Origin of the sequence: Polyangium mundeleinium (assembly GCF_028369105.1) — a bacterium.
Taxonomy (GTDB): domain Bacteria; phylum Myxococcota_A; class Polyangia; order Polyangiales; family Polyangiaceae; genus Polyangium; species Polyangium mundeleinium.
In genome coordinates this window covers 12,391,076-12,506,418 of sequence record NZ_JAQNDO010000001.1, presented here as the reverse complement: position 1 = coordinate 12,506,418, position 115,343 = coordinate 12,391,076, and the positions used below count along the sequence as shown (strand labels likewise).

The following is a 115,343-nucleotide window of genomic DNA, read 5'->3' as shown; positions in this document are numbered from 1 at the left end:
CGGCCGGACGCCCGCGCCGGCCGAGACCCGCGCCGGCTGAGCCGCCGCGCCTCGAATTCCCTGCGATCCTCGTTGTTTCGGGTCCATGTCGCTTTTCTGGAACCCGCCCCGGATCTGGCTGTCGTTAGGTACGTGGACGCGATGCTGAACGCCGGATGAGACGCGAGGGCGCCCTGGAGAGGGCGTCCGACGAGTCGCCCGCGTAGCAGAGCTTCACGAAACACGAGAGCGATCCCCGCCGCGCGCGGAGGAAATCAGGAGAGGTTTGTCATGGATCATCGCAACGAGAAGAAGCCGGCACTCGACTCGAACAACCCGTTCGTCGCCAAGGCGCCCGTGGATCTTTTCGGCGCGACCCCGGCGCGCCCCTTCGATCCCCGCGCTCTCTTCGCCGACAAGGCGAGCGAGCCCGAGACCGTGGCTGCCGACGCGCCCGAGGGTTCGTACACGTACGCGCTCGTCAAGAGCGGCCCCGAGGTCCCGGCCGAAGAGTGCGAGCGCGCGGACGAGGCGGTCGAGATCATGATCCTGTGGGGCGACTCGGTCCTCCACGTCGCGCACCTCTCGCCGGTTCGTCCGTTCCACGTCGGCGAGGAGAGCGCGGACTTCGTGATCCCCGCCGGCACGCTCGGCGCCTCGCGGCTCCCGGTCGTGCTCGTGGGTGCGGATGGCAAGGCGCGCGTCGTGGTGCCCGCGACGGCGAAGGCGACGATCGAGACCGAGGGCCGGCGTGCTCCGGTCGACGCGACGAACGCGATGCCGTGTGCGGAGCTCGCGGGCAGCGTCGAGATCGCGCTCTCGTTCGGCGCGCGGGTGAAGGTGGAGATCGGCGGGCTCGTGATCCAGGTCGCGAGCGTGAAGGCGGGCCGCAAGGTCAAGGGCGGCGCGGTGGCGATGCAGGGCAAGGGTCTTTCCTGGCACGGCGTCTCCCTCGCGGTGCACGCGGGTTTGCTCGCGGCGGCTGCGTTCTTCCTCCCGCCCCTCGGCGTGACGGACGAGGACGCGATCTCGGACGAGGACAAGTACTTCATTCAGCACGCGCTCGACGTGAGCGCGGAGCGTGAGGAGGAGAAGAAGGAGACGCCCGAGCTCGCCGAGACGAACGAGAAGGCCCCCGGTGGCAGCTCCGGCGCGCGTGCGCAGGACAGCGAGGGCAAGATGGGCAGCACGACGAGCAACAAGAGCGACGGTCGGTTCGCGCTCGCCGGGGACAAGAACAACACGGACCCGCAGATCGCGCGGCAGGCCGCGGTCGACGAGGCGCGCAACTTCGGCATGATCGGGCTGCTCAACGTGATGAACGGCGGCGACCCGAACGCCGTCACGGCGAAGTGGGGTGGCGACACCTCGTTCGGCAGCGACGATCGGAGCGCCCTCGGCAACATGTGGGGTTCGTCGATCGACGAGGCCGCGGGTTCGGGTGGTCTTGGCGTGTCGGGCCACGAGGAGGGTGGTGGTGGCAAGGGTGAAGGCATCGGCATCGATCGCATCGGGACCTACGGCGTGAACCTCGGCGGCCCCGGCGGCTTCAACCGCCAGCTCAAGCCGAAGGAGCACAAGACGAGCGCGCCGATCATGCGTCCGCAGGGCGTCACGACGACCGGTCGTCTCCCGGCCGAGATCATCCAGCGGACCGTGCGGCAGAACTTCGGTCGCTTCCGGTTCTGCTACGAGCAGGGCCTGCGGACGAACCCGAACCTCCAGGGCCGCGTGGCCGTGCGGTTCGTGATCGGTCGCGACGGCAGCGTCTCGCAGGTGTCGAACGGCGGGTCGGATCTGCCCGACCAGAACGCGGTCTCCTGCGTGGTCCGCTCGTTCTACGGGATGAGCTTCCCGGCTCCCGAGGACGGCATCGTCACCGTGACGTACCCGATCCTCTTCCAGCCCGGCAGCTGAAGGCTGATTCCGCGAACCAACGCCCCTCTCTGACCGCCGGGGCCACCTTCCACCCGTGGAAGGTGGCCTCGGCGGTCTCCTTTTGTCGTCCTCCACCTGTGGGAGGTGGCCTCGGCGATCTCGTTCGTCGGTTGTGACGTGTGTGCGTCGGCGACGCCGACCTGCCTTGGGCACCTGGCACGCGTGGCAGGTGGCCGCGGCGACCTCCTTACGTCGACGGACACGTGTGTAGGCCGCGCATCCCGACCTCCTCGGGGGACGGCCACGTGTGTCACGTCGTCGCGGCAGGTCTCGTTCGCCGGCTGTGACGTGTGTGCGTCGCCGATCGAGGACGCGTACGTCGCCTCTGCGGCACGTGAGCATCTCTTTCTGAGATGCCCGGCCTCATGTACTCTCGATGAGGGTCTCGGCTGGAACGATCGGGAGGGTGACGTGGTCTCTGTCTCCGTGGCCTCCGATCCGCCTCTTCGGGATGCAAGGGTGAGCGCCGCGGCGCGCGCCGTCGACGTCGTCGTGCGGTGGGGGAGCGACTGCGTGCTCGCCGCCGTGGAGCTCTCCCCGCCGCGCCCGTTGTTCGTGGGCGAGGAAGAGGGCTGCGACGTCGTGTTGCCCGCCGAGATCGTGGGCGCTTCCCGCGTGCCCGTGCTGCTCGCGCGGTGGGACGGCGACGTGCGCGCCGTCGTGCCGAAGGGCGCGCGTGTCGTGTTCGACGGCGAGGGCAAGCCGATGACCCCCGCCCGCGCCGTCGCGCGTGGCCTCGCGGATCCCTCGCGTGTCTACCGCGACGCCGCCGAAGTTCCGCTCGGGCCTGGCAGGACGATCGCCGTGCGCCTCGGGCCTTTCACGATCGAGATCACCGGCAGCGAGGCTGCGCCCCGCGCGCCCCGCGCGCCCGTGCTCTCGCGTCGCCTCGGGCTCTCGCACCTCGCTTCGGTGCTGCTCCATCTGCTCGTCTTCGTGGCCGTGGCCTCGCGGTTCCAGCCCATCGTCGACGACGACTTCGATGGCATCACGGACGATGAGAAGTACTTCATCCAGCAGATGCTCCGCCGCGCCGACGAGAAGGAGATGGAGGGGCTTTACGCCGAAGAGATCGCAGGTTTCGAGAGCAGGGCGCGGCGCCGGCAACGACGCGACCGCGCGGAGATGGACCTCGAAGCGGCGTGGATGCGTTCGCTTCAGGCGGCGGGCGAGCGCTGGAGCGCGGAAGAGTTCGCTCGTGCGCGCGAAGGCGAGCCCGCAGATGCCCGCGACACCGGCCTGATCGGGCTGCTCTACGAGCGGCCCCCGCAGCCAGCCCCGACGGTGGCCCCGGTCGCCTACGACGACCGCTCCTCGTCCAAGGCGACGCAAACGCAAGCGCGCGGGGGCGCCATGGCTCTGAGCGGCCGGCTGCCTCCGGAGGTCGTGCGGCGGATCATCCGGCAGAACTTCGGGCGCTTCCGGCTCTGTTACGAGAACGGCCTGCGGAACAACCCGAACCTCCAGGGGCGCGTCTCGGTGCGGTTCGTGATCGGGGCCGACGGCGCGGTGTCGAACGTCGGCAACGGCGGATCGGACATGCCCGACGGCGGCGTGGTCGCGTGCATCGTGCGCGCCTTCAACGGCCTGAGCTTTCCGCAGCCGGAAGGCGGAATCGTGACGGTGGTCTACCCCCTCATGTTCTCGCCGGGCGGATGAGCCAAACGCCGAACGTTTGCTAGGCTCGCGCCCGTGCGGCTCTTGCTGATCCACACGGGGGGGACGCTCATGATGCGCGGCGGCGATCCGACGCCGCTCGAACCCGACGTGTACACACGCGACCTCGTCGCGGAGCTGCCCGTCCTTCGCAAGCTCGCCGAGATCGAGACGAAGATCCTCTACAACCTCGACTCGGCCGACTTCCAACCTCACCACTGGGTCGAGCTCGCAAAGGCCGTGCACGCCTCGCTCGATCGGTACGACGGCTTCGTCATCGTGCACGGCACGGACACGATGGCCTATACCGCGAGCGCGCTCGCGTTTCTCTTGCCCGGCCTCGATCGTCCCGTGATCCTCACGGGCGCGCAGAAGCCGCTCGCGGACGTGCGCACCGACGCGCGAACGAACCTCGTCGACGCCTGCCATCTGGCGACGACGCGGGTCCCCGAGGTGGGCATCGCGTTCCACTCGGAGCTGCTCCGCGGCTGCCGCGCGACGAAGCTCGACGCGTGGGGGATGAAGGCCTTCGGCTCACCCGCGTGCCCGCCGCTCGCGGAGCTCGGCCTCGGCGTGAACCTCGCGCCGCATGTGCTCGCGCCGCGGCCGAGGTCGTCGTTCGACGGCCGGCTCGAACCACACGTGCTCGCGGTGCGTACGTTCCCGGGGCTCGATCCGCGGCTCCTGCACGGCGCGCTCGCGGCGGGCGTGCGCGGCATGGTGATCGAGGCGTTCGGCGCGGGGAACGTGCCGCGGCTGGAGAACTCGCTCGTGCCCGTGCTCGAAGCGGCGCGCGCGGCGGACGTGCCCGTGGTGATCGTCAGCCAGTCGACGCGCGGCGCCGTGGATCTTGCGCGGTATCACGGCGGCGTCGCGGCCGCGCGGGCGGAGGCGATCGGCGCCGGGGACATGACGACGGAGGCCGCGCTGACGAAGCTCATGATCGTGCTCGGTCGCGCGGAGGCCGCGAACGAGGGCCGCACCTCGGCGGCGCGCGCGGCGTTCGCCGCGTCGTGGGCGGGCGAAATCAGCCTGTGAACGGAGCGAACCCGGCACCCGCGGGGCGTGGTCGCGCGGCCCTGTTCGTCACGCTCGCGGGGCTCTCCTTCGCCGTGAGCGCGCCGATGGCGGTGGTGGCGAAGCCCGCGCATCCGCTGTTCATCGCGTTCGGGCGGGTCTTCCTCGCGTCGCTTTTGCTCTTCGCGTTCGATCCGGCGGGCGTCGTGCGCCACGCGCGCGCGCTGCCTTCCTCGGTGCGCCTTCGGATCCTCGGGTGCGGGGCGATGCTCGGCGCGCACTTCGCGCTGTTCCAGGTCGGCCTCTTCGCGACGTCGCTGCCTGCGGCGGTCTCGCTCATCTCGCTCGAACCGCTCAGCGTGGTCGTCTTTGCGTTCCTCGTGCACGGCGTGCGGCCGACGCGCCGCGAGCAGGTCGGCGTGCTCCTCGCGACGGTGGGCGCGGTGGTGATCGGGCGCGCGGCGGGCACGGGTGAGCACAAGCTGGCGGGCGATCTCTTCGTGCTCGGCGCGGTCTCCTTGTACGGGCTTTACGTGGCGGCGGCGCGCTCGATCAAGGATGCGTTGCCGGCGCGGCACGCGGGCTCGTTGATCTATGGCGTCGCCGCGCTCGTGGTCTTCGTGGTCTTGCCGCCGCTCGGCGCGCTCGACGGCGTGACGAGCTTGCCCGCGAAGTCGTTCGTGGCCCTGGCGGTGATCGCCGTCGTCCCGACGATCCTCGGCCACACCTCGGTGCAGGCCGCGGCGCGCACGCTGCCGCCTGCGATCGTGGCGCTCGTGTCGCCCGGCGAGACGCTCGGCGGTCTCGTGATCGGCGCGGCGTTCCTCGGCGCCAAACCTACGGGGATGGAGCTCCTCGGCGCGGGGATCATCCTCGCGGGCGTGCTCGTTGCGATCCTCGGACCCGAGCCCCGGACGGACGCGCCGCGCGCCTTGGAAGACCCGGACGCACGCAAGGCGCCCGGGGCGTGATCGAGGCGGATTTCCTGCTGGATCCAGCACATCCGCGCGCTTGACGCAGGCCTCTTCGAGGGGACGCTCGCGTGCGATGTACGCGAGCCTGTTCCAGTCCGTGCTGTTCCCTCTGTACGAGACCCACCTCCGGAAGCGCGACACGTTGCGCGCGCTCGCCGCGCTCGAACAGTCGCAGTGGCGCACGCCCGAAGAGGTCGCCGAAGACTCGTTCCGAAAGCTCCTCGAAGCGCTCCACCACGCCGAGACGAACGTGCCCTTCTACCGGCGTCGCTTCGCGGAGTACGGCGTGCGCGCAAGCCAGGTGAAGGCGCCCGCGGACCTCGCGGCCTTCCCGATCCTGACGAAGGAAGACGTGCGCCTCTACAGCAAGGAGCTCGTCGCCGAGTCGCACGTGGGCAGGCTCCACCAGGGTGCGACCGGAGGCTCGACCGGCGTGCCGGTGCGCTTCGCGTACGATCACCCGACGTACGAGCGTCGTGTCGCCGCCGCGCTGCGCGCCGACGGCTGGGCCGGCGCGGCGCTGGGCGAGAAGGAGCTGCACGTATGGGGTCGTCCGCCCGGCGAGAAGAAGGGGTTCGCCACGGCGAAGCGCGCGGTGCACGAGGCGTTCTGGCGGCGCAAGTACGTCTCGACCTTCCACCTGCGCGCCGATCGGCTCGCCGACACGGTCCGCGAGATCGTCGACTACGCGCCGCGCGTGGTGGTCGGTTACACGACGCCGCTCTTCCTCCTCGCGCGCGCCGCGCTGGAGCACGGCATCACGATCCCGCCGCCCCGGGGCGTCATCACCTCCGCGGAGAAGCTCTTCGAGCCGCAGCGCGAGGTCATCGAGCGCGCGTTCGGCGCGCCCGTCTTCGATCGGTACGGCTGCCGCGAGGTGATGTTGATCGGCGCCGAGTGCGAGCGGCACGAGGGCCTGCACGTGCACGCCGAGGGCGTGTTCGTCGAGCTTTTCAGCGGAGGCCGCCCGGTCCCCGTGGGCACGCCCGGCGAGGTGCTCCTCACCGATCTCTACAACCGCGCGATGCCCTTCCTTCGCTACCGCAACGAGGACGTGGCCGTCGCCAAGGCCGGCGCCTGCGCGTGTGGTCGCGGGCTGCCGCGGCTCGCCTCGGTCGAGGGCCGCGTGCTCGATCTGCTCATCGGCGAGGACAGCCGCATCGTCGCCGGCGAGATGATCCCCTTCCTGTTCAAGGACCTGCCGGTCGAGCGCTACCAGGTCCACCAGCGCGCCGACCGCACGGTGACGCTGCGCATCGTGCCCGGGCCGAGCTACGGGCCCGAGGTGACGAAGCTCGTCGACGAGCGCCTGCGGCTCGTGCTCGGCGCGAACGCGCCGCTCACCGTGGAGCTCGTGCGCGACATCCCGCTCACCGCCGCGGGCAAACATCGGGTCACGGTCTCGGACGTGCCCGTGGATCTCGGCAGCGTGACGATCAAGAAGGCGAACGAGGACAAGCCCGCCGCGCGCGTCGCCACGCCGAGGCCCCGCACGCGCGTCGCGCACGTGGTGCTCGGCCTTCGGGCAGGCGGGCTCGAGCGTGTGGTGCTCGACCTCGTGCAAGGCATGGATCGATCGCGCTTCGATCCCATGGTGGTCGCGCTCGACGAGCCGGGCGAGCTCGCGCCGCGCCTCGCGTCGATGGACGTGCCGCTCCGGCTGCTCAAGCGGGGGCAGGGGCTCGATCCAAGCGTGATCGGCGAGCTCTCGGAGCTGTTCGGTCGTGAAGGGATCGATCTCGTGCACACGCACAACCCGCGCCCGCACGTGCACGGCGCGCTCGCGGCCCTCGCCGCGCGGCGCGTGACGGGCAAGCGGCCGCGCGTGGTGCACACGAAGCACGGGCGCAACTACCCGGACGACCTCGGGCGCGTGATCGCGAACCGCATGGCCTCGGCGCTCTCGGATCGGATCGTGGCCGTGAGCGACGACGCGCGGCGCGTGGCCTTGGAGATCGAGCGCGGCAGCGCGCGGCGGCTCGTGACGATCCGCAACGGCGTCGACACGCGCGCCTACAAGCCCGGCGACGCCCCGCGCGCGAGGCAGGCGCTCGACGTGCCCGCGGGCGTGCTCCACGTGGGCTGCGTGGCGCGCCTCTCGGCCGAGAAGGACCACGCCACGCTGATCACGGCGTTCGCGCGCGTGCGTACGAGCCACCCCGGCGCGCAGCTCACGCTCGTCGGTGACGGAGCCGAGCGCGCTTCGCTCGAAGCGCTGGTCAAAAAGTTCGGCCTGCAAGGCGCGGTGAGCTTCCTCGGCCACCGCGACGACGTGGCCGCGCTCCTGCCCGGCTTCGACCTCTTCGCGCTCGCCTCGCGCACGGAGGGCACGAGCCTCACGCTCCTCGAAGCCGCGGCCGCGGGCCTGCCGATCGTGGCCACGCGGGTGGGCGGCAACCCCGAGGTCGTGGCCGACGGCGAGACCGGCCTCCTCGTCCCCGCCGGACAGCCCGCCGCGCTCGCCGACGCGATCGGGAGCGTCTGGGCGCGCCCCGATCGCGCGCGCATGGGCGCCGCCGGCCGCGCGCTCGTCGAAGAACGCTACGGGATGGGAAAGATGCTCTCCGCCTACGAGACCCTGTACGCCGAGGTCTTGCGCCTCGCCTGAGGCTGCTTGGTCTTGAAACGCCCGCGCGCCGGCCTCCGAGCAGGCGCGCGCGGCTTGCGGACGCGCATTCCGGGCTTGGCGAGATGCGCGCTTACAGGGTATCGGAGAGAAGATGTCCGACGGTCACCAGAAGCTCCCGCCCAAGAAGGAGGTCGCGCTCGCCCTGCTCGAGGGGCCCAGCATGTACGTGCACCTCGACCCGCGACGCTCGGGCGTGCTGGTGCCGAAGCGCTTCCTCGAAAAGTCGCAGCTCGTCCTGCAAATCGGGCTCAACATGTTCATCCCGATCCCCGACCTCAAGGTCGACGACGAGGGCATCTCCTGCACGCTCTCGTTCGATCGGGCCCCCTTCTCGTGCTTCATGCCCTGGAACGCGATCTACGCGCTCGTCGGCGAAGACGGCCGGGGGATGATGTGGCCGACCGACATCCCGCCCGAGGTCGTGGCGCAGATGCAGGCCCCGCAGCAGCAGGCGAAGGACGCGCAGAAGCCCGTGCAGAAGAAGCCGCGCCCCCGGCTCGCCGCGGTCGGCGACGCGCCTCCGGAGCCCGAGGACAAGCCGCTCGCCGAGGATCCGGCCCCGGCGCAGGCCGCGCCTCCCGAGGAAGCCGCCGCGAAGGAAGGTGCCTCGGGCGAAGCGGCCGCGGCCGCGGAGAGCAGCACCGAAGAGCCGAAGACCGTGGAAGCGACGGAGTCTCCGCGCCCGCAGGCCGCGCCCGCGCTGGGACCAGGTCGCAAGCCGCGCCGCGAGCTGCCGCCCTACCTGCGGGTGGTGAAGTAAGAACCCGCGTCGCTCCTGCTTGACCGTAGGAGCCGGTCGCGCGAGTTTTCCACCGCCCATGTCCCCTTCGACGCTGGGAGACGGCGCTCGGACGAGCCGAGCCACGTCGACCAACCCCCTCCTGCGCCGCATCCTGGTCACGTTGGCCCTCATCGGCGCCGTCGTGGGGCTCGAATTCGCGTTCGACACGCTCGTGCCCGACGCGGCCCTGCAACAGCTCGTGCTGTTCGCCATGGTCAACGTCGTCGTGGCCCTCTCGCTGAACGTCATCAACGGGATGGCGGGGCAGTTCTCGATCGGCCACGCAGGCTTCGTCGGGATCGGCGCGTACACGGCCGCGATCGTCGCGGGGCACATCCACAAGGCGCTCGGCGTCGACGACATCCTCTTCTCGAACTCGTTCCTCGTCATGCCCGTGGCGATCCTCGCGGCGGGCGCGGTGGCCGCGCTCTTCGGCTTCGTCGTGGGCTTGCCGAGCCTCCGGCTCCGCGGCGATTACCTCGCGATCGTCACGCTCGGCTTCGCCGAGATCTTCCGGCTGGTCATCGCGACAGCGCAGACGGGCGGCGACGTCGAGGGGCCGGTCGCGCAGTTCCTCGCCTACCTCGGCGGGCAAAACGGATACGCGGGGCCGGATCGCAACGGCGTGCCTCAGTACGCCGGCCCGTTCTGGATCTTCGGCGCGGCCGCGGTCGCGGTGATCATCGCGTGGCGGCTGAAGTTCTCGGGCTGGGGACGCGCGCTCCGGGCGCTGCGCGAGGACGAGATCGCGACGGCCAGCGTGGGCGTCGATCCGACGCGGTACAAGGTGACCTCGTTCGTCATCGCGGCGACCGGGGCCGGCATCGCGGGCGCGATGCTCGCGTCGATGCGCAACGGCAACCCGACCGTCCAGCCCGATCAGTTCACGTTCGCCTACTCGTTCGACGCGATCACCATGGTGATCCTCGGCGGCTCGGGCAGCGTGTCCGGCGCGATCGTGGGCGGCGTGTTCGTCACGTTCACCGTGAAGATGATCGAGCAGCTCCAGCGCTTCGAGTCGGTGCAGGCGCTCCAGGCGGCCTACCCCTCGCTCGACCTCAACGCGCTGCGCATGGTCATCTACGCGTCCGTGCTGATCGGCCTCATGATCCTGCGCCCCGAGGGCATCTTCGGCGAGCGCGAGCTCTTCCGGCGCAAGCCCCGCCAGCGCGTCAGCCACGCTCCGCCCGAGCCCGTGCCTGCGCGCACCGAGGTGGAGGCGGATTCGAAGAGCGAGACCGGGCCCCTCACCGGGAAGGGGGACAAGTGAGCGCGCTCGATCTTCAGGGCGTGACCAAGACCTTCGGCGGCCTGCGCGCTGTCGGGGGCGTGACCTTCCAGGTGCCCGAGCGCTCGATCTTCGGCCTCATCGGGCCGAACGGCGCGGGCAAGACGACGGTCTTCAACCTCGTGACCGGCGTCTACAAGCCGGATACGGGCTCGATCCGCTTCGCCGGCGAGGAGCTCTCGCTGCTCAAGCCCGCGCAGATCGCGCGCCGCGGCGTCGCGCGCACCTTCCAGAACATCCGCCTCTTCGGCCAGCTCACCGTGCTGGAGAACGTGCTCGTCGCCTGCGAGAACCGCAGGCGCTCGGGCCTGTTCTCGGCGCTGCTCCGCTCGCCCGCTTTCTTCCGCGACGAGGCCGAGATGCAGCGCCGCGCGATCGAGCTGCTCGCGATCTTCGACCTCGACAAACTCGCGGACGAGACCTCGACCTCGCTCTCCTACGGCAACCAGCGCCGGCTGGAGATCGCCCGCGCGATGATGCTCGAGCCGAAGATCCTGCTGCTCGACGAGCCGGCCGCGGGCATGAACTACGGCGAGGCCGAGGGCCTGAAGAAGCAGATCCGTTGGCTGCGCGACCGCTTCGATCTGACGGTCATCCTCGTCGAGCACAACATGCAGGTGGTCATGGGCGTGTGCGAGGAGATCCACGTGCTCGACCACGGCGAGACGATCGCCCACGGCACGCCCGAGGAGGTCCGCAAGGACCCCAAGGTCCTCGCGGCGTACCTCGGCGAAGAGACGCCGGACGAGGCCGCGGTCGCCGCTGCGGCCGAGGAGGAGGCCTCGACGTGAAGACCGCGCACCCGACGCGAAAGGCCCCCACGGCCGAGGCCGGCAAGCCGCTGCTCGTCGTGGAGAACCTCGCCGTCTCGTACGGCGGCATCAAGGCGCTGAAGGGCGTGAGCCTGGAGGTGCGCCGCGGCGAGATCGTCGCGATGATCGGCGCGAACGGCGCGGGCAAGACGACGACGCTGAAGACGATCGTGCGGCTCTTGCCGATCGCCGCGGGCAAGGTCGTCTACGACGGCAAGGATCTCGCCGGGGTCCCGGCCGAGGAGATGGTGAGCCTCGGCATCTCCCTCGTCCCCGAGGGCCGCGCGATCTTCCCGAACCTCACGGTGCGCGAGAACCTGGAGATCGGCGCCTGGAACCACAAGAACCGGGCGACGATGGACGAGACGCTCGAAGACGTGGTGCGCCTCTTCCCGCGGCTCGGCGAGCGCATGAAGCAGGAGGGCGGCACGCTCTCGGGGGGTGAGCAGCAGATGCTCGCGATTGGGCGCGCGCTGATGGCCAGGCCTTCCATGCTCCTGCTCGACGAGCCCTCGCTCGGCATCGCGCCGCGTCTCGTCGCGGACATCTTCGAGGCGATCGCCCGGGTCGCGCAGGCCGGGACGACCATCCTGCTCGTCGAGCAGAACACGCGCCTGGCGCTGAAATACAGCATGCGGGCGTATGTGCTCCGTACCGGCGAGATCGCGATGACCGGCGATTCGAAGGCGCTCGCGGCGAATGAAGAAGTCCGCGCGGCGTACCTCGGCGGCTAGCGCTCCCCGATCTCGCTCGTACTGCGAAATGACGCGGCACGTGGTGTGCAAACGTGATCGCACCGATCGCGCAGCGCCGCCTGCGTAGCCGCGCCGAACCCGCACTCTGCGCGTTCGCCGGTTCTTGGGCCCACGGGCGCGTCTTTTGCTAAGGGCGAACCATCATGGATCCTGTTGCTCCGATACGCGTCCTGGTCATCGACGAGAACCTTACGAACGCCGGTGATCTCGCCTCGTTCCTCTCCGCGCATCATTACGATGTGTCGACCTGCTCTGCCCTGGACGGGGCCCGGAGCGCGGTCTCGTCGCGCAGGCCGCACGTGCTCGTGCTCGCGACGAAGGACCATCCGCACGCCGAGGTCGAGGAGGTGCGTAAGGTGTATCCTCGGCTGCCGCTCGTGCTCCTGACGGAGGAGGCGGGGCAGGAGCTCCTGCTCGACGTCGAGGCGTTCGCCCCCGCGGTCCCGGCTTGCCCTGCGCGCGGCTTTGGCCACATCGAGTCGGCCGTCGAAGCTGCAGCGCACTTTTCCTGACGTCCTGCACATCGATCCCCGCGAGGGGCGCCGCGTTCGTCGTGGCTCGACGGACACAGGTGCGTGTCCGTAGCGCCGTGCTTGCGCAGCGCGGCGGGAAAGGCGACCATTCGGCCCCCTGGTCGAAGGCTCGACCAAGGGTCGAGGTGCGCCCGCCTTCCCCCGGCGCGCCTTCGCCGAGGCTCCCGCCTCGTTCGCGCCCTTCCCGGAGGACCGATGTCAATATTCAAGGGCTTCCTCGCCGTCCTTGCGGCGCTTTGCGTCTTCGTGTTCGCAGGGCGCGCCGAGGCGACGCATTTCCGCTACGGCAACATCACCTGGAGCATCCCCGACCCGGTGTCGGCTCCACGCACCGTGCGCTTCGAGGTTACGACAGCCTGGCGCAGCACGTTCGTCGATTCCACCACGCTCAATTTCGGCGACGGCAGCTATCACGCCACGACGACGGGCGCGATCATCGGTAGCGGGGTCGATGCCGCGGGCCTCGAGTACAAGGTCACCCGGTACGCCGCGACGCACACCTACGCGTCGGCCGGCCCGTTCACCGCGTATTTCGACTCGTGCTGCCGCATCTCGGAGCTCGTGAACGGCGCCGACGATGACTTCCGCGTCGAGGCGAAGGTCGACTTGTTGCCGGGCAACACGGGCAACGCCGTCTCGGTGGTGCCCGCGATCATCCAGATGCAGATCAACGGGATCCGCACGATCCAGATCCCCGCGACCGATCCCGATGGAGCGCCAGTCACCTGTCGCTTCTCCAACGCCGCGGAGATCGGCTCCGCGGCCACGGTCAATCCCCCGCAGATTCCGGCCAACAGCAACGCCCCGACGCTCACCACGAGCACGACCCCGCCGGGCTGCACGCTCACGTGGAACACGAACGGCGCCGTCGCGGGCCAATCGTATGCGGTTCAGGTGGTGCTCGAGTCGCCGAACGAGAACGACCCGACGGCCAAGAGCAGCGCCGTGGTCGACTTCATGATCGAGATGGTCCAGTCGCCCGTGCCGACGTGCACGGGCAGCGACAGCTTCGTCGTCGACATGGGCCAGACGCTGAACACGAGCTTCACGGGGACGTCGAACTCGTTCCTCAAGATGACGTCGATCGGCTCGGTCGGCGTGCTGAACCCCATCCCCGGCACGACGAAGCCGAGCCCCTTCACGACGAACCTCACCTGGACGCCCGGCCCCGGTGAGGAGGGGACACAGGTCCTCGCGATCGTTTACACGAACCAGCTCAACGTCAGCGGCTACTGCACGCTCACGGTGACGGTGCCGGAGTGCGCCGCGTACGGCACACCCTGCTCGATCGGCATCGGCGCCTGCCTGGGTACGGGCATCCAGCAGTGCCTCGGACCCGACATCATTTGCACCGCCGTTGCGAAGGAGCCGATGCCCGAGGTCTGCAACGGCATCGATGACGACTGCAACGACACGATCGACGACAACAACCCCGAGTCCGGCACGGTCTGCCCGACGGGCCTGCCCGAGGTCTGCGGCACGGGTTTGAACAACTGCAACGCAGGCGTGCTCGAGTGCGTGCCCGACGTCGCGCCCGGCAGCATCACCGAGACCTGCAACGGGGTCGACGACGATTGCGACGGCACGACCGACGAGGGCTACGGCCTCGGCGTGGCCTGCATCGTGGGCGACGGCGTGTGCGAGGCGGTCGGCAAGATCGTCTGCGACGGGCCGGAGGCCACGACGTGCGACGCCGTCCCCAGCACTCCCCAGCCGGAGAAGTGCGACGGCGCGGACAACGACTGCAACGGCGTGCCCGACGACGGCTTCGCTGTCGGCGAGCCCTGCATGGAAGGCCTCGGCGAGTGCATCACGAGCGGCGTGAAGGTCTGCAACGCCATGGGCGACGGCGTGGTCTGCAACGCGGTGCCCGGCACGCCGAGCATCGAGATCTGCGGCGACGACAAGGACACCGACTGCGACGGCAACAACGAAAACGGCTGCGGCGACGCGGACGGCGACGGCCTGTACGACGCCCTCGAAGAGCAGACCGGCACGAACCCGAACGACGCCGACAGCGACGACGACGGCGTGCTCGACGGCGAGGAGCCCCAATGGGACGAGGACTCCGACGGCGACGGGCTCATCAACGCGCTCGACCCCGACAGCGATGACGACGGCCTGTTCGACGGCACCGAGCTCGGCAAGTCCTGCAACGATCCCGACACGGCCGCGCAGTTCGGCCACTGCCGGCCCGACGCCGACTCCGGCCAGACGGGGACCGATCCGCTGAACCCCGACAGCGACGACGACGGCAAGAGCGACGGCTCGGAGGACGCGAACCTGAACGGCACCGTCGACCCGGGCGAGGGCAACCCCGAGAACCCCGGCGACGCGAACACGACGAAGGACTTCGACGGCGACGGCCTCGGCGACGCGCTGGAGAAGACGCTCGGCACGGACGAGAAGGACGCGGACTCGGACGACGACGGCCTGCTCGACGGCGAGGAGCGGAACCCGAGCGACGACACGGACGGCGACGGGCTCATCAACGTGCGTGACGTCGACAGCGACAACGACGCGCTCTTCGACGGCACCGAGGCGGGCAAGGGCTGCCAGCACCCGGCGACGAACGCCTCGGCCGGTCATTGCCGCGCCGACGGCGATCTCGGCGGCACGAAGACCTCGCCCGTCTTGCGCGACACCGACGGCGGCAAGAAGAGCGACGGCTCCGAGGACGGCAACCTCAACGGCGTGGTCGACTCGGGCGAGGGCAATCCAAACAACGAGTCCGATGATGCGAATGTCGTCGACACCGACGGCGACGGCCTGAGCGACGCGCTCGAGAAGGCGCTCGGCACGGGCGCGAACGACGCGGACACGGACGACGACGGCCTCGCCGACGGCGACGAGCCGAACCCGAGCGACGACACCGACGGCGACGGCGGGCGCAACGTGAAGGACGCGGACTCGGACAACGACGGTCTCGCCGACGGCACGGAGGCGGGCCGCCCGTGCGACGGCGAGGGGACGGACCCGGCCGCGCAGAAGTGCACCGCGGACGCGGACAACGGCGCGACGAAGACGCTCGTGCTCGTCGCGGACACGGACGGCGGCTCGAAGAGCGACGGCGCCGAGGACGCGAACCTGAACGGCATGGTCGACGCAGGCGAGACGAACCCGCTCTTCCCGGGCGACGATGTCACGCAGCCCGAGTGCACGACGGACGCGGACTGCGGCGGCGCGTCGAGCGGCACGATCTGCGAGGATCAGCGCTGCGTTCCCGGCTGCCGCGGCGACGGCGGCAACGGCTGCCCCGAAGGTCAGGTGTGCACGTCGACGTCGGGCGCGGCCGGCCTGTGCAAGGCCGAGCCGCCGCCGGACACCACCCCGGAGACGCCGGAGCCCACCGAGGGTTGCGGCTGCCGCACCGCGCCTGCGCAAGGCGGCGCGCTGCCCATCACGCTCACCCTCGTCGCGGGTCTCCTCTTCGCGACGCGCCGCCGCCGCGCGGCCTGAACACCCGCCCCGTCACCCCTCTCCCGCGGCCGCGGGAGAGGGGTTCATCCCACCTCATCCGAAGCCACGAGCCCGTCGTAGAACTCGGTCACGATCGACGCGAGCCACGCTTGCGCGGCCGGCGTCGCGATCGTCGCCGTGAGCGCGGGGAACGTCGCGTCCGCGAGGGCGAGGACGAGCTCGCGCGGAGGTCTGTCCGGCAGCCCGAGCGACGCGAACACCTCGGACACGGGCTTCGCCTCGTTCTCCTTCACCCACGCCATCACGAACGCGCGTCGCCGCGCCGCGAGCTCTTCGTTCGCCGCGAGGTGCGCCGCCACGTCGACGCCGATGCGCGCGCCTTGCTTCGCCGCGTCGACATCGAGCAGCACCTCGGCGAACCGTTGCTCCAGGAGAAACCTGGCGAGCCTCTGCCGCAGCGCGACGAACGGCGGCTCGCTGCCGCGCGCGAGGATCGACTCCGCGGCGTTCTTCACGGCCTTTTGCGAGAAGCCGAGCAAGAACTTCCGGATCTCCGGATCGAGCCGCTTCTCGAAGTCCACGCGCAGCCCGTCGATCGATTTGCCCACGCCGCCGAGGCCGAACGGCCCGAGCTTCTTCATCAGCGAGGGCAAACCCCACTCCGCGACGAAGGGGTTCACGCGCTCCGAGAACTGCTTCAGCCCGTCGTGCATCACCTCGCGCATCACCTCGCGCGCGGCCTCGCTCTCGGCGATCTCGCGCACGAGCTTCGGCGGCAGCACGTCGGGCCGCGCGACGAGCTCGGCGAGGCCTTTTTGCGCGTGCTCCGGCACGAACGATCCGATCGTCGCGCGCTCCTTCAGGAGCAGCCCGTGCACCTCGCGCGCGAGCCGCTCGATCGCGGGGCGCAACGAGCCGTCCACGGTCTGCTTCGTGATCGCCGCATCGAGCGCCGAGGCAAGCGAGCCCGGCTCGACGAGCTGACCGAGCGGCGCGAAGCGAAGCTCGTCGAGCACGTTGGCCACGGTCTTTTGCCACTCGGCGCGCGCGGAGGGCGAGGTGAGACGCGCTTTCAGGAAGGCGATGTGTCGCGTCTTGAGGTCTTCGAGCGCGGCGCGGGTCGTCTGCACGGATCGATCGTTCACCTGCCGAAGGTAACCCGCGTGCCTTTTCAGCGCGAGGCGCCGAGGGCATGCGGGTCCTCCGGCACCGGGTTGAAGTGTCGAGGTTCGTCAGGACTTGTCACGGGGGGCGGGGGAGCTGCGGCAGGCGTGTGACGAGCAGAGACAAACCGAGACAACGTTTTACAAGTCCATGACAACTATGACGGCCGGCCTCTGGTACTCCCTCGTTGTTCCGCTGTTTTTTTGCGCCCGAGGGAGGCGCGCACGATGCTCCACACGATGCTCGTCGTCCTGTACTTCGCCGTCCTCCTCGCTCTCAGCGCCTACGGTCTGCACCGGCTGCACCTCGTGCTGCTGTGCCTGCGGCATCGCCGCCAGATCGAGCGCGCGAAGCAAATGCCCCACGTGGCCGAAGAAGACCTGCCTCGTGTGACGATCCAGCTCCCACTGTTCAACGAGTCCACCGTGGCCGCGCGCCTGCTCGAAGCGACCGCGCGCATGGACTACCCGGCGGACAAGCTGGAGATCCAGGTCCTCGACGACTCGACCGACGAGACGCAAGCGCTCGTCCGCGCGCACGTCGACCGCCTGCGCGAGCGCGGCATCGACGCCGTCTACCTGCACCGGACGAACCGCGTCGGCTACAAGGCGGGCGCCCTCGACGAGGGGCTCAAGGTCGCGAAGGGTGAGCTCGTCGCCATCTTCGACGCGGACTTCATCCCGCAGCCCTCGTTCGTTCGCAGCATCGTGGGTCACTTCGCGGACCCGAAGATCGGCATGGTCCAGACGCGCTGGGGCCACCTGAACCGCGAGCACTCGGTGCTCACGAAGGTGCAGGCGCTCATGCTCGACGGCCACCACCTCGTCGAGAACCGCGCGCGCTACGGCGCCGGCCTGCTCTTCAACTTCTCCGGCACCGGCGGCATGTGGCGCAAGAACGCGATCCACGAGGCCGGCGGCTGGCAGCACGACACGCTCACCGAGGACCTCGACCTCTCGTACCGCGCGCAGCTCGCGGGCTGGAAGTTCGTCTACCGCGAGGACGTGGTCTCGCCGTCGGAGCTGCCCGAGGATGTCTCGGCCCTCCGCGCGCAGCAGTACCGCTGGGCGAAGGGCACCGTGCAGACGGCCCGCAAGCTCCTCAAGCGCGTGCTCTCCTCGAACATCACCCTGGCGCAGCGCATCGAGGCGCTCTTCCACCTTACGCCGCACTTCGCCTACCCGCTCATGGTGACCCTGAGCGTGCTGCTCCTGCCCGCGCTCGTGCTCCTGCCGGCCACGGACACGCTCACGATGCTCATCGTGGATCTGCCGCTCTGCGTGGCGACGACGGGCTCGCTCGCGGCGTTCTACATGTTCGCCGAGGCGGCCCAGGGCCGGAGCCGCGCGAACGTGCTCACGCGGCTGCCGATGCTCATCGCCCTCGGCACGGGCCTCGCGCCGCACCTCTCGAAGGCGGTCTTCGAGGGCATGCGCCACATGGCCGGTGAGTTCGTCCGGACCCCGAAGCACGGCGTCAACAAGGGCCGCTACCGCGCCCGCGCCGACCTGCCGCTCCTCGAGACGGGCCTGTGCCTGCTCTCCTTCGGCTCGACGGTCGCCTCGATCCAGACGGGCCACTACTTCGCCACGCCCTTCGCAGCGCTCTTCACGATCGGCTACGGCTACGTGGCGATGCTCGTGGCGCACGAGCAGTCGACGCGCCGCCGCGAGGCCGCGCCCATGCTCCTCGCCGCGTCGAGCGAGCGCCCGAGCGAGCCCACGGCTGCCGAGCAGCCCGTCGGCAAGCTCGCTGCCTGATCGCTCCTCCCTCCCGCCACGCGCCTCCGCCGCGCCCCTCCTCGCCTTTCCGCATCACTCCCCCCTGGAAATTCCCGGCCCGGGCTCTTATTCTCGGCGTCGCAAGGGCGGGACTTCGTCTATGACCAAGGCCGAAATCGTACAAGCCGTCTACGGTCGGCTCGGGGGGTTCTCGAAGAAGGAGTCGGCAGACCTCGTCGACCTCATCTTCGAGACGATGAAAGAGACCCTCGGCCGCGGTGAGAAGATCAAGATCTCGGGCTTCGGCAATTTCGTTCTGCGCGACAAACGCCAGCGTCAGGGCCGGAATCCGCAGACGGGCGACCCGATCGTGATCACCGAGCGCCGTGTCCTCTCCTTCAAGGCGAGCCAGATCCTGAAGCACGCGTTGAACCCGCGTGTCTCCGGGGCGAGCGGCGCCACGGCTTCCGCCGTCGCGGAGGAGTGAGCGGCTTGTCCGGGCGCCGAGAGCTTCCTGCGAAGCTCTACTACCGCATCGGAGAGGTCGCCGGGATCGTCGGCGTCGAGACGCACGTGCTGCGTTACTGGGAGAGCGAGTTCCGCTCGATCCGGCCGCAGAAGTCCGCCAAAGGGCAACGTGTCTACTCGCGCCGCGACGTGGAGACGCTGCTCAAGGTGAAGGAGCTGCTCTACGCGCACCGCTTCACGATCGCGGGCGCGCGGCGCAAGCTGCGCGAGGGCGGCATCGAGCCGCCCGGCGAGGACGATCCGAGCGTGGAGCAAGCGCGCCGCATGCGCGAGGCGCTGCTCGACATCCGGAGCGAGCTCGTCGCGATGATGCGTGAGCTCGACGAGCCCAAGGCCACGGGCAAGAAGAGCTAGAGCGGCGCGCGATGACCGAGCGGCGCGAGGAGGCGCTCTCCGGCGGGGCCATCGTGCGCTTCGGCGTGCCCGCGGGCGCGGTGGAAGAGCGCGCCGAGGCGCTGCCGCGGATCGAGGTGTCGAGCCTGAAAGGCGCGCGCGTAGGGCTGCGGCGTGGCTTCGTGGATGAGGCGGGCCTGCGGCTGCGCGTCGCGTGCGTGGAGGCGCCGTCGGACCGGTTCGCGCCGGGCGTGGAGGAGATCGTGCTCGGCATGGCGACGTCGATCGCGCGGAGCGCGGCGTCGGATGGGATCACGCTCGACCGCTGGGATGCCGAGGGCATCACGCGGCACGAGGGCCGCTTCGAGCAAGCGCTCACGGGGCAGGGGACGCGCGGCGACAGGCCCGTCACGCTTCGAGGTCGGCACGTGCTCGGCTTCGAGGGCGCCGCGCGCGAAGCAGTGCTGTGCACGTTCGTCTGCGAGGAGCCACGTGCGGGCGAGCGTTGCGCCGAGCTCGTGGCGAACGCCGAGCTCGCGTCGCTGGTGCCGCCGCCGCCGCCGAGTTTTTTGGTGCGTGTGATCTTGATGGCAGCCGAGCGGCCGCGGGAGGCGGCCTTGCTCGGCCTGGGGATTGGCGTGCTCTTGGTCGCGGTGCTGCTCGCGCGGCGACCGCGACCTTCGCCCTGAGATCAGAACGGGATGTCGTCGCCGCCGTCGTAGCCGAAATCATCCGGCGGAGGCCCAGGATCCGGCGCGGGACGACCCCCGCCGCCGCCACCGCCACCGCCACCGCCACCGCCGCGGCTGCCGCCGCCACCGCCGCCGCCACTGCGCGGGCCGCCGTAGCCGCCACCGCCGCCGCGGCTGCCACCGCCACCGCCGCCACCGCCGCCGCCACCACTGAAGTCGCCGTAATCGCCGCCGCCGCCGCCGCGCGCGGGCGGGCCGGAGCCGGAGAAGTCGGCGGGCGGGCCCATGTCATCGCCGGCGGGCGCGCCGCGACCGCGGCTGGCGAGGATCACGTTGTTCGCGATGACCTCGGTCTTGTAGCGCTTGTTGCCGTCGCGATCGTCGTAGCTCGACGTGCGCAGCGAGCCCTCGACGAAGAGCGACGTTCCCTTGCCGAGGATCTTCGCCAGCGCCTCGCCGCGCTTGCCCCACACGACGACGTTGTGCCAGTCGGTGCGCTCGCGGCGGACCTTGTCTTTGTCGAGGTAGCTCTCGGTCGTGGCGAGGCGGAGGTTGAGCACGGCTTGGCCACCCTGGGTGAACCGAAGCTCGGGATCTGCGCCCAGATTTCCGAGCAACATGACGCGATTGAAACCTTCCGCCATCGACTTGTCCTTCCTTACAACCCTTGCGACACAGACCGCGCGCGGACTCCGGTCTCCCTTGTTCCGCACCGAGCGTCAAGCGAGAGGCGTCCCTCATCAGATTGTTCGTTTTTCGGCTCCCGTTCGGCTCGTTCGTCCGCGCGGCGTTCGTCAGTGCACGGTCTTCGCGGCTTGCGCGATCACCTCGGCGAGCAGGAGCTTCGCGACGTTCAGATAGATCAGGATCCCGAGCACGTCGATCAGCGTGGCGATGAACGGCGTCGAGCTCGTCGCTGGATCGAGGCCGAGCTTGCGCAGGAGCAGCGGCAGCATCGAGCCCACGGTGCAGCCCATGATCACGATGAAGAGCAACGTGAAGCCGACGGTGAACATCAGCGGAAAGCCGTCGCCCCAGAGGTAGATGCGCGTCATGCCGATGGTCGCGAGCATCAGGCCGAGCACCACGCCTTGGCCGATCTCGCGCACGATGACGCGCTTCCAGTCGTTCGGCTTCACGTCGCCCACGGCGAGGCCGCGGATGATGAGCGACGACGACTGCGAGCCGGTGTTGCCGCCTGTCGAGATGAGCATCGGCACGTAGTAGGCGAGCTTCGAGACGGCCTCGATGATCTCGTCGTAGTGCCGAAGCACCGTGCCCGTGATGAACTCGCTCACGAGCAGCGCTGCGAGCCAGGGCGCGCGCTTCTGGATGAACGTCCAGAACCCCGTCTGGAAGTAGCCCTCCGCCATCGGCTCGACGGCGGCGAGGCGCTGCAAGTCTTCGTTCTGCTCCTGCGTGAGCACGTCCATCACGTCGTCGACTGTGATCACGCCGAGCAGCTTTCGATCCGGGCCGACCACGGGCATCGCCGCGAAGTCGTACTTCGCCATCTTCCGCGCGACCTCTTCCTGATCGGTCTCGGGGCTCAGCGCGAAAATGTTCTCCGTCATCACGTCCGTGATCCGGTCCGTGGACGTGGCGAGCAGGAGATCACGCAAGGACACGATGCCGAGCAGGCGCTCCTCGTCCGAAAGTACGTAGACGTAATAAATCGTCTCGGCATCCTGGGAGGATTGACGGATGCGCTCGATCGCCTCGGCGACCGTGATCGTGGGCGGCACCGAGACGTAGTCGGTGGTCATCAGGCCGCCGGCGCTGTCCTCGGGCCACTTCGCGAGCTCTTCGACCTCGGCGGCGGCCTCGGGATCGACCTTCTCCAGCGTCTCGAGCAGGTTGTCGCCGACCTCCTCGGGCAGGGCTTCGATGAGGTCGGTCCGCTCGTCGGCGGCCATCTCCGAGACGATCGGTGCGGCGTGCTCGACGCCGAGCTCCTCGACGAGCGCCTCCTGCTGATCCTCGTCGAGGCGCTCGAAGATCGGCGCGGCCTCCTCGGGCTTCAGCGTCTTGAGGATGAGGGCCGCTTCGTGCTCTTCGAGCATGCCGAGCAGGTCGGCGAGGTCCTCGTCGTGGATCTCCTCGAGCAAGGCGCCGATCTGCGCGGGATCTTCGGCGAGGAGCTCTCGCACCTCGGGCAGCATCGCGACGGCGACTCGCATCATCGGGCGCCAATCAGCCAGAGGAGCCGCGCGCCCGCAAGCAGGATCGCGGGGGGTGCGGCGAGGCGCTGGGGCGCTCGGTTCGGGCCCCGTCCCGGCCTCCCGCCCCCGGTCCCGGACCGGCTCGTCCGTTGTCCATGGCGCCAACTAAGTTGGCAAATGGCAGAGCAGGATCTCCACGGAGGACGAAGGCTCGGTCCGGCACGCCTGTTGCGTGGCCCATCCTTTGATCGCGGGCTTTTCTGCAATTGGGCGGTTCCCAGGCCGGATCTCGAATTGACAGCCTTCCCGGGAGGTCCCTAGCATCGAGGCCATCGATCACGGACGGGCCTGGCAGCATGGGACTCGTTCGTCGCGGCAACTCCGTTTCTGGGACGAGCCCAGCGTAAGGTCGGCTAAGGAGCTCAGCATGAAAGGCTTACAGCGTCAGAAAAGCTTCCTGGGGAAGCGCGCGGCCAAGGCGGCCCTCTCGATGGTCGTAGCCACCACGGCGGCTGGCGCCGCAGGCTGCCTCGATCGGCCCGTCGAGACCGTCGAGCCCCGTATCACGGCGACGATCGTCGAGCGGCTCACCCAGAGCTCGGTCGACAAGATCGACATCCTGCTCGCCATCGACAACTCGCGCTCGATGGCCGACAAGCAGAACATCCTCGCGGCCGCGGTGCCCGACCTCGTGACGGGCCTCGTGAATCCGCGCTGCATCAACGAAGACGGCGTTCCTGCGATGGTGCAGCCGGGCTACCCGACCGATGACTGCCCGGCCGGCACGAAGCGCGAGTTCCAGCCGGTGCTCGACATCCACATCGGCGTCACCAGCTCCAGCATCGGCGGCCACGGCGCGGACTCCTGCCCGAACTCCGACGCGAACAGCAAGGAGTGCTCGCCGCAGCCGAACACGACGAACAACGACAAGGGTCACCTGCTCTCGCGCCTCGATCAGTGCGGCGGCGCGTCGGTCGACACCTATCCGTACGGCTCGGGCAGCACGGACAAGGGCTTCCTCGGCTGGGATCCGGAGCAGAAGCTCTCGCCGCCCGGCGAGAAGGACATCCCGAACCTGCAGGCGAACCTGCGCGACATGGTCATCGGCACGGGCCAGATCGGCTGCGGATACGAGTCCCAGCTCGAGAGCATCTACCGCTTCCTCGCGGACCCCGAGCCCTACGAGACGATCTCCGTCGTCAACAACCGCGCGACGCCCGACGGCACGGACACCATCCTCCTGCAGCAGCGCGCCGAGTTCATGCGGCCCGACTCGTTGCTCGCGATCATCATGCTCACCGACGAGAACGATTGCTCCATCAAGGAGTACGGCCAGTTCTACTACGTCGGCCAGCTCCGCATCGGCGCGACGAACGTCCGCATGCCGCGCGCGCGCCAGGAGTGCGCCACGAATCCGGATGACCCGTGCTGCAAGTCGTGCGGCCAGGATCCGGGGAGCTGCCCCGCCGATGCGAGCTGCACGAACCCGCAGGGCGGCCAGGCGCTGCTCAACGTCGACGAAGACGACATCAACCTGCGCTGCTGGGATCAGAAGCGCCGCTTCGGCATCGACTTCCTCTACCCGACGGACCGCTACGTCCAGGCGTTCTCGGCCGCGGAGATCCAGAACCGCGCGGGTGAGCTCGTCCCGAACCCGATCTTCTCGGACCTGAACCCCCAGGACAACATCACGAACATCCGCGACGCCGGCCTCGTGTTCTTCGCCGGCATCGTCGGCGTGCCCTGGCAGGACATCGCCCGCGACAAGACCGACCTGTCGAAGGGCTTCAAGAGCGCGGACGAGATGGTCGCGCCGATCGACGCGAGCGGCTTCTCGACCTGGGACGTCATCCTCGGCAGCGCGAAGACGCCGGAGGGCAAGCCCCTCGATCCGCTCATGATCGAGTCGGTCCAGAAGCGCACGGGTACGAACCCGATCACGGGCGACGTGCTCGTCGACGCCTCGACGCCGAACGCGAACCCGCTGAACGGCCACGAATGGACGATCGCGAACGACGACCTCCAGTACGCGTGCGTCTTCCCGTTGCCCGTTGCGGATCAGCGCGACTGCACGAACACGAACCTCACGGCCTGCGACTGCTTCGAGGTGGGCAACGACAACCCGCTCTGCCAGCAGGACCCGAACCACAACAACCAACCGACGCTCCAGGTCCGCGCAAAGGCGTACCCCGGCGTCCGCCCGCTCGAGGTCATGCGTGATCTCGGCAATCAGGGCATCGTCGCCTCCGTGTGCCCCTCGAAGATCGAGGCCGCTGACTTCGACAAGCCGGACTTCGGGTATCGCCCGGCCATCGGCTCGATCATCGACCGCCTGAAGAACGCGCTCAAGGGCCAGTGCCTGCCCCGCACGCTCACGCCCGGCCCCAACGGCGACATCCCGTGCCTCATCCTCGAGGCGCGCAACACGCAGGGCGCCGGCTGCGTCTGCGATCCGCTCAAGGCACGCGCCGATATCCCGGCCGAGGGCCCGAAGGCGAAGGCGGTTCAGCTCGCGAAGGAGGATCCGGCGGCGGCAAAGGCTGGCTGGGACTGCTTCTGCGAGATCACGCAGGCGAAGGACGCGGAGCGTACGGCCTGCCAGGACGACTCGAGCGAAGAGCCGCAGATCGGCGGCCAGGCGGTCAACGGCTGGTGCTACGTCGACGGCACGACCACGCCGCCGACCGGCAACGTCGAGATCGTCAAGGACTGCCCGGCGAACGAGCAGCGCATCATCCGCTTCGTCGGCGCGGGCGAGGCGCAGCCGGGTGCGACGCTGTTCATCACCTGCTCGGGTGACACCGGCGGCTGAGCTCGACTGTAGCTGACTGCCTGAGATAGGAACGTGACGAGGCCCGGCATCGGGCCTCGTCGCGTTTTGTGGTAAGACGGCGCCCTGAGGTGACGTCGAAAAAGAAGATCCTGATCATCGAGGACGAGCCCCACATCGTCCTCGGCCTGACCGACGCGCTCGAGTTCGAGGGGTTCTCCGTCGTCTCGGCGGGCACGGGCAACGCGGGCGTGCAGCTCGCGCGGCAGGAGAAGCCACAGGCGATCCTGCTCGACCTGATGCTCCCCGACACGAACGGGTTCAAGGTCTGCGAGGAGCTGCGTCGCTGGGATGCGTTCATCCCGATCATCATCCTGACGGCGCGCGGCCAGGAGCTCGACAAGATCCGCGGCCTCGACGCGGGCGCCGACGACTACGTCACGAAGCCCTTCAGCGTGGGCGAGCTCATCGCTCGCATGCGCGCCATCTTCCGGCGCACCACGCGCGGGCCCGGCGATCCGACGCCCGAGGTCTTCACGATCGGGCAGGCCAAGATCAACATGACGACCCACACGGTCGCGCGCGGCTCGAAGTCGAGCCCGCTCTCGTTCTACGAGGTCGAGCTCCTGCGCCTGCTCTACGAGCGCGTCGGCCAGCCCGTCTCGCGCGAGGAGATCCTGCAGAAGGTGTGGGGCGTCGAGGGGTCCCCCACGAACCGCACCGTCGACAACTTCATCGTCAAGCTGCGCAAGAAGGTCGAGAAGTCCCCGGACAAACCGCAGCACATCCTGACGGTGTACGGGCACGGCTACAAGCTGGCGCCCTGAGATCAGCGCAGGGGCAAGGCGTTGCGCACGTCGATCGGGACGCTGACGATGTCTTGCCGGAGCCGCGCGGCGTCGAGGCCGCCGAGGCTCGTGCCTTCGCGGAGCTGGCGCGCTTCGAGGTAGAGGCCGGGGCGGCCGCGGAAGGCGCTGTCGCCGACGAAGCCGATCTCGTCGCCCGCTTCGAGCGGCGCGCCAACGACCGCGCGTTCGCTTGGCCGATCGAGGTTTCCGTGTACGAGCAAGAGCTGCCGCAGCCGGCCCCCGTCGCGCACGAGGTGCGCCGTGACGACCGTCGCGCCGAGCATATCCCCGACAAACGCGACCTCCGCCGGCCCCTCCTGCCCTTCGAGCGACAGCGACACGACCGCATCTCCGCTCGACGCATCGAGCAGCACGGCGCCGGGGCCGGGCGAAACGTCTCCCGCTTCGAGCGAGAGGTCGAACGGTCGATCGAGCCCCGCGAGCACCGACGGCGCTGCCTCGGCCGTCAGCGGGAAGCGATAGGCCGCGACCGCGACGGGCCGCTCCGGCCGGCGCGGGACGAGCGTGCTCCGCTCCGCCGCGGTCGTGGTGTCCTCCGGGAGCTCTTCGCGCCCGTCCGGCTGCGGCGCCCGACCCGGCGGGGGCAGGGGGATGCACACGTCACCCTCGGGCAACGTGCGCGGGCCACACGACGCGGCCACGCCCGGGGCGACCGGGGAGGGCGCTTTCGCGGGCTCGGGCGCCTTCGCCCGGGGGGTTTTCCCGAGCGCGCCGAGGGCCGCGAGCAGGGCGGCGAAGGCGGCGGCCCGGACGAGCGGCTGCATCGCCCTTCGGTATAGCCCAGGCCGAAGCGCCGTTCGAGCGGAGGACCGCGCCGCCGTCGGGGACGGGGCCCTACGAACGTTCAGGGGGGCCCTGCCGCGCGTCCATGGGCGCCGCGGCTTGCGTCGGCACGAGGCTGTTGATAGCTCCTGTCTTCGTGCAAGACCGCTCCTCGATCGAAAAGTCTCTGAACGCGCTCTTCGACGCCGAGCGCACCGTTCGCCGCGTGCATGACGAGCTCGCCGACAAAACCGAAGGTGTGCTCCTCGACGTGCTCACCGATGCGATCGCGGTCGCCCTCAAGGAGAGCGACGAAGACGAGTCCGCGCTGCGGCTCGTACGGATCGCGGCGCTGCTCGGCGAGCTCCAGGGACCGCGGGTCGTCGATGCGATGATCGACGTCCTTTCGTCCGAGCACCCGGAGGCGCGTCGCGCAGCGGGCGAGCAGCTCGAGGAGCTCAGCTTCGAGCGGTTCAAGGAGGTCGCGCTGGGCGTCGAACGCGCGCTGCGGCGTCTGCCCGTCGGCTCGCCCGCGTTGCCTGAGCTCCCGTACATCCTCGCCGAGGTCCCCGAGCCCGGCGTCCCCAAGGTGATCGGCCAGTTCTTGAAGCACGGCGACGCCGACGCGGTTGCGGCTGCGATCGAGGCGCTCGTGCAGATCGGCGACCCGGCATCGGCCCGGCTCATCGAGCCGCTCGTCGACGACACGCGCACGGTCGAGCTCGAAGAGGACGGCTCGGACGCGACGACCGAGGTCACGATCGGCGAGCTCGCCGAGGAAGCGCTCGAGATGCTCGAAGCCGTTGGTGGTGAGGACGAAGAAAACGGCGGGAACGGGAGAGCTTCGTGAGTCTCGGGACCCCGCTCACGGGGGCGGAGGCGGCGGTCTTCGATACGTCGGTCATCCCGCGATACCTCGCGAATTTCGGCACGGCCGCGGTGGAGATGGTGATCCCGTACTCCCCGGCGGCCGTGGCCGACATCGGCTGCCGCACGGGGTACGTCGAGCCGATGATCGCGGAGAAGCTGCCGGAAGCGAACATCGTCGGCGTCGATCCTTCGCCCGAGGCGCTCACGCTCGCGCGTGCGAAGGCGTCGGAGCTTTCGGGCGTGCACGTGAGCCTCGAACTCGCGACGGGCATGCCCTTGCCGCTGCCCGACGCGAGCTTCACGCACGGCTTGCTCGTGCATCCGGTCGTGAGCGCGCAGGCGCGGTATGCGCTGCTCGCCGAGCTCCGTCGCATCCTCGTCGTCGGCGGGCAGGGCCTCGTCGCGCTGCCCGTGCGCGGCTCGTTCCCTGAGATTTACGACATGTTGCGCGAGTACGCGTTGCGGCAGGACCTCGCGGATTTCGGCAAGGCCGTCGAGGTCGCGGCGGCGAGCCGCCCGACGATCGAGTCGCTCTCGGAGGAGCTCGAGAAGGTCGGGCTCGGCGAGGTCGACGTCGACGTGCAGCTCATCGGCGTCGCGTTCAACAGCGGCAAGGAGTTCCTGGAAGATCCGATCGCGCAGATGATCGTCTTCCCCGACATGCGCGCGCTGCTCGAAGCCGATCCGGGCGCCGTCGAGGCCGGCTTCCGCTACGTGAGCGACGCGATCACGAAGTACTGGTCCGAGGGCGCCTTCGAGCTGACGGTCAACATCGGCTGCGCGAGTGGGCGTCGCTTCGAGTAGTCCGCGAATCAGCGCAGCACGAAGAACGGCACGAGCGCCCAGCCGCCCGCGTCTACTTGGACGTCAAACGTTCTCCGCTGCCCGCGCACTTCGAGCGTGATCGCATGTTTCCCCGCAGGAACGCGCGTCCTTGCGATCGCGATTCGCGCCGGCAAGGTCGACCATGAGCGCGTGTCGGGCGTGTCGAGCGCCGACATCGTCAGGCTCGTGGCGAAGCCGAGCAGCATGCCCACGGCCTCCGCACTCCCATCGCGGCGCTGCCGATCGTCCTGCGCGGCGTTGATCCCCGCCGCCGTCGCGCCTGCCACGGCCACGCTCGCTGCCGTGCGCGCGAGCAGCCGCGTGATCGCTGCGAGCACGAGTGTCCCCTCGCGCTTGTGCCAGGCCGACCGCACCTCGCCTTCCACGTCGAGCGCCTGCTCCATCGGCAAGATCTCCTCGCCGAGCGACGCCTTCGGCACCTCGTACCCCCCGCGGCCCTGGCCCAGCGTGGGGTAGTTGATCCACGCGACCGCGCCCTGGAGCACGAGTGAATCGACCTCCCTGCGCTCCATCGGCGACAGCTCGTTCCCCACGATCTGCATCGCCATGCCGATCGGGATCCGCACCGGCGTCTTCGACGGCACCCGCCCGAAGCCCACGACGACCAGGAGCTCTGCCTCGCCCGTCTCCTCCACGGGCGGGAGCGGCTCCGCGCCCTCCACGAGCGCGTCGACGGCCTCGTGCGTCGTCTTCTGCCCGCGCGTCAGCGCGCGGAGTGGATCCCGCAGCGACTTGTACGGCGCGTATTCGAGCGCCTCGTCGTAGTGCAGGAGCGCCTCGTCGCGTTGCTTCGACTTCTCGTACGTAAAACCTGCGAGGTAACTCCCGAGCCCGAGCAGCGCGCCCTCGTCGTGCTGGCTCTCGATGTACTTCTGCATCACCGCGAGCCGCCGCGCCTCCACGCGCGCCCCGTTGAGGTCGTGCCGCGCGAGGTAGCTCAGCATGTTGAGCGTGTTCAGCAGGAGTTTTTCGTATGCAGGCGCCTTGTACGGCCCCGCGTCGTCCGAGAACACGTAGCGACCGAGGTCCGCCGCTTTGCTCGTCGAGAGGTCGAGCACCTCGATGGCCTGATCCGCGGCGCCGAAGTCACGCGAGGCGCGCTCGTACTTGCCCATCGCGAGGTGGATGCTGCCGCGGTCGAGCAGGAGCAGCGCCTCGTCGCGCGTGACGGGCGGGAGCTCGCCCGGCGACTTCACGCCGAGCTCGCGATCGAGCGCGGCGACCGCTTGATCCATCGAGCCGCGATCGAGCGCGATGAGCGAGTCGCGCACGCGCACCTCGTGCCCGGCGCAGCCCGCGTTCGCGAGTGCGCCGAGCGCGAACGTGATCACGCTGGCCGCGCGCCGGAGGCCGAGGAGCGGGCGCACGTCAATCCTGGTTGAGCAGGGCCTTCGTGAAGGCCGCCTTGTTTTGCCAGCGCACCGCGCTCGTCTCGGTCTCGATGACCTGCATGAACATGAAGTATTGCACGCGCCGCCCGCCGGCCGTGCGCTCGTCCGAGGTGTAGACCTTGCCGGTCATGTAGTACTTCGCGCCGAGCTGACGGCCGTACTGGGCCGCGTGGTTCGGATCGAACTGGCCGCCGTTCTGCCGCTCGACCTCGGCGATCATCTGGTTCTGCCGCTCGCGGCTCACGACCGTGACGAGCTGCGAGTTCACCATGAACGTCTCGGCGTCGGAGAGCACTGCCTGGAGCTGGCTGTCGACGTGCTGGCTCGTCTCGTTGAGCATCGGGAAGATCGCCAGCGTGGGCTTGTCGCCCGCGTCGGCCCAGGCCTTGGCGAGGGGCGAGGCCACGAGGTGCTTCATGTTCTCGTGGAGGAGCTGCTCCATGTCGCGCTTGTCGATGCCGGTGCTCATCGGCGGGTCGTCGAGCCCCTTGACCTCCGAGCCGCGGACGAACACGGGGTCGCTCGAGCAGCCGGCGGCGAGCGGCGCGAGCATGGCGAAGGCGAGGGCGGGGACGAGGGGAAGCAAGCGTGCAGTTTTCATGTGTGGATGGGACGCTCAGGCGACGACGAGATTCACGATCTTGCCGGGTACGTAGATAAACTTTTTCAACGTTTTGCCGGCCGTGAACGCCGAGACACCCTCGGCTGTGAGCGCGGCGTTACGGGCCTCGTCTTCGCTGGCCTTGACGGGCAGCGTCACGCGGCCGCGAACCTTGCCGTTCACCTGCACGGCCATCTCGATCACGTCGTCGACGCAGAGCGTCGGATCGAACGTGGGCCAGGCTTCGAGCGCGATCGAACGCTCGTTGCCCCACAGGCGCCAAACCTCCTCGGCCACGTGCGGCGCGAACGGCGAGACGCAGATCAAAAGACCCCGCGCTGCCTCCCGCGGCAGCTCCTTCAGTGCGCCGAGGTGGTTCAGGAGAACCATCATCGCCGAGATCGCCGTGTTGAACGAGAGCGTCTCGATGTCCTCCGTGACCTTCTTGATGGTCTTGTGGACGAGGCGCTTCGTGGCGTCATCGATGGTGTCGACCAGGGGCCGGCCCGTGAGGATCGAGAAGATGCGGTCGCGGAAGCGGACGACGCCCTGGATCTGCGCGGATTGCCAGGGTTTGACCGCTTCGAGCGGGCCCATGAACATCTCGTAGAGGCGCAGGCAATCGGCGCCGTAGGCCTTCACGATGTCGTCGGGGTTCACCACGTTGCCGCGCGATTTCGACATCTTCTCGCTGTCCTCGCCCAGGATGAGGCCCTGGTGGACGAGCTTCATGAACGGCTCGGGGTGTTTCACCTTGCCGATGTCGAACAGCACCTTGTGCCAAAAGCGCGCGTAGAGCAGGTGGAGCACGGCGTGCTCGCCGCCGCCGACGTAGAGGTCGACGGGCATCCAATCGTCATAGGCCTTCTGGCTCCACGCCTCGGTGTCGTTCTTCGGGTCGAGGAAACGCAGGTAGTACCAGCACGAGCCCGCCCATTGCGGCATCGTGTTCGTCTCGCGCGCGTACCACTGCCCGTCTTTCTGGAAGAACCTCCAATCGACCGCGCGGGCGAGCGGACCCTGCGGGTCGTCGCCGGGGCGGAAATCGACGAGGTTGGGCAGGCGCAGGGGCAGCTCGCTCTCGGCGACGGCGATGGGTTTGTCGTAGAGGATCACGTGCTCGTCGCCCTTGCGCGGGTCACCGGCCGGATCCTTCATCTCGACGGGGAAGTAGACCGGGATCGGCTCGCCCCAGTACCGCTGCCGGGAAAACACCCAGTCGCGCAGCTTGTACGTGACCTTCTGCGCGCCTTTGCCCAAGGTGACGAGCTCGTCCACGATGGCGCGCTTGCCATCGGTGGACTTGAGGCCGTCGAACTTGCCGCTCCGCACGAGGACGCCCGCGTCGACGTAGGCCGCGTCGAGCGAATCGTGGAGCTTTCCGTCGGGGCTCACGACCTCGATGATCGGCAGCTCGAACGCCTTGGCGAACGCGAAGTCGCGCTCGTCGTGGGCCGGGACGGCCATGACCGCGCCCGTGCCGTAGCTACCGATGACGTAGTCGGCGACCCAGATGGGCACGGCCACGCCGGTGATCGGGTGGATCGCCATCGCGCCCGTGGGGACGCCGGTCTTGGTCTTCACGACGGCGGTGCGTTCGAAGTCACTCTTGCGTGCAGTGGCCTCGACATACGCGCGCACGGCGTCGATGTTCTCGGCCGAGGTGACCTTCGAGACGAGCGCGTGCTCGGGCGCGAGCACGACGTACGTACACCCGAGCAGCGTGTCGGGGCGCGTCGTGAACACGTCGATCTTTGCGCCCTCGAACCCTTGGACGTCGAACGAAATGGTCGCGCCCTCGGATCGACCGATCCAGTTTCGCTGGGCGGTGACGGTGCCTTCGGGCCACTGGAGGAGGGCGAGATCCTCGGCGAGGCGGTCGGCGTAGGCGGTGATGCGGAGCATCCACTGGCGCAGCGGGGTGCGGACGACGGGGTGACCGCCGCGCTCGCTCTTGCCGTCGATGACCTCCTCGTTGGCGAGGACGGTGCCGAGGGCGGGGCACCAGTTGACGAGGACTTTGTCCTGATAGGCGAGGCCGCGTTCGAAGAGCTTGACGAAGATCCACTGGGTCCAGCGGACGTAGTTCTCGTCGATGGTGCCGAACTCGCGCTCCCAGTCGTAGCTGAAGCCGAGCATCTTGAGCTGGCGCCGGAACGTGTCGATGTTCTTGCGCGTGGTCTCGGCGGGGTGGGTGCCGGTCTGGATCGCGTACTGCTCGGCAGGCAAGCCGAAGGCGTCCCAGCCCATCGGATGCAGGACGTCGAACCCCTTCATGCGGCTGTAGCGGCAGAAGATGTCGGTCGCCGTGTAGCCCTCGGGGTGCCCGACGTGGAGGCCCGCGCCCGAGGGATAGGGGAACATGTCGAGCACGTACCGCTTGGGCCGACCTTCATGGCGAACGGCGCGGAAGACGCCGGTCTCCTCCCAGAAGCGCTGCCAGCGGGGCTCGGCCTCGGCGTGAACGTAACGAGCGGGCTCCTGCGCAGCCGCAGTGCCATCCGCAGGCGTGCTCGGCGAGGGCGTGTTCGCGGTGGGGGACGTCATGGCGAACGTACGATTAGCACCGACACGGCGCGTGTGTCAGCGGGTGGGCGAGGGGAGACGCGGCGCGCGAGAGAAGCGGGAAAGATCGCGTGGCGGTCGGGACGCACGGAAGCGCCGGACGGCCTCACCGCGTGGGGGCTGGCCGCCGCCTCGACAACACGAGCTCCGCCGCCACCCACCGTCGCAGAAGCTCCGCGTCTTCTGCCCGCGTAAACCGCGCTTCGAACCTCGGCTGGGTCATGGCCGCTGCCAGCTCCTCTGCGTCGAGCGGCCTCTTTTTCGCGCCGTCGATCACGATGAACAGCTTCCTCGCCGCCTTGTCGACCACGAGGCACGCCCAGCCCGGCCCTTGCTCCGCGTGAACGAGCGTCCCGGCGATCACGCTGTCGAACGACGTCGACGCACCATCCTGCACGACCCGCATTCGCTCGCCGTCATCCGCCAGATAGGCGTGATATCGGCCATCGGCGCTGAACGTCAGATCTCCCGCCCAGGCAAACGGCCTCTGCTCGTGCCCGTCGATCACCACGAATCGCGCGCCGCGGCTCGCGGCGACATAACCAAATTTCGTCCCATGCTGCGCGAATATCGGCCGATCCACCGCGTCATAGGCCGGGCCCTCTTCCCCATTCACGACGATGTGCCAACCGCGACCGCGCCGCGCCGCATACGCCAAGCGCTCCCCCTCGGCGCCGAAGACCAGGCTCCCGGGCGCGATTTCCTCGTACGGCGGGCCCTCCGCGGCGTCGAGGACGAGGACCTCTCCATCCGCCCGACGGCCCGCATAAGCTACATGCGCGCCGTCGGCGCTGAAGAGCACCTCCGAGATACGAGCATACGGCGCGGATTCGATTCCGTCGACCGTCACGCGCCATTGCCCGTTGCGCTTCGCCACGTAGGCATGACGCCCCCCGCGCGGCCCGAGCGCATGGTACGCGATCGCTTCCGCGGGCGCTGATTCACGCCCGTTCATCCAGAAAAACGCCTCCTCGCCGCGCCGCCCCACGTGCGCTGCCGCGGCCCCGTCCTCGCTGAATCGTAATGCGCCGATGCCGTCGTAGCGCGGCCCGGGGGCGCCGTCGACGACCGCGCGCACGGAGGCTCCGGTTTTCCCGACATAGGCGAAACGCCCGCCCTGCCCGAAGAGCATCGTGCCCTCCAGAATGGCATCGAAGGCGGGCCCGGGTTTCTCGTCCAGCACCACGAACCACACGCCTCTTCGCTGCGCCGCATAAGCCACGTGCGCGCCGTCGGGGCTCAGGACGACCTCGCCCACGCCGTCGAACGTCGGGCCTGCGCGCCCGTCCACCACGAGCGACCAGCCTTTTTCGTGGCGCGCGGGGTAGGCGAGGCGGCGGCCGTCCGCGCTCCAGACGAGCGATTCGATCCCGATGCCCAGATACGCGGCCCCGTCCACGCCATCGACGCGCACTCGCTGTTTGCCGGCGCTCTCCAGCACCTCGAGGTGATGGCTTCGATCGGGGCTGTGGCCTAGCCAAACCACCGAAGGCCCGCAGCCCGATGAAACGAGCAGGGCGAGCCCGAGGAAAACCGCCTTCATCCGAAGATCGGCGCTGGCAGCGGCGGGATGCTGCGCGTGCTGGTCATCACGCCCTTCGCCACCGTGCGCCCCTCCACACGTGCCTCGACCTCGTACCGCGCGAGGTTTTCCATGAGATGCGATTGCGAAACGATGTACTCGATCCGCTGCCCGGCGAAGACCGGCTGGAGCAGCTTCACGTCCACCGACGCGCTCATTCCGACGTGCAAATTGGAATGCGCCTTCAGCGACTCGATGAGCGCCGCCGAGACCTCGGGCTTGTATCCCGGTTGCAGGCGATATCCGAGCGCCAGGTTTTGCAGGGCCTCGATCACGTCGTTCGGATCGTGGCCCTTTGCTTCCCAGGCATCCTGGTATGCGGCGATGATGCCGAGGAGGTTACTGCTTTGGCCGAGCCCCTCGATTGTGTACACGCCGGGCCAGAGGTGCAGGCCCGGGAAATGGCCCTCGAACACGGGCTCGTTTGCGGACACGTGGCGCGCGGCGCGCAAGGTCGGTCGCGGCCCGCGCTCGTACGATTCGATCACGTCGACCATCGAGAAGGGGCGACGGTGCGGGATCAGGAGGTTGATGACGTCCGCGCCGAGGGACAAACGGGAGCTCGTTTTCATGAGAGGCTCCACCGCAGCGCGTCCACGGTGCGTTGCATGTCATTCGCGTTTTCGGTCGCGTGGACCCGCGCATGAGCATCGACGTTCGCACGGACGAGCGATCGCAAGACCGCGCCCGGAGCGATGGTCACGAAATCCGCGACGCCGCCGTCTTGGAGGGTCGCCATGACGTCGGTCCAGCGAACGGTATGGACGAGCTGGCCGGCGAGCAGGCGCGGGACGAGCGCCTCCGCCTCGGCGAGCTTTCCGGTGGCATTGAGCACCATGGGGACCTGCATGGTCCCCCGACGCGCGTGCGTAAGCGCCGCTTCCAGCTCGGGAACCGCATCTTTCATCGCCTTGCTGTGCCAGGGACCAGCAACCGGCAAGCGTCGCGCGCGGGACCAGAAATCGCCACTGGAAAACACAGCCATGGCTGCATTCACGGTACGCTCCATGCTGCGTATGGAATCCTCATCGCCGCTCACCACCAGTTCGCCAGGCGTATTCGATGCCGCCGTGTCGATTCCGATACGCGCGAGCGCGCGCTTGAGCGTCCCAGCCTCGAAGACGGAGAGTCCCGAGAATACGAACATGGTCCCCGGGTGCCGCTCTGCTTCCCGTGCCATCAACCGTCCGCGCAGCGCCGCGATCGCAATCGCATCCTCGGGCGTGAGGGCGCCTGTCGCTGCCCAGGCCGGGAGCTCTCCGAGCGAGTGACCTGCCACGACATCGGGCTTGATCCCCGCGGCGAGAAGCTCCGCGTGCACGAAGAGCGCGACCGCCGTGAGCACCGGTTGCTGAATGTCCGTGCGTTCGAGCGCGCGCCCGCCCTTCGCCAGGAGCTCGCTCGGCGCGATGTCGGCCGCCGCCGCTGCCCGTTCGAGCATTTCTTTCCCCCGCGGCTCGCTCTCCGCGAATTGCACGGCTGCGACGAGCCCCTTCGTGCCCTGCCCGGGAAACAGAAACGCCACCGTCACAACGTGAGTCCCCCATCCACCACGAGGGCCTGCCCGATCACGTACGATGCCTCGTCCGAGGCCAGAAACAAGACCGCCCGCGCGACCTCGTCGCCCGTCCCGAAGCGCCCGAGCGGAATCTGCGTACGCGCCTTCTCCGCGATCCGTTTGTCCAGGCGCTTCGCCATGCCCGTGCCGAGCAGCCCCGGCACCACGGCATTGACCCGGATCCCGCGTGGGGCGAGCTCGGCCGCGAGCGTGCGTGTGAACGCGAGGATCGCGCCCTTCGAGGCTGCGTAATTCGATTGCCCCGGGCTCGCATGTTGGCCCGCGACCGAGGCGACGTTGACGATCGCGCCACGCCGCTTCGCCATCATCGGTCGCACCACCGCGCGGCAGCCGTGGAAGGCGCCGCCCGCATTGACGCGCATCACCTCGTCCCAGCTCTCCTCGGCCATGAGCGGGAAGAGCTCGTCCGCCGCTACGCCGGCATTGTTCACGAGCACGTCGATCGCGCCCCGCGCGGCGAGCACCTGCTCCACGGCCGCGTTCATCGACGCCGCGCTCGCGACATCCATCACAAGCAATGCGCCGCGCCCGCCGGCCTCTTCAATCGAGCGGAGCGTCTCCTTCGCCTCGTCCTCGCGCGTCCGGTATCCGACGAAGACAAACGCCCCCTCGGCGCCGAATCCCGTCGCGATGCTCCGGCCGAGCCCGCGCGAGGCGCCGGTCACGATCACCGTGCTGTCGTCGAATCGAGCACTCATAACGGCAATACGAACGGCGGCATCTTGGATTCGTCCCGCGCCCGGTAGCTATGTCGCTGGGGGCTCACGTACAGGCTGCGGTTGTTGAGGAGCGGCGCCGAGAGGGTGCGGATCGGCCTGCGCTCGCCCGCGCTATGGGTCTCGTATCGAGTGACGCCAGCGTACGCATATGGCCGATCGAGGAGCAAGAGCGCCACCCATTCGCCGCGGATCACGGAAAAGCCGGACACGAGGACATGGCCGATCCGCTGATCGTCCAGAAAAATCTCGTCCCCTTCAGCCACGGGTGCCCCGGCGACGGCCCATACGACCCGCGCTTTCGCGCCCGCCTCGCGCCGCGCCCGCAGCGCGGCGGATCCCACGTATTCCTTGCGGTACGAGACGCGCCATTGCAGGCCGAGCTCCAGCGGCGAGAGGCCGGCGCGCCCTTCGCGGCGAATGTTGAAGAAGCCATTTTCGAGCCCACATTGATCCAGCGCCGCCAGGCTGGTGAGGGAGAGGTCGAACGCCGCCCCCTCCCGGAGGAGCGCCTCGCGCACGGTCTCGACTTCGCCCGTGGGAATCAGCAAATCATATCCATACTCGCCGGTCTTGCCCGACCGGAAAAACACGGCGTCGTCGGTGCGGTAAAACGCGAGATACGGAAGGCTCCCGACGTCCGGGCCAAACACGGTCGTGCAGAGCTCCCAGGCATAAGGGCCGTGCAACGAGAGGAGCGTCCCGTCGCATCGCTCGACCGTCGCCTCGACGCCCGAGGGAAAACGTTTGTCCAGGAACGCGACGAGCTCCTCGGGCGACGGCCCCTCGGCAAGCAAAAAGAACGATTCGTCGTCCCGGGCCACGTGAATGTCCGCGAACGGTCGGGCCTCCTCATCGAGCAAGAGGCTCGGGCGCATCTGGCCGTCTTGCAAGAAAAGATCGCAGGCGACGACGTGGTCGAGCGCCTCGTACGCGCCTTCGCCCTCGACGCGCAGGCACGTGACGTGATCACCCGCGGCGAGCGCCACGCTCGTGCGCAAAGCGCGGATTTCGTTATCCATCGACATCGTCCGTCCTCCCGTGGGCGAGGGCCAGGTCGACCAGCGTATTCACGGTGCGCATGGCAGGTCGCGACAAACCTTCGTGCGGCAGCTTCACGCCGAGCTCGGATTCCATGCTGACCAGGAGTTCGACCGCGTCCACCGAATCCAGACCGAGCCCCGTGCCGAAGAGCGGCGCGTCGGGGTCGATTTCGTCGGGCGCGCGGCTCACGTGCAGGCGCTCGACGAGGAGCGTGCGCACCTTGTCGAGGATACGCTCGCGATGCTGGATGTACCGGGCAAGCTCGGGGTTCATGTGGCTCCTTTTCGGCTGAAGACCACGGCGGCCGCGGCGGTGCCGCCCGGATCGGGGACCAGCACGTGCTCCCAGGTCCCTCGCAAAATCGAGGAGACGGCGAACGCGCAGGCGAACATCGCTGCGGCCCCCGGCGCGGGGCCGAGGATGGGCGCGACGTTCGGCGCCACGAAAACGGCGCTCGCGTCGAGCCCAGCCATTCCAATCGCGAAGCGCGTGGCCTCCTCGACGTCGCCTGGACCGGCGAGGCCGAATCCCGAGAGACGCACGGCTTTGGATGCATCCGGCGCCGGGCCCTTGCCGAGCACGAGGCACGCCGCCCCTTCCCCCTCGTGCGTATCGGATTCGAGGGAGACGCGCTCGTCGACGCCGGCCGCGAGGATCAGGTCGACATCGGACCGCGTCGAGAGGTGCAATGCGGCATAAATGAGCGCGACGAGGCCGCTGCCGTCGCCCGTGGTGAGCGTCGTGGTCGGGCCCTTGAGCGCGCAGAGCTTCGTGCACGTCCCCGCGGACGCATTGAGGACCATTCGCGTGAACGCCGTGGCCGAGAGGCGCACGAGGCCACGCTCGCGAATGCTGTCCCTGAACTCACGTTCGCTTTCGGTCGAGGCGCGTGTCGTGCCGACGAAGAGCCCCGCCCGATCACGTTTCGCGCCGCGCAGCGTGATCCCCGCGTCGGCGAGGGCGAGCGCCGCGGCGGCCGAGAGGTACCGCGAAGCAGGATCCATCCCGCGGCCGTCCGCCGTGGGAATGAGGCTCTCGATGCGGAATGCGGGCGCGCGGCGGCGGAGCGGGACGTTCGCGGTGAGCGCGGCCCCGAGCGCGTCGAGATCCATCCCATGCGGTCCCACGGCGGAGGCGCCGAGGACCATCAAGTCGGCAGGGGTTTTTCCGGCCGAAACGTGCTCCGCTTTGCCCACGATGACGGCGGCATTCGCGCCTCCGAATGCCGAGTTGTTGCAAAGCGCGCGCTCGACGCGGGCTACGCGGGGCCGGTCGGCGGCCACCGGATCGGGCGGAGAGCGCGGCCGCGCTTTGTCGTAATGCAAGGTGGGAGGAACCTTGCCCTGCGTCATGCCGCAGAGGGTCGCGATGAGCTCGAGCACGCCCGCCGCGCCTTGCGCGTGGCCGAGGAAGCTCTTCGTGGAGCTCACGGGCAAACGCGCCACGCGCTCGCCGAAGACCTGTTCGATCGCGCGGAACTCCGCGGCGTCGTTGGTCATCGTGCCCGTGCCATGCGCATTGAAGTAATCGATGCCGTCGGCCTCCATCCTCGCATCGAGCAGCGCGCCGCGCAGCGCCCGCGCGACGCCGGCGCCCGTGGGATCGGGCGTGGTGGGATGGTATGCGTCGGCCGAGAGGCCATACCCGAGTACCGTCGCGAGCACCCGCGCGCCGCGGGCGCGGGCCGCGTCGCCACGTTCGAGCACCAGAAAGCCCGCGCCCTCGCCCAGCGTGGTCCCCACGGGCTCGCTGAACGGCGCGCATTTCGAGAGGCAAAGCAGCCCGAGCGCGTGAAAACCGGCAAATATCTCCGGCGTCAGCTCGTCCGTGCCGCCGGCGAGGGCGAGGTCGCAGAGCCCCGCTTCGAGCAGATCCCGGCCGAGCCCGATCGCATTCGTCGAGGAGGAGCAGGCCGTCGAAAGGGTGAGCGTCGGGCCCTCGATGCCGAGGACGCGCGAGACCTCCGCGGCGACGCGGTGCAGGCCGTCTACGTGCATGCCGAGGCTCGTGCCGAGGATCAGGGCCACGCGGCGCCCCGCGACGCCGTCCGGTCCGATCTGCACTCCCGCATGCGCGAGGGCCTCGCGCGCGGCGGCTGTGGCGAATTCGACGCAACGATCACCGGTGCCCGTGCCGGGCACCATCCCGCCGAGCGATACGGAAAAACCTTCGGTCGAGAATCGCTCGATCGGGCGAATCCCGTCGCGGCCCTCCTCGATGGCGGACCACAAGGCGGACGTGCTTCCGCCGAGCGCGGAGACGGCGCCCATTCCCGTGATGGCAATCGGAAAGCCCGATTCCCGGGGTTCGGCGGTCGGTCGCGGGAGCATGCAGCGGGGCGAGATCAGTCCTCGGTCGCCCGGAGGATCGCGCCGACGATGAGCGTGATGAGCCCCGCAATGCCGAGGATCGCGCCGACGGTCACCGCGAAGACGCCGCCGCCGGACGCGAAGATGCCGCCGATCACCATGGCGAGCACGCCGACGCCGAGGAGAATGCCGCCCACCGCGAGCACCGTGTTGCTGCGGCTATGCGGGTTCGCAGCGGGAGGGCCCTGGGACGCGCCGTCATTCGCGGTCGCGCCCGTGCTGGCCACGTTCCAGCGCCGCGCGTGGGCCTCGGTGCGCTCTCGGAGCTGAAAAAATGCCTCTTCGCCCATTTGCGCGACGAGGCGGCGTTCGAAGTCCGCGACCGTCACCGGCCGAGCCGCCACCTTGTTCACCTTCGTCACGTATTCGTCGATGAGCAGCGGCGTCGATTGCTTCATGCGGGCGCACGCCTCGACCGCAATCGAACGCAAATGCAGCCGCCGCTCCATCGAGATCCCGGCCCTGGCCGCGTCCTCGTCGAGCGCCTCGACGATCCGCATCCCAAGCCCCGGATCCTTGCGCATCCGGAGGCCGATGTCCGCGCGTTCGGTGGGCGTCAAAGCTTCGAGCTCGCTCGTCATGCCGAGCATCGCTTCGTCCATCTCGCCCATCCCGTTCCACATGCGCGCCTGCATGCCGGGATGCGCGCGCCCCTCCTCGGGCAGATCGCTGAACGAGCCCACGAGGAGGAGCGAGCGGAGCGTCTTGCGGACGAGTTGGTCCTGCTTCTGAACCTTCGAATCCGTAGTATCGAGCTTCGGGAAGAGTGATGTGATGGGGCTGTCGCCGGTCTTCAGCGAATCGAGGCCCCTATCGAGGCGCGCGAGAAACCGATCCATTTCCTCGGGGCTGACCAGCGCCACAGGCGACGCCGCCGCGCCCGTCGTGCCTGCGCAACTCAGGCTGCCTGTCGCCGCGGTCCCCGCCCCACCGATCACGCCAACCTTCAGAAAATCACGTCGTTCCATGACCCACCCCGAACGTTGCAGAAGAAAGTTCTTTCCGGAGAATGCCCGCTCCGGGCGGGCGACGTCAAGCCGCGCCCGGTGACGCGGTGAGCCATGCCGCCGCGAGCTCCAGCGTGCGGGCGTTGTCCGGAACGGCACGCAAGAACCGCTCCCGCCGCGACGGATCGCCGATCTTCTCGGCACGGCCGAGGAGATGCGCGCGCGCCGCGGAGAGCGCTTCCTTCGCGCGCTCGTGCTCGCCGTTCGCGTGGAGCGCCTCGGCATACACGAGCCGCACGAGCGGCTCGTCCGAGAGGAGTGCGCCGATCTGTTCGAGGAGCTGCTTGCCCTCCTCCGCCGCCGAAAGCGCCTCCGCAGGGCGGCCACACGCGAGCAGCACGCGCGCCAGCGTCGCGAGGTACGAGCAGCGGCGGTTCGGCGGCGCGTCGACGAGCGCCACGGCCTCGATCGCTGCGCGCTCGGCGGCCTCGCTGTCGCCCTGGCGCACGAGCACGAGCGCGAGGAACTGCCGCACGTCGTGCGCGGAGAGCACGAGGCCGGCGTTCGTGAGCGTCTCCAGGATGTCTTCGAGCAGCGCGCGCGCCTCGGCGAGCGCCCCGCGCGCCGCGAGCGCCTCGGCGAGACCATGCCGCGCGCTCGCCGCGAGCATCGGCAAGCACTGCGCCTCGGCGCGCGCGACGAGCGTGGCGAGCTCCTCCTCGGCGCGGGCATGATCGCCGAGGTCACAGAGCACGAGCGCCGCGTAGATGCGCATCGAGATGCCGAACCGATCGACCTTCGCCTCCTCGAAGCACTGCGCGGCTTCGAGGAAAAATTCGTACGAGGGTTCGAGGTCGCCCTCGACGACCGCGCGCGTCGCCGAGACGGCCGCCCACTCAGCCCGCACGATGGGCTCGTGCCGTGCTTCCTCGGGCGCCTGCGTGAACCGCTCGGTGAGCGTCTCGGCCGCGTTCCGCTGCCCGGAGCGCAGGAGCATGCGCGCGATCCAGCCCATCGCCGCGAGCCTGCGCGTGAACGGCGAGGCCTCGCGATCCGCGCGCTCGAGCATCGACTCCGCGATCCCGAGGAGCTGGCGGCGCTCGCCGCGCGAGCTCTCGGCCCACGCCGCCGCGCTCGCCGCGCCGAACCAGAGCGGGCTGTCGGGCGAAAGATGCTGCATCGCCTCACGCGCCCGCCGCGCCGCCTCCGCGAGCTCGCCGCGGTAGAAGTGCGCCTCGGCCTGCGCTTGCCGTACCTCGCCGAGCAGCCCGCCGTCCGCGCCGCACGCCTCGGCGCGTTCGCTGCGCTCGAGAACCGCCTCGAAGTCGTTCGCGCTGAGGGCCTGCGTCGCCGCGCGCACGAACCACACCGCGGCTTTTTCGCGATCCTCGCCGCGCTCGCAGTGCTCGGCGAGGGCCATCGCGTCGCGCTCGCCCGCAGTTTCGAGCCACTCCGCCGCGAGCCTGTGGCCGAGCGCTCGATCGACCTCCGTCAGCGCCGCATACGCGACTTCACGCAGGAGGTCGTGCCGGAACGCGAGCTCCTCCTCGCCGGGGAAACGGCTCTCGCGGCGACGCATGAGGAGTTCGCGGTGGACGAGCGTCTCGATCCAGCGGCCCGCGTCGACGACGCTGCTCTCGCCGCCGAGCAGCGCGCGCGCGCCGCCGCTCCAGAACGTCTCGCCGAAGATGCTGCCCGCGCGGAGCAGCCAGCGCGCCTCGCTTGGCAGCGCTTCGAGCCGCGCCTGCAGCATGGCGAGCACCGTCTTCGGCAGCGCGGTCTCCTGGCCCTCGGCCACCGCGCGCAAAAGCTCTTCGAGGTAAAACGGGTTGCCCGCGGCCTGCGCCACGACACGCGTGAGCAAGGACGGCGGCGCGTCATCGCCGAGCACGTGCCGCGCGAGCCGCTCGCTCGCGCGCCGCGACAGCTCGCCGAGCCGGATCTCCTGCATGCCGCGGTCCGCCCAGAGCCCCGGGAACCGGTCGTGCACATCGGGCCGCGCGAGCGCGAGGACGAAGAGCGAGCGCTCGCGCGAAACACGGAGCGCCGCGTCGATGAGCTGCACCGTCGGCGTGTCGGCCCAGTGCAGATCCTCGAGCACCAGCACCACCGGCCGCGCCGCGCTCGCCGCGCTCACGAAGTCCTCGAAGCCGCGGCGGATCTGATCCCCCATCAGCACGGGATCTTTTCGCGCCGCGCGCAGGAGCGTGCTCGCCTCCTCGGCCGCCCACGGCGCGCCCACGAGCTCGCCGTACAGCTCCATGACGCGCCCCGCGTCCGCGCCGAGGTGCCGCATCACCGCGCCGCGGATCTTCTCCCGCCGCACCTCGATCGGATCCTCCTCGTGCAGCGACGAAGCCCGCCGCAAGAGCTCGCCGGCCATGCCGAAGGGCGCGCCCGTGCGTGTCGGATCCCCCTGCGCGAGCCAGATGTCGGGGCGAGGCTCGGACTCGGCGAGCTTCTGCAAGAGCTCGTGCCTGATGCGCGATTTCCCGATGCCGGCCACGCCCGTCACGAGCACCGCGCGCGCCGCGGGCTCGCTCACGCACTCTTCGTAGAGCGCGAGCAACGTCGAGAGCTCGCGCTCGCGGCCTACACACGGCGTCACGCGTCCGAGCAAGAGCCGCGATCCCTCTTGCGCTTGCGCCTCCCCGAGGAGCGACCGCACCTCCTCGCTCCCGTCGATCACGAAGCGCCCTTCGAGCAGCTCCGCCGTCAGCTCGTCGAGTCGCACCGGCCGCCGCGCCCCGCTCTCCGAACCGTCGCTCGTCGTCGTGCGCCGCTCCTCCTCGCGCAAGAGCTTTGCCGCGCGATCGATGCCCTCTCCGACGGGCAGCGCGTGCGAGATCACCCCTCGTCCCGTCACGAGCACCATCGGCGCCTCCGGCACCATCGCCTGCAGCGCGAGTGCGCACCGCGCGGCTTGGGTCGCCTGGTCCGTCGCCATGCCCGCGCCCGACAGCACGAGCGCTGCCGACCCGTCCACCAGCGCCTCCACGCGCGCCCCGTACGACCGCGCCACCGCGCGCAGCGCCGCGAGCGGCGCGATGCCGGCCGAGTCCATCGTGCCTCCCAGCGGATCGACGGGCAGGCCCTCCTTCGGCGCCGACAGCAGGATCACGCTCACGAGGCGCTGCTCGCCGCTGCCGAGCGCGCCCTTGGATCGCAGCGTATGCGGCGGCTCGCTCGTGTACTCGTCGTTCGCCACCCGCGCGAGCGCGCCCATCACCGCGTCGCCGTCCGCGAGCCTCTCTTCCGGCTGCTTCGCGACCATCCGCGCGATGAGCAGGTCGAGCGCGAGCGGCACGCCAGGCCTGAGCGCCGAGACCTTCGGCACGTCCTCGAAGAGCACCTTCGCCAGCACGGCCACCACGTGTTGCCCGGTGAACGCGGGCTTTCCTGCGAGGCTCTCGAAGAGCACGCAGCCGAGGGCGAACACGTCGGCGCGCGCATTCACCGCGCGATCTCCGCGCGCTTGCTCGGGCGCCACGTAGCCGGGCGTCCCCATGAACACGCCCGTCCTCGTCACGACGTGCGGGTCCGAGGCGCGCCGCGCGATCCCGAAGTCGAGCAGCATCGCGCGCCGCACGTCCCCGTCGCGCAGGAAGATGTTGCTCGGCTTGATGTCGCGGTGGACGATCCCGTGCCGGTGCGCGATCGCGAGCGCGCCTGCGATGCGCTCGGCGAGCGCCATCGTCTCCTCGACGCTCAGCCGTTCCCGCATGATACGCGCGTCGAGGCCCTCGCCCGAGAGCCACTCCATCACGAGGTACGGCTCGCCGGAGTCGAGCTCGCCGTAGCCGAGGTAACGCACGATGGCCGGGTGCGAGAGCGCTGCGAGCACGCGCGCCTCGCGATCGAACCGCGCGCGCTCCTCGACGCTCGCGCCGTTCATGATCTTGATCGCGACCTTATCGCCGGTCTCGCGATCGCGGGCCTCGAAGACGGCGCCCATGCCGCCCTGGCCTGCGAGACGTACGAGCTCGAAGCGCTCGCCAACCGACACACCTACCCGCATCTCCAACATTGTCGCACGTCACGCGTGGACTCCAAGAAGGCAGTTCGGCCACGCTGCTTCTTTCCCGGTCTTTCGCGGCCGGTTATCTTGCGCGCTCTTTCCCCATGTCCATCCCGCTCGGAGAGCTCGCGGCCCTCGGCACGGCCCTTTGCTGGACCGCGAGCTCGCTCGCGTTCTCGGCCGCCGGGCGCCGCATGGGCTCCTTGTCGCTCAACCTCGTCCGCCTCGTCCTCGCGTTCGTTTTTCTCGGCGTGTACAATTTCGTTCGTCGCGGCCTTCCATTGCCGCTCGACGCCTCCGCCGAGGCGTGGGGCTGGCTCTTCGTGAGCGGCCTCGTGGGGTTCGTCTTGGGCGACATGTGCCTCTTTCGGGCCTTCCTGCTCATTGGCCCGCGCGTCGCGATGCTGATCATGTCGCTCGCGCCGCCGATCGCCGCCGTCCTCGGGTGGACCGTCCTGGGCGAGCGGATCTCCGTTCTCGGCATCGTGGGAATGGGCGTGACGCTCGTCGGCATCGCGGTCGTCGTGCTCGAACGAGCGGGCGATGGGAATGCCGCGGGTGCCGGGCCGAAGGGGGAATCGGGCAAAGGAATCCTGCTCGCGTTTGGTGGTGCCGTGGGCCAGGCCGTGGGGCTCGTGCTGAGCAAGATCGGCATGAAGACCTACGATCCGTTTGCCGCGACGCAGATTCGTATCCTTGCAGGCATTGTGGGGTTTTCCCTCCTGTTCACGTTCGTCGGCTGGTGGGGACGCACGGCCGTGGCGGTCCGGGACCGCGTGGCGCTCGGATTCGCGTCGCTCGGCGCGATCGCGGGTCCGTTTGTCGGCGTATCCCTCTCGCTCCTCTCCATTCAGCACACGGAGACGGGCGTCGCGGCCACGATCATGGCGACGACCCCCGTCCTCGTCATTCCGGCCGTCATCCTGCTCCACAAGGAGCACGTCAGCCTGCGCGCGATCCTCGGCGCGCTGGTCGCCGTCGGCGGCGTGGCGCTGCTCTGGATCCGGTAACGGAATGTTCTATCGATGTCACGGGCTGAAAATGGTACTTCCTGCCAATCCTATCCGATCGATTCATCGGGGCCGAGCCAGGCCCGGGCGAGCTCCAGCGTCCGCGCGTTTTCGGGCACGTCTTCGAGGAAGCTCCGCCGATACGCAGGGTCCGGGATCCGCTCCGCGATCCGAAGGAGCCGCTCGCGCGCCAGCCGGAGCGCCGCCCGCGCCTCGTCACGCGCGCCCGCCGCGTCGAGGCATTCGGCGAGCGTGACCCGCAAAAAGCCGCCGCGATACCCGAATCCACGCACGGCCTCGTATCGCGCATGAGACGCGCGCGCCTCCGCGAGTGCCTCGTCCACGCGCCCCTCCGCGAGCAGCGCGCTTGCGAGCACCGCACCCGCCGCGGCGTGATCGAGCGGAAGCACCCCGCCGAGCTCCATGGCCGCCCGCGCGTGCCGCGCCGCCTCCTCGGCATGGCCCGCGCGCCGCGCCACTTCGCCGAGCGCCCAGCGCCCGCGCGCCTCGTCCGCCTCGTTGCCGTTCATCTTTGCGGCCGCGAAGAGCCGCATTGCCTCGTCGCGCGCCTCGTCGAGCCGTCCTCCGTCCGAGAGCGCGAGCACCCGGAAGAGCGCCCGGAGCGAGGCCACGATCGCAAAATCCTCGTCGTGCCGCGCCTCCGGCCGCAGCGTCTCGGCCGCGCGCCCATTCGCCCCGAGCATCCCCTCGTTCATCCCGACGAACACCCGCGCGAGCACCCCGCCGCGTCGCGAACCAGCCTCGTTGAAGGCCTGGAGCGCCGCGCGCGACCGTGACAAACTCTCCCACGGGTTCTCCTTGATCCACGCCTCCCAGCGCGGATAGGAGAGGTGCCAGAAGGCCCGGGCCATCGGGTCGCGATCGGCCGCGGGCCCGACGAGCGCGTCGAGCCTTCGTTGAATGGGCTCGACGATATCGATCCGCCCCTCCGTCAGGAGCAGAACCGTGGCCATGGCGAGCGCGAGCGACACGGTGCCGAGGACCTCGGGCGCGGGCTCGATCGAGGCGATCGCGTCGAGGATCCCGATCGACTCGTCGACGTGCTTCATGCGGAGCGCATAGGTGAATTGCGCCAGCGCGCCGCGCACCCAGGGCGCGCTGCCGGGCGGGGCCCTGCGCGTGAGCCGCGCGCCGTGGGTCGCCGCCTCTTCCAGATGGTTTTGCCACATGCGCGCCTCGGAGACGATGCCGAGCAGCCCGATTTCGGTCTCGGGATCGGGGCCGAGGGCGAGGGCGCGCTCGGCGCGGCGAACGGCGTCCTCGTCGTCGCCTGCGCGATGCGCCTGTTCGGCTGCGCGCAGGAGGTGGCGCACCGCGCGACTCGGCTTCTGACCGCGTTCGAAATGGGTCGCCAGGACGAGCGGGTCCGTCTCGCCGTGGGATTCGAGCCACGTCGCCGCGAGCCGATGGCCGAGCTCGCGATCCTCCTCGGTCAGCATCGTATAGGCGCCCTCGCGCACGAGCGCGTGCCGGAATGCGACCTCCTCCTCCCCGGGGAGGCGGCTCTCGCCGCGGAACGACAAAAGCTCCCGCTCTTCGAGCGCCACGAGCCGCTCGCGGACGACATTTTTGCTGACGCCTTCGCCGAGCAGCGCCCGCGCGCCGCCGGCCCAGAACACGTCCCCGAAGACGCTCGCCGCGCGGAGCAGCCGCCGATCCTCATCGTCGAGCGAGGCGAGGCGTGATTGCACCATTGCCACCACCGTCTCCGGCAGCTCCGCGTCCCGCCCTTCCGCCGCGGCGCGGATGAGTTCTTCCAGGTAAAACGCATTCCCCTGCGCACGCTGGACGATTCGATCGACGACCTCTTGCGACGCGCCCTCGCCGAGCGCCCCGCGCACGAGCTTCTCGCTCGCCCGCTTGCCGAGCTCCGTGAGGCTGATCTCCTGCAACCGGCGCCCTTCCCAGAGCCGTGGGAATCGCTCGCGCACGTCGGGGCGCGCCGTGGCGAGGACGAAAAATGGTTTGTCGGCGAGCGTGCGCAGCGCCGCGTCCACGAGCCGGACGCTCGGCAGGTCGCCCCATTGCACATCCTCGAGGACGAGGAGCACCGGCGCCGCGTCGCACTCGGCCCCGAGAAAATCGAGGAACGCCGCGCGGATCTGGTCGACCATGAGCTGCACGTCCGCGCGCGCCGCGCGCAGCGGCAGGTCGTCCTCGTCCGGGAACGGCGCGTCCACGATTTCGCCGAGGAACCGCGCCACGCGCCGCGCCTCGCCCTCCGCAAAGCGCGCTGACACCCGCGCCACGAGTTTGTCACGACGTACGTTCGGCCCATCCCCGGCGGCGATGCCGAGCGCCATGCAGAGCGCCTGCGACACGAGCCGGAACGCCGAGCCCGCCCGGCGTGCGTCTCCGCCCGAGATCCACGCGTTCGCGAGCGGCGCGTCGCGCAGCGCGGTCTGCACGAACTCCTGCGCGAGCCTCGACTTGCCGAGGCCCGCGGCTGCCGTCACGAGCGCGGCTTGCGCGGCCGGCTCCTCGATGCAGTCCTCGAACAGGCCCGCGAGCGTGCGCAGCTCGCGGTCACGCCCGACGCACGGCGTGGGGTTGCCGAGGAGCGTGCGTGTGCCGAGCAGCGCCGCACGCTCGCCGTGCAGCGAGAACCCCGCGCCGTCCTTTTGCACCTCGAAGCGCGCGTCGAGCAGGCCCGCCGTGAGCTCGTCGAGCGCGATCGGGCACTCCACGTCGCTCGCGCCGCGGTGCTCCGCGAGCGCGTGCGCCGCCCGGTCGATCGCGTCCCCGAGCGGGCTCGGCCCCGCGAGGGATCCCCAACCGACCGCGAGGGCAAACGGCCGGCCGCCACCGTGCGTCCGCAGCTCCATCGCGATGCGCGCCGCCCGCGCCGCCAGATCCTTCGCCCCCGCGCCCGCGGTCCAGAGCGCGAGCGATCCGTCGCGCAGGATCTCGCACGGCACCCCGCGCGCTTCGGCCTCGGCTTGCAGCGATCGATCGAGCTCCGATGCGCGCCGCTCGCGGCTTTCGAACGATCGACCGAGCGCCGGCGGCGGCAGCGAGTGTTTCGATCGCCCGATGAGCAACGCCGCGACGGGCCGGCGCTCGGTGGTCGTGAGCGAGGGCGGGCGGAGCGAGGGGGGCGCGACGGCGCGAACCGTGGCCGCGCCGCTCTCCAGTGCTTGAAGTTCCTCCACCACGGCGCGCCCATCCCGAGGCCGGTCCGCCGGGTCTTTCGCGAGCATGCGCATCACGAGTGCTTCGAGCTCGTACGGAATTTCGGGCCGGAGCTCCATGAGCGACGGCGGCTCGGCGAAGAGCACCTTCGCGAGGATCGCGTGCAGGTGATCGCCGGGGAACGCGGGCACGCCGGCGAGGCATTCGAAGAGGAGGCAGCCGAGCGCGAAGACGTCGGCCCGCGCGTCTACCTCGGCCTCGCCGCGCACTTGCTCGGGCGCCATGAAGCCCGGTGTGCCGACGATGCTGTCCGTTCCGGTGATGCGCGTGTGCCGGCCGAGCTTGGCGATGCCGAAGTCGAGCAGCTTCGGCTGGTCGGGCCTGCCGCCCACGAGAAAGACGTTCTCGGGCTTGAGATCGCGATGAACGATGAGCTTTTCGTGGGCCGACGCGAGCGCCTCGGCGACCTTCCGCGCGAGGGCGATGGTGTCCTCGACCGAGAGCCGCCCGCGCGAGAGCGTGCGCGCAAGCTCCTCGCCTTCGAGCCATTCCATCACGAGGTACCGCGCGCCGTTCGCGAGCGTGCCGTGCCCGAGGTAGCGGACGATGCCCGGGTGATCGAGCGATCCGAGCGCCTCGATCTCGCGGTCGAAGCGCGCGTCGTCCACGGGGCTCGCGTCGGAGACGAGCTTCAGCGCGACCGGCGTCGCGGTTTGCCGGTCCATCGCCCGGTGCACCTCGGCCATGCCGCCGGTACCTGCGAGGTGCAGGATCTCATACCGCTCGGCGAAGACCGTGCCTTCCCTCATCCGTAACGAATCAGTCTACCGGCAGCGCCAGGACCTTGCAAACCCGGAAGCATGCTCCGGCCGTGCGCCGCGCCGCCCCGTGCGCCCCCGCAATTCCTGCGTTCAGCGCACAGGCGGCATTTTGGCAATCTTGCGTTGGAGCGAACGCCGGTGCATCCGCAGCCGCCGCGCCGCCTCGGAGATATTGCCGCCGCAATCGCCCAGCACCCGGTGCAGATACTCCCACTCCACGCGATCGAGCGAAGGCACGTCGTCCGGCGCGCCCTCCGCGGACGGGCGGCCCGCGAGGGCACGCTCACATGCCGCCGCGTTCACCGGCTTCGTCAAATAATCGAAGGCCCCTGCGCGCATCGCCTCCACCGCATTCGCGATCGTGCCGTATCCGGTGAGCACCACGATTCGTGTCCCCTCGTCGAGGGATCGGAGCGACCGCACGAGGTCGATCCCGCTGCCGCCCGGCATTCGCACGTCGACGAGCGCATATTCGAAGACCTGCCGCTCGGCGAGCGACAGCGCCGCCGGGGGGCCCTCGGCGAGCGATACGGAAAAACCTCGCCGTTCGAGGGCTTCACCGAGCGCGGCCCGGAACGCGGCGTCGTCGTCCACCACGAGCAGCGTGGGTTTTCCCTCGGCCCCCGTCACGCCCGCGCCTCCTCGAGCCGGATCGTCACGCGTGTCCCCCGCGGCTCCCGCGGCCCGATATCGAGCGTCCCACCAGCGATCTCCACGACGCGCCGCACGAGCCAGAGCCCGAGGCCCATTCCCTCGCCGGGCTCCTTCGTCGTCAAGAATGGCTCGCCGAGCCGCTCGCGGAGATCCGCCGGTACGCCCGTGCCTTCGTCCTCCACCGCCACGAGGATTCGCTCGTCCTCGCGACGCACGTGCACGCCGATCGGCGCCGTCACTTCCCTGGCCCGGCACGCGAAGAGCGCATTGTCGAGCAAGGCCCCGAGCGCGCCCTCGAGCTCGGCCGCGGACAAACCCACGCGCGCCCCCGGATCACACGACACGGAAATCGTGACCTTCGCGTCGGGATGCGCCGCGCGCCAGGCCTCGACCGCGCGCGTCGCCGCGTCCGTGATGCTCGCGTGTTCGCCTTCGGCCGAGCGCGTACTGCCGGCCGAGAGGCGCGTGATCACCTGCCGGCATCGCTCGACCTGCGCGCCGATCGCCGCGCCGTGCCGCTGCGCCGCCTCGGGCTCGCAGCCGTCGCCGATCTCGTAGGCGAGGACAGCGATCGTCCCGAGCGGCGTGTTGAGCTCGTGCGCCGTGCCTGCCGCGAGCGTCGCGAGCGCGCGGAACCGCGCGTTCACCTCGGCCTCGCGGCGGAGGCGCGCGATCTCGCGGCCGCGCGCGGCGAGTGCGCTGCGGACGTGCGTGACGAACGTGGCAATGATCCCTGCCGAGATCGCGAAGGCGAACCACATCCCGTAGAGGTGCGTCGAGAAGGCCCCGTTCTCCGGGTGGCTCGGACAGCAAGCCCCGGAGGGCACGCTGAAGAGCGCGAGGAAGAGGCACGCGGCGAAGCCCGAGAGCGCGAGCGTCGTGCCGAGCGGCAAGACCGCGGCAGCGAGCGCGACGTGGATCAAAAAGAGCGCGCTCCAGGGGTTCGCCGCGCCGCCCGAGCACGCGAGGACCACGAAGATCCCGGCGAGATCGAGCGCGAGCCCGGCCGCGAGCGCGAGGCGCGAGGGCGGCGGGCGGCCACGCCCCGCGCGGGAAGCGACGAGGGCATTCGCCGCGGCGACGAGCAGCGTCGCGGGCACGGCGATCTCGTAGCGGACGTGAAATCCGAGGACGTACGCGCTGAAGGGCAGCGTCGCGAGCAGGAGGCCGGAGACCGCGATCCGCAGCCCGGAGAGACCACGCTCGACGATCCCGATCGCGTCGTCTTCCTCGTGGGCCGCGGGCAGGCCGGGGGGAGCGCCTGACATGGGGCGCGAGCGTAGCAACCGCGGGGCGCGGCGGGGTGCGTCGGATCGTCGCACCATACCGCTCGGACGTCTGCGTGATGCGACAACGTGTCTCATGGATCTTTGCGCCGCGCGGCTCCATGGATGCACGGTGCTCGGCGCCCGCAAAATCTTCGCTTCGGCTCTGCTCGGCTGCGTGCTCTTCCTCGCCACGCGTGACGCCTCGGCGTCGGCTTGTTGCGGCAGCGGTCACGGCCTCGGCCAGCGGCTCGGCCCGTTCGAACGCGCAGCGATCGGGCTCTCGTTTCGTTTCTCGGATCGGTTCGGCTCGCACGGACACGCGGGTACGTTCACGCTCGCGCCGCCCGGCACGCTCGACACCGAAAGCCGCGCCGAGCTCGGCTGCCTATTCGCGCCGATCCCACGCCTTCAGCTCGGCCTCCTCGCGCCCGTGCTCCTCAACATCCGCGGCGCGCGCGACGGCACGGACGTCGGCGGTGGCTTCGGCGACCTCTCGCTTTCGGCGCGCTTCGACATCGTCTCGCTCACCACGACGAGCGCCTGGCCCGCGATCGCCCTCACGGCCGGCGTGAGCCTCCCGACGGGGCGATCTGCGGCGGATGCGAAAGACCCGCTCGCCACGGACGCCACGGGCCTCGGCGCCGTCGAGGTTCGTCCGGGCGTGTTCGTCGAGAAAAACTGGGACAACGAGGCCACGGCTGTCTTCAGCGCGTCGATCGGCCTTCGCACGCCGATGACGGGGGCGCGCGGCGAGCGCATCGAGCTCGGCCCGCGGATGCGGCTCGTCGCGGCGGCGGGGCCGGTGTTTTCCACGGGTTGGTCGCTCTCGGCAGGGCTCGTGCACGAGTACGAATCGGCGCCGGCCATCGGCGGCGCGACCACGCCCGACGCGGATCGGCGGCGCACGGCCGCGCTGCTCTTTGCTGGATACGATATCTCCGAGCGCTTCACGGCGCTCGCCTCGCTGGAGGTGGACCTGCCGGTCTCCTCCCTCGGCAAGAACGAACCATCCGCCGTGGCATTCGCCATCGGCCTACGGAGATCATTTCCGCGTTATGAATGACACGAACCGCATCTCCCGCGCCCGTTTTTCGAGGATGCTCCTCTGCTCGCTCGCCTTTTCGTGGCTCGCCGCGTGCGGCGGGGAGGGGGCCACTGCGAGCCCGGACCAGGAATCGATCGGCCTGCGCGGCGCGATGCAATTCAAGCTCGTCCCCGAGGCGCCGCTCGTACAGGGCGAAAACGATCTACGATTGACCCTGCGCGACGCGGAGACCGGTGCGGTCGTGGAGGGGGCCTTGATCGAAGTGACCGCGATCATGCCGGCGATGGGGCACGAGGCGACGTTCGCCCCTTCGATCGAGGATGCGGGAGACGGCGCCTACGCCGTACGAGGCCTCGCCCTCTCCATGCCGGGCCGCTGGGACGTCCACGTGAGGGTCGAGCACCAGGGCACGATCGACGAGGTCCATTTCTTCTACGACGTGCCCTGATTCCGCCGGAGATCCTCGAGCACCCCGCGCAGCGCCTCCGCGAACGCCGCCTTCGACTGCTCGAACAGATAAAAATGTCCGCCTTCGAAAAACTGCGAGGTGAAGGCGGCGCTCGTGTGCTCGCGCCACGGTTCGATTTGCTCGGGGCGCGTCGAGTGATCCTGGTGCCCGCCGAGGGCCACGATGGGGATCGCGAGCGGCGCTTCGGGCTCGAAGGTGGTTGTCTCGTAGATCGCGAAATCCGCGCGGAGCGGCGGCAGGAAGAGGTCCATGAGCTCGTCGTTCGCCAAGACGGCCTCCGGGGTGCCGCCATAACGGCGAAGCTCGTCGATGAGCCGCGGCCTCGGAAGGTCGTGCAAGGGATGGCGCCCGAGCGGCAGGTGCGGCGCGCGGCTGCCGGAGACGACGAGGGCCCGGGGCGCCGCGGATCCTCGCGCGCGGAGCGCACGCGCCACCGCGAATGCGACGTGTCCGCCGAAGCTATGGCCGAGAAACACGAACGGGAGGTCGAGCTTCGGCGCGAGCACGGAGACGAGCGCCGAAGCGAGCGGGAGCATCGACCGGTAAGGTGCCGCCGTGAACATCGCCTCGCGGCCGGGGAGCTGAACGGCGTGGAACTCGACCCAGGGGGGCAAACCGGGGGCGAGCGCGCGGTAAGGAAAGGCGCCGCTCCCCGCGTGCGGGAAGACGAAGAGGCGAAGCGCGGGCGCCTCGCGGGCGGGGACGGTGACGAGGGCAGGGGGCGGAGGCGGGGTTTCGGCCATGGGATGCGTGAGCCTTAGGCATCACGAAGGCCCGCGGAGGTCAAGCCCGCCGCGTGGTTGACGGCCCGCGCGGGTGTCCGTAGCCTCACCTGCGTCATGAAAAACCGCCCCGAGGCGCTCGCGAACGATCCGATCCTCGCCCGGCTCGTGAACGAATTGGTCACGCGGCACGGCTGCCACACCGTCGTTCTTTATGGCTCGCGCGCGCTCGGGGCGGCGACGGCGGAGAGCGACTGGGACATGCTCGGGATCCGCGCGGAGGGCGAGGCGACGCGGGACGCGCGCCTCGTGGACGGGGTGTTTTTCGACGCATTCATCGTGCTTGAAAAGGCCGTCGTGGACGCGGGGGCGAATTTCCTGCACGTGCGCGGGGGCATTCCCGTGCTCGACCCGCGCGGGCTTGGCGCGCGCCTCGTCGAGGACGTCGCGGCCGCGCTCGCCCTGCCGCCGAAGGGTTTGCCCGAGGCGGAGATCGCGGCGAGGCGGGCCTGGTGCGAGAAAATGCTCGGGCGCATCCGGCGCGGCGGGCCCGTGGACGTGGAGGCGCATTACCGGCGCGCGTGGCTGCTCTTTGATCTGCTGGAGCTCTATTTCGTGTTTCGGGGCCGCCATTTCCTCGGGCCCAAGGAGAGCTTCCGCTGGCTCGCGGCGGAGGACGCGCCCGCGCACGCGGCGTTCTCGGCTGCGCTCGCGCCTGGCGCGCCCGTCGAGGCCATCGAGGCGCTCGTCGAGCTCGTACGCGCGGCTTGAAGAGCGTCCGTTAGAGCCCGCAAAAGCTGCCGGGCCGCGCCCGCAGGGGACGAGGGAGCTCGGCATGGGCCGCGCCGAGCCTGGCCCCTCGCGAGTGGAGGAGGAGACAAGCGGGCGTGTCGCGGACGATCACCGCGTGTTTGCCGAGCGCCTTCACGAATTGCACGGCCGTCTCGACCACGGTAGGCTGGGTCCGGTTCGTCACGGACACCTCGCAAAACCCGGCCAGCACCGCGGGGGCGAAGAAATGCAATCCCACGAAGTTTTCACGTACGTCAAGGCGCGTCGCGAGCGCCCGGAGCAGCGCGGTCGGGGCCGTCGTGGCCAGAATGGCGTGTCCGTTCGTGGCGCGCTCGGCCTGCGTGAGCAGGGTTTGTCGTGTTTTCCAGGACAAATCGGTCGATTCGAGGACGAGGTCGGCGCTCGCCGCGGCCCCGATGTCGCCGGTCGCGCGGAACAGGCGGAGCGCGCGCGCGACGGCCTCCGGGTCGAGCCGACCGTCGTGGCGTTTGTCCTCGAGTGCGGAGGCCAATCGCTTGCGCGCCTCGGCGGCGCTGCCGGGCGTGGTTCGAATCATCGTGGCGGACAGGCCGGCGAGCAGACAGGCCTCGATGACGCCCAGGCTGCCCGCGCCTCCGCCGATGACGGCCACGTCCGTGATCGCGCAGGTGGTCGCGTCGCCGTTCGCGTTTTCCAGCGGCTCCATGGTTCGTTTCCCCCAACACCTCCGGCACGCTCGCGGTCGAGCGCTCGGGGTACGATGTCGTATGGGTCCTACATGAGCACCGTCAATCCAGCCGAGTTCGTCTGGACCAGCCGACGCCGCGGGCGCAATCGAGGCGGCGCGTGTGTACGAGGCGTAGGCGAATGAGCCGCGGCGGATCGTCTTTGCGAGGGGCAGACGAGGCGCTCCGGCGCGCGCTCGAGGACGTGCGGGCGCGTTGCGACGTCGAGGCGCGAAAGGCAGCCGATCCGGTGCATTTCGTGCATCGTTATGCCCGCCGCGACGACCAGGAGATCGTCGCGATGATCGCGTCGGCGCTGGCCTTCGGCAACGTGAAGGCGCTTTGCGCGAAGATCGAGGACGCGCTCGCGCGGCTCGGCCCGCGCGTGGCGGCGATCGCCGACGATCCGGCGGCGGTGCGCGCGCGGCTCGCGGGGTTCCGGCATCGCGTCTACCGGGACGAGGATCTCGCGGGGCTGGTGATTGGCACGCGGGCGGTGCAGCGCGCCCATGGCTCGCTTGGCAAAGCACTCACGGACAAACTCGCGGCGACGGGCAATCTACGAGAGGCGCTCGGGGCGTGGGTTCGTGAGATCCGGGAGCGGGGCGAGCTCGGCGCCGGCGCCGGCGGGCGTCGGGGCGCGGAGCATATTTTGCCGGATCCGAGCAAAGGCAGCGCCGTGAAGCGAATCTTGCTCCTTGTCCGGTGGATGGCGCGGCCCGCGGACGGGGTGGATCTCGGGTTGTGGGACGTGCCGACCTCGCAGCTCATCATTCCCGTGGACACGCACATTCACAAGCTCGCACGAAACCTCGGGCTCACGGAGCGAGCATCGGCCGATTTCCGGGCGGCCGAGGAGATCACGGCCGCGCTCGCGCGGCTCGATCCCGACGACCCGGTGAAGTACGATTTTTCGCTGTGTCATATGGGCATGCTTCAGACCTGCCCGTCGAAGCGGGACCCGGAGGCGTGCGAGGGGTGCGGGGTCAAGCCGGTCTGCCGGCACTGGCGGCGTGACACGCGACGTCGTTCGTGACCCGAGCCAAGCCGGGCAACTCCGTATACAATGCGTCCTTCCCGCGTCCGAGGAGGACTATCCATGCTTCAATTGGTTCGCCCTGCATTTGCGACAGCATTTATTTTTTGCACTCTCGCCGCCTGCTCGGGCGGCGGGAGCGGCGATGACGGCGCCGGCGCGTCCGGCGCATCCGGCGGCTCGGGAGGCGCGGGAGCGTCCGGTGGCTCGGGGTCGTCCTCGGGCGGCGGTGGCTCGGGCGGATCCGGGGGCGGGGGCGCGCTCGGCGGGCCGTTCCGGTATGGCGTCAATTATGGATTTCCGAACCCTGGCTGGAACGACCAGGACCTCGCCTTCTTGTCGCACGAGGCGGGCTCGAACAGCGCGCGCCTGAAACTCTCCGAGCAGCACCTCGATACCTGGGGCTACGACATCGAGGTCGGGGACATGAAAGGGTACGCGTCGCTCGGCATGGGCGAACACGTGGCGTTCCTCGGCGTGCCCACGGTCGAGCACGCCACGGCGCCGGCGGGCACTCCGAGCTGGGAGCTCGAGCATTACATTCCGAAAAACCTCTACGAGCCCGTCTTCAATGGGGACGGGTCAATCAACCCGAACAATTACTGGGGCGCGTACGTGTATCAGACCGTGACCACGTACAAGCCCTGGGTGCGCGTGTGGGAGGTGTGGAACGAGCCGGACTGGGTGTCCGATTGGCAGGTCACGCAGACGTGGGAGACGGAGCCGCCGACGAAGGAGCAGCTCGTGCGGTTCGGCGGGTCGATCTATGATTACGTGCGCATGCTGCGCGTGAGCTTCGAGGCGGCGAAGAAGGCCGATCCCGAGGCACGGATCGCGCTCGGCGGGATCGGATATCCGAGCTTCCTCTCGGCCGTGCTGCGCTACACGGACAACCCCTCCGGCGGGGCTGTGACGAACGACTATCCGAAGACGGGTAGCTCGTATTTCGATGTCGTGAGCTTCCATTATTATCCGGTCTTTGGGCCGGGCAGCTCGGACGAGGGCGTGGCGGGGTTCTTGAAGCTGAAGTCGGATCTCGACAAGAAGCTCACGGACGCGGGCGTGACGGGCAAGGGGTGGATCGTGACGGAGACCGGCGCGCCGCACGTGGCCGTGGGCGGGGCGCCGGGCGGGGCCGAATACGCGCCGAATTACCTGGTGAAGGTGATGACGGCCGCGCAGACGGTGGGGGTCGAGCGTATTGATTGGTTCTGTCTGTCCGATGGAAAGGCCGTCGGGGCAAGCACGAATTCATTCGATTACATGGGCCTTTACGTAGACGTGTCGAAGCTCGGGCAAACGAGCGAGGCCGTGCGCACGGAGGCGGGCCGCGCGTACCGGACGCTCGGCAAGCTGCTCGAAGGCGCGCTGTTCGACAAGGGGGGCACGACGGCGCTCGGTTTGCCTGATACGGTCGGAGGCGCGGCGTTCCGCTTGCCTGACATGCGCCGCGCGTTCGTGTTGTGGGCGCGTACGAAGGGCGGCAGCGAGACCGCGAGCGCGTCGTATTCGCTTGCCGCGGAGGGTTCGTACGAGACGTACGGGCTCGATTTCAGCGACTCCGGCGCCGTGGAGACGCTGAGCCCCGACGGAGGAAAGATCACGCTCACGCTCGACGGCGCGCCGCGGATCTACGTGCAGAAGCCCTGATCAGCCGGGCCAATCGATCCGGAACTGATCCATCGGCAAAACACGTGTCGCGCCCTTGGCCAGGCCGAGGGCGCGCACGTCGAGGCCAGTTTCGTCCGGCGCGAGGGTCAGGAAATGAAAATGGCGAATCGAGGGGCCGTCGAAGAGGTCGCGGAACATCTGTCGCTCCTTCGGGCGCAGCCGATGCCGCGGCCCTCCGCCGCCGCCACAAACGACGAAATGGCGGCCCTCCCGGACGAAATGCTCGTAGGCGTGCACGTGCCCCGAGAGCATCAAGACGGCCTTGCGGGAGCGCAAAAATGCGGGGACGAACGTGCGCTGCGTGAGGGCCGAAGGGCCGGTGACGGTGCCATTCGTGAACGGCGGGTGGTGGACGAGCACGAGAATGCCTCGCACGTCAGGATCCGCGTCGAGGCGGGCGAGGGTTTTGTTGTAAAAAAGCGATTGCTCATCCCATTGCCGTGCGGGCATGAAGATCCGGTTCGAATCGAGCGCGACGATGCCGAGGGGTCCGAGGCGCGCTGTGTAGAATCGGCTTCCTTCGAGCCGGGGGAAACGCGAAAAATAATGGCGGAGCCCCCGCGGCCCGATCGACCAGCAATCGTGGTTGCCGAGGATCGGCAAGAGTTCGACGCCCGCGGCGCGGAGCGGCTCGACCAGCCGATCGAAAAATGCCCAGGCCCGGGACGAGGCGCCGAGGAAGACGTGATCGCCGAGAAGGAGCGTGGCGTCGGGGCGCGCCGCGGTGAGCGCCGCGAGGATGCCCGTCCGCTCGGCGTCGTTCTGCTCGGCGCGCAGGAAGAGGCGCTCGACGAGGGCCGTGCGCTGCAGATCGGAGACGACGGCGACGCGCCCGCCCTCGCGGAGAGGGACGACGATCGGAGCCGCGCGTGTCGGGGCAGGGGCCATGGGCGAGGGGAGGCATCCTAGCGCGCTCCTTGCGCGGAAGCCGTTGACCGGATGCCCGAGCGCTGGGACGTTCGTAGCCGAATGATCACCCCCGACGCATCCCCCGGCGTCCCCGCCGCGCCCGTTCAGAGCCCGCCCGCAGCGCTCGTCCCGTTCGAACGCCCTGGCTTCGGCGCGGGCCTCAAGGCTGTGCTCGGCGGATACGGCTACCTCTTCCGCACGCCGGACCTCTGGCCGCTCGCGCTCATCCCGACGGGCATCGCGCTCGTGCTCTCGATCGTGCTCGGCATCTCCGGCGTGAAGCTCGCGCCTGCGCTCGTCGCGCTGATCGTGAAGGAGCCCGGGACGGGCGCGCTGTGGACGGTGCTCGGCGTCGTGCTGCAAGTCTTCTCGATCGTGGTGATGCTCGTGGCCGCGCTCGCCGTCTCGTTCGCGCTCGCGAAGCCGCTCTCAGGGCCCGCGCTCGAGCGGATGGTGCGGCGCGCCGAAGCCGATATGGGCGCGCCCACGTGGCCCGAGGTCGGCCTCCTCGACGACATGTGGCGCGCGCTGCAGTCGTCGCTCGTGGCGCTCGCGGTCACCGCGCCGATCCTCATTTTGCTCGGCGTTCTGAGCTTCTTCTTCGCGCCGTTGAGCGTCGTCGCGTTCCCGCTCCAGCTCGCGGTGGCGGCCCTCGCCGGGGCGTGGGACCTCTGCGACTGCCCGCTCTCGATTCGTGGCGTGCCCGTGGGCGCGCGCATCGAGTTCGTGCGTCGGAACATCGGCGCCGTGATGGGCTTTGGCCTCGGGCTCGCGCTGCTCTCGTTCCTGCCGTGCACGCTGCTCATCGTGCTGCCGGCCGGCGTCCTCGGCGCGGCGCGGCTCGTGGTCATGCTGGAGCGATACGAGGCCGCAGGACAGCAGCCGCGCTGAGCCTCGGCGGGCCGCGCTTCGTCGTTGCCACGGGCGGGGCCCGAGGTCACTGTTCGGGCCATGTTCGATCGGTTTTTGCGCGCCTGCCGTCGCGAGCAGACGGACGTCACACCCGTCTGGTTCATGCGACAGGCCGGCCGCTACATGGCGGAGTACCGCGCGCTTCGGGAAAAACACACGCTGCTCGAGATCTGCAAGACGCCGGAGCTCGCGCTTGAGGTCACGCTGCAGCCGCTGCGGCTCGGCGTCGACGCAGCCATCCTGTTCGCCGACATCCTCCTGCCGCTCGAACCGATGGGCGCGCCGTTCTCGTTCGAGAAGGGCGAGGGCCCCGTGATCCACGCGCCGGTGCGCGACCGCGCGGACATCGATCGGATGCGCGTCTTCGAGCCGGAAGAAGGGCTCGGCTACGTGCTCGAAGCGATTCGCCTGATCCGGCGCGAGCTCGACGGCAAGACGCCGCTCATCGGCTTCGCGGGCGCGCCGTTCACGATGGCGAGTTACCTCGTCGAGGGCGGCAAATCGTCGGACTACTTCCGCACGAAGCAGCTCATGTGGGGCGACCCCGCGTCGTTCTCCCTGCTCATGAGCAAGATCTCCGAGGTCGTGCGCCGTTACCTGCACGCGCAGGTCGAGGCCGGCGCGCAGGCCGTGCAGCTCTTCGACTCGTGGATCGGCGCGCTCTCACCCGAGGACTACCGGACGCACGTGGCGCCGCACGTGAAGAACATCCTGCAGAGCGTCGAGAAGACGGGCGTGCCGGTGATCCATTTCGGCACGAACACGTCGACGCTGCTCGAAGCGCAGCGCGATTGTGGAGGCACGGTGATCGGCGTGGACTGGCGTTTGCCGCTCGGCGAGGCGTGGAAGCGCATCGGCTACGATCACGCGATCCAGGGCAACCTCGATCCACTCCTGCTCTGCGCTCCGCCTGACGTGGCCGCGGCGCGCGCGCGGGCCGTGCTCGCGGAGGCCGCCGGCAGGCCGGGGCACATCTTCAACCTGGGCCACGGGATCGTGCCGCAGACGCCGGTCGACAACGTGAAGGCGCTCGTCGACGTGATCCACGCCTACCGGCACGAGGGCGCGGCGTGACCGCTCGTCGCGTCGTCGTGGTCGGCGGCGGCGTGACCGGGCTCGTCGTCGCCTACCGCTTGCTCTCCGCGCAAACAGGTCCGCGATGCGAGGTCACGCTGCTCGAATCGCGGGCGCGGCTCGGCGGCAACATCCAGACCGAGCGCGAAGGCGGGTTCGTGATCGACGGCGGGCCGGATTCGTTCGTCATCGCCAAGCCGTTCGCCACGGATCTCTGCAAGGAGCTCGGCCTCGGCGAGCGGCTCATCGGGACGACGCCGAAGAACCGTCGCGTGTACATCCCGCGCCGCGGCGCGCTGCACACGATGCCCGAGGGGCTCGTGCTCGCGGTGCCCACGCGCTTCTTGCCGTTCGCGCGGACGCCGCTCTTCAGCCTGCCGGGCAAGGCCCGGATGGCGCTTGACCTCGTTTTGCCGCAGCGCCCGCGGGAAAAAGGCGACGAGTCGATCGGGAGTTTTTTGCGCAGGCGCCTCGGCGCGGAGGCGCTCGACGTGCTCGGCGAACCGCTGCTCGGGGGCATCTATGCGGGCGACGTCGACCTGCTCAGCATCCGCAGCACCTTTCCGCAGCTCGCCGAGCTCGAAGATCGCCACGGCAGCCTGATCCGCGGCGCGCTCGCCGAGCGCCGGAAAAAGCCGGCGACGAAAGGACCACCGCCCAGCCCGTTCCATTCGCTCCTCGGGGGCATGGGCGAGCTCATCGAGGCGCTCGCCCGGCGCATCGAGAAGGCGGGCGGCGACATCCGCGTGGGTGCGCCCGTCGTGTCGGTCGAGCGATCGAGCGGCGCGGAGGCGAACGCCCCTCCGCGCTGGGTCGTGCGGTACGGCGCGCGGGACGGGCAGACCGAGTCGATCGAGGCCGACGACGTAGTGATGGCGGCGCCCGCACACGCGGCGGCGAGCGCGCTCGGTGAGATCGACGCGGAGCTCGGCGCGCTCCTCCGCGGCATCCCGTACGTCTCGACGGGCACCGTCGTCCTCGCGTACGCGCGGCCCGACGTCCCGCACCCACTCGACGCGGTGGGTGTGGTCATCCCGAAAGACGAACGGCGTCGTATCCTCGCCGCGACGTTCATCTCCAGCAAGTGGGCGGGACGCGCCCCGCAGGATGCGGCGCTCGTGCGCGTGTTCGTGGGTGGGCACCGCGATCCCGGCGCGCTCGCGGCGAGCGACGAGGCGCTCGTGTCGCTCGCGCGCGAGGAACTCGGTTCGCTCCTCGGCGTCCGCGCCGCGCCCATGCTCGCGCGTGTTTTCCGCTACGAGCAGGCGAACGCGCAGCCGATCGTGGGGCACGCGGCGCGGGTGCGGCGGATCCGCGACATCGCGCGCAGGCTCCCCGGCCTCCACTTCGCGGGCGCTGCGTTCGATGGCGTCGGCATCCCCGACTGCGTGCGGCAGGCGAACGAGGCTGCGGCGGCCGTCGCGGCGCGCTGAGTTTCGCCTATACTCCCAGGCGCGCGGAGATGTGCGAGCTACTCGGGATGGAGTGCAACGTCCCCACGGACATCGTCTTCTCGTTCTCTGGCTTGTGCCAGCGAGGCGGGAAGACGGGCCCGCATGGGGACGGCTGGGGCCTGTCGTTTTACGAGGGGTACGCCGCGCGCGTGTTCCTCGAACCGACATCGGCGGCCGCGAGCCCGCTCGCGCGGTTCCTCGCGCAAAACCCGATCAAGACGATGCTGGCGATCGGCCACGTCCGCAAGCGGACGCGCGGGCCCACGAGTCTCGCGAACACGCATCCGTTCGTGCGCGAGCTTTGGGGCCGACACTGGGTCTTCGCGCACAACGGCACGCTGCCGCGCGTGCGCCAGCGCAAGCTCGGCCGCTTCACGCCGATCGGCACGACCGACAGCGAGTACGCCTTCTGCGTCCTGCTCGAAGAGCTTCGCCGCACCTTCGACGATTATCCGCGCAGGCCGAGCGAGCTCTGGCAGACCGTGGCAGACGCCGGCGCGCGTATCGCGAAAGACGGTACGTTCAACTTCCTGCTCGGTGATGGGCGGCACCTGTTTGCCCGTTGCGGCACGCGGCTCTGCTACATCATCCGAAAGGCGCCGTTTGGCCTCGCGCACCTCGCGGACGAGGACCTCGCGGTCGACTTCTCGGCCGTGACCACGCCGCGTGATCGTGTGGCGGTCGTGGCGACGGCGCCGCTCACGAAGAACGAGACGTGGACGCAGGGCAAACCCGGGGAAATGTGGGTTTTCGATCACGGCCGGCTGCTCGCGACGTTGCCGTCGGGCACGCCGGATCGAAGGCCCGCGCGGGCCGAACGCGAGCTACGCGCGAGCGCGGCGCGAGACCTCACGGCTTGAGCGACTTCTTTCGAAGTCGTCCTGGGCGCACGAGTCCGTCGCTGCTGTCCGGACCACGCGCCTTGCATTCGTACAATCGTCGCACAACAATGTCGCAAACCTCGCCGTGGAGCCTGGGCAACCAGGCCCTGGAGACGAGACACGGCAAGGACGAAACCCAGTAATCGAATTCACCTTGACGCCTGTGCGGGGGGATGGATACGCTGAAGCTGGAAGATCGGCTGGATCCGGGTGATTGAGCTTGGAACGGGCTACTTCCGAGGGGCCCCGCTTCGATTGCTTCCCGACGTGACCGAAGTAGCAGGCAGACCGGGCTGAAACCGCGTGAACGACTTCGACGAAAAGACTCGCGTTACCACGGTGGTGCAGCCCCCGCCGGGTGGGGGTGAGGCGCCTCGGCTCGGGACCGACTGCCTCGTCGTCATTTACACGAAGGAGCCGACGCTGCTCGGCAAGCGCTTCGTGCTCGAGCACAACCCGACGCGGGTCGGTCGTGGCGCGGACAACCATGTGGTCCTCGACGGCGACTCGGTGTCGCGGCGCCACGCGCAGTTCCGCCAGCAGGGCGGCTACTGGGTCGTCGTCGACGACGGCAGCACGAACGGCACGTACTGCAACGACGAGCAGATCTCGCGCGAGGTCGTCCTGAAGAACGGCGACCGTGTGAAGATTGGCCCGACGATCTTCAAGTTCCTCTCCGGGGCCGACGTCGAGGCGCAGTACCACGAAGAGATCTACCGGATGACCATCATCGATGGTCTCACGCAGATCTACAACAAGCGCTACCTCTACGAAGCCCTCGAGCGCGAGATCATCCGCGGCCGCAGGCACGATCGGGATCTGTCGATCCTGATGTTCGACATCGACCACTTCAAGCGCATCAACGACGTGCACGGCCACCTCGCGGGCGACTACGTGCTGAAGGAGGTCGCGCGTGTCGTGCAGTCGCGCATCCGCCGCGACGAGGTCTTCGCACGGTACGGCGGCGAGGAGTTCTCGATCGTCCTGCCCGAGACCTCGCTCGAGGGCGCCGTCGCGCTCGGCGAGACGCTGCGGCAGAAGGTCGCGGACAACGCGTTCGTTTTTCAAGCCGACAGCATCAAGGTGACGATCAGCCTCGGCGCCGCGCTCCTGCAGGAGAGCGATCGCTCGGCGCAGGACCTCATCAAGCGCGCCGATGAGAAGCTCTACATGGCGAAGAGGACCGGCCGAAACAGGCTGTGCTCGTAACCCCGAGGTCCTTGGTTCCGAGAGGACGCTCGTGTCCACCGCTGCTCGCCGCGCTCGTGCGTGCTAGGTGAAACGACATGCCCCTGAGCGAGTTTCCCGCCCCCGCAGAGGAACTGACGGGTGATCAGCTCCCCGAGATCCGTGTGCCGCCTCCGGGCCCTGCGTCGCGTAGCCTCCTCGGCAGGCTCGAACGCGTCGAGTGCCCGGCGTTCGGCACGCGGCGCAAGACGCGCGAGGAGACGAGCGGCGCAGAGATGGCGCCGATCGTGCTCGCCTCGGGCAAGGGCGCGAACCTGTTCGACGTCGATGGCAACCGCTACGTCGACCTCGTGGCCGGCTTCGGATCGCTCCTGCTCGGGCACGGCGCGACGAGCGTGACGCGCGCGATCGAGGCGCAGTCCGATCGGCTCATCCAGGCGCTCGGCGACGTGTACGCTGCCGACATCAAGGTCGCACTACTCGAACGGCTCGCGTCGCTACATCCAAGCGTGGCGCCGCGCGTGCTGCTTTGCCAGAGCGGGAGCGACGCGATCACTGCCGCGCTGAAGACGGTGACGCTCGCCACGGGCAAACCCGGCGTCGTCGCCTTCGAGGGCGCATACCACGGCCTTGGATACGGGCCGCTCGCCGCGCTCGGGCTGCGCGAGAGTTATCGCGAGCCGTTCAACCTCCAGCTCAACCCGCACGTCTCGTTCGCGCCGTATCCCGCGGCGGAGGCCGATCTCGATCGTTCGCTCGGCGCCGTGGAGAAGGCGCTCGCGGCCGGCAACGTCGGCGCGGTGCTGGTCGAGCCGATCCTTGGGCGCGGCGGCATCATCGTGCCGCCCGAGCGGTTCTTGCGGGACCTCTGCGAGCTCGCGCATCGGCACGGCGCGCTCGTGATCGCCGACGAGATCTGGACCGGGCTCGGTCGTTCGGGCTCGATGGTGCGATCGACGGCCGTGGGCGCAGCGATCGACGTGCTCGTGTTCGGCAAGGGCCTCGGCGGAGGTTTGCCGATCGCGGCGTGCATCGCGGCGGATGAGGTCATGCAGGCATGGGCGCGCGAGGGCGAGGTCGTGCACACGTCCACGCACGCGGGCGCGCCGCTCGCGTGCGCGACGGCGATCGCCACGCTCGACTCGCTCCGGTTTCGGCAGCTCGTCAACAAGACGCGTGAGATCGGCGCGCGGACGAAGGAGTACCTCACGGCGGTGCTCGCGGGCGTGCCAGGTGTCGTCGACGTGCGCGGCGAGGGCTTGATGCTCGGCGTCGCGTTCGAGAGCGGCGCGCTCGCCTTGCAGACGATGCGGCGCATGCTCGAAGCCGGGTACGTGGTGATCACGGGCGGGCAGAAGGGCGAGGTGATCACCTGGACGCCGCCGCTCACGATCGCCGAGGAGCAACTCACGGCGGCGGCGAACGCGATGAAGGCGACGCTCGCCTGACGGTTCGAGCGAAGTCCGCTCGCTTGGCGGCCTTGCCTCGCTCCTGCTAGGAATCGCCGCGTGACGGTACGGCCTACGAGCGAAGCGCTGCATGGGCGCGTGCGGGCGTTCGTCGAGGGGATCTTGCGCGGCGCGCCGCCCGAGTCCTTCGACGACCTCGCACTTGCGCTCGCGCGTTTCCAGGCCGCGCACGTGCCTGCCCTCGGGCGCCTCGTCCGCGCGCGGGGCATCGACCTCGCGAGCGCGCGCGACGCGGCCGTGATCCCCGCGCTGCCTTGCGACGTCTTCCGGCTCGCGCGCATTGCCGCGCATGCGCCCGATGAAGACACGCTCGTGTTTCGGACGAGCGGCACGTCCCAGGGCAAGGAAGCGCGCGGGGAGCATCCGTTCCGCACCACCGCCACGTACGAGCTCGTCGCGCTTCGTTGGGGCGAGCGGATGCTCTGGCCCGATCGTCAAGACCTTGGCGTCCTTGTGCTCGCGCCGTCCATCGAGGAGGTCGCCGACTCGTCGCTCGGCTTCATGCTCGATCTCTTCGCCCGCGAGCTCGGTGGTCCTGTGAGCTTCCACGTGCGCAGCGGCGTGCTCGACATCGAAGGCGTGGCGCGCGCCGCGGCCGAAGCACGTGCCGCAGGCAGACCTGCGCTTGTGCTCGGCGCGTCGTTCGCGTTCGTGCACCTGCTCGACGGCGCCGGGACGCGGGATCTCTCGCTCCCGCCGGGCAGCCGCGTCATGCAGACCGGCGGCTTCAAAGGTCGCTCACGCGAGGTCGAGCCGACCGAGCTCCGGCGCGCGATCGCCTCCCTGTTCGGCGTCCCCGGGGCCCACATCGTGGGCGAATACGGCATGACCGAGCTTTCGAGTCAGCTCTACGAAGGCACGCTCGCCGCCGCGCTCGGCGCTCGGTCCCCGGCGCGGCACGGCGTGTACGCGCCGCCGCCGTGGATGCGCGTGACCGCCTGCGATCCCACGACGCTCGCGCCGCTCTCGCCGGGTGAGACGGGCATCCTGCGGTTCGTCGATCTCGCGAACGTCGACTCGTCCGTGGCGATCCAGACGTCGGACCTCGGGCGCGTGACCGACGACGGGGTCGAGCTCTTCGGCCGCGCGCCGGGCGCCACGCCGCGCGGATGCTCGCTCGCGATCGACGAGGTTCTCTCGCGCGGTTCGTCATGAGCGCCGAGGCCGAGGCGAGGGCGCGTGTCCTCCGCGTAGTCGCCGCGGGCAGGCGCATCCAGGATCCGAACGATCCGCTCGGCGCCGAGGCACGTGCGCGTTTGCCCGAGGTCACCGGCCTCGATCCGAAGGGCGTCGAGCTTGCGCTCTCGGCGCACCTGGAGACGCAGCCGACGGACGCCGAGATCGACACGCTGCTCGCGCGCACCGGCCGCGCGCCCCGCTGCCACCTCGTCCTCGCAGCCAACGTCTGCACCGCGCCGCTCCGCGCGCTCGCGCTTGCCGCCGCGACCTCACCTGACATCGTCGTGCGTCCCTCGCGCCGTGATCCCGTGGTCACCGACCTCCTCGTCCGCGCGCTTGCCGCCGACGAAACGTTCGTCCAGACGCACCACGCCTCCCTCACGCGTGCCTCCACCATCTCACCCGCGCCAGGCGACGAGCTGCACGTCTACGGCTCGGACGCCTCGATCGAAGCCGTCACACGAAGCCTTCCGGCGGGCGTTTGCGTGCGGGGACATGGCACCGGCATCGGGCTCGCGGTCGTTGGAGCCGACGCCGCGCTCGACGACGCTGCCGAGGCCCTCGCGCGGGACGTCGTCCCCTTCGATCAACGCGGGTGTTTGTCTCCGCGCTTCGTCCTCGTCGAGGGCGGAGAACCCCACGCGGAACAGTTTGTCCAAGCGCTCGATGCCGCCCTCGCCCGCACCGCTGCGCGTATCCCCCGCGGCCCCCTCGATCCCGCGCTCGCTGCCGAAATCACGCTGTACGGCGCCTCGATGGAGGCCGTCGGCCTCTTCCTCGCGCGCCCCTCGCATGCCGTCGGCTTCGACCCTTCCCCACGAGCGCTCGTCTTGCCGCCGGCTGCGCGCGTCGTTCACGTCGTCGCGCTCGCGCTCGAACAAGCGCCGCAGCTCCTCGCCCCGTGGGCGCCGTTCGTCACGGCCGTGGGCTCGTCGGACGACGGTGCCCTCGCGCGCGCTGTCCTCGAACGCGCACCGTTTGCGCGCTGCTCGCCGCTCGGCGCGATGCAGCGCCCGCCCCTCGATGGGCCTGTGGACTTGCGCCCGTCCCGCGCATGATCGGGACCTCCTGCGACCGCTTTCCAAGACCGTCCCTCCTGGTATGGTACGGCCCGAATGCCGTCGCGTCCCTCCGACGAAGTCCTCGCCAACGACCCTGCGGTGACGCCGGTCGTCTCGACCTTGCCCCCGCCGCCGGAGTCGCAGAACCCCGTGCGCCGCGAGGTTCGCCTCGACCGCGTCCTCGACTTCGTTTCGTTTGTGGCCAAACCGATGCCCCTCTCGGTCCTCCTCGACGAGGCCCCGAAACGCATCGCCGCCATCGTCCAGGCCGAGATCGTCTCGCTCTACCTCCTCGAAGGGGACGGCGACGCGCTCGTCCTTCGCGGCAACGTCGGGTTTCCCGTGGGCGCGCGCGGCACCGTGCGCATGTCCGTCGGCGAAGGCCTCACGGGGACGGCCGTCGCGACCAGGCGGCCCGTCGCCGTCGTGAAAGCGCCCGGCGATCAGCGCTGGCGCGCGTTTCCGTTCATCGACGAGGACCGTTACCCCGTCTTTCTTGCCGTCCCCATCCTCGGCTTCGACCGCGTGCTCGGCGCGATCGTCGTGCAGCGCGCGGGCGACAAGGCCTACCGCCCGAGCGACGTCCGGCTCCTCGTCGCGCTCACCGCGCCGATCGCCTCGGCGATCCGGCATGCCGAGGTTCTCCGCGAGCTACGCGACAAGAAGCTTCGCCGCACAGGCGGCGGCACCCGCAAGGTCACGCTCCCCGGCGTCCCTTCGGTTCCGGGCCGATCGCTCGGCGCCGTCGCGGCCCTGCGCCGCCCGGCCACCTCGCCGCAGCGCAAGGCCACGGGCGAGGATCCGAAGCTCCTCCGTGGTGCCTGGAGCGCGGCCGAGAAGGCGCTCTCGGCGCTCGTCGCCCGCGCGGGCAAGCTCGGGCTCTCGCGCGAGGCGGCGTTCCTCTCCACGTACGAGCTCATGATCGGCGACCTGCGCCTTCGTCAGCGCGCGTCCGAGCTCGTCGCCGAGGGCCACGGCGTCGCGCAGGCGCTCGGCCTCGTCGCGCGTGAGGGCGTGCGCGCGGCGAACGGCATCGTCGGGGATCCCTTCCTGCAGGAGCGCGCCCGCGACATGGAGGACCTCTGCGACGCGCTCGTCATGCTCGCGTCGCCCGACGCGCGCGCGGAGCTCCCGACAAAGGCCGTGCTCATCGGCGATCGGCTCACCGTGTTCGACCTCGTCGTCTCGGCGCGCACGCATCCCGTGGGCGTCGTGCTCAGCGAGCGCGCCTCGGATCCCCGCACGCCGGTGCTCTTGCGGCTGCTCGGCTTGCCGTCGATCACGCAGGTCGAGGGCCTCTTCCAGTGGGCGTCGCCCGGCGACGTCGTGCTGCTCGACGCGGATCACGGCTTCCTCGTGATCAACCCGTCGCGCGCGGAAATGGCCACGCTCCGGGCCGAGCGGAAGAAGGGCAAAGCGCCGCCCGACGTGTCCGAAACGACCGAGGCCGAGGTTGAAAGCGACCCGATGGAATGAAGCTCTGGCGCGCGGCGTGATCACGCGCGCTTCGTTGGTCGTGCCGTCGAAAATGTCCGTCCGGTGCCGTGCGCGTGGGACGCACGGCACGGACGTGACTTCAGGATGCCGACTTCGGCGCGGGGCTCTGCTGCGCCTGCGTCTGGGCTTCGGCAGCCTTCTTCGCGCGCCAGCGGGCGAGCCTGCGCGTCTGGCGGACCTTCTCTTTGGCACGAACCTGCGGTTTCTGAGGCATGCGCCCCATATAGCCGATCCCCCCGGGGGGGCGCTACCATCCCGCGAGAGGTTCGTGCATGAAAACCCTGGTTTGCCGCTGTGAGGACGTGACGCTCCACGAGCTTGAAGCGGCCCTCGATCGTGGCTACCGCGACATCGAGTCGGTCAAGCGGTACACCGGCTTCGGGACTGGCTGGTGCCAGGGCAAGTGGTGCCTCGCGCTCTGCGCGCGCCTCGTTTCCGAGCGCGGCGGCGACGTCGACAAGCCCATCACCCCGAGGCCGCCGTACCACCCCGTCTCGCTCTCCGTCCTCGCGGGCCTCGACGACCTCGACCTGCCCGGCGGCGGCCCGCACCACGGCGAGGGCGGGGACACGGCCCCGAGGCCTGAATCTTCGTCTCACGCCGGCACGCTGTTGACCTCGTCCCCGCCGAAGCGATCCACGTAGTCGGGGCGCAGCCCCGGGCACGCCTCGAAGAACCGACAGCCCTCGCATCCTGCGGGCTTCACGCCACCCGTGAGGCGCGAGTTTTTCAGATCGAACACCTCGTCCGGCGTCACGACCCGCACGACGTCCGCGCCCGGGTGCCGCACGTGATCCTCGTACCCCGGCAAAAAGCACCGCGGGATGTGCAGCGCGTGCACCTCGTAGCCGCCTTTCCGCGCCGCCTCGAACGCCTCGCGCGCTTTCGCGGCCACGTCCGAAAGACGCGGGAGCTGGTCCACGTTCGCGCGGTTTCCGTCCGTCAACGACACGAGCCACAGCCGAAAATGCCGGATTCCCTGCGCGAAAAGCCCCTCGACCCACGCGCGCACGTCCCGGTACGTGTCCTCCTTCAGGATCAGATCCGCGATCGGATCGAGCCCCCGCGCGACGAGGTTCTCGATCGCCTTTCGCCGCAGCTCTGCCGTCCCTTCGCGTTGCACTGTCTCCTCGTAGGCTGCGTCGCTCGGCGCGTGCATCGACACGTGGAACTGATCCACGCCCGCTTCGGCGAGCAGCGAAAGGTACGGCGCATGCGCGTACCTGAGACCGTTCGACGCGACCTTCACGTGCTCGAACCCGCGCTTCTTCGCGTACCGCACGAGCGCTGGCAGATCGCTCCGGATCGTCGGCTCGCCGCCGGTGAACGCGACATCGCGGAAGCCTCGTGTGGCGGCCCGATCGATCTCCCGCGCCACCTGCTCCGTCGACAGCGCGCGACGCCGCATCGCCTCGGTGATCGTGCAGTAGGTACACGCGAGGTTGCAGTCGTAGCCGAGGACCACATCGAGCAGCGGCACCCCGTCATCGTATCAGACGACTCCCTGAGCCTTTCGACGCTCGGGGGCTACGCTTGGACAAGCCGAGCTACGCCCCGAACCTTTCGACGCTCGGGGCTACGCTTGGACAAGCCGAGCTACGCCCCGAACCCCCTTGCGCGCCCGCGGCCCCTGGTCCACGTTCCCGCCCCATGGCAGCTCTCGCTGGCCGAGTGTCCGTTCTCCTCGCGCTCGCGTTCGTCTGTCCCGCGTGCACCTCGCTCGCCACGGGGCCGGACTGGACGGGGGGCGGGCTCGAAACGATCGGCCCTGCGCGGGCGGCCGAGCGCGAGGCCGTCGAGGAGCGCGAGCGTCAGCGGATCGCCCGCCTGCCGACCCGCATCGGCGCGCGCCACATCCTCGTCATGCACCAGCGCTCCCAGCAGCGTCCCGAGGACGTCACCCGCACCCGCGAAGAGGCGAAGCAGAAGGCGCTGGAGTGCCTGCGCGCGTTGCGGTCGGGCGCGGCGTGGGCGTCGGTCGTCACCGAGTGCTCGGACGAGCCCGGGGCGGGTGATCGCGGCGGGGATCTCGGCCAGTTCGAGCGTGGCGCCATGGTCAAGTCCTTTTCGGATGCCGCGTTCGAGCTCCAGATCAACGAGATCAGCGAGGTTGTCGAGACCGCTTACGGTTTTCACATCATCCAGCGCACCGAATGATCCTGCCCCTCGGGCGCTTGGGGGGCCTCGAACCCTGATATGTTCGAGGCATGCAGGCGTGGAAGACCGAGGAGCACCATCGACTCGCCCAGGCGCGCGAGCGTGTTCTTCGCTGGAAGGACTGGGGGCCCTACGTCGCGGAGCGCGCCTGGGGCACCGTCCGGGAGGACTACAGCGCCAGTGGGGATGCCTGGGGGTATTTCCCGCACGACCACGCGCGGAGCCGCGCCTATCGCTGGAACGAGGACGGCCTCGCGGGGATCTGTGATCGCACGCAGATCCTCTGCCTCGCCCTTGCCTTGTGGAACGGCCGCGATCCCATTCTGAAAGAGCGCCTCTTTGGCGTCACCGGCCCCGAAGGCAATCACGGCGAGGACGTCAAGGAGGTCTACCATTACGAGGACGCGACCCCGACGTCGAGTTACCTCCGCTTCCTCTACAAATATCCCCAGCGTCGTTATCCGTACGAAAAGCTCGTCGCGGGAAATCGCACGCGCGGCGGCGACGAACCCGAGCTCGAGACCTGGGACCTCGGCCTCTACGACGAGGGTCGATACTTCGACGTCACCGTCGAATACGCGAAACGCGCGCCCCATGACATCTTGATGGTCGTCACCATCGAGAACCGCGGCCCCGAGGATGCCCCGATTCACGTCTTGCCGCACCTCTGGTTCCGCAACACCTGGTCGTGGGACGAGATCGTCGTCGCGCCGCCCGAGATCCAAGAAGGCGAACGCGGCGAGGGGTTCACCTCCCTCCGCTGCAATCACCACGATCTCGGCGCCTTCCACCTTTACATCGAGGGCGACGACACGACCCTCCTTTTCACGAACAACGAGACCAACACCGAGCGCCTCTTTGGCTCGCCGTCGCGCACGCCGTACGTCAAGGATGCCTTCCACGCTCGCGTCGTCCACGGCGACGAATCCAAGACAAACCCCGCCGGGCGTGGCTCGAAGGCGGCGGCGTGGCGCATGTTCAACGTACCCGCCGGGGGCCGTGTCGTCCTCCGTGCGCGGCTCTGCCCCGAGCCCGAGCGGGCTCCGTTCGAGGGCTCGGACGAGCTCCTCGCGCAACGCAAGGCCGAGGCGGACGCGTTTTACCTGGCCATGCAAGGCCCGCACATGTCCGACGAGCGCCGGACGATCCAGCGCCAGGCCTCCGCGGGCCTGCTCTGGTCCATGCAGTTTTACCATTACGACGTCGACGTCTGGCTCCGCGGCGACGCGCTCGCGCCGCCGGCCGAGCGGCTCCGCGGCCGAAACAAGGACTTCCGGCACCTCTCGGTCGCCGACGTCATCTCCATGCCCGACAAATGGGAATATCCCTGGTTCGCGGCCTGGGACCTCGCCTTCCATGCGCTCGCGCTCGCACCGATCGACATGGACCTCGCGAAAAATCAGCTCAAGCTGATGGTCAAGGAGTGGTACCAGCACCCGAACGGACAGGTTCCGGCCTACGAATGGGAGTTCGGCGACATCAATCCCCCGATCCTCGCCTGGGCCGCCTACCAGCTCTACAAGATCGAGCGCAAACAGAGCGGGAAGGGCGATCGTCTTTTCCTCGAACGCATGTTCCATAAACTGCTCATCAACTTCGCCTGGTGGGTGAACAAGCGCGACGCCGAGGGAAACAACGTCTTCGAGGGCGGCTTCCTTGGCCTCGACAACATCTCCATCTTCGACCGCAGCGAGCCGCCGCCGCCCGGCATGAAGCTCGAACAGGCCGACGCGACCGCGTGGATGGCGATGTATTGCATCGACATCATGCGGATCGCGCTCGAGCTCGCCATGGAAAACTCTGCGTACGAGGACGCCGCGAGCAAGTTCTTCGAGCATTTCCTCCGCATCGCCTACACCTTCCACCACGCCGAGCCCCCCGAGATCCCGCTATGGGACGACGCCGAGGGGTTTTACTTCGACATCCTCACGGTCCACGGCGAGCCCCACCACCTGCCCGTGCGCTCCATGGTCGGCCTCATTCCCCTCTTCGCCGTGCACGTCATCGGCCCCGAGGTCTATCGCAAGCTCGACAACTTCCGCCGCCGCATGGAGTGGTTCCTCGGGAAAAACCCCCACCTCGCCGAGGCCCTCATCAAGCGCCCCGACGGCCGGTACGTCCTCACGGCCGTCCCGCCCGGAAAGCTCGAACGCGTCCTCGGCCACCTCTTCAACGAGGACGAGTTCCTCTCGCCGTTCGGCCCGCGCTCCCTCTCGAAAGAGCACCAGAAACGGCCTGTCGTTCTTTGGCAGGGCGAACGCCGGCTGGAGGTGAGCTACGAGCCGGGGGAATCGAGGAGTCGCATGAAAGGCGGGAACTCGAACTGGCGTGGTCCCGTCTGGCTGCCCACGGCATACATGATTTATCGCTCGCTCCTCCGCCTCGAACACGGCTTCGGCGACGTTTTGTGTATACCTGCCACGCGCACGCACGGGCCCCGCACGCTCCGCGAGGCTGCCGACGAGATCGCGACGCGCCTCGTCGCCCTCTTCGAGCGCGGACCCGACGGCAAGAGGCCCGTGTACGGTGACACCGACCTCTTCCAGTTCGACCCGCATTTCCGGGACAACCTCCTCTTTTACGAATATTTTCACGGAGACACCGGCGAGGGGCTCGGGGCCTCGCACCAGACCGGCTGGACGGGCCTCGTCGGGGATCTCGTGCTGCGACTCGAACGGCATCGGAGGGACGAGTTGGCATGAGCGGCCTGGGGAAAGGGGACGAGCGCGGGCAAACGACCCTCGCCGGCCTCCTCGCGTCTGGAATGCAAACCCCCGAGGCGGCCGCGCGCCTCACGCTCGCGCTCGCCCTCGCGCTCGACGAGCTTCATCGCGCAGGCCGTGCCCACGGCGATCTCTCGCCTGCGACGATCCTCGTCGAGCCCGCGTCGGGCGACGCATTCCTCGCCGACGCCGGCCCTCGCAGCGGCGCCGATGGGCGTGGCCCGGTCCGCGAGTCCTCGCTCGCGTATGCGGCCCCGGAGCGCACGCGGCGCGCGAGCCGCGGCTTCGACGGACGCGCCGATCTGTATTCGCTCGGCGCCATCCTGTATGAAATGCTCACGAGCGCGCCGCCGTTCGTCTCCGCCGATCCCTTGGCGCTCGCCCACGCGCACCTCGCGCGCGCGCCCGTGCCCGTGCACGAGCGGGATGCGGCCATCCCGCGCGTGCTCTCGGATATCACGCAGAAGCTCCTCGCGAAGGCGCCCGCGGAGCGATACCAGGCGGGCCGCGCGCTCGCGCTCGACCTCGAACGATTCTTGCGCGAAGGCCCCGACGCCGCGCCGTTTCCCCTCGGCACCGGCGACGGTCCCGACGATCGGCGTATCTGGGACAAAACCTTTGGCCGCGAAGCGGAGGCCCGCGCAATTGCTGCATCCGCGCGGCGGGCCATGTCGGGCGCGCCCGAGCTCGTGCTCGTCGTGGGTCCGGCCGGCTCTGGAAAATCCACGCTCGTCGCAGAGGCGCGCGAGCAAATCATCCACCAGAGTGGCCTGTTTGTCGCGACGAAACCCAAGGAAGGCGCAGCGCCCCGCGCGCCCCTCGCCGAAGTCGTCACGGCCCTCGCGCGCCGCGCCCTCGCCGAGCCGGAAGCGCGCCTCGACGCGATCCGCGCGCGCCTCCTCGTGGCCCTCGACGGTCAGGGCGCGCCGCTCGAAGACCTCGCGCCCGACGTGGCCCTCGTCCTCGGACAATCGCCGCCGCTGCCCGATCTCGGGGCCGCTGAAGCACGCCGCCGCGTGGGGCGCGCGGTTTGCCTGTTCCTTCGGGTCTTCTGCGAGCACTGGCCGCTCGTCGCCGTCTTTTTCGACGACCTCGATCACGCCGATCCCGAAACGCTCGCCATTCTCGCCGACGTCCTCGCTGACGAGGGCATCTCGCGCCTGCTCGTCCTCGGCGCGGCGCACGAGGAGGACACGGCGCCCGCGCAGCCGCTCGGTGCATTCCTCGAATCCATCACCCCGCGTGGCGTCACCCTTCAAAAGATCGTCCTCGGCCCGCTCGAATCCGAGGACGTCGGGCGTATCGTCGCGAACGTCCTCTCCGTCGCCGAGCACGAGGTCGCGACGCTCGCGCGCCTCTTGCACCGCAAATCACGCGGCAATCCTTTCCTTGTCCTGCACGTGCTCGACGCCCTCTTTTCCGAGGGCCTCGTCGATCGGGATCCTACGACGAACGCCGTTCGCTGGGACGAACGGCGTATCCTCGAAGTGCCCATTCCGGATGACGCTGCCCGTTTCGTGGCCGAGCGGTTGAGCAAGCTCTCGCCCGGGGCGCGCCGCGCCCTCGCTGCTGCGGCCGTGCTGGGGCATGGATTCGAGCAAGACAAACTCCAAGGGATCCTCGGCGCGCCCGAGGCCGATCTCTCCGGACCGCTCGCCGAGGCGATCGATCTGGGGATGATCGTCCCGGGCACCGGCACCTACCATTTCGTGCACGAAAAAGTGCGCGAGGCGGCCCGATCGCTGCTCGAAGGGGACGAGCGGGCGCGCGTGCACCTCGCGATCGGCCGCGGGATGCGCGCCGAGGCCGGCGCCGAAGGCGATCGCCTCTTCGAGATCGCCCACCATTTTCGTGAAGGCGCCTTGCTGCTCGACGACCCGGACGAACGCCTCTCCGTCGCGCATCTGCTCTTCGAGGCGGGCCGCAAGGCCCAATCGCAGGCAGCTTTCCACGTCGCCGTCGATTTCTACGACGCCTCGGCCGCGCTCCTCTCGGCGTCCGCGCTCGCCTCCGATCCGGCGTTTGCCCTCGTGTTCTTCTCCTCGTGGGCCGAATGCGTGTATATCGAGGGACACGCCGAACGCGCCGAGGCACTCTTTTCCGAGGCGCTCTCGCACGCGGGTACGCCGCTCGAACGGGCGCGCGTGCACGGGCAGCGCCTCGCCCTCCAGGTGTCGCGCGGCCGTTATATGGATGCAATCTCCGCCGGGCGCGAGGGTTTGTCCGAGCTAGGCGTTCTTTTGCCCGAACGAGGGGCCGAGGCCGCTTCGCTCCCTGCGGCGCTCGCCGATATCGCGCGCCTCGTCGGCGGGCGCACGCCGGAGGACCTCGTCCGCGCCCCGCGCATCGCAGATCCGCGTGTCGTCGCGCAGCTCGATCTGCTCACGGCGCTCGTCCCGCCCACGTACATCGCAGATCAGGCGCTTTACCTCGTCGTCATCGTACGGCTCGTCGCCGCCTGCGTCGAGCACGGCCACGCCGACGTCGCGTCGTACGCGTACGCCAGTTACGCGCTCATGCTGGCGATGATCCTCGGCGACGGGACGGCCTCGCGGGCTTTTTTCGAGCTCGCGGCGTTGCTCGAAGATCGCATCGAAAACCCGGCGCTCCGCGGCAGGACGTCCTGGACCATCGGCGCGTGCTCCACGCCGTTCTTGTCCGTCCGGCGCGCGCTCCCGTTCGTCGAGCGCGCGCTCGTCCGTAGCCTCGAAGTGGGCGACGTCCCGTACGTCTCGTATTCGCTTTATCTCGGCGTCGCCCTGCGGTACTGGGCGGGCGAGCCGCTCGCCTCGGTGCGCGAGGCCTGGGCCAAAGCCACGGGGATCCTGCCGGGCGTGCGGGATCCGCTCGCCACATACACACTCGCCGCATTCGGCCGGATGCTCGCCGCCCTCGACGGGCGCACGCGGGCGCCGGCCTCGTTCGACGGCGACCATTTTGACGACGTAGCGTTTGTCGAGACGATTGAGCCCAATTCCGGATATGCAGCGTGCATGCACCACGCCCTGCGGACGCAGCTCTGCTTGCTCCACGGCGATCTCGACGGCGCGCTCGTATGGGCCGAGCGCACCGAGGGGCAGATGGCCGCGAGCATGTGGCTCTACCTGGAGACCTTCGCCACCTTCCTCGTCGCCCTCACATTCGCGGTGCGCCTCGCCGGCGCGGACGAGGCCGAGCGCGCGCGCTTGAAGGAACGCCTCGCGCCGTACCACGCGAAGCTCGGCGCCTGGCTCGGGCTTTTTCCGGACAACTGGCTCCCGCTGCATCGCCTCATCTCTGCGGAGATTCACGCGGCGGAGGGGCGTCACGGCGAGGCCCGCGAGCTCTACGACGAGGCGATCGAATCGGCCCGGACAAACGGATTCGTCCACCACGAGGCGCTCGCCTCCGAGCGCGCGGCGCATTATTACGCCGGCCGCGGGCGGCACGAGCTTTCGCGCCCGTACCTCGAAGCGGCGATGCGCGCGTATGCGCGCTGGGGCGCGAGCGCGAAGGTGCGCGACCTCGAAGCGCGGCACCCCGACGTCTTTGGAGGCACTTCGCCCGAACAGGGGGGGAGCGGCTCCGCGGACAAACCGGCGCGCGTCGCCGAACGCCCCTCGCGCGGCGGCAGGTCGCTCGACGCGATGGCCATCGTGCGGGCGGCGCAGGCCATTGCCGGCGAAATCGACCTCGATCGTCTGCTCGAACGCCTCCTCCGCACGGTGCTCGAGGTCGCGGGCGCCGACCGCGCCGCGCTCGTCCTCGCGCGCGAAGGGGAGCTTTTCGTCGGCGCCAGCTTGACTGTCGACGGCGCCGAGGTCGGCTCCATGCGCCCGCTCGCCGAGGCCTCCGGCGTCGCGCCGAGCGTCGTGCAATACGTCGCGCGCACGCGTTCACAGGTCGTCATGGGTCGCGGCGCGTCCAGCACGCCGTTCGAGGCCGATTCTCACCTCGGCCTCGCCGCGCCCCGATCCTTCCTCGGATTGCCGCTCGTCCACCGCGACGCCCTCTCGGGCGTCCTTTATCTCGAAAATCGCCTCGTCGAGGACGCATTCTCGGAGGACCGCGTCGAGCTGCTCTCGCTCCTCTCGTCGCAGGCGGCGATCGCCCTCGAAAATGCGCTCCTCCTCACCGATGTGCGGCGCCGGACGGACGAGCTCGCGCGGGCGAACGATGGCCTCCAGGCCGAGCTTTTGCGCCGCGCCAAGGCCGAGGCGGAGCGCGCCTCGTTCGAGCAGGCGATGATCGAAATGCAGCGCGCGCGCCTGGCCGAGCTTTCTGCGCCGCTCGTGCCGATCACCGACAAGGTCATGGTGATCCCGCTCATCGGCGCGATGGACGCCGGGCGCGCCGAGGATCTCCTGCGCGTCGCGCTCGAAGGCGCGAGCAAGCGGGCCTTGCGCGCGCTCATCATCGACATCACGGGCGTCCGTGTGGTCGACACCCACGTCGCGAGCCGCCTTCTCGACACGGTCCGCGCGGTCGAATTGCTCGGCGCCGAGGTCGTGATCACGGGTATCCGAGGCGACGTCGCGCAGGCGCTCGTGAAGCTCGACATCGACTTCGGCGCGAAGGTCCCCACGCGGAGCACGCTCCAGGCGGGGATCGCGTATGCCCTCTCCCGCGGTCGACGCTAGAATCGATTCGAACCAGGAACCTTTGCCAGGAGCCGCCGATCCGTCCCCCGCGCTCGGTCGTCGCTTCGTGCTCCACGCATGACGAACGGCCGTCCGGTGTGGTAATGCATAACGAGGAGCCATGCGAACGACGTCCTTCCTTCACGCATGGGTTTTGGTGCTCGGGCTTGCCTCCGCGGGCTGCGGCGGACCCGAATTCCCGCGACGTGATTGCGCGACCGTGATCTGGGCCGAACCCGGCTCGGGAGGCGACATCCGCGTCGAGGGGAGCTGGGACGGCTGGGCCGAGGCGAAGCCCTTGGAGCAACGCGACGACGGATGGTTTCTACTCCCATTGAATCTTTCTCCCGGGGAGTACGGATACCGCATGGTCCAGGGGGGCAAGCGCTCGCTCGACCGGCTCAATCCGTTGACCACGTGGAAGGGCGAGGAGGAGGTCTCGCTCGCGATGGCCGAGAGCTGCGGTGCGCCGGAGATTCGTGTCGACGCCGTCGACGTTTCTGGCGATGAGGTCACGGTGAGCGGCGTGTTTCTGGCGGCGCCCGAGGGATCCGCGCTCGACCCTGCGTCGCTGCGGGCCGAGCATCGCGGCGGCGGCGAGATATTGCCCTGGAACGCCCAGGCGGCGGACGGGCGATTCACGTTCGTCGCGCGCGGGCTCGGCCGCGGTAAGCATACATTCACCCTCCGCGGCGCCGATGAATCCGGCGCCGAGGCGAGCCCAAAGATCGCCGTCGCGTGGATCGATCCGACGCAGAACGCGTGGAACGAGGGGCTCCTGTATCACCTCATGATCGACCGTTTCCGCGGCGACGGGGGCGCGCCGCTCGCGCCGCTACCTCCGGACAAATCCGGCTCTCGCGCGGGCGGGACGCTCGACGGCGTGCGCGCGGAAATCGAGCGCGGCACGTTCGACGAGCTTGGCGTCACGGCGCTCTGGATTTCGCCGGTCTACACGAATCCGATCGAGATCCGCGAGGGCCGCGGCGACGGCCGGCCTTATGAGGGATATCACGGCTACTGGCCGCTCGAATCGCGCGGGGTCGAGCCGCGGATCGGCGGCGAGGACGCCCTCCGCACCATGGTCGACGAGGCGCATCGGCACGGGATCCGCGTGATCTTCGACCTCGTGCCGAACCACGTCTACGAGCACAACGAGCGATATCTCGCGAACCGGAACAAAGGCTGGTTCAACGACGGCCTCGACAAATGCGTGTGCGGCTCGCCTGGCTGCGGCTGGAGCGAAAAGCTCTCCACGTGCTGGTTTACCTCGTACATGCCCGACGTGCGATTCGAGCACCCCGATTCGATGCGGGCCGAGGTCGACGACGCCATCTTCTGGATGAAGGAGTTCGACGCGGACGGCGTGCGCATCGACGCCGTTCCCATGATGCCGCGCGCGGCCACGCGCCGGATCACGCACGCATTCGGCCGCCTCGCGGCCGGCAAGGACGCGCTCTTCTCGATCGGCGAGGTCTTCACCGGCCCCGGCGCGGCCGGCATCGAGAGCATTCGGTATTTCCTGGGCCCGCATACCCTCTCCGGTGCCTTCGATTTCCCGCTCATGTGGAAGCTCCGTGAGGTCTTTGGCCTCGACCGCGGCAGCCTCTCCGAGCTCGAAGACGTCCTCGTCTCGACCGACGCCGCCATTGAAGGCTCGGGCGCGGTGCTCGGCCGCATGCTCGACAACCACGACACCTCGCGGTTCGTCTCCGAGGTGACGGGCGACGGCGCGAACGACCCCTGGTACGACAAACCCGCGCAGCCGACGGATCCCATCGTGTATGCGCGGGCGAAGATGGCGCTTGCGTTCATTCTGACGCTGCACGGTCTGCCCGTTCTTTATTATGGCGACGAGCTCGCGCTCGCGGGCGCCGGGGATCCGGACTCGCGCCGGGTGATGCCAGATCCTGCGGCGATCGGCCCTTTGCAATCGGAGGTGCGGGACCTCGTCCGAAGGCTCGGCCAGTTGCGCCGCTGCTCGCTAGCGCTTCGTACGGGCACGCGCAGGCCCATCGTGGCGACCAAGGACGAATATGCTTATTTGCGGGACGCGGGGGATGGGGATCCCGTGCTCGTGTTTTTCGCGCGCAAGACGGCGCTCGTCTCCGTGCCGACCGGCGCCGTGCCGCTCGGCAGCTACGTCGACGTTCTCTCCGGCGAGACGATCGAGATTACCGCCGGCGGCGCCGTTCCGCTCGAAGCCCACTCCTTCCGCGTGCTCGTGCGCGCGGGGAGCCCTTGCCGCAACCCCTCACCTTGACGGGCCTCCGAATGAAAACTTCGATGAATACGTTCACAGCGCTCGCCCTCTCGGGCCTCCTCGTCGCGCCGCTGCTCGGCGCGGCGTCTTGCTCGAGCGACGACCTCAATGGCTTTCAGCCGCCTGATGGATTGGGCGGCTACGATCCCGGGGAAAAACCCCCGGTGCTCAGCGGCTCCGGCTCCGGCGTCGGCGCGGGTGGCCCCACGGGCCAGGGCGGCGCGGGCGGCGGCGAGCCCCCGGGCCCGCCCATGTGTGACGATAGCTTGAAGCGCTGCGATTACATCTTCACGCTCGCCGACATGGGCCAGACCAGCGTGGTCGTGCGCGGCAACTTCGCGGCCGACGGCTGGGACGTGGGCGTCCCCATGACGAAGGCGAACGGGCAATGGGAAGCCACTGTCCCGATTCCCTACAACCAGCCCGTCCAGTACAAGTTCGTCATCGATGGGAACAACTGGATCAACGACCCGGGCAACCCGAACACGATCGACGACGGGTTTGGTGGGAAAAACAGCCTCGTCTCGCCGACGACCTGCGACCCCTGGACGTGCGACGATCCGCCGGAGGACAGCCCCGTCGAGGCCTGGCGCGACGCGGTCCTTTATTTCGTCTTCGTAGACCGCTTCCTCGACGGCGACCCCTCGAACAACGGCACGGCCGTGCCGAACGTCCCGACGGCGTCCAATTACCAGGGCGGCGACTGGCAGGGCGTCGTCAACAAGATCAAGGACGGGTATTTCACGAAGCTCGGCGTGAACTCCCTCTGGCTCACGGTCCCGATCGACAACACCGAGCTCGCCGGCTTCGGCAACGACGGCAAGAACTACAGCGCTTACCACGGCTACTGGCCGAAGGACTTTTACAAGGCCGAGGAGCGCTTCGGCACGATGGCGAAGCTGAAGGAGCTCGTCGACGAGGCGCACAAGGTGAACATCACCGTCCTCATCGATTATGCGGCGAACCACGCGCACGACTCGGCGCAGGTCTACAACGACAACCCGAGCTGGTTCTGGCCGAACGCGAACGGCAGCGGCGGCAACTGCGTTTGCGGTGAGGGCTGCTCCTGGGACGGCGCGACCACCGAAAAATGCTGGTTCACGCCCTACCTGCCCGATTTCAATTACGAGAACGCGGCGGCGCGCAAGTACAGCATCGACAACATGGTCTGGTGGTGGCAGCAGACGGGCATCGACGGCTTCCGCCTCGACGCGTTGAAGCACATGCACATGTCGTGGCTGACCGAGCTCCGCTCGCGCGTCACGGCCGAGATCGACTCCGTCACGGGCAAGCATTTCTACATGGTCGGCGAGACGTACACGGGCGACAAATCGCTCATCAAGAAATACGTCAATCCGTCGACCATGCTCGACGGCCAGTTCGATTTCCCGCTCCGCGCGGAGATCTGCTCGAAGATCCTCATGCGCCAGGGCACGATGCAGCAGCTCGAAGGGTTCTTGAACGGCAACGACGACGCTTACGGAAATGGCGTCATGAGCACGTTCATCGGCAACCACGACCTGCCGCGTGTCATTCATCTGGCCCAGCAAAACCCGCTCTGGAGCGATTCCTGGGACGGCGGCAAGAACATGAACTGGCAAAACCAGCCGGGCCTGCCCGCCGGTCAGGACGCATTCGAGCGCATGGCGAACGGGTTCACGCTCATCATGACCACGCGCGGCGTCCCGCTCATCTATTACGGAGACGAGATCGGCCTGCCCGGCGCGGGTGACCCGGACAACCGGCGTTTCATGCAATGGAACGGGTACTCCGCCGGCCAGACCTTGCTCCGCACGCACCTCGAAAAGCTCGGCCAGATTCGCAAGGATCACGTCGCGCTCCGGCGCGGCAAGCGCTCGTCGCTATGGGCCTCGAACGATACGATGGCCTACAAGATGGTGCACTCGACCGAGACGGTCTACGTCGCCATCAACCGCGGCGACACGCAGGGATCCGTCGGAAACTTGCCGAGCGGCAACCTCACGAACTTGCTCACGGGTCAGGCCGTGAGTGGACCCACCGTAAACCTGCCGCCGCGCAGCTCGATGATTCTCGTGCAGTAATTTTCCACGTCCGGCGGGCGTCGTCATGGCGTGCTATGCATACGCTCATGACGACGCCCGCACCTCTGCGTTACGATCCCATGGATCCTTCGTTCACCAAGGATCCGCACCCCTTGCTCGCTCGCTTTCGTGAAGAGTCGCCCGTCTACCACTGGGAACAGGGAGGCGGGTACATCTTCTTCCGTTACCGCGATTGCATGGCGCTTCTGCGAGAGTCGAGGCTCGGAGTCGATCCCACCCTCGGCGCCGGCTTTCCTCCCGAATTGAAGGCTGCCTACCCCGAGTTCGTTGCGCTGCGCGAGAATGACCTCTTCATGGTCCCCCCGGCGGCGCACGCGCGGCTGCGCAAGCTCTTGAACCCGACGTTCGGCCCGCGCGCGGTCGAGGCGCATCGCCCGAAGGTGAAGGCGATCATCGACGCGCTGCTCGACAAGCTCCCGAAGGAGGGCGAGGTCGACATCTCCACCGAATTCACCCGGCAATATCCCGTGCGGGTGATCGCCAGCATCCTGAACATCCCCTCGGACCACGTGCCCGAGTTCGTGGCCTTCGCCGAGGCCCTCATCTCCACGATCATGCCGGGGCTCTCGCCCGAGCAATTCGCGGCGTGCATGCCGATCATCTCGCGCGGCATGACGATCGTGCGCGCCGTCATCGCCGATCGCCGAGCGAACCCGATGCCAAACGATCTGACGACCGAGCTCATCAATGCGTGTGATGAGCAGGATCGGCTCTCCGACGCCGAGCTCGTCTCGCTCGTCGCGGGTCTGCTCGTCGGCGGCACCGACACCACGTACCACGGGACGAATCAGGCGATCCTGACGTTGCTCCAGCACCCCGAGCAGCTCGCGATCTTGCGAAATGAGCCGAGCCTCGCGCGGAATGCCTTCGACGAGACCCTCCGGTTCAACATCTTCGGCCGGGTGCCGATGGTTCGGTATGCAACCGAGTCATTCACGTACGGAGATGTTCACCTGGAGCGGGGCCGGCCCGTCTTCCTGTTCCTGATGTCGGCGTTCCGGGATCCGGAATATCTGGCGGATGCGAACGCGTACGACATTCGCCGCCAGCACACGGGGACCCACTGGTTCGGCCTGGGTCCCCATTTCTGCCTTGGCGCCTCGCTCGCCCGCATGGAGGCCGAGATCGCGCTCCAGAGCCTGTTCGCGCGGTATCCGAAGGTCGAGGTCGCGGGCGAGCCGGTCTACGGGATGCACCCGATCATGCGCACCATGGATCAGTTCCCCCTCCGCGTCAGCGCTTCGGCCTAACGCTCATTCAGGACAAACCTTCCGCTCCGCGAGCGTCTTCCCGTCGATCCCGAAGACCACGATGTCTTTGCCGGTTACGGCAGCGCCGATCACGCCATACCCATAACTCGACAGGAGCTTCCGCTCGGGCCGGCGCACCTCGCCGTTCGGCCCGAGCTCGATCGTGACGACCTCCCGCGCGAAAGGCCCGGTCGCGGCAATCAAGAAGCCGTCGACCGTGCCGATCACGGACGGATTTCGCAGCAGGGCGTAGGGCCCGGATGCGAGCGACGGGGCGCCGATCGCCTTTCCCGTGTCGTCGAGGCGCGACACGCGGATCACGCTGGTCTCGGTCCGCTCGGTGCCGGTCACGCACGCGACGAGCAGCCCCTTCGGGCCATGGCCGAGCGCGCAATCGCCGGGCTGGAAGGGGAATCGCGCCGCCGGCGCGGGCTGCGAGACGATGCGCGCGGCGCCATCGAGCAACGCCGTCACGACCGCGCCGCCGCGCGCATAGGCGACCACGAGGCCCTTGCTCGTCCAGGCGAGCCCGGGCTTGCGCGTCATGGGGTCGCCGGGCAGGCGTGTCGTTTTTCGCATGGCGCCGGCCTCATCGATGTTCCCGACCTCGACGGCGCCATGTTCGTCGATCCACGCCGCCGCGAATCCCCCGGGCACGCGCGCGAGGGATGGATCGCGTCGACCTGCCGCCGCGGGAAGGACGGTGCGCGTCGTCGTTTTTCCTTCGCGATCGATGCGCGCGAAAATCATCTCCTCCTTTTCGAGGAGGAGCGCAGCCCAGCCGCCGTCGTCGAGCGGAAGGACGGACGCCGCGCCCGCGTGTGGCTGCAGGCGCAAGGTCTCGGGCGCGGGGCGCGTGCGTGCGTCGCACGGGCCTGCCGGGGTCGCCTCGCTCGGTGCCGGTGCTTCACGGCAGGCGAGGTGGGCGGACACGACGGCTGGCTTTTTCCCTTTCTGCAATCGATCCCGGTTGTACACGACGAGCCATTTTTTTTCGGTCCAGAGGACGGCCGGCATTTCCCCGGACGAATCCTTGTCGTGCAGGGTCAGCGGCGGCGTCGCGACGCCGTTCGGTTCCACGACCGTGATCAGCGCCTCCGGATCCCGCGCGACGATGACCGACGCGTGGAAATGCGCCTCGTAGGCCACCGCGAACCGCGCGCCGTCCCAGGCGAGGACGGGCTTGCGTGGCGACGCAATCGGATCGGGGTGTGTCGCGACAACCCGCGGCGCGAGCTTGGGGTTGCCCGCGGCGTCCAGGACCGCGAGCCATATCTTGCGGTCCTGATCCCAGGCGACGGCGAGGCCCGCGGGCGTGGGCAAAAGGAACGGATTGACCCCGCCCTGGAGCGTCGCGCCCACGCCCGAGAGCCCATTCTCCGTGAGGCGCCGGATCTCGATCGTGCCGCGCGTCTCGCGCGAATGCCAGCCGACCCAGTACGCCTCGCCGTCCCACACGATCGAGGGGACGCCGGGATTCTCGCCCGTGGAGAGCTCGAAGGTGCGCTTGACCTTGCCCGTCTTCGCGTTGACGAGCGCGACACGCACCGATTCGTGCATGGGATAGGGGCCGCGTGTCCAGGCGACGGCGATCTCGTCCTTGCCCCACGCGATCGCGGGCGTGCCGTCGAGCCGCGGCGAAGGATCGATGCGCGCCGACCAGACCGGGCGATCCTGGGCGTCGAGCCGCACGAGCTCGATATCGGCCTCCTGCTGCGCGTGATACACGACCGACGCGACCACGACGTCGCTCCCGCGGAAGGCCCCCACGACGTGCGAGCGCTCGTGTTTGTCCGGGAACACGATTTCGCGCACGCTCTTCGCCGCGCCCGAGGTCTCGAGCCGCGCGACGAACGCCTTCTGGCTGTCGTGATCGAGGTACACGTACCCCGCGCCCGCGTCCAGCTTGCCGAGCGAGGGCCGGTCCTCGTAGAAAAACGCGACCGCGCCGCCGGCGATGTCCACCGAGGCGCGCTCCTCGAGCCCGTTCGCGCACGAGGACGGCGGCGCCTCGACCCCCGGGACCGACAGCGTGGGGCCCTGGTCCGGCTCGGGCCTCGTGGGCGCCGCGACCGGCTCGCTCTTCATGGGCGCGACGGGGGTGCCACATCCGAGCCAGAGAACCATGAGCGCGGCCGGGAGGCCGAGGGAAAGGCGCTTGCCTCGCAAAATCGTCATCATCGTGCTCCTCCAGGCCAGGCCACGAGCAGGCTGAGCCTAACGCGCCGCCCGCCGCCCGTCCACGGCCCAGCGCCGCGCCCGCCGCCCCGAACCTGGGGTTTCTTCGAAGTCGGAATGCCGAGTGATTCCACATTCGAGGAGCTGGAAAAGCGGAATGCGTGGTCCAGCCTGGTCGGCCCGGCTCTTGCCGGGCACCTCGCCCCGGGGGATTCATGAAGACGTTTTTCCGGAAGAACGTGCTCGGCTGGGCTCTCGTGGCGGTCGTTTCGTGCACGGCCCTCAGTGACGCCTCGGCCAGGGAAGGAAGCAGACGTCCGCCGCGGGCGCCGAACCCGGGCGAGATCGCCGTGCCTTTCACGGAGCTGGAAGTACGCGCCTCCGGCCGGCCGCGCGGCGAGCTGCGGACCCTCTTGACGTCGCCGCGGATGTACCAGACTTTCGTCGGCAGCCCGCCGCCGGAAGACCTCAATTTCCAGCGTGAATGGGTGATCCTGTACGCGCCCGGCACGATGCCGACCGGCGGCTACGAGGCCGACATTTCGTACATCGGGCAATCCACGGACGGGCGTACGCTCACGATCGAGACCCGGCTCTTCGAACCGGGCCCCCATTGCTTCGTGACGCAGGCGCTCACGAATCCGTACGTGCTCGCACGGTTCCCGCGGCCGGAGACCACGCGGCGCGTGGTCTTCAGCCACGTCACGGAGGTGCGCGACTGCACCTCGGAGCCGATGCTCTCGCGCCCCGACGACGAGGCGTCGCGCGAGTGAACGCGTGAGCGGATGAGCGGATGAGCGAGGTGCGCACGCCCGCGGCCCTCTGCGAGCCGCGGGCGTGCGTCGAATGGTGTGTCCTTCCGTTACATTCTGATCACTGCGCCAGCTTGATGACGACCGCGTCCTCGAGGCCTGCGTTCGTCGTGAAGTTGCCGTCGCCGAAGAGGACGTTGTTGCTCCGGTAGCTGCCCCCGAGCCACACGCTGGCCGAGCTGTCCGCCGCGATGGTCTCGCCCGACTCGGTCAGGCCGCCGCCAAACTTCTTGGTCCAGGCCGCGGTGCCGGCGGGGTTGTACTTCGCGACGAAGATGTCGTGCTCGCCGTTCGACGCGATGTCGCCCTTGCCGAAATTCGTGGTGGCCCAGAATTGGCCCGTGACGAGCACGTTGTTGAACGCGTCGACTGCGATGTCCTTGCCGCGCTGCGTGCTGATGCCGCCCATGGTCTTGCTCCACATGTGGAAGCCCGAGGGGCTGTACTTCGCGATGAACACGTCCTCCGCGCCGCCGCTCGTGACCGTGCCGTTGCCGATGTCCATCGAGCCGTTGTATTCGCCGGTCACGAGCACGTTGCCCGCGCTGTCGATGGTGACCGCGTTTGCGCGCTGGAGCTCTGCGTCGCCCGCGCCGAGCACGAAGACGGGGTTGCCCATGGTGTCGAGCTTCGCGACGAAGATGTCATAACCGCCGGCGCTCGTGAGCGTCTTGCCGCCGCCGAAATCGAGGCTGTTCTGGAACGCGCCGGCGAGCGCGATATCGCCTGCGGGCGAGACCGCGAGGTCATACGCGTATTGCGTCCCCGGCCCGGTGTACGCCTTCGCCCAGAGCGCCGTGCCAGTCTTGTCCATCTTCGTGACGAACAATTCGAGCCCACCCCCCGCGCTCGGGGAGATGACGTGCGCGTCAATCGTGAGGTTGGCCGAGAACGTGCCGGAGACGTAGACGTTGTCCGCCGCGTCCACCGCGACGCTCGCCTCCTCTTGCGTGTACGCGTTCGCGATGGCCTTGCTCCAGACCTGGTTTCCCGTGGCGGCGGCGAGCTTCGCCACGAAGATGTCCCGCGAGCCCATGTTGCTCGTGAGCGGCCCGTCGCCGAAATCGATGGAGCCGAGGAACTCACCCGCGATGAGCACGTCGCCCGCGCTGTCGATGGCAACGCTGGTCACGTCCTGCCCGGCCGCAGTGCCGTACTTCTTCGCCCATACGACGGTGCCCGTCGAATTGTACTTGATGACGAAGAGGTTGTCGTTGCCCGTGCTGTTCAGCGTGCCGATCGGCGCGGGGAGGGTGATCGCCCCCGAGAACCTGCCGACGACGACGCCATTGCCTTGCGTGTCGGTCGCCGAGGCCAGCACGATCTGAGCCTGGTTGTTGCCGAAGGTCCGCACCCAGCTCGTGTCGCCGGTGCACGCAGGCGCCTGGCCATTGCAATCGTCGTCGCCGGTGGTCGCGCAGTTCTCCGGCGTCGGCACGACCTCGCCCGTGCACGGCCCGTACCCGGAGCCGTTCGGCGCGCACGTCTCGATGCCCATCTTGCACAGGCCCACGCCCGCCGTGCCATTCGGCCCCGTGTAGCAGGCCTTCGTCGAGTTCGGCGCGCACGCGCAGTTCGCGCCGTCGTCCACGAACATGTCGCAATCGTCGTCGACGGCATTGCACGTCTCGGCCTGCGGCAGGACCTGGCCTGCGCACGCGCCGTACGAGAGGCCGTCGGGCGCGCACGTCGCGGTGCCGCCCTTGCAAATGCCGACGTTCTGCGTGCCGTTCGGGCCCGTGTAGCAGGGCATCGTGTTGCCCGGCGTGCACAGGCAGCCCGGGCCGTCGCCGACCACGCCATTGCAGTCCTCGTCGGTCAAGCCGCACGTCTGGGCCCCAGGGACGACCTCGCCCACGCACGGGCCGTAGCTGAGGCCGTCGGGGTTGCAGGTCTTCACGCCCGCCATGCAGGCGCCGACGCCCATCGTGCCGTCGGGGCCCGTGTAGCAGGCCTGCGTGCTGCCCGGCGTGCAGCAGCCCTCGTCGACCTCGCCGTCGCAGTTGTTGTCCTTGTTGTCGCCGCAGACCTCGGGCTCGGGGACACACACCATTCCGCCGCCGCCGCCCATGCCGCCGCCGCCCATGCCACCCACGCCGCCATCACCGCCCACGCCGCCGGTGCCGCCGCCGCCCTGTCCACCGGTGCCGCTCGAGCTGCTCGACCCCGTGCCCGAGGGGGGCGGAAGCGGATCGTCGCCGCAGCCCGCGAGTCCCGCGCCGAGGACCAGCGCGAGGGACGAAAGTGTGAACGAAGCAAGATGACGCCGATGCAACATGGAACGAACCTCCGGAATGAAACGGGCTGCAAGCCAAATGCAGCGCATCATCCACGAAATCGGGGCCCGCGCACAATAGGTCAGGCAAGAAATGCGCGCCGCGGAAGATTTGTAAGTATGTGTTCTTTGTTACTGCGCCGTCTTCGGGAAGATCAGCACGAACGAGCCCTTTGCGGGCCGAAAGACCGTGGTCTTCGTGGGATGGGCGTCCCGCTTGAAATGCGGCACCCAGGGCAGCGCCTTCCAGGCGTCGTTGTCCTGAATGAACTCGGGCACCACGAGGTCGAGCTCGACGTATCGGTCCGCGGTCGCGGCCGCGAGATCCGGCCCGAACGTCCACTTCTCGCGCCCGGGACGCGCGGTGAGGTCGTTGTGAATGGCGCCGCCGTACGTGAGGACCATCTTGCCCGCGCCGGCGTTCGCGTTGCGGGAGGCGAGGGCCTTGGCTTTTTCATCCATGAGCCGCGCGATCATCTCCAGCATCACGATGACCGAATCCGGCCCGGCCTTCACGATCGCGTCGTAATCGGCGCAGCTCGCCCGCAGGATATGGGGCTTCACGCCGAGCGCGTACGCCGCGTCGCCGAGCGTGACGAACTCGTTCTGGTTCGTCTTGGCCTGGCCCTGCGTGACGGGCTTCTGCTGCTCCGCGACCTGCGCCTCTTTTTCCTTCCCGCATTTCCCTTCGGACACCCAGATCTCGAGCACGATGTCGCTCGCCTTGCCGGCGAGCAGGGGCAAAAACGTGTCGGTGAAGCGCTTCGTGGCCGTGGGGATGCCCTCCTTGCCCTTCTGCGCGTGCGACTCGCCGATGCCGAGGATGAGCGGGTTTTCCGCGAGGATCGCGGCAAACGCGGCCTCGGGCGTATCGTAGAGCAGGCACCCCATCTCGCCACAAGGCTCGGGCGGAGCCGCAGCAGCGGGCGCCGTGCTCGCGGAAGGGGCCGGGGCGGCGCTCGCGATCGGGGCGGGCGCGGCGCTCGAGGTCGCCGCGGCGGTGGCCGTCGCGGGCGGCGGAGGCGAGGCGCTGTCAGGCGTGCGGCACGCGGCGAGGGAGACGAGGCAAAGGAGCGGGAGGAGGCGAGCGCTCAACATGGCAGCAGGAGTGACGCGAGGACACGGAAGTTCCTCTCCCCTGTCAAGCGCTTCCGCGGTTCAGCGGAGGCCGGCGATTCGTTCGAGCTGCATCTGGTACGATTTCGAGAGCTTCGACTCGTCGACCCGCGGCCGGAGCGCCTTCAGCGCCGATCGCGTCGGCACATCGACGTCGGCGCCGAGCCGCGCTGCTTCGAGGTGCAGCTCGAGCGCGCGCTTATAGCCCGTCTGCGCCTTCCACACGTCGCCGCGTAAATCGTCGAGCTCGGCCCGATGCTGGGTGAGCATTGCGCACGCCGAGACCTTCTCGCGGCTGCCAAGCATCATCGCCGCGCTCGAAGCGTCGTGCCGCGAGAGCGTGTCCCACATCGGGCCAAACAGATGGAGCGCCGTCGTGTGGACGAGCTCCACCGCCTCGTCGAGCCGTCCCGTCCGCTTCAGGCCGACGACACGACCGAAGACGTCCGCGAGCTGCTGGACCATACGGACCTTCAGGTCCTTGTGCGTGCTCGACATGCGCTTTTCCCCGCACCCCCTGGCGGAATGTGCACCCTACCAGGCAGCACTTCCTCCGTCGAAATTTCAGTGTCCTCCGACTGCATGCGCACCCGACAGCCCGTATGTGTAAAAAGTCACCCGAAGCGGCATGCGCCTTGGGTCCGACACGAGGAAACGCCCATCCCTTCGCCCCCCGTCCCAACTCGTGCCATGCTCGCCCCGTCCGTCCACGGCGCCCCGATTTCCCGAATGCTCCACACGATCCGCTACGGTAGGCTCTTCGACGATTTCGTTCCCGGGTCGATCTACGCCCATCCGTGGGAAGTGACGGTCGACGAGGGCATGCTCGCCTTCTTCGCAGCCTCCTTCCAGGACGCGATCCCGACCTACGCGAGCCGGCGCGCCGCGCGGGAGCTTGGCCTCCGCGACAGGCCCGTCCACCCGCTCTTGCTCCTGAACCTCGGCCTGTCCTTCAGCGTGCACGACGTGAGCGAGCAGGCGATCGCTCACGTCGCGTACATGGACGTGCGCTTCCCGAACGCCTGTTACCCGGGCGATACCGTGGTCGCTGCGTCGCGGGTCATCGGCACGCGGCCCGTCTCGACCGGCGACAAGGGCGTGGTCCACGTGCGCACCGAGGTCTCGAACCAGGACGGCGAGGTCGTCTGTTCGTTTGAACGCAAAGTGCTCGTGCGCGTGGGCAAGGTGGCCGGGCGTGCCGCGATCGCCCCGCAAAGCCCGGTGGACGAGCGCGCTGCCCTGTCTCCCAAGTCCTGCGCGCCCGCCGCGCTCCTCGGGGATCTGCAGGCGCCGCGCCGCGCGGTGTTTCCCACGTTTTGGGACGATTTCGAGGTCGGCGACGTGTACGCGCACGAGGGCGGACGCACCGTGAGCGAGGCCGAGCACATGCAGCTCACGACGCTCTTTCGGAACTCGCATCCGATGCACGTGGACGAGCGGTATTGCCAGAAAAGCTCGTTCGCCAAGACGCGCGTCGTCTTCGGCGGCCTCGTGCTCGCCTGGGTGCTCTCGCTGTCGAGCCGCGACACCGCGGGCAATGCCGTGTGGGACCTCGGCCTCGACGACGGCGCGCATCCGAGCGGCGTGCTCGCCGGCGATACGCTCTACGCCGCGTCGTCGGTCGTCGCGAAGGAAGAACGCGGCAGGGACGCGGGGGTCGTGGTCCTGCGCGTGATCGGGCTCAAGAACACGCCGGCGCGGATCCTGCTCGAGCGCGGCGCGGATCTGTTTTCGCCCGAGCTCGGCAAGACGGCCGGCCGCGTGCCCGAGAAGGCCGTCGAGATCACCCGCACGCTCCTCGTGCGGCGTCGCACGTGAATTGCATTCGTTCACCGGCCCGGAGAGCATCATGATCAAGATCAAGCGCATCGATCACGTCGCCATCGCCGTCGACAACATCGATCACGCGCTCGTGAAGTGGCAGCAGGCGCTCGGCCTCGAGCCCAGCGAGCGGGAGCTCGTCTCCTCGCAAAAGACCGAAGTCGTGCTGCTGCCCGTGGGCGAAAGCAACGTCGAGCTCATCGAGCCGAAGGGCAACGAGGGGCTGCAAAAGTTCCTCGAAAAAAGAGGGCCCGGCCTGCACCACATCGCCGTGGAGGTCGAGGGCCTGGAGGCCGCGCTCGCGCTCTTGAAATCGCTCCACGTCCCGCTGATCGACGAGACCCCGCGCATCGGCGCGCGTGGGCACAAGGTGGCGTTCGTGCACCCGCGCGCGACGGGCGGCGTGCTCGTCGAGCTGGTCGAGCCCGAGGCGTCGCATTGACGAGCAAGCCATGACGATCACCCCGATCCGGCTCGGCGACGCCCTCCGCGGCGAGGGCGATCGCGAGGTCCGCACCGTCCTCGCCGACGATCGCCGCAAGCTCGTGCTCATCGCGCTGCGCGAGGGCGCGGTGCTCGCCGCGCACCACGCGATCCACCCGATCACCATCCATTGCCTCGAAGGCCAGGGCGAGCTCCGTGTGGGCGAGGAGGTGTTCCCGATGTCGCCGGGCGTCGTCGTGCCGCTCGACGCCCACGTCGTGCACGAGGTGGAAGGAAAACCCGCGCTCGTGCTGCTCGTGACGATGTTCCGCGACAAGAAGTGAGGTCGCCGCGTTCGTCGGGGCCGCTCGAATTGCCCGGACGAACCGACGTTTGTCTCTCCTTACGATTGCCGTTCGGCTACTTGCGCCTCTCGGCGGCGGCGACGGCGGCGACCACCTCGGAAAAATCCCACTTGTCGGTCGCCGCGTCCGCGCTGCTCGGCGGCGGCGGGAACGCGCTCTTCCGCGCGACGGCGGCGAGGAGCTGCCCGAGCGTCACCTCGGCCTCACGCGGGCTGCCCGCGACCCCGAGCTTCGCGCCCACGTCCTTCGCCACCATGTCGAATGCCTCGGGGTCGAAGTCGTAGAGCTCGGCGTCCACGAGGAGCACGAGCGGCCGATACTGCGCGGAGTCGCTGCGCAGATCGAGCAGGTTCGACTCCCGCAGGCCCACGCCGGAGGGCTCGAGCACCACGCCCGCCCGCGTGAGGGTGTCAGGCGGCAGACCCACGGCGAGGACCGTCGGGGCATGGAAGCTCACGGGGGTCGGGCGATCGAAGGCCATGGCTCCCCCGCAATACCAGAATCCGATCGGCTTTGGAATGTGGCCGCTCGTTCTCGGCCACCCATCGAACCCTTGACGCTCGGGGCCACCTCGGCGAATTGCACCGTATGCGCGCCATCGCCGTTTCCACGCCGGGCGGCCGGGAGGTTCTCTCCCTCGCCGAGATCGACTCCCCCACACCAGGCCCAGGTCAAGTACGCGTCCGCGTCGAGGCCGCGGGCGTGAACTACATTGACGTCTATCAGCGCACCGGTCTCTACAAGATGCCCCTTCCTGGGCGGCTCGGCCTCGAAGGCGCCGGTGTGGTCGAGCTCGTGGGCCCCGAGGTCACGTCGCTCGCGCCCGGCCAGCGCGTCGCCTGGGCGAGCGTGCCCGGCTCGTATGCGAGCCACGTGATCGCGCCGGTGGACAAGCTCGTCGTCGTGCCCGACGGCGTCGACACGAAGACGGCCGCGGCCGTGATGCTGCAAGGCATGACCGCGCAATACCTCGTGACCTCGACGTACGCGCTCGGCCCGGGCGATACGTGCATCGTGCACGCGGCCGCGGGCGGCGTGGGCCTGCTCTTGTGCCAGCTCGCCGATCACGCGGGCGCATTCGTGTTCGGCACGGTCTCGACCACGGAGAAGGCCGCCCTCGCGCGCGCCGCGGGCGCCGACGAGGTGATCCTTTACCGCGATGTCGATTTCGCCGCTGAAGCCCGGCGGCACACGGGTGGCGCGGGCGTCGACGTCGTGTACGACTCCGTCGGGAAAGATACCTTCGATCGCAGCCTCGGGGCGCTCAAGCGGCGTGGCATGCTCGTGCTCTACGGGCAATCGAGCGGCGTGGTCCCGCCCTTCGATCCGACGCGCCTTTCCATGGCGGGCTCGGTGTTCCTGACGCGGCCGAGCCTCAACGACTACACGGCCACGCGCGAGGAGCTCGCTTCCCGCGCCGCGCAGCTCTTCGCGCGGATCGCCGAGGGCGCGCTTTCCGTCCGCATCCACGCCGAGCTTCCGCTCGCGGACGCCGCCGAGGCCCACCGCTGCCTCGAAGGCCGCGAGACGACGGGCAAGCTCCTCTTGATCCCGTAGCGCCGAGCGGTCCCCCATTCTCCGGCTGTCGTGGTAAAGCGGGGACATGTCGACCCGCCAATCAGGTCCCCGTCCGGTCCGCGCGCCCCGCGGTTCCACCCTTTCTTGCAAGGGCTGGGTGCAGGAGGCCGCGCTGCGCATGCTGCACAACAACCTCGACGCCGAGGTCGCCGAGCGGCCGGACGATCTCGTCGTGTATGGCGGCACGGGCAAGGCGGCGCGCTCGTGGGAGGCGTTCGACGTCCTCGCGCGCGAGCTCCGGGACCTCGCGGACGACGAGACGCTCCTCGTGCAGTCGGGCAAGGCCGTGGGTCGTTTTCGCACGCACCCGGACGCGCCGCGCGTGCTCATCGCGAACTCGAACCTCGTCGGTCGCTGGGCGAACTGGGACGAGTTCCGCAAGCTCGAACAGCTCGGCCTGACGATGTACGGCCAGATGACGGCGGGCTCGTGGATCTACATCGGCACGCAGGGCATCTTGCAGGGCACATACGAGACGTTTGTCGCGGCGCGCAAGGCGCACGAGGCGCGCTCGGGCCGTGAGGGCGGGCGCTGGGTGCTCACGGCGGGGCTCGGCGGCATGGGCGGCGCGCAGCCGCTCGCCGCGACGATGGCCGGCATGTCCTGCCTCGCGGTCGAGATCGATCCGCACCGCATCGAGCGCCGCCTGGAGACGCGGTACGTCGATCAACGCATCGACGACCTCGGCAAGGCGCTCGCCGCGATCGAGGCGGCCGTCGAGAAGAACCAGCCCACGTCGATCGCGATCTGCGCGAACGCGGCCGACATCTTCCCCGAGCTCGTGCGGCGCGGCGTGGTGCCGGACCTCGTCACCGAGCAGACGGCCGCGCACGATCCGCTGATCGGCTACATCCCCGACGGCCTCTCGCTCGCGGAGGCGGCCGCGCTCCGGGCCTCGAACCCGAAGGAGTACGTGACGCGGGCGAAGCGCTCCATGCGGGTCGAAGTCGAGGCCATGCTGGAGATGGCGCAATGCGGGTCGGAGGTCTTCGACTACGGCAACAACATCCGCACGTGTGCGCAAGAAGCCGGCTGCGAGCGCGCCTTCGACATCCCGGGCTTCGTGCCCGCGTACATCCGCGAGCTCTTTTGCCAGGGCAAGGGCCCGTTCCGCTGGGTCGCGCTCTCGGGGGATCCGGAGGACATCCTGGTCACGGACCGCGCGGTGCTCGAAGCCGTGCCGAACGATCCCGACCTCGCGCGGTGGATCAAGCTCGCCCAGGAGCGCGTGAAGTTCCAGGGTTTGCCCGCGCGCATCTGCTGGCTCGGGTATGGCGATCGCGCCAAGGTCGGCCTCGCGTTCAACGAGCTGGTTCGTCAGGGCAAAGTGAAGGCGCCGATCGTGATCGGCCGCGACCACCTCGATTGCGGGTCGGTGGCGAGCCCGTTTCGCGAGACGGAGGGCATGAAGGACGGCTCGGACGCGATTGCGGACTGGGCGATCCTGAACGCGCTGGCGAACACGGCGGGCGGCGCGTCCTGGGTGAGCTTCCACCACGGCGGCGGCGTGGGCATCGGCAATTCGCTGCACGCGGGCATGGTCATCGTCGCGGATGGAACGGACGCGGCGGCGCGGCGGCTCGAACGGGTATTGACGATCGACCCTGGAATGGGCGTGATTCGCCACGCGGACGCGGGGTACGAGACGGCGCTGCACGTCGCCGAGGAAAAGGGCGTCCGGGTGCCGCACCGAACGAAAGGCTGAGGGCGTCGTGAGGGCGGGGGCGCACGACATCGACATAGAAAACCCGGATCTCGTGGTCCTTCGTATCCGCGGGGAGATCTTTCCCGCGGATGCGGAGGCCTTCGGCACGGCCATGAACTCACATGCCCCGAGCGGGACCGGCTTCATTCTCAGCATCGTCGAGGGCGAGATCGCGATGAACGCGACGAGCCGGAAGGCGTTCATCGCGACGATGCGCGGCGTGCCTCGCCTCGTCGACGCCGTGGTCGGCGCGAGCTTCGGCGCCCGCGTGCTCGCGCAGCTCGTCGCGACCGCCGCGCGCGTGCTCGCGCGGAGCGGGTTCGACCTAGGCTTTTTCGACGACGAGCCGAGCGCCCGGGCGTGGCTCCGCACCCAGGGGTGTGTCGCTTGCGGGGCGACATCCGGACCTGACAGATCGTCCGGATCGTCGTAACCTCCGCCCCGACATGACCTTGGTCCGTTCGTTCGCGGCGCTCGCGCCCCTCGCGCTCCTCCTCCTCGCCTGCCCCGGCACCTCGCCGGTCACCGGCCCGAAGGACAAGGCTGGCCCGTCCCCGTCGGCCTCGGCGTCCGCCGAAGCACCGGGACCCGAGCTCGACGCGCCCCCGCCCACGCCCAAAAAGGCCGTGTTCAAGGAATACCACGGGGAGAGCGTCGCCGACGATTACCAGTGGCTCGAAGACGGCACGAGCTCCGACGTCAAGAGCTGGGTCGGCGACCACAACCGGCGGACCCGGGCCTTCCTGGACATCCTCCCCGGCCGTCAGGCGCTCTACACGAGCGTGCGCAAGTTCGTCGAATACGGCACGCCGGCGTTTTACGCGTTCCAGCACAAGGGCGGCGTCCTCTTTTCGATGCGCTGGCGCCCGCCGAAGCAGCAGCCGTTCCTGGTCACGCTCACGCCCGTCGACAAGCCGAACGCCGAGAAGGTCCTCCTCGACCCGAACGCGATCGATCCCTCGGGCAATACCTCGATCGATTATTACGTCGCCTCGCCCGACGGCGGGAAGGTCGCGGTCTCGCTCTCGAAGGGCGACCGCGCAGGCGGCTCGATCCGCGTCTTCGACGTGGGCTCGGGCCGCGAGATCGCCGAGGTCGTCCCGCAAGGCGCCGGCCGTTACAAGGGCAAGAGCATTGCCTGGAATGCGGGCGGCACCGGATTTTTCTACACGCGTTATCCCGCGGAGGGCGAGGGCAAACCCGAGGATCGCGGGTTTTTCCAGAAGGTCTATTTCCACAAGCTCCACACGCCCGTGAAGGACGACGCGCCTGCCATCGACAAGCTGCCGCGCCTCGCGCAGATCGACCTCGAGACGAGCGGCGACGGCAAATTCGTCACGGCGCGCGTCGAGAGCGGCTACAGCGGGCCGAAAGAGCACCACGTCTTCCGCCAGGGCGGGGGTTTTTCCAAGGTCGCGGACGCCGCCGACGAAGTCGAGCGCACGGTCGCGGGGCCCGACGGCGACCTCTACATCATCTCGAAGAAGGACGCGCCGCGCGGCAAGCTCCTGCGCACCTCCGCGTGGAAGCCCCAGCTCGCGAAGGCCACGGTCGTCGTGCCCGAGGGCGAGTCGGTCCTCCTCGACGTGCTCCCCACGCTCCAGCGCATCTACGTGCGCAGCAGCGCGGGCGGGCCCTCCGAGATGCGCTGGTTCGACATCAAGGGCAAGCCCGGCGGCGTCGTCCCGACCTTGCCCGTCTCCGCGGTGCACGAGGTCGTGCTGCTCCAGGAGGACGACCTCTACTTCGAGAACGAGAGTTTTACCGAGGCCTCGGCCTGGTATCGCTTCCGCGCGTCGAGCGGCAAGGTCGAGAAGACCGCGATGGCCCAGCCCGCGACGGCCGATTTCGGCGACGCGACCGTGGTGCGTGAGACGTGCACCTCGAAGGACGGCACGAAGATCCCGCTCAGCATCCTGCGCCGCAAGGACGCGAAGCTCGACGGGCAGAACCCCACGATCCTCACGGGGCAGGGCGGCTTCGGCGTGGTCGTCTCGCCGGACTACGACCCCACGCGGCGCGCGTGGCTCGACGTCGGCGGCATCGTCGCGGTCGCGAACCTGCGCGGCGGCGGCGAGGGCGGCGACGGCTGGCACAAGGCCGGCATGCTCACGCAGAAGCAGACCGTGTTCGACGATTTCTTCGCCTGCGCCGAGCGATTGTTCGAGCTCAAAGTGACGAAGAGCGACAAGCTCGCGCTCCTCGGCGCCCCGCAGTCGCCCCTGCTCATGGGCGCGGCGCTCACGCAGCGGCCCGACATGTTCCGCGCCATCGTCGCGCGCGGCGGCATCTACGACATGCTCCGGCTCGAAGGCACGCCGAACGGCGCGTACGACGTGCCCGAGTACGGCTCGATCGTCGACGAGAAGCAGTTCAAGGCGCTCTACGGCTACTCGCCGTACCACCGCGTCGAGGACGGCAAGCCCTACCCCGCGACGCTCCTGCTCACCGGTGAAAACGACCCGCGCGGCGATCCTTCGCACGCCCGCAAGATGGCCGCGCGCCTGCTCGCGGCGACGAGCGCGAAGGCGCCGATCCTCCTGCGTTCGAGCGGCGACACGGGCCGCGGCGTCGGCACGCCGCTCGACCACGCGGTGCTCGAAGCCGTGGACGTCTACACATTTCTATTTCACGTGCTCGGCATCGAGAAGCCGTGAACGTGGTGCGAATCGAGTGCGAATCGATCTTCGCGCCACGTCGAGCTTGACTTGATCGGCGCGGGACCCGAAATCCTCTCCCTCTCACGGGGGGGAAACGAGGCGAATTCCATGAGCGAGACGGAGACGACTGGGGGTTTGGGGGCGCAGCCCGGCACCGTCGGGCGTAGCCCCCAAGCGGTGAACGGAGCTGCACAGAGCACCCCGCTGCTCCCTTCGCGCGTTCTCTCCGGCAAGCGGCTGGTGGTCGTCGGCGGGACGGGCTTCCTCGGCAAGGTATGGGTCTCGATGCTGCTGCATCGGTTCCCCGAGATCGGCCATCTCTACCTGCTCGTCCGGCCCAAGGCGGGCCAGACCGCCGAGGAGCGGTTCTGGTCGCAGATCGCCACCTCCGCCTCGTTCGACCCGATCCGCGAAGCGCACCCGGGCGCCGAGTTCGAGGCCTGGGTGGCCCAGAAGATCACGGCGATCGCGGGCGACATCGTCCACCACGAGTGCGGGCTCGACAAGGACCTGCTCGCGCGCATCGACGGCACGATCGACGCCGTCGTCAACGTCGCGGGCGTCGTCGACTTCAACCCGCCGCTCGACGAGGCGCTGGAGGTCAACGCGTTCGGCGTGACGAACCTCGTCTCGCTCGCCCGCCGCCTCGGGGCGCCCATCCTTCACACGAGCACGTGTTACGTCGCGGGCTACCGCTCCGGCCTCATCGAGGAGGTCGACCCGCGCGAGGTGCCCTTCCCGCGCGCCGAGGGCGAGACCTGGTTCGGCGCGGGGATCGCCGAGCGCACGCTCGATCGCTCGCACTGGGATCCGCAGCGCGAGATCGACGAGTGCCTCGACCTCATCAAACAGGCGCGCCACCGCTGCGAGGACGCGTTCCGGCAGAGCGCGTTCCTCGACGAGGCCAAGGAGAACCTCCAGGCCCGCGGCGAGCCTTGCCGCGGCACGGCGCTCGACGCCGAGCTCGCCAAGGTGAAGCGCCGCTTCATCGAGAACCAGCTCACCGACGCCGGCACCGAGCGCGCGCATTTCTGGGGCTGGACGAACATCTACACGTACACGAAGAGCATCGGCGAGCAGGTCCTCGCGGCGAGCGGCGTGCCGTACACGATCGTGCGTCCGGCCGTCATCGAGTCCTCGTGCGTCTATCCGTTCCCTGGCTGGAACGAGGGCATCAACACGAGCGCGCCGTTCATCTACATGGCCATGCAGGGCCAGGTGCAGATCCCCGGCGACCACCGGGTCCACCTCGACATCATCCCCTGCGACATGGTCACGAGCGGCATGATCGCCTCGCTCTGCGAGCTGCTCGAAGGCAAGGCGCCGGCCGTGTACCAGTACGGCACGACGGACACGAACGGCTGCCGCATGACGCGGTACTACGAGCTCATGGGCCTCTACAAGCGCAAGCTCGCGTACGAGGGCAAGCGGAGCGCGCTCTTCGACTGGGTCAAGGCGTACTTCGAGCCCGTCGGCCTCACGAAGAAGCAATACGAGCAGCACGGCTCGCACCAGATCGCGAAGGCGATGAATACGCTCGGCGGCGTGCTCGGCAAGCTCGCGGGCGGGCCGGTGCGGCCGCTGCTCAAGCCTGCGTCGGACATGCTCCTCAGCGCGGCGAAGGCCGAGGAGAAGATGGCCGGCGTGATGGACATCTTCCTCCCGTTCGTCGCGGAGGCGGACTGGGTGTTCTCCTGCGCGAACACGCGCGCGGCGATGGCGCGCATGCCCGAGGATGAGCGCGCGAAGTTCTACTGGGAGCCCGAGAAGCTCGATTGGCGCTGGTTCATGTGGGAGATCCACATTCCGGGCCTCGAAAAGTGGGTCTTCCCGCTCATCGACGAGAAGCAGAACAAACAGCTCAAGGCGCTGCGCAAATACGACCAGCTCATCGACCTCATCGAGGAGATGGCCGAGCGGCACGACCACGCCGTCGCGCTGCAGCTCCTCACGGACGAGGGCCTCACGCGCACCACGTTCCGCGAGCTCCGGGACGGCATGCTCGCCACGGCCGCGCGCCTCGCGGCGGTCGGGGTTCGGCCGGGGGATCGTGTGCTCCTCGCGGGCGAGAACCAGCCCGCGTGGCCCGTCGCGTACTTCGGCATCCTGCGCGCCGGCGCGGTCGCGGTGCCCGTGGATCCCGCGCTGGAAGAGCGCCAGCTCGCGAACATCCTCCGTTCGTCAGGGGCGCGCATCGCACTCTGGGATTCGTTCGTCGAGGGCAAGGGCGGCAAGGGCGCGCGCGCCTCGTTCCCCGAGCTCCGCGTCTACGATCTCCCGAGCTTCGCGGACCCCGATGCGCACGAACAGCTCCCCGCGCCCGAGGTCACGATCAAGGGCGAGCACATCGCGAGCATCATCTACACGAGCGGCACGACGGGCGACCCGAAGGGCGTCATGCTCTCGCACGACAACTTCACGGCGCTGATCGCCGCGCTCGCGCCGATCTTCCCGCTCGCCCAGCACGACCGCATCCTGAGCGTGTTGCCGCTGCACCACACGTTCGAGTTCACGTGTGGCTTGCTCCTGCCGATCTCGCGCGGCACGCGCATCATCTACATCGGCGAGCTCAGCGGCGAGCGTGTCTCGAAGGGCCTCAAGGAAGGGCGCATCACCGCGATGGTCGGCGTGCCCGCCCTTTGGCAGATGCTCGAGCGCCGCGTGACCGCGCGCGTGAAGGAGCAGGGGCCCGCGGCCGCGGCAGCCTTCGACTGGGCCCTGGAGCTGAACCGCTTGCTCGGCGAGAAGGCCGGCTTGAACCTCGGCCGCCTCTTCTTCGGCACGGTGCACAAGGCGCTCGGCGGCAACGTACGTTTCCTGATCTCGGGCGGCGCGGCGTTGCCCAAGGACACGGCAAACGTCTTCCGGGGTCTCGGTTTGCCGCTCAGCGAAGGCTACGGTTTGACCGAGGCGGCGCCCGTGCTCACCGTGGCCAAGGCCTCGCCGAGCCTGCGGCCGGGCACGGTCGGCAAGCCGATCCCGAACGTCGAGATCAAGATCGACAAACCCGACGCGGGCGGCGTCGGCGAGGTGCTCGCGCGAGGCCCGAACGTGATGCTCGGCTACGCGGGCAACGAGGAAGCGACGAGCGCCGCGATCGATGAAGCCGGGTGGCTGCACACGGGTGATCTCGGCAAGCTCGACAAGAAGGGCCGCCTCGTCATCGTCGGCCGCAAGAAGGACGTCATCGTCACGGCGAGCGGCGAGAACGTGTATCCGGACGACGTCGAGAACCTCCTCGGCGGCACCCCGCACGTCCGCGAGATCGCGATCGTGGGCATCGACGACGGGCAGGGCGGCGAGCGCGTCGCGTGCCTCGCCGTGCCCGAGCGGGACGAGGGCGAGCCCGCGGAAGGCGAGAAGCGGCCCTCGCGCGCCGAGCGCCACGAGCGCGCGATGAAGGCGCTGCGCGAGGCGTTCCAGAAGTTGCCGAAGGTCGCGCAGCCGTCGGTCGTGCACCTGTGGGATCACGACCTGCCGCGCACCGCGACCCGCAAGGTCAAGCGCAGCGAGGTGAAGAGCGTGCTCGCGAAGCTCGCGAGCGCGTCGGCCATGCCTGCGGGCGAGGGCGCGGGGCAGGCGACGAGCGCGTCGGCGCGCCACGCGATCGCCACGATCGCCAACAAGAAATCGGCCGATCTCACGCCGGGGATGAACCTCCGGGGGGATCTCCGGTTCGACTCGCTCATGGCGATGGAGCTCGCGGCGGCGCTCGAAGCGCAGACGGGCCGGGCGATCGACACCGACCGGCTCTCGCGTTGCGACACCGTGGGCGACGTGGAAGCGCTCGTCGTCGAGATCGGCGGCGAGGCGGCGCACGAGGTCGATCTCGCGGAGGTCGACGACGGCGAGGACGAGCCGATCAAGTTCCCGAAGCCGCTCGCCGACATGGCCAAGCAGCTCCTCGGGAAGGCCCAGATGAACTTCTACGACCGGGTGATGCACCCCAAGGTCTACGGAAGGGCCTACATCCCGCACAACCGGAACACGATCGTCGCCTCGAACCACGCGAGCCACCTCGACATGGGGTTCGTCAAGTACGCCCTCGGCGCGTACGGCGACGAGCTCGTCTCGCTCGCGGCGCAGGACTATTTCTTCGAGTCGGGGAAATGGCGCCGTGCGTATTTCGAGAACTTGACGAACCTCGCACCCTTCGATCGCAAGGGCGGCCTCCGCCAGGCGCTCCGCCAGGCGGGCGACCTGCTCGATCAGGGCAACACGATCCTGATCTTCCCGGAGGGTACGCGGAGCACCGACGGCCAGATTCACGAGTTTGGCGCGGCGATCGGCCACCTCGCGCTTCATCACGAGGTGGACATCCTCCCGCTTTGGCTGGGCGGCACCTACGAGGCGCTGCCCAAGGGCGCGAATTTCCCGAAGAAGCGCGCTCTCGTGGCGCGCATCGGCCCGCCGCTCGAAGCGCGGGAGCTGAAGCGCCTCACGGCCGGGATGAAGACGACCGTGGCGTGTCGCAAGGTCGCGGAGCTGACGCGGCAGGCGGTGGTCCTCCTCAAGGAGGGCAAGGTGCTCGACATCCGGCAGTTCGACCGGATCGAGGAGGCGGCGCCGAAGCAGGAGCACCCGCTCGTGCTCTTGTTCCGCGACCTCGAGACGAAGTTCGTCCCGAACCGCGTGACCGCACCGGTCACGTATTACTTCACGCTCGGCAACGAGAACGAGGCCAAGTGGACGCTGCGCGTCGAGCCGAACAAGTGCGAGGCGAAGATGGGCAAGCCCGAGGGCGCCGCGGCTGATTGCGTGCTCAAGACGTCGCCGGAGATCTTCCTCAAGATCGTGCGTGAGGGCTACACGCCGAGCCCGATGGAGTTCATGTCGGGCGCCGTGAAATCGAACGACATCTCGCTGCTCTTGACCTTCCAGAAGGTATTCGATCTCGTATGAGCCGCTATCTCGTCACGGGTGCTACGGGGTTTCTCGGACGTCACCTCGTCTCGGTGCTGCTCTCGGGCGGTCACCAGGTGGTGGCGCTTTGCCGCAAGGAGTCCGCGGGCTTCGCCGGAAAAGAGGGTTTTTCCGTGGCGCGCGGCGACGTGCTCGACGCCGAGAGCGTCAAGCGCGCAGCCGAGGGCTGCGAAGGGCTCTTCCATTGCGCGGGCCGGGTCTCGCGGCGGCCGGAGGACGCGGAGGCGCTCTTCCGGGTGCACGTCGAGGGCACGAAGATCACGCTCGACGCGGCGCGGGCCGCGGGCGTGCGGCGTGTCGTCCTGGCGAGCACGAGCGGTACGATTGCCGTGAGCCGCGAGGCCAAGGTCATCGACGAGACGGCGCTCGCGCCGCAGGACGTGATCGCGCGCTGGCCGTATTACCGGTCGAAGCTTTATGCCGAGCGCGCGGGGCTCGACCGCAGCGGGCCCGGGTTCGAGGTCGTGTCGGTCAATCCCTCGCTCCTGCTCGGCCCCGGGGACGTGCTCGGCTCGTCGACCGGCGACGTCGTGAAGTTCATGGAGAAGCGCGTGCCGATGATCCCGAGCGGCGGCCTTTCGTTCGTGGACGCGCGGGACGCCGCGGCGATGATGGTGGCGGCGATGGAGAAGGGCCGGGCGGGCGAAAAATACCTGCTTGGCGCGAAAAACCTGACGTTCGAGGTGTTCTTCGGGATGCTCGAGCGCGTGACGGGCGTGAAGGGCCCGAGCGTGAAGGCGCCGAAGAGCCTGCTTTTGGCGCAGGCGGGCGCCGAGATCATGGAGCGGATCGCCAAGCGGATGAACACCGAGAGCCCGCTCGACCGGGTGAGCGCGGAGATGAGCCAGCATTACTGGTACCTCGACGCGAAGAAGGCGACGCGGGAGCTCGGCTTCTCGCCGCGCGACGCGATCGAGACGCTCTCCGACACCGTGAAGGACCTGCGCGAGCGCGGGGTCGTCTGGCCAAAAGACTAGGTCGAGGACGGCCCCTCGGGCCCATTGCGATGCGCGCCCCCCTCGACTAGGGTCCGCGGGCGACATGTCCTACGGCAAGCTCGTTTCTCCCACGATTCTCGCAAGCCTCGTCCTCACGGTCGCCGCCTGCGGCGGCTCCACCGCGGAAAACCCGCCCCCGGCGGACCCGGCGAAGGCCACCTCGACCACGCCGAGCGACGCTCCCTCGGCCGCTCCGACGGCGACCCCGACCGCGGCGCCCGAGGCCAAACCCGCGGCCGAGCCCGAGAAGCCCAAGGGGCTCGTCCACGACGCGGATGGCCCCGATGGGATTCGCCGCTGGGCGCTCTGGGATGGGCCGAAGACGGCCGCGGCCATCACGACGCCGAAGGCGTGGGTCGTCGCGCCCAACCTGGGCCGCCTCGGGGAGACGAAGGAGTCGTTCGGCGCGGTCCGGATCAAGCTCGTCACCGTCGCGAAGGCCGACGCGAACGAGGTCGTCTACGAGGAGCGGGGGAACAAGTATGCGGTGCCTGCGGCGCTCGCGCGGCCCGCGGCGCCGCCGAAGGGGCTCAAGAAGGGCGCGATCGCGATTTGCAATTTCGGGCAAAGCCACTGGGTCGGGCGCATCGAGGCCGTGGACGCGAAATCGGCGACGTGCGCGCTCCGGTTCATGAAGAAGCTGCGCAAGGAGAAGCTCCCGCTGGAGGAGGTGCTCGCGTTCGAGGCGCCGCTCGGCATGGGGAGTTACGCGATGGTGCGCTTCGAGGGCGGCCCGGACACCGATACGTCGTACGCCGCGCAGATCCTCGCGGTGAGCGGCGAGGACGCCTGGGTCACGGTCGAGACGCAGTTCGGCAACGGATACGGGGCGCGCGAGGGGCGGAGCGTGCACAAGGTCAAGACGTCGAACCTGACGCCCATCGATGTCTCGAAACCCCTCGCGGTGGGCGCGCCTTGCCTCACCGAGGACGTTGTGCGCTTCGGGGCGTGCACGGTCAAACAGGTGTTCGACGGCGGCCTCGGGTATGTGCTGACCTTCAAGGACAACGCGTCGCCGTTCAAAGAGGAGTGGGACCTCGGCACCGTGGCGCCGCTCCCGAAGGAGGCGAAGCCGGCCAAGTAAAGGCCGTTCGCGACAAACCGCATGCCCTACGATGATCTCCTCGGCCGATTCGTGACCCTGCCCGTGCGGCGCCTGGGGCCGCCGGGCGTGTTTCTCGCCGTCGATTCGACGGACCTGCGCCCGAATGCACCGGTCTTGCTCCTGCCGCGGAGCGAGGTCCCCGAGGGCACGAAGGAAGGGGACGAGCTTCACGTCTTCGTGTATCTCGATTCGGACGGCCGGCCCATTGCGACGTTACGCACGCCCAAGGTGACGCTCGACGAGGTCGCCTTCCTGCAGGTGACGGACGTCAATCGGTACGGGGCGTTTTTCGATTGGGGCCTGGTGAAAGAGCTGCTCGTGCCGTACGGCGAGCAGACGCGTGACGTGCGCGTGGGCGAGCGGCATCCGATTGGGCTGTTTCTCGACGATCGGGGTCGGCTCGCCGGGACGATGCGTGTGAGCGAGCTCTTACGCGATCAGGGCGATTACGATCTCGACGCATGGATCGAGGGAGAGGCGTGGCGGAACGACCCCGACATCGGCCTGTTCGTCATTCTGGAGCGGCGGGTCGTCGGGCTCGTCCCGGCGTACGAGCCGCACGGGCTTTCCCGCGGGGAGGCGGCGCGGTTCCGCGTGGCGAACATCCTGCCCGACGGGAAGCTCGAGCTCTCGTTGCGGGGACACGCGCACGAGGAAATCGAGAATGACGCGGCGCGCGTGCTCGTGGTGCTCGGGCGTCCGGGCGCGCCGCGCGTCGGCGATCGGTCGAGCCCGGAGCAGATCCGGTCGCTTTTTCAGCTCAGCAAGAAGGCCTTCAAGCGGGCCGTGGGGCACCTCTTGAAGGAGCGCGCCGTCTCGATCGACGCGCAAGGGTTCCTCGTGCCAAACCGGCGCTAGCGGCGCGGCAGCGTCCGAGCGACGGGGCCACGGCGCAGATGTCGGCGAGCTTGGTCGCACGGTCCTGCGGGCGTCAAAACCCGTTCTTCCAGCGCACCAGGGGCACGCCGCGGGCCGTCGCCGGTTGGTCGTTTCCTTCGCGCAGCGTGATCGAGATACGCCAGATGTGATCACTGTTGTCGACGGGCCTTCCGTCGACCGTGATCGGATCGGACCGGCTCGCGCTCAAGGCCTGGAGGATCGGCTCGTCCAGGAAAGGCAGGCCCCGCAAGATTCTGCAATTCGTGTTCCTGCCGTCCGCGCGAATCGTGCACTGGACGCTGACCTCACCCTGGACACGTTCATACGCAGCCATGCGCGGGTATTTCAAATCGAACCCGTAGAGCTTGGCAGGACGAACGATCTTCGGGGCATAGCTGCGCGCACGGCTCGGCGCCTGGACCGGCTCGACGTTCGTCGCGGGCTCCGGAGCGGGCGCTTTTGCTTCCTTGTGCGTTTCGGGCTCGGCGTGCGTCTCGGGCGCCGGCGGCGGGGCAGGCTCTTCCTGCCGCGACGGCGGCCTGGGAGGCGCGGGCGCGACGGGCCTCGGGGCGCGCGGGGGTTCCGCGTTTTCGCTACCGTCCCCGGTCGGCACGGCGAGCGCGCGGGGCTCGGGCGTGGGCAAAACGGTGTCCGGCTCGTTTTCGAGGACCGTGACCCTCGGCTCGACGACAGGCTCGCCCGTCACGTCCACGGCCACGTCGCGGCTGCCCACCCCAAGGCCACCTGCAAGGAGCAGCGCGGCGACGCCAAAGGAAAAGGCGATCTCCGGCGCGAGGGGGCGCGACGCGGGCGCCTTTTGCGGGGCAGGCTGCGCATTCGTATCGCTCACGCGGAGCACGCGCGCCTGCCACCCGATCGGCGGCTGCACCTCGGGCTCGGCGTGGGGCAGCGCCGCGAGGATACGCTCGTATTTGCGCTGCGCGGTCGCGCAGGCGACACAATCGGCGAAATGCGGGTCGAGGGGCTGTCCCCGCTCGATCTGGAGGATTCCATCACGCTCGAAGCGGTCGCACATGGCCATGGTGTTCATCGGGGATCGACCCCTTTGTTTTCGAGGCATTGACGGAGCAAGGGCATGGCGCGCGCGACACGCGCCTGGAGCGTGGCGGGTCTCTCGCGGCAGATGCGCGACATCTCCTCGTACGAAAACCCCTCCTGATACCGGAGCACGACGGCGATTCGCACGTGTGGCTTGAGCTTGCCGAGGCACGCTTCGAGGGCCTCGGGCAGGTCGCGCGCGGCCACCTGGGTCTCGGCCGACGGCGCCGCGTCCATTTCTTCGGGCGGCTCCTCGCCGAAGACGAAGCGCGAGAACCACCTGCGGTTCGCCTTCAAGGCGTCGAGGCATCGATGGTTCGCGATGGCATACAGCCACGGCCGGAATCCGTTCGAGCCGGAGAACGTGCCGAGGTCCTCGAAAGCCTGGATGAAGACGAGCTGGTGCACGTCGTCCGCGAGGGGGCGGCTCCGGAGCACCTTGTGGCAATACCGGTGAATGGCGGCGCCATAGTCCTGCATGAGGATGACGAGCGCGCCGCGGCGATCCCCGCACGAAAGCGCCTCCTGGGCGCGTTCGTCCGGGCCGAGCTTCCGAGGCGCGTCGTCCACCGCCTCCCACCCGTGGACCCGTCCTGCAGCGAACACGTGTGTCATCGGTTGCCCTCCCCTCCATGGGCGACGGCCACCGGTCGGGGACAACAGAAAAAATGCGTGCAGGCGCTAAATGCGCGGAAGTGCTTGGATCTTCGTTCGCGCGTGTCCGCGGCCCCTTCTGCCGAGGGGGACGTTCAGCGCCGCCCGACCTTCTGCTCGAGCTCGGCCCACCGGATCCGCATCACGACGGGCCGGCCGTGCGGGCAATGGCCGGCGAAATCGACCTCGTCGAGCGCGCGGAAGAGCGCCTCGGCTTCTTCCTTGGAGACGGCGTCGCCGGCCCGGATCGAGCCGTGGCAGGCCATCGTGGCGAGGGCGAGGTCGACCGCGCCGGAGAACGCGCGCTCACCGACGCGCGAGAGCTCCGAGAGCAGGTCGCGCAAGAGGACGGCGGGCGTGGCGCGAGCGGCGAGGATCTGCGGGACGGCCGTGATCGCCGCGTCGCGCACGCCCCGCAGCGAGACGTCGAGGCCCGTGCGGCTGATCGCGTCCTGCGCTTCCTCGATGATCGCCGCCTCTTCGGCCGTGACCGTGACCATTTCGGGGATCAGCAGCCGTTGCGAGGCGACGGCGCGTGTTTCGTAAGAGCGGCGCAGGCGTTCGAAGGTGACGCGCTCGGCCGCCGCGTGCTGGTCGAGCACGAAGAGACCGTCTTGCCCCTCGCAAACGAGGAACGTGCGGCGGACCTGCGCGACGAACGAGAGCGAGCCGAACGCGCCCGGTCGCTCGGCCGTCTGCGTGCGCTCGTCGGCCGTCGGATACGGCATCGGGCGGGGAGGGGCGGCGATCGGCGGCGGCGTCGGGGTCGGAACCGGCAGAGGCGGAAGCGGCGGAGGTATATCCGCGGCGAGCCCCCACGGGTCCGGCTCGGGCGCGGAAGGAATGGTTTGTCCTGAAGGGTCATTCCGAGGATCCAGCGGCGGCAGCTCCCCCGAGCCATTCCAGGTCGTGTGCGGCGGCCTGGCCTCGTCCACCGGCTTTGGTTTTCGCTGGCCGAAGGGAGCAGGGCCGGAGGAATCGGCAGGGGCAGATGCGGGGCCCTTGCCGAAGAGACCTGGCAAAAATGCCGTCGCCGGCGGCGGGGGCGTGGCGGGCTCGGGCGGGAGGCTGCGCTCTTCGGCGCGATTCTTGTGGTAATGCGCCCACGGCGAGGCGCCGGGCGCGGGCAAACCAAAGGCGCGGGCCAAAGGCGCGGCGATGATCTTGTAGAGCGCGTCCTGGATCGCGCGGCCGTCGGCGAATCGGACTTCCGCCTTCTGCGGGTGCACGTTCACGTCGACGAGCTCGGGCGGCAGGTCGACGTGGACGACGCCGACCGGATAACGGCCCGGTTCGAGCACGCTGCCATAGGCATTGGCGACCATGCGCGCGAGCGTGCGGTCCTTGACGGGACGGCCATTCACGAAAAACAGGAGCCGCGTCGCGCCCGCGCGCGCTCGCTCGGGCCGCGAGAGGAAGGCTTCGACCGCGAGCGGGCCGCGCTCGCCTCGGCACGCGGCGAGGGGCTCGTCGTCGAAGACGTCGAGCGCGCGCTCTTCGCGGCTCTGCGTGCGCAGCCACTCGCGCGCGACACGTCCGTCCCGCGCGAGGACGAGCGTGACGTCGGGCCGGCAGAGCGCCGCAGCCTCGACGACCTCGGTGACGTGCGCGCTCTCCGTGCTCACGGCGCGCAGGAACTTGCGCCGCGCCGGGACGTTGAAGAAGAGGTCGCGCACCTCGATGCTCGTGCCCGCCGCGACGCCACACGGGCCGACGTCGGCGGGGCTCCCGCCCTCGATCCGGACGAGCGTGCCCTCGTCGTCCTCGGGCTTGCGCGTGCGCAGCGAGAAGCGGCTGACGCTGGCGATCGAGGGAAGCGCCTCGCCGCGGAAGCCGAAGCTCTGGATGCGGCGCAGGTCGTCGATCGATCCGATCTTGCTCGTGGCGTGGCGGAGGACGGCGAGCGTGGCGTCCTTGCGGTCCATGCCGCTGCCGTCGTCGGTGACGCGCACGAGCGTGACGCCGCCGCCCTCGATGTCGACGCGGATCCTGCGCGCGCGAGCGTCGAGCGCGTTCTCGACGAGCTCCTTCACCACGCTCGCGGGGCGCTCGACGACCTCGCCGGCGGCGATCTGGTTGGCGAGGTCGTCCGGAAGAACGTGGACACGCCCGGGCGGCCGCGTCACGAGTCCTCGGTCTGCTCTTGGGCCGCCGCGACCGCTTCGAAAAACGCCTTCGTGCGCGGGCTCGTGAGCGTGATCGTCGCGAGGACGAGCGCGCCCACGTCGAACAAGATCAGCCGCGCGCGTGGCAGCCAGAGCCAGAGGCGCCGGTCGAGAAGAAGCGGCCACGCCTCGCGTTGATCCGCAGGCGCCGTCGCGGGGAGCGCCGGCAAGACGTCAACGACGCGCACGACGGAGTCGACCCACGCGTACCGCGCGTCCCGGAGGAGCCAGAACGTCACGGTCGCGAGCGCGGCGTTCGCGAGCAGCGCCTGGATGGCGAGCATGCGCGCCCCGGGCCTGCCGCTCATGGCCATGCCGCTCGCGATGACGAGGAGCACGGAGAGCAGGAAGCGGCCCGCGGAGAGCGGGAAGGCGAGGTGGCTCATCTCGCCGAGCGTCCGCAAACGGGCGGCTTCCTGCAGCGCCATGAGCGATTCGATCGGCTCGGCGGCGTCCTTCAGGGACGACGTCAAGGTCGCGACGTCGGGCAAGTTGCCCTCGCGCAGGTACACGAGCGTCGCGAACGCCTCGGAGAGGCCCTGCACGCCGATGAGCCATGCGAGGATCATCGCCGCAACGAGGTACCAGGGCCGAAGCGTGCGCTTGCGCGCGGACGGGGGCGGAGGCGGCGCGGAAGTGCTCACGCAGGGGGGGCTCTAGCACGTTCCTGCGGGGCGGCGAACCACTGGTGGCGCGCCGCCACCCACGTGTACTAAGAAAATGCCCGCAAGAGGTACCGCGGTGGCCACCAAGAAGACCGAGCCGGGTAAAAAGACGACGAAAGCCTCGGCGGGCGGGGCGACCAAGCGAGGCAAGCGGAGCGACGCATCCGCCGCGGCGAGTGCCGATCGCCATGCCTCCGCGACGAGCGCCGAGCCGGCCGAGGCCGCCGAGGGCGCGGGAGACGACGAAGACCGCGCGGCCGAGCCCGAGGGCGCGGACGGCGAGGTGGTCGAGGCCGACTTCGAGATCGTCGACGACGACGCGGATGCGGGTTCGTTCGACAAGCTTCCCGTCGCGGAGCGCAAGGGCTCGCAGAAGAGCGACGCCGCGCTCTCGCGCACCGATCCGCTGCAGGCCTATCTGCGCGAGGTGCAGCGCCATCCGCTGCTCACGCCCGAGGAGGAGCAGAAGCTCACGCGGCACTACGCCGAGACGCAGGACGTGAAGACGGCCGCGCGCCTCGTGACGGCGAACCTCCGGCTCGTGGTGAAGCTCGCGTACGAGTATCGCCGCGCCTACAAGAACATCATGGACCTCATCCAGGAGGGCAACATCGGCCTGATGCAGGCCGTGAAACGCTACGATCCCTATCGCGGCGTGAAGCTCTCCTCGTACGCGGCGTGGTGGATCCGCGCGTACATCCTCCGGTTCATCCTGAACAACTGGCGGCTCGTGAAGCTCGGGACGACGCAGGCCCAGCGCAAGCTCTTCTTCAACCTGAACAAGGAGAAGGCGCGGCTCTCGGCGATGGGCATCGAGCCCACGGCGAGCGAGATCGCGCGGCGGCTCTCCGTGGACGAGAGCGAGGTCGTCGACATGGATCGGCGCCTGTCGAGCGGCGAGGCTTCGCTCGATGCGCCCGTCGGTGACAGCGAAGGTCGCTCGGTCTCGCGGATCGATCTCATGCCCTCGTACACGACCGGCCCGGACGCCGCGTTCGAGTCGCAGGAGATGGACGAGATCGTGCGCGAGCGGCTCGCGAAGTTCCGCGAGACGCTGAAGGGCAAGGACGTCATCATCTTCGACAAACGCATGGCCGCCGAGGATCCGCTCACGCTCCAGGAGCTCGGCGACGAGTTCGGCATCTCGCGCGAGCGCGTGCGGCAGCTCGAAGCACGGCTGACCACGAAGCTACGCGAGTACCTGCGCGAGGAGCTCGGCGACGCCGTCGGCGGCGCGAGCTAAGCCGTGAGCGGCGCGCCCGAGCGAGGGGTGCTTTACGTGGTGGCCACGCCGATCGGCCACCTCGGTGATCTGTCGCCACGTGCGGCGGAGACGCTGCGGAATGCGGCCCGCGTCGCCGCCGAGGACACGCGCAGGACGCGCGGGTTGCTCACGCACCTCGGGATCACGGGCAAGCCGATCGACAGGCTCGACGCGCATGCCTCGGCGCACGACGTGGCGCGCGTGGTCGAGCGACTGCTGGCGGGGGAAGACGTCGCGCTCGTGACGGATGCGGGCACGCCCGTCGTGAGTGATCCGGGCACGGACCTCGTGTGCGCGGCGGCCGAGGCCGGCGTGCGTGTCGTGCCGATCCCGGGCCCGAGCGCGGTGATGGCGGCGCTCTCGGCGTCGGGCCTGTGCACGGGCGCGTTCCGGTTCCTCGGCTTTTTGCCGCGCAAGGGACCCGAGCGGCGCGACGCGCTCGAGCTCGTGCGCGCGACGCCCGAGTCGGTGGTGCTCTTCGAGTCGCCGGAGCGCACGGCCGAGACGCTTGCGGACCTCGCGACGAGCCTGCCGAACCGGTCCGGCGCGGTCGCGCGCGAGCTGACGAAGGTGCACGAGGAGATCCTGCGTGGCCCGCTCCCCGAGCTCGCGCGTATCGCCGCGGAGCGCGAGACGCTCGGCGAGGTGACGATCGTGATCGGGCCAGGCGAGGCGCCGAAGGGCCCGCTCGTCGGCGAGGAGGAGCTCGATCGGCTCATCGACGAGCACCTCGCGCGCGGGCGGCGGCCGAAGGACATCGCCGACGAGCTCGCGCTCGTGTCGGGTCGTCCACGGCGCGAGCTCTACACACGCGTGCTCGCGCGGAAGCGGGACGAGCGGTGACGGACATCCACGCGGTGGTGTCGCGGCCGGGCCCGGTCGAGTCAGCGATCCTCGTGTCGCTCGGCGATTCGTTTGAGGTCAAGCGAAGGGCGCTGCCGCCGGTGACGTTACGGACGCTCGAAGGCGGGCAGGGCGCGCCGGTGTTGTTCCTGCACGGGCGGGGGTATGCGGGGACGATCTGGGCGCCGGTGCTCGTGGAGGTCGCGCGCTCGCATCGCGTGATTGCCGTCGATCTGCCCGGGTTTGGTCACTCGTCGTCGCTGCCGTTCCGCGGCGAGGATCGCTACGCGGCGGTGCGTTTTTTCGTCGAACCCATCGCCGCGCTCGTGCGCGAGCTCGGCCTCGCGGAGGCTTCGATCGTCGGGCACTCGCTGGGCGGGCTCGTCGCGCTGGAGCTCGTACTCGGTGGGCATGTGCGGCCGCCGAAGCTCGCGCTCGTCGCTTCGATGGGGCTCGGCCCCTGGGCGAGCCTGCGGTCG

90 protein-coding genes (2 of these 90 running past the window's edge) are annotated in these 115,343 nt (G+C 69.3%); 57 read left to right on the top strand and 33 right to left on the bottom strand.

Annotation, left to right across the window (positions count from 1 at the left end):
• From POL67_RS49540 to POL67_RS49485, 12 genes are all read left to right on the top strand, one after another.
• Positions 1–40: the 3' end of a carbon starvation CstA family protein gene (locus POL67_RS49540; protein ID WP_271929375.1), read on the top strand. 1,700 nt of this gene lie to the left of the window's left edge; 40 of the gene's 1,740 nt are visible here — the last part of the coding sequence; the start codon falls outside the window, past its left edge; its stop codon occupies positions 38–40.
• A 230-nt stretch (positions 41–270) separates the two neighbouring features.
• Positions 271–1,896, top strand: coding sequence for an AgmX/PglI C-terminal domain-containing protein (locus POL67_RS49535; protein WP_271929374.1), 1,626 nt, complete (start codon positions 271–273; stop codon positions 1,894–1,896).
• Between the two features lie 432 nt (positions 1,897–2,328).
• On the top strand, positions 2,329–3,576 hold the full coding sequence (locus POL67_RS54030; protein WP_271929371.1) for an AgmX/PglI C-terminal domain-containing protein: 1,248 nt from the start codon (positions 2,329–2,331) through the stop codon (positions 3,574–3,576).
• A gap of 33 nt (positions 3,577–3,609) precedes the next feature.
• Entirely contained in the window at positions 3,610–4,611 is a 1,002-nt protein-coding gene (locus POL67_RS49525; protein WP_271929369.1) for an asparaginase, read from the top strand.
• Complete coding sequence (locus POL67_RS49520; RefSeq protein ID WP_271929367.1) at positions 4,608–5,561, top strand: DMT family transporter; 954 nt, start codon at positions 4,608–4,610, stop codon at positions 5,559–5,561. Before POL67_RS49525 ends, POL67_RS49520 begins: the two co-directional genes overlap by 4 nt.
• 76 nt (positions 5,562–5,637) lie before the next feature.
• Positions 5,638–8,172, top strand: coding sequence for a glycosyltransferase (locus POL67_RS49515; protein WP_271929364.1), 2,535 nt, complete (start codon positions 5,638–5,640; stop codon positions 8,170–8,172).
• Positions 8,173–8,284: 112 nt separating this feature from the next.
• Positions 8,285–8,953, top strand: coding sequence for a ClpXP protease specificity-enhancing factor SspB (locus POL67_RS49510; RefSeq protein ID WP_271929361.1), 669 nt, complete (start codon positions 8,285–8,287; stop codon positions 8,951–8,953).
• A 58-nt stretch (positions 8,954–9,011) separates the two neighbouring features.
• Entirely contained in the window at positions 9,012–10,244 is a 1,233-nt protein-coding gene (locus POL67_RS49505) for a branched-chain amino acid ABC transporter permease (RefSeq protein WP_271929360.1), read from the top strand.
• The gene (locus tag POL67_RS49500; protein WP_271929357.1) at positions 10,241–11,053 is read left to right on the top strand and encodes an ABC transporter ATP-binding protein; all 813 of its coding nucleotides are present in this window, start codon (positions 10,241–10,243) and stop codon (positions 11,051–11,053) included. The genes POL67_RS49505 and POL67_RS49500 overlap by 4 nt, the downstream gene beginning before the upstream one ends.
• Positions 11,050–11,808, top strand: a complete 759-nt coding sequence (locus POL67_RS49495) for an ABC transporter ATP-binding protein (RefSeq protein ID WP_271929355.1) — start codon at positions 11,050–11,052, stop codon at positions 11,806–11,808. Before POL67_RS49500 ends, POL67_RS49495 begins: the two co-directional genes overlap by 4 nt.
• A 164-nt stretch (positions 11,809–11,972) precedes the next feature.
• Positions 11,973–12,341, top strand: coding sequence for a DNA-binding transcriptional response regulator (locus POL67_RS49490; protein WP_271929352.1), 369 nt, complete (start codon positions 11,973–11,975; stop codon positions 12,339–12,341).
• Positions 12,342–12,557: 216 nt separating this feature from the next.
• Positions 12,558–15,821: a MopE-related protein gene (locus tag POL67_RS49485; RefSeq protein WP_271929349.1), complete on the top strand. Its 3,264-nt coding sequence runs from the start codon at positions 12,558–12,560 to the stop codon at positions 15,819–15,821.
• A 44-nt stretch (positions 15,822–15,865) separates the two neighbouring features.
• Here POL67_RS49485 and POL67_RS49480 read toward each other — a convergent pair whose 3' ends face one another.
• The gene (locus tag POL67_RS49480) at positions 15,866–16,912 is read right to left on the bottom strand and encodes a hypothetical protein (RefSeq protein WP_271929346.1); all 1,047 of its coding nucleotides are present in this window, start codon (positions 16,910–16,912) and stop codon (positions 15,866–15,868) included.
• A gap of 261 nt (positions 16,913–17,173) precedes the next feature.
• Between POL67_RS49480 and POL67_RS49475 the strand changes: the two genes are divergently transcribed.
• The 4 genes from POL67_RS49475 to POL67_RS49460 all read left to right on the top strand — a co-directional run bounded on the left by POL67_RS49475 (position 17,174) and on the right by POL67_RS49460 (position 20,217).
• Positions 17,174–18,706, top strand: coding sequence for a cellulose synthase family protein (locus tag POL67_RS49475; protein WP_271929343.1), 1,533 nt, complete (start codon positions 17,174–17,176; stop codon positions 18,704–18,706).
• A gap of 121 nt (positions 18,707–18,827) precedes the next feature.
• Positions 18,828–19,154, top strand: coding sequence for an integration host factor subunit alpha (locus POL67_RS49470; RefSeq protein ID WP_271929341.1), 327 nt, complete (start codon positions 18,828–18,830; stop codon positions 19,152–19,154).
• 5 nt (positions 19,155–19,159) lie between these two features.
• Positions 19,160–19,549: a MerR family transcriptional regulator gene (locus POL67_RS49465; protein WP_271929338.1), complete on the top strand. Its 390-nt coding sequence runs from the start codon at positions 19,160–19,162 to the stop codon at positions 19,547–19,549.
• Between the two features lie 11 nt (positions 19,550–19,560).
• Positions 19,561–20,217 carry a hypothetical protein gene (locus POL67_RS49460; RefSeq protein ID WP_271929335.1) on the top strand — a complete coding sequence of 219 codons (657 nt, stop codon included), beginning with the start codon at positions 19,561–19,563 and terminating at the stop codon, positions 20,215–20,217.
• 2 nt (positions 20,218–20,219) lie between these two features.
• Here the strand turns inward: POL67_RS49460 and POL67_RS49455 are convergent, their stop codons facing one another.
• Positions 20,220–20,840 carry a single-stranded DNA-binding protein gene (locus POL67_RS49455; RefSeq protein WP_506333370.1) on the bottom strand — a complete coding sequence of 207 codons (621 nt, stop codon included), beginning with the start codon at positions 20,838–20,840 and terminating at the stop codon, positions 20,220–20,222.
• A gap of 174 nt (positions 20,841–21,014) precedes the next feature.
• Entirely contained in the window at positions 21,015–22,403 is a 1,389-nt protein-coding gene (gene mgtE, locus POL67_RS49450; RefSeq protein ID WP_271929331.1) for a magnesium transporter, read from the bottom strand.
• 406 nt (positions 22,404–22,809) lie between these two features.
• On the opposite strand from mgtE, the gene POL67_RS49445 reads away from it, so the two are divergent.
• Both POL67_RS49445 and POL67_RS49440 read left to right on the top strand, forming a co-directional pair.
• On the top strand, positions 22,810–25,194 hold the full coding sequence (locus tag POL67_RS49445; protein WP_271929328.1) for a hypothetical protein: 2,385 nt from the start codon (positions 22,810–22,812) through the stop codon (positions 25,192–25,194).
• 89 nt (positions 25,195–25,283) lie between these two features.
• Positions 25,284–25,979, top strand: coding sequence for a response regulator transcription factor (locus POL67_RS49440; protein ID WP_136927041.1), 696 nt, complete (start codon positions 25,284–25,286; stop codon positions 25,977–25,979).
• Positions 25,980–25,981: 2 nt separating this feature from the next.
• On the opposite strand, the gene POL67_RS49435 is transcribed toward POL67_RS49440, so the two are convergent.
• Positions 25,982–26,785 carry a hypothetical protein gene (locus tag POL67_RS49435; RefSeq protein WP_271929326.1) on the bottom strand — a complete coding sequence of 268 codons (804 nt, stop codon included), beginning with the start codon at positions 26,783–26,785 and terminating at the stop codon, positions 25,982–25,984.
• A gap of 155 nt (positions 26,786–26,940) precedes the next feature.
• On the opposite strand from POL67_RS49435, the gene POL67_RS49430 reads away from it, so the two are divergent.
• Together POL67_RS49430 and POL67_RS49425 are read left to right on the top strand one after the other, a co-directional pair.
• Entirely contained in the window at positions 26,941–27,633 is a 693-nt protein-coding gene (locus POL67_RS49430) for a hypothetical protein (RefSeq protein WP_271929323.1), read from the top strand.
• Positions 27,630–28,457: a class I SAM-dependent methyltransferase gene (locus POL67_RS49425; RefSeq protein WP_271929321.1), complete on the top strand. Its 828-nt coding sequence runs from the start codon at positions 27,630–27,632 to the stop codon at positions 28,455–28,457. Before POL67_RS49430 ends, POL67_RS49425 begins: the two co-directional genes overlap by 4 nt.
• 8 nt (positions 28,458–28,465) lie before the next feature.
• On the opposite strand, the gene POL67_RS49420 is transcribed toward POL67_RS49425, so the two are convergent.
• From POL67_RS49420 to POL67_RS49365, 12 genes are all read right to left on the bottom strand, one after another.
• Positions 28,466–29,866, bottom strand: a complete 1,401-nt coding sequence (locus tag POL67_RS49420) for a COG3014 family protein (protein WP_271929318.1) — start codon at positions 29,864–29,866, stop codon at positions 28,466–28,468.
• Between the two features lies 1 nt (position 29,867).
• Positions 29,868–30,491: an LpoB-related protein gene (locus POL67_RS49415; RefSeq protein ID WP_271929316.1), complete on the bottom strand. Its 624-nt coding sequence runs from the start codon at positions 30,489–30,491 to the stop codon at positions 29,868–29,870.
• Positions 30,492–30,506: 15 nt separating this feature from the next.
• Positions 30,507–33,038 carry a leucine--tRNA ligase gene (gene leuS / locus POL67_RS49410; protein ID WP_271929315.1) on the bottom strand — a complete coding sequence of 844 codons (2,532 nt, stop codon included), beginning with the start codon at positions 33,036–33,038 and terminating at the stop codon, positions 30,507–30,509.
• A 124-nt stretch (positions 33,039–33,162) separates the two neighbouring features.
• Positions 33,163–34,599, bottom strand: a complete 1,437-nt coding sequence (locus POL67_RS49405; protein WP_271929313.1) for a TolB-like translocation protein — start codon at positions 34,597–34,599, stop codon at positions 33,163–33,165.
• A complete protein-coding gene (locus POL67_RS49400) occupies positions 34,596–35,210 on the bottom strand; it encodes a 3-hydroxyacyl-ACP dehydratase FabZ family protein (RefSeq protein ID WP_271929312.1) in 615 nt (204 codons plus the stop codon). The genes POL67_RS49405 and POL67_RS49400 overlap by 4 nt, the downstream gene beginning before the upstream one ends.
• Positions 35,207–36,163 carry an ACP S-malonyltransferase gene (locus POL67_RS49395; protein ID WP_271929310.1) on the bottom strand — a complete coding sequence of 319 codons (957 nt, stop codon included), beginning with the start codon at positions 36,161–36,163 and terminating at the stop codon, positions 35,207–35,209. The genes POL67_RS49400 and POL67_RS49395 overlap by 4 nt, the downstream gene beginning before the upstream one ends.
• Before the next feature lie 2 nt (positions 36,164–36,165).
• Positions 36,166–36,915 carry a 3-oxoacyl-ACP reductase FabG gene (fabG, locus tag POL67_RS49390; RefSeq protein WP_271929308.1) on the bottom strand — a complete coding sequence of 250 codons (750 nt, stop codon included), beginning with the start codon at positions 36,913–36,915 and terminating at the stop codon, positions 36,166–36,168.
• A complete protein-coding gene (locus POL67_RS49385; protein ID WP_271929305.1) occupies positions 36,912–37,955 on the bottom strand; it encodes a glycine cleavage T C-terminal barrel domain-containing protein in 1,044 nt (347 codons plus the stop codon). The genes fabG and POL67_RS49385 overlap by 4 nt, the downstream gene beginning before the upstream one ends.
• Positions 37,948–38,250, bottom strand: a complete 303-nt coding sequence (locus POL67_RS49380) for an acyl carrier protein (RefSeq protein ID WP_271929303.1) — start codon at positions 38,248–38,250, stop codon at positions 37,948–37,950. Before POL67_RS49380 ends, POL67_RS49385 begins: the two co-directional genes overlap by 8 nt.
• Positions 38,247–40,307: a beta-ketoacyl-[acyl-carrier-protein] synthase family protein gene (locus POL67_RS49375; RefSeq protein ID WP_271929301.1), complete on the bottom strand. Its 2,061-nt coding sequence runs from the start codon at positions 40,305–40,307 to the stop codon at positions 38,247–38,249. The genes POL67_RS49380 and POL67_RS49375 overlap by 4 nt, the downstream gene beginning before the upstream one ends.
• Positions 40,308–40,321: 14 nt before the next feature.
• The gene (locus POL67_RS49370; RefSeq protein ID WP_271929298.1) at positions 40,322–41,314 is read right to left on the bottom strand and encodes a hypothetical protein; all 993 of its coding nucleotides are present in this window, start codon (positions 41,312–41,314) and stop codon (positions 40,322–40,324) included.
• 64 nt (positions 41,315–41,378) lie between these two features.
• Positions 41,379–45,299 carry a serine/threonine-protein kinase gene (locus tag POL67_RS49365; protein WP_271929295.1) on the bottom strand — a complete coding sequence of 1,307 codons (3,921 nt, stop codon included), beginning with the start codon at positions 45,297–45,299 and terminating at the stop codon, positions 41,379–41,381.
• Positions 45,300–45,415: 116 nt separating this feature from the next.
• Between POL67_RS49365 and POL67_RS49360 the strand changes: the two genes are divergently transcribed.
• Positions 45,416–46,321: a DMT family transporter gene (locus tag POL67_RS49360; RefSeq protein ID WP_271929293.1), complete on the top strand. Its 906-nt coding sequence runs from the start codon at positions 45,416–45,418 to the stop codon at positions 46,319–46,321.
• A gap of 50 nt (positions 46,322–46,371) precedes the next feature.
• Here the strand turns inward: POL67_RS49360 and POL67_RS49355 are convergent, their stop codons facing one another.
• The 3 genes from POL67_RS49355 to POL67_RS49345 all read right to left on the bottom strand — a co-directional run bounded on the left by POL67_RS49355 (position 46,372) and on the right by POL67_RS49345 (position 52,217).
• The gene (locus POL67_RS49355; protein WP_271929291.1) at positions 46,372–50,283 is read right to left on the bottom strand and encodes a serine/threonine-protein kinase; all 3,912 of its coding nucleotides are present in this window, start codon (positions 50,281–50,283) and stop codon (positions 46,372–46,374) included.
• 102 nt (positions 50,284–50,385) lie between these two features.
• Positions 50,386–50,925: a response regulator transcription factor gene (locus POL67_RS49350; RefSeq protein ID WP_271929289.1), complete on the bottom strand. Its 540-nt coding sequence runs from the start codon at positions 50,923–50,925 to the stop codon at positions 50,386–50,388.
• Positions 50,922–52,217: a sensor histidine kinase gene (locus POL67_RS49345; protein WP_271929286.1), complete on the bottom strand. Its 1,296-nt coding sequence runs from the start codon at positions 52,215–52,217 to the stop codon at positions 50,922–50,924. The genes POL67_RS49350 and POL67_RS49345 overlap by 4 nt, the downstream gene beginning before the upstream one ends.
• Positions 52,218–52,311: 94 nt before the next feature.
• On the opposite strand from POL67_RS49345, the gene POL67_RS49340 reads away from it, so the two are divergent.
• Entirely contained in the window at positions 52,312–53,280 is a 969-nt protein-coding gene (locus tag POL67_RS49340) for a hypothetical protein (RefSeq protein WP_271929283.1), read from the top strand.
• Positions 53,273–53,710: a FixH family protein gene (locus POL67_RS49335; protein WP_271929280.1), complete on the top strand. Its 438-nt coding sequence runs from the start codon at positions 53,273–53,275 to the stop codon at positions 53,708–53,710. Before POL67_RS49340 ends, POL67_RS49335 begins: the two co-directional genes overlap by 8 nt.
• Here the strand turns inward: POL67_RS49335 and POL67_RS49330 are convergent.
• On the bottom strand, positions 53,695–54,474 hold the full coding sequence (locus POL67_RS49330; protein WP_271929277.1) for a thioesterase II family protein: 780 nt from the start codon (positions 54,472–54,474) through the stop codon (positions 53,695–53,697). The genes POL67_RS49335 and POL67_RS49330 overlap by 16 nt on opposite strands.
• Positions 54,475–54,570: 96 nt before the next feature.
• Between POL67_RS49330 and POL67_RS49325 the strand changes: the two genes are divergently transcribed.
• Positions 54,571–55,224: a nucleotidyltransferase domain-containing protein gene (locus POL67_RS49325; RefSeq protein WP_271929275.1), complete on the top strand. Its 654-nt coding sequence runs from the start codon at positions 54,571–54,573 to the stop codon at positions 55,222–55,224.
• A gap of 10 nt (positions 55,225–55,234) precedes the next feature.
• Here the strand turns inward: POL67_RS49325 and POL67_RS49320 are convergent, their stop codons facing one another.
• On the bottom strand, positions 55,235–55,930 hold the full coding sequence (locus POL67_RS49320) for a 3-hydroxyacyl-CoA dehydrogenase family protein (protein WP_271929272.1): 696 nt from the start codon (positions 55,928–55,930) through the stop codon (positions 55,235–55,237).
• A 161-nt stretch (positions 55,931–56,091) separates the two neighbouring features.
• Here POL67_RS49320 and POL67_RS49315 point away from each other — a divergent pair, with 161 nt between their 5' ends.
• Positions 56,092–56,985, top strand: a complete 894-nt coding sequence (locus POL67_RS49315; protein ID WP_271929269.1) for a TIGR02757 family protein — start codon at positions 56,092–56,094, stop codon at positions 56,983–56,985.
• Between the two features lie 63 nt (positions 56,986–57,048).
• Positions 57,049–58,635, top strand: coding sequence for a hypothetical protein (locus POL67_RS49310; protein ID WP_271929267.1), 1,587 nt, complete (start codon positions 57,049–57,051; stop codon positions 58,633–58,635).
• On the opposite strand, the gene POL67_RS49305 is transcribed toward POL67_RS49310, so the two are convergent.
• Complete coding sequence (locus tag POL67_RS49305) at positions 58,636–59,544, bottom strand: metallophosphoesterase family protein (RefSeq protein ID WP_271929265.1); 909 nt, start codon at positions 59,542–59,544, stop codon at positions 58,636–58,638.
• A gap of 81 nt (positions 59,545–59,625) precedes the next feature.
• Between POL67_RS49305 and POL67_RS49300 the strand changes: the two genes are divergently transcribed.
• The 9 genes from POL67_RS49300 to POL67_RS49260 all read left to right on the top strand — a co-directional run bounded on the left by POL67_RS49300 (position 59,626) and on the right by POL67_RS49260 (position 70,259).
• On the top strand, positions 59,626–60,456 hold the full coding sequence (locus tag POL67_RS49300; RefSeq protein ID WP_271929262.1) for an EI24 domain-containing protein: 831 nt from the start codon (positions 59,626–59,628) through the stop codon (positions 60,454–60,456).
• A 60-nt stretch (positions 60,457–60,516) separates the two neighbouring features.
• Positions 60,517–61,551 carry a uroporphyrinogen decarboxylase gene (gene hemE / locus POL67_RS49295; RefSeq protein ID WP_271929260.1) on the top strand — a complete coding sequence of 345 codons (1,035 nt, stop codon included), beginning with the start codon at positions 60,517–60,519 and terminating at the stop codon, positions 61,549–61,551.
• Positions 61,548–62,984: a protoporphyrinogen oxidase gene (hemG, locus tag POL67_RS49290; RefSeq protein WP_271929257.1), complete on the top strand. Its 1,437-nt coding sequence runs from the start codon at positions 61,548–61,550 to the stop codon at positions 62,982–62,984. Before hemE ends, hemG begins: the two co-directional genes overlap by 4 nt.
• A 29-nt stretch (positions 62,985–63,013) precedes the next feature.
• A complete protein-coding gene (locus tag POL67_RS49285; RefSeq protein ID WP_271929255.1) occupies positions 63,014–63,865 on the top strand; it encodes a class II glutamine amidotransferase in 852 nt (283 codons plus the stop codon).
• Between the two features lie 324 nt (positions 63,866–64,189).
• Positions 64,190–65,095 (top strand): GGDEF domain-containing protein, encoded by a 906-nt coding sequence (locus POL67_RS49280; RefSeq protein WP_271929252.1) that lies wholly within the window; start codon positions 64,190–64,192, stop codon positions 65,093–65,095.
• Positions 65,096–65,172: 77 nt separating this feature from the next.
• Complete coding sequence (locus POL67_RS49275) at positions 65,173–66,522, top strand: aspartate aminotransferase family protein (protein ID WP_271929249.1); 1,350 nt, start codon at positions 65,173–65,175, stop codon at positions 66,520–66,522.
• Positions 66,523–66,582: 60 nt separating this feature from the next.
• The gene (locus POL67_RS49270; protein WP_271929247.1) at positions 66,583–67,698 is read left to right on the top strand and encodes a LuxE/PaaK family acyltransferase; all 1,116 of its coding nucleotides are present in this window, start codon (positions 66,583–66,585) and stop codon (positions 67,696–67,698) included.
• The gene (locus tag POL67_RS49265; protein ID WP_271929244.1) at positions 67,695–68,780 is read left to right on the top strand and encodes an acyl-CoA reductase; all 1,086 of its coding nucleotides are present in this window, start codon (positions 67,695–67,697) and stop codon (positions 68,778–68,780) included. The genes POL67_RS49270 and POL67_RS49265 overlap by 4 nt, the downstream gene beginning before the upstream one ends.
• 57 nt (positions 68,781–68,837) lie before the next feature.
• Positions 68,838–70,259: a GAF domain-containing protein gene (locus POL67_RS49260; protein WP_271929241.1), complete on the top strand. Its 1,422-nt coding sequence runs from the start codon at positions 68,838–68,840 to the stop codon at positions 70,257–70,259.
• 100 nt (positions 70,260–70,359) lie between these two features.
• Here the strand turns inward: POL67_RS49260 and POL67_RS49255 are convergent, their stop codons facing one another.
• Entirely contained in the window at positions 70,360–70,494 is a 135-nt protein-coding gene (locus POL67_RS49255; protein WP_269749842.1) for a hypothetical protein, read from the bottom strand.
• A gap of 58 nt (positions 70,495–70,552) precedes the next feature.
• Here POL67_RS49255 and POL67_RS49250 point away from each other — a divergent pair, with 58 nt between their 5' ends.
• Complete coding sequence (locus tag POL67_RS49250) at positions 70,553–70,924, top strand: (2Fe-2S)-binding protein (protein WP_271929235.1); 372 nt, start codon at positions 70,553–70,555, stop codon at positions 70,922–70,924.
• Here POL67_RS49250 and POL67_RS49245 read toward each other — a convergent pair.
• Positions 70,876–71,760 carry a radical SAM protein gene (locus POL67_RS49245; protein ID WP_271929232.1) on the bottom strand — a complete coding sequence of 295 codons (885 nt, stop codon included), beginning with the start codon at positions 71,758–71,760 and terminating at the stop codon, positions 70,876–70,878. The two genes, POL67_RS49250 and POL67_RS49245, sit on opposite strands and share 49 nt — an antisense overlap.
• Before the next feature lie 191 nt (positions 71,761–71,951).
• Between POL67_RS49245 and POL67_RS49240 the strand changes: the two genes are divergently transcribed.
• The 6 genes from POL67_RS49240 (at position 71,952) to POL67_RS49215 (ending at position 85,376) form a co-directional block, all read left to right on the top strand.
• Positions 71,952–72,437: a peptidylprolyl isomerase gene (locus POL67_RS49240; RefSeq protein ID WP_271929229.1), complete on the top strand. Its 486-nt coding sequence runs from the start codon at positions 71,952–71,954 to the stop codon at positions 72,435–72,437.
• 50 nt (positions 72,438–72,487) lie between these two features.
• On the top strand, positions 72,488–75,139 hold the full coding sequence (locus POL67_RS49235) for an MGH1-like glycoside hydrolase domain-containing protein (RefSeq protein WP_271929226.1): 2,652 nt from the start codon (positions 72,488–72,490) through the stop codon (positions 75,137–75,139).
• Positions 75,136–79,779 (top strand): AAA family ATPase, encoded by a 4,644-nt coding sequence (locus POL67_RS49230; RefSeq protein ID WP_271929223.1) that lies wholly within the window; start codon positions 75,136–75,138, stop codon positions 79,777–79,779. The genes POL67_RS49235 and POL67_RS49230 overlap by 4 nt, the downstream gene beginning before the upstream one ends.
• A gap of 121 nt (positions 79,780–79,900) precedes the next feature.
• Positions 79,901–82,042 (top strand): alpha-amylase family glycosyl hydrolase, encoded by a 2,142-nt coding sequence (locus POL67_RS49225; RefSeq protein ID WP_271929221.1) that lies wholly within the window; start codon positions 79,901–79,903, stop codon positions 82,040–82,042.
• Positions 82,043–82,065: 23 nt separating this feature from the next.
• Positions 82,066–84,105, top strand: a complete 2,040-nt coding sequence (locus POL67_RS49220; protein ID WP_271929218.1) for an alpha-amylase family glycosyl hydrolase — start codon at positions 82,066–82,068, stop codon at positions 84,103–84,105.
• A 47-nt stretch (positions 84,106–84,152) separates the two neighbouring features.
• A complete protein-coding gene (locus POL67_RS49215; protein WP_271929215.1) occupies positions 84,153–85,376 on the top strand; it encodes a cytochrome P450 in 1,224 nt (407 codons plus the stop codon).
• Between the two features lie 3 nt (positions 85,377–85,379).
• Here POL67_RS49215 and POL67_RS49210 read toward each other — a convergent pair whose 3' ends face one another.
• Positions 85,380–87,557 carry a hypothetical protein gene (locus tag POL67_RS49210; RefSeq protein ID WP_271929213.1) on the bottom strand — a complete coding sequence of 726 codons (2,178 nt, stop codon included), beginning with the start codon at positions 87,555–87,557 and terminating at the stop codon, positions 85,380–85,382.
• A 212-nt stretch (positions 87,558–87,769) separates the two neighbouring features.
• Between POL67_RS49210 and POL67_RS49205 the strand changes: the two genes are divergently transcribed.
• Positions 87,770–88,327, top strand: a complete 558-nt coding sequence (locus POL67_RS49205; protein WP_271929211.1) for a protease complex subunit PrcB family protein — start codon at positions 87,770–87,772, stop codon at positions 88,325–88,327.
• A 100-nt stretch (positions 88,328–88,427) separates the two neighbouring features.
• Here the strand turns inward: POL67_RS49205 and POL67_RS49200 are convergent, their stop codons facing one another.
• The 3 genes from POL67_RS49200 to POL67_RS49190 form a co-directional block, all read right to left on the bottom strand.
• Positions 88,428–90,644, bottom strand: a complete 2,217-nt coding sequence (locus tag POL67_RS49200) for a MopE-related protein (protein ID WP_271929209.1) — start codon at positions 90,642–90,644, stop codon at positions 88,428–88,430.
• A 129-nt stretch (positions 90,645–90,773) separates the two neighbouring features.
• Positions 90,774–91,739 carry a hypothetical protein gene (locus POL67_RS49195; RefSeq protein ID WP_271929207.1) on the bottom strand — a complete coding sequence of 322 codons (966 nt, stop codon included), beginning with the start codon at positions 91,737–91,739 and terminating at the stop codon, positions 90,774–90,776.
• Positions 91,740–91,799: 60 nt separating this feature from the next.
• Positions 91,800–92,255: a hypothetical protein gene (locus POL67_RS49190; protein WP_136927088.1), complete on the bottom strand. Its 456-nt coding sequence runs from the start codon at positions 92,253–92,255 to the stop codon at positions 91,800–91,802.
• Between the two features lie 192 nt (positions 92,256–92,447).
• Here POL67_RS49190 and POL67_RS49185 point away from each other — a divergent pair, with 192 nt between their 5' ends.
• Genes POL67_RS49185 through POL67_RS49175 form a run of 3 tightly spaced genes read left to right on the top strand, consistent with a single transcriptional unit; the run spans position 92,448 to position 94,345 of the window.
• The gene (locus POL67_RS49185; RefSeq protein ID WP_271929205.1) at positions 92,448–93,575 is read left to right on the top strand and encodes a MaoC family dehydratase; all 1,128 of its coding nucleotides are present in this window, start codon (positions 92,448–92,450) and stop codon (positions 93,573–93,575) included.
• A gap of 31 nt (positions 93,576–93,606) precedes the next feature.
• A complete protein-coding gene (gene mce / locus POL67_RS49180) occupies positions 93,607–94,020 on the top strand; it encodes a methylmalonyl-CoA epimerase (RefSeq protein ID WP_271929202.1) in 414 nt (137 codons plus the stop codon).
• Positions 94,021–94,030: 10 nt separating this feature from the next.
• Positions 94,031–94,345: a cupin domain-containing protein gene (locus POL67_RS49175; RefSeq protein WP_271929200.1), complete on the top strand. Its 315-nt coding sequence runs from the start codon at positions 94,031–94,033 to the stop codon at positions 94,343–94,345.
• Between the two features lie 76 nt (positions 94,346–94,421).
• Here the strand turns inward: POL67_RS49175 and POL67_RS49170 are convergent, their stop codons facing one another.
• Positions 94,422–94,847, bottom strand: a complete 426-nt coding sequence (locus tag POL67_RS49170) for a hypothetical protein (RefSeq protein ID WP_271929198.1) — start codon at positions 94,845–94,847, stop codon at positions 94,422–94,424.
• 107 nt (positions 94,848–94,954) lie between these two features.
• Between POL67_RS49170 and POL67_RS49165 the strand changes: the two genes are divergently transcribed.
• From POL67_RS49165 to POL67_RS49130, 8 genes are all read left to right on the top strand, one after another.
• Entirely contained in the window at positions 94,955–95,923 is a 969-nt protein-coding gene (locus tag POL67_RS49165) for a quinone oxidoreductase family protein (RefSeq protein WP_271929195.1), read from the top strand.
• A 46-nt stretch (positions 95,924–95,969) separates the two neighbouring features.
• Complete coding sequence (gene hutU / locus POL67_RS49160) at positions 95,970–97,649, top strand: urocanate hydratase (RefSeq protein ID WP_271929193.1); 1,680 nt, start codon at positions 95,970–95,972, stop codon at positions 97,647–97,649.
• 7 nt (positions 97,650–97,656) lie between these two features.
• On the top strand, positions 97,657–98,082 hold the full coding sequence (locus POL67_RS49155; RefSeq protein WP_271929190.1) for a SpoIIAA family protein: 426 nt from the start codon (positions 97,657–97,659) through the stop codon (positions 98,080–98,082).
• 13 nt (positions 98,083–98,095) lie between these two features.
• Positions 98,096–100,306: a prolyl oligopeptidase family serine peptidase gene (locus POL67_RS49150; RefSeq protein ID WP_271929188.1), complete on the top strand. Its 2,211-nt coding sequence runs from the start codon at positions 98,096–98,098 to the stop codon at positions 100,304–100,306.
• Between the two features lie 111 nt (positions 100,307–100,417).
• Entirely contained in the window at positions 100,418–105,211 is a 4,794-nt protein-coding gene (locus POL67_RS49145) for an AMP-binding protein (RefSeq protein ID WP_271929187.1), read from the top strand.
• A complete protein-coding gene (locus POL67_RS49140) occupies positions 105,208–106,209 on the top strand; it encodes an NAD-dependent epimerase/dehydratase family protein (RefSeq protein ID WP_271929185.1) in 1,002 nt (333 codons plus the stop codon). The genes POL67_RS49145 and POL67_RS49140 overlap by 4 nt, the downstream gene beginning before the upstream one ends.
• Before the next feature lie 64 nt (positions 106,210–106,273).
• Complete coding sequence (locus POL67_RS49135) at positions 106,274–107,314, top strand: hypothetical protein (RefSeq protein WP_271929183.1); 1,041 nt, start codon at positions 106,274–106,276, stop codon at positions 107,312–107,314.
• Between the two features lie 21 nt (positions 107,315–107,335).
• A complete protein-coding gene (locus POL67_RS49130) occupies positions 107,336–108,193 on the top strand; it encodes a CvfB family protein (RefSeq protein WP_271929179.1) in 858 nt (285 codons plus the stop codon).
• A gap of 73 nt (positions 108,194–108,266) precedes the next feature.
• Here POL67_RS49130 and POL67_RS49125 read toward each other — a convergent pair whose 3' ends face one another.
• The 4 genes from POL67_RS49125 to POL67_RS54025 form a co-directional block, all read right to left on the bottom strand.
• On the bottom strand, positions 108,267–109,265 hold the full coding sequence (locus tag POL67_RS49125) for an energy transducer TonB (protein ID WP_271929177.1): 999 nt from the start codon (positions 109,263–109,265) through the stop codon (positions 108,267–108,269).
• Positions 109,262–109,888, bottom strand: a complete 627-nt coding sequence (locus tag POL67_RS49120) for an RNA polymerase sigma factor (RefSeq protein ID WP_271929175.1) — start codon at positions 109,886–109,888, stop codon at positions 109,262–109,264. Before POL67_RS49120 ends, POL67_RS49125 begins: the two co-directional genes overlap by 4 nt.
• Positions 109,889–110,022: 134 nt before the next feature.
• Positions 110,023–112,053, bottom strand: coding sequence for a DNA mismatch repair endonuclease MutL (mutL, locus tag POL67_RS49115; protein ID WP_271929173.1), 2,031 nt, complete (start codon positions 112,051–112,053; stop codon positions 110,023–110,025).
• Positions 112,050–112,736 (bottom strand): hypothetical protein, encoded by a 687-nt coding sequence (locus POL67_RS54025; protein ID WP_271929170.1) that lies wholly within the window; start codon positions 112,734–112,736, stop codon positions 112,050–112,052. Before POL67_RS54025 ends, mutL begins: the two co-directional genes overlap by 4 nt.
• A gap of 97 nt (positions 112,737–112,833) precedes the next feature.
• On the opposite strand from POL67_RS54025, the gene POL67_RS49105 reads away from it, so the two are divergent.
• The 3 genes in view from POL67_RS49105 to POL67_RS49095 are tightly spaced (at most 3 nt apart) and all read left to right on the top strand, a layout consistent with a single transcriptional unit that may run on beyond the window.
• The gene (locus POL67_RS49105) at positions 112,834–114,000 is read left to right on the top strand and encodes an RNA polymerase factor sigma-32 (RefSeq protein WP_271929167.1); all 1,167 of its coding nucleotides are present in this window, start codon (positions 112,834–112,836) and stop codon (positions 113,998–114,000) included.
• Between the two features lie 3 nt (positions 114,001–114,003).
• Positions 114,004–114,864, top strand: coding sequence for a 16S rRNA (cytidine(1402)-2'-O)-methyltransferase (rsmI, locus tag POL67_RS49100; protein WP_271929165.1), 861 nt, complete (start codon positions 114,004–114,006; stop codon positions 114,862–114,864).
• A protein-coding gene (locus POL67_RS49095) for an alpha/beta fold hydrolase (RefSeq protein WP_271929162.1) crosses the window boundary here: on the top strand, positions 114,861–115,343 show its 5' portion. Its footprint extends 402 nt past the window's final position; only the first 483 of its 885 coding nucleotides appear in the window; the start codon lies at positions 114,861–114,863; its stop codon lies off the right edge, out of view. The genes rsmI and POL67_RS49095 overlap by 4 nt, the downstream gene beginning before the upstream one ends.

Coding starts and splice junctions, on each gene's coding strand:
- POL67_RS49260 (WP_271929241.1), top strand. CDS start 68,838: ATGCCGTCGCGTCCCTCCGACGAAGTCCTCGCCAACGACCCTGCGGTG.
- POL67_RS49355 (WP_271929291.1), bottom strand. CDS start 50,283: ATGAGGGAAGGCACGGTCTTCGCCGAGCGGTATGAGATCCTGCACCTC.
- hemE (WP_271929260.1), top strand. CDS start 60,517: ATGTTCGATCGGTTTTTGCGCGCCTGCCGTCGCGAGCAGACGGACGTC.
- POL67_RS49200 (WP_271929209.1), bottom strand. CDS start 90,644: ATGTTGCATCGGCGTCATCTTGCTTCGTTCACACTTTCGTCCCTCGCG.
- POL67_RS49275 (WP_271929249.1), top strand. CDS start 65,173: ATGCCCCTGAGCGAGTTTCCCGCCCCCGCAGAGGAACTGACGGGTGAT.
- POL67_RS49195 (WP_271929207.1), bottom strand. CDS start 91,739: ATGTTGAGCGCTCGCCTCCTCCCGCTCCTTTGCCTCGTCTCCCTCGCC.
- POL67_RS49305 (WP_271929265.1), bottom strand. CDS start 59,544: ATGGCCCCTGCCCCGACACGCGCGGCTCCGATCGTCGTCCCTCTCCGC.
- POL67_RS49255 (WP_269749842.1), bottom strand. CDS start 70,494: ATGCCTCAGAAACCGCAGGTTCGTGCCAAAGAGAAGGTCCGCCAGACG.
- POL67_RS49300 (WP_271929262.1), top strand. CDS start 59,626: ATGATCACCCCCGACGCATCCCCCGGCGTCCCCGCCGCGCCCGTTCAG.
- POL67_RS49515 (WP_271929364.1), top strand. CDS start 5,638: ATGTACGCGAGCCTGTTCCAGTCCGTGCTGTTCCCTCTGTACGAGACC.
- POL67_RS49205 (WP_271929211.1), top strand. CDS start 87,770: ATGAAGACGTTTTTCCGGAAGAACGTGCTCGGCTGGGCTCTCGTGGCG.
- POL67_RS49485 (WP_271929349.1), top strand. CDS start 12,558: ATGTCAATATTCAAGGGCTTCCTCGCCGTCCTTGCGGCGCTTTGCGTC.
- POL67_RS49330 (WP_271929277.1), bottom strand. CDS start 54,474: ATGGCCGAAACCCCGCCTCCGCCCCCTGCCCTCGTCACCGTCCCCGCC.
- POL67_RS49510 (WP_271929361.1), top strand. CDS start 8,285: ATGTCCGACGGTCACCAGAAGCTCCCGCCCAAGAAGGAGGTCGCGCTC.
- POL67_RS49130 (WP_271929179.1), top strand. CDS start 107,336: ATGCCCTACGATGATCTCCTCGGCCGATTCGTGACCCTGCCCGTGCGG.
- POL67_RS49370 (WP_271929298.1), bottom strand. CDS start 41,314: ATGGAACGACGTGATTTTCTGAAGGTTGGCGTGATCGGTGGGGCGGGG.
- POL67_RS49325 (WP_271929275.1), top strand. CDS start 54,571: ATGAAAAACCGCCCCGAGGCGCTCGCGAACGATCCGATCCTCGCCCGG.
- POL67_RS49385 (WP_271929305.1), bottom strand. CDS start 37,955: ATGGATAACGAAATCCGCGCTTTGCGCACGAGCGTGGCGCTCGCCGCG.
- POL67_RS49230 (WP_271929223.1), top strand. CDS start 75,136: ATGAGCGGCCTGGGGAAAGGGGACGAGCGCGGGCAAACGACCCTCGCC.
- POL67_RS49210 (WP_271929213.1), bottom strand. CDS start 87,557: ATGATGACGATTTTGCGAGGCAAGCGCCTTTCCCTCGGCCTCCCGGCC.
- POL67_RS49150 (WP_271929188.1), top strand. CDS start 98,096: ATGACCTTGGTCCGTTCGTTCGCGGCGCTCGCGCCCCTCGCGCTCCTC.
- POL67_RS49235 (WP_271929226.1), top strand. CDS start 72,488: ATGCAGGCGTGGAAGACCGAGGAGCACCATCGACTCGCCCAGGCGCGC.
- POL67_RS49185 (WP_271929205.1), top strand. CDS start 92,448: ATGCTCGCCCCGTCCGTCCACGGCGCCCCGATTTCCCGAATGCTCCAC.
- POL67_RS49400 (WP_271929312.1), bottom strand. CDS start 35,210: ATGAAAACGAGCTCCCGTTTGTCCCTCGGCGCGGACGTCATCAACCTC.
- POL67_RS49140 (WP_271929185.1), top strand. CDS start 105,208: ATGAGCCGCTATCTCGTCACGGGTGCTACGGGGTTTCTCGGACGTCAC.
- POL67_RS49535 (WP_271929374.1), top strand. CDS start 271: ATGGATCATCGCAACGAGAAGAAGCCGGCACTCGACTCGAACAACCCG.
- mgtE (WP_271929331.1), bottom strand. CDS start 22,403: ATGATGCGAGTCGCCGTCGCGATGCTGCCCGAGGTGCGAGAGCTCCTC.
- POL67_RS49225 (WP_271929221.1), top strand. CDS start 79,901: ATGCGAACGACGTCCTTCCTTCACGCATGGGTTTTGGTGCTCGGGCTT.
- POL67_RS49165 (WP_271929195.1), top strand. CDS start 94,955: ATGCGCGCCATCGCCGTTTCCACGCCGGGCGGCCGGGAGGTTCTCTCC.
- POL67_RS49405 (WP_271929313.1), bottom strand. CDS start 34,599: ATGAAGGCGGTTTTCCTCGGGCTCGCCCTGCTCGTTTCATCGGGCTGC.
- POL67_RS49265 (WP_271929244.1), top strand. CDS start 67,695: ATGAGCGCCGAGGCCGAGGCGAGGGCGCGTGTCCTCCGCGTAGTCGCC.
- POL67_RS49445 (WP_271929328.1), top strand. CDS start 22,810: ATGAAAGGCTTACAGCGTCAGAAAAGCTTCCTGGGGAAGCGCGCGGCC.
- POL67_RS49120 (WP_271929175.1), bottom strand. CDS start 109,888: ATGACACACGTGTTCGCTGCAGGACGGGTCCACGGGTGGGAGGCGGTG.
- fabG (WP_271929308.1), bottom strand. CDS start 36,915: ATGAGTGCTCGATTCGACGACAGCACGGTGATCGTGACCGGCGCCTCG.
- POL67_RS49250 (WP_271929235.1), top strand. CDS start 70,553: ATGAAAACCCTGGTTTGCCGCTGTGAGGACGTGACGCTCCACGAGCTT.
- POL67_RS49315 (WP_271929269.1), top strand. CDS start 56,092: ATGAGCCGCGGCGGATCGTCTTTGCGAGGGGCAGACGAGGCGCTCCGG.
- POL67_RS49455 (WP_506333370.1), bottom strand. CDS start 20,840: ATGTTGCTCGGAAATCTGGGCGCAGATCCCGAGCTTCGGTTCACCCAG.
- POL67_RS49125 (WP_271929177.1), bottom strand. CDS start 109,265: ATGAACACCATGGCCATGTGCGACCGCTTCGAGCGTGATGGAATCCTC.
- POL67_RS49175 (WP_271929200.1), top strand. CDS start 94,031: ATGACGATCACCCCGATCCGGCTCGGCGACGCCCTCCGCGGCGAGGGC.
- POL67_RS49460 (WP_271929335.1), top strand. CDS start 19,561: ATGACCGAGCGGCGCGAGGAGGCGCTCTCCGGCGGGGCCATCGTGCGC.
- POL67_RS49170 (WP_271929198.1), bottom strand. CDS start 94,847: ATGGCCTTCGATCGCCCGACCCCCGTGAGCTTCCATGCCCCGACGGTC.
- POL67_RS49470 (WP_271929341.1), top strand. CDS start 18,828: ATGACCAAGGCCGAAATCGTACAAGCCGTCTACGGTCGGCTCGGGGGG.
- POL67_RS49415 (WP_271929316.1), bottom strand. CDS start 30,491: ATGAAAACTGCACGCTTGCTTCCCCTCGTCCCCGCCCTCGCCTTCGCC.
- POL67_RS49145 (WP_271929187.1), top strand. CDS start 100,418: ATGAGCGAGACGGAGACGACTGGGGGTTTGGGGGCGCAGCCCGGCACC.
- POL67_RS49360 (WP_271929293.1), top strand. CDS start 45,416: ATGTCCATCCCGCTCGGAGAGCTCGCGGCCCTCGGCACGGCCCTTTGC.
- POL67_RS49490 (WP_271929352.1), top strand. CDS start 11,973: ATGGATCCTGTTGCTCCGATACGCGTCCTGGTCATCGACGAGAACCTT.
- POL67_RS49220 (WP_271929218.1), top strand. CDS start 82,066: ATGAATACGTTCACAGCGCTCGCCCTCTCGGGCCTCCTCGTCGCGCCG.
- POL67_RS49375 (WP_271929301.1), bottom strand. CDS start 40,307: ATGCTCCCGCGACCGACCGCCGAACCCCGGGAATCGGGCTTTCCGATT.
- POL67_RS49475 (WP_271929343.1), top strand. CDS start 17,174: ATGCTCCACACGATGCTCGTCGTCCTGTACTTCGCCGTCCTCCTCGCT.
- POL67_RS49135 (WP_271929183.1), top strand. CDS start 106,274: ATGTCCTACGGCAAGCTCGTTTCTCCCACGATTCTCGCAAGCCTCGTC.
- POL67_RS49380 (WP_271929303.1), bottom strand. CDS start 38,250: ATGAACCCCGAGCTTGCCCGGTACATCCAGCATCGCGAGCGTATCCTC.
- mce (WP_271929202.1), top strand. CDS start 93,607: ATGATCAAGATCAAGCGCATCGATCACGTCGCCATCGCCGTCGACAAC.
- POL67_RS49320 (WP_271929272.1), bottom strand. CDS start 55,930: ATGGAGCCGCTGGAAAACGCGAACGGCGACGCGACCACCTGCGCGATC.
- POL67_RS49340 (WP_271929283.1), top strand. CDS start 52,312: ATGGATCTTTGCGCCGCGCGGCTCCATGGATGCACGGTGCTCGGCGCC.
- POL67_RS49435 (WP_271929326.1), bottom strand. CDS start 26,785: ATGCAGCCGCTCGTCCGGGCCGCCGCCTTCGCCGCCCTGCTCGCGGCC.
- POL67_RS49310 (WP_271929267.1), top strand. CDS start 57,049: ATGCTTCAATTGGTTCGCCCTGCATTTGCGACAGCATTTATTTTTTGC.
- leuS (WP_271929315.1), bottom strand. CDS start 33,038: ATGACGTCCCCCACCGCGAACACGCCCTCGCCGAGCACGCCTGCGGAT.
- POL67_RS49505 (WP_271929360.1), top strand. CDS start 9,012: ATGTCCCCTTCGACGCTGGGAGACGGCGCTCGGACGAGCCGAGCCACG.
- POL67_RS49190 (WP_136927088.1), bottom strand. CDS start 92,255: ATGTCGAGCACGCACAAGGACCTGAAGGTCCGTATGGTCCAGCAGCTC.
- POL67_RS49335 (WP_271929280.1), top strand. CDS start 53,273: ATGAATGACACGAACCGCATCTCCCGCGCCCGTTTTTCGAGGATGCTC.
- POL67_RS49285 (WP_271929255.1), top strand. CDS start 63,014: ATGTGCGAGCTACTCGGGATGGAGTGCAACGTCCCCACGGACATCGTC.
- hutU (WP_271929193.1), top strand. CDS start 95,970: ATGTCGACCCGCCAATCAGGTCCCCGTCCGGTCCGCGCGCCCCGCGGT.
- POL67_RS49345 (WP_271929286.1), bottom strand. CDS start 52,217: ATGTCAGGCGCTCCCCCCGGCCTGCCCGCGGCCCACGAGGAAGACGAC.
- POL67_RS49215 (WP_271929215.1), top strand. CDS start 84,153: ATGACGACGCCCGCACCTCTGCGTTACGATCCCATGGATCCTTCGTTC.